The organism is Variovorax sp. R-27 (assembly GCF_049913215.1).
Lineage (GTDB): Bacteria > Pseudomonadota > Gammaproteobacteria > Burkholderiales > Burkholderiaceae_C > Variovorax.
Genome location: NZ_CP183984.1, coordinates 2,212,814 through 2,321,578, shown reverse-complemented (window position 1 = coordinate 2,321,578; position 108,765 = coordinate 2,212,814). Strand labels below are relative to the sequence as shown.

Annotated in this window: 114 protein-coding genes and 1 pseudogene (2 of these 115 only partly in view); 71 read left to right on the top strand and 44 right to left on the bottom strand. The window is 66.9% G+C overall.

Going from position 1 to position 108,765, the window contains the following annotated elements:
• A protein-coding gene (locus ACN9MV_RS10695; protein ID WP_426392132.1) for a PhoX family protein crosses the window boundary here: on the bottom strand, positions 1 to 902 show its 5' end (the start). The gene continues 1,009 nt to the left of window position 1, outside the view; 902 of the gene's 1,911 nt are visible here — the first part of the coding sequence; it begins with the start codon at positions 900 to 902; its stop codon lies beyond the left edge, outside the window.
• 83 nt (positions 903 to 985) lie between these two features.
• Positions 986 to 1,510: a thermonuclease family protein gene (locus ACN9MV_RS10690; protein ID WP_093078768.1), complete on the bottom strand. Its 525-nt coding sequence runs from the start codon at positions 1,508 to 1,510 to the stop codon at positions 986 to 988.
• A gap of 120 nt (positions 1,511 to 1,630) precedes the next feature.
• Between ACN9MV_RS10690 and ACN9MV_RS10685 the strand changes: the two genes are divergently transcribed.
• Positions 1,631 to 2,113 carry a tetratricopeptide repeat protein gene (locus tag ACN9MV_RS10685; protein WP_093058310.1) on the top strand — a complete coding sequence of 161 codons (483 nt, stop codon included), beginning with the start codon at positions 1,631 to 1,633 and terminating at the stop codon, positions 2,111 to 2,113.
• 7 nt (positions 2,114 to 2,120) lie between these two features.
• On the opposite strand, the gene ACN9MV_RS10680 is transcribed toward ACN9MV_RS10685, so the two are convergent.
• Positions 2,121 to 3,818 carry a long-chain fatty acid--CoA ligase gene (locus tag ACN9MV_RS10680; protein WP_093177841.1) on the bottom strand — a complete coding sequence of 566 codons (1,698 nt, stop codon included), beginning with the start codon at positions 3,816 to 3,818 and terminating at the stop codon, positions 2,121 to 2,123.
• 216 nt (positions 3,819 to 4,034) lie between these two features.
• On the opposite strand from ACN9MV_RS10680, the gene ACN9MV_RS10675 reads away from it, so the two are divergent.
• Both ACN9MV_RS10675 and ACN9MV_RS10670 read left to right on the top strand, forming a co-directional pair.
• Positions 4,035 to 4,475, top strand: coding sequence for an OsmC family protein (locus tag ACN9MV_RS10675; protein ID WP_426392129.1), 441 nt, complete (start codon positions 4,035 to 4,037; stop codon positions 4,473 to 4,475).
• Between the two features lie 43 nt (positions 4,476 to 4,518).
• Positions 4,519 to 5,484 carry a Bug family tripartite tricarboxylate transporter substrate binding protein gene (locus tag ACN9MV_RS10670; protein ID WP_093177845.1) on the top strand — a complete coding sequence of 322 codons (966 nt, stop codon included), beginning with the start codon at positions 4,519 to 4,521 and terminating at the stop codon, positions 5,482 to 5,484.
• 22 nt (positions 5,485 to 5,506) lie between these two features.
• On the opposite strand, the gene ACN9MV_RS10665 is transcribed toward ACN9MV_RS10670, so the two are convergent.
• Positions 5,507 to 6,232, bottom strand: a complete 726-nt coding sequence (locus tag ACN9MV_RS10665; RefSeq protein WP_426392127.1) for a Crp/Fnr family transcriptional regulator — start codon at positions 6,230 to 6,232, stop codon at positions 5,507 to 5,509.
• Between the two features lie 142 nt (positions 6,233 to 6,374).
• Between ACN9MV_RS10665 and ACN9MV_RS10660 the strand changes: the two genes are divergently transcribed.
• From ACN9MV_RS10660 to ACN9MV_RS10555, 22 genes are all read left to right on the top strand, one after another.
• Complete coding sequence (locus tag ACN9MV_RS10660) at positions 6,375 to 6,893, top strand: ester cyclase (protein ID WP_426392126.1); 519 nt, start codon at positions 6,375 to 6,377, stop codon at positions 6,891 to 6,893.
• Positions 6,890 to 7,663 (top strand): SDR family NAD(P)-dependent oxidoreductase, encoded by a 774-nt coding sequence (locus tag ACN9MV_RS10655; protein WP_426392124.1) that lies wholly within the window; start codon positions 6,890 to 6,892, stop codon positions 7,661 to 7,663. The genes ACN9MV_RS10660 and ACN9MV_RS10655 overlap by 4 nt, the downstream gene beginning before the upstream one ends.
• Before the next feature lie 34 nt (positions 7,664 to 7,697).
• On the top strand, positions 7,698 to 8,771 hold the full coding sequence (locus ACN9MV_RS10650) for a hypothetical protein (RefSeq protein WP_426392122.1): 1,074 nt from the start codon (positions 7,698 to 7,700) through the stop codon (positions 8,769 to 8,771).
• Between the two features lie 42 nt (positions 8,772 to 8,813).
• Positions 8,814 to 10,151, top strand: a complete 1,338-nt coding sequence (locus ACN9MV_RS10645) for an MFS transporter (protein WP_426392120.1) — start codon at positions 8,814 to 8,816, stop codon at positions 10,149 to 10,151.
• 88 nt (positions 10,152 to 10,239) lie between these two features.
• Positions 10,240 to 11,022, top strand: coding sequence for a GntR family transcriptional regulator (locus tag ACN9MV_RS10640; RefSeq protein WP_307617149.1), 783 nt, complete (start codon positions 10,240 to 10,242; stop codon positions 11,020 to 11,022).
• Positions 11,019 to 11,819 carry a transporter substrate-binding domain-containing protein gene (locus ACN9MV_RS10635; RefSeq protein ID WP_093078781.1) on the top strand — a complete coding sequence of 267 codons (801 nt, stop codon included), beginning with the start codon at positions 11,019 to 11,021 and terminating at the stop codon, positions 11,817 to 11,819. The genes ACN9MV_RS10640 and ACN9MV_RS10635 overlap by 4 nt, the downstream gene beginning before the upstream one ends.
• 15 nt (positions 11,820 to 11,834) lie before the next feature.
• Complete coding sequence (locus ACN9MV_RS10630) at positions 11,835 to 12,497, top strand: amino acid ABC transporter permease (RefSeq protein ID WP_093058300.1); 663 nt, start codon at positions 11,835 to 11,837, stop codon at positions 12,495 to 12,497.
• A 24-nt stretch (positions 12,498 to 12,521) separates the two neighbouring features.
• A complete protein-coding gene (locus ACN9MV_RS10625; protein WP_093058299.1) occupies positions 12,522 to 13,175 on the top strand; it encodes an amino acid ABC transporter permease in 654 nt (217 codons plus the stop codon).
• Positions 13,159 to 13,938 (top strand): amino acid ABC transporter ATP-binding protein, encoded by a 780-nt coding sequence (locus ACN9MV_RS10620; RefSeq protein WP_093058298.1) that lies wholly within the window; start codon positions 13,159 to 13,161, stop codon positions 13,936 to 13,938. Before ACN9MV_RS10625 ends, ACN9MV_RS10620 begins: the two co-directional genes overlap by 17 nt.
• 54 nt (positions 13,939 to 13,992) lie before the next feature.
• Positions 13,993 to 14,481, top strand: a complete 489-nt coding sequence (locus ACN9MV_RS10615) for a GNAT family N-acetyltransferase (protein ID WP_093177855.1) — start codon at positions 13,993 to 13,995, stop codon at positions 14,479 to 14,481.
• Between the two features lie 18 nt (positions 14,482 to 14,499).
• Positions 14,500 to 15,393, top strand: a complete 894-nt coding sequence (locus ACN9MV_RS10610) for a LysR family transcriptional regulator (protein ID WP_426392117.1) — start codon at positions 14,500 to 14,502, stop codon at positions 15,391 to 15,393.
• Positions 15,394 to 15,484: 91 nt separating this feature from the next.
• On the top strand, positions 15,485 to 16,465 hold the full coding sequence (locus tag ACN9MV_RS10605) for a Bug family tripartite tricarboxylate transporter substrate binding protein (protein ID WP_426392116.1): 981 nt from the start codon (positions 15,485 to 15,487) through the stop codon (positions 16,463 to 16,465).
• A gap of 2 nt (positions 16,466 to 16,467) precedes the next feature.
• Entirely contained in the window at positions 16,468 to 17,436 is a 969-nt protein-coding gene (locus ACN9MV_RS10600) for a succinylglutamate desuccinylase/aspartoacylase domain-containing protein (RefSeq protein WP_371127407.1), read from the top strand.
• Positions 17,437 to 17,493: 57 nt separating this feature from the next.
• Positions 17,494 to 18,075 (top strand): DUF1439 domain-containing protein, encoded by a 582-nt coding sequence (locus tag ACN9MV_RS10595; protein WP_307617154.1) that lies wholly within the window; start codon positions 17,494 to 17,496, stop codon positions 18,073 to 18,075.
• Positions 18,072 to 19,073, top strand: coding sequence for a glycerophosphodiester phosphodiesterase (locus ACN9MV_RS10590; protein ID WP_093058292.1), 1,002 nt, complete (start codon positions 18,072 to 18,074; stop codon positions 19,071 to 19,073). Before ACN9MV_RS10595 ends, ACN9MV_RS10590 begins: the two co-directional genes overlap by 4 nt.
• Positions 19,070 to 19,348, top strand: a complete 279-nt coding sequence (locus ACN9MV_RS10585; RefSeq protein ID WP_093058291.1) for a hypothetical protein — start codon at positions 19,070 to 19,072, stop codon at positions 19,346 to 19,348. Before ACN9MV_RS10590 ends, ACN9MV_RS10585 begins: the two co-directional genes overlap by 4 nt.
• Before the next feature lie 36 nt (positions 19,349 to 19,384).
• Positions 19,385 to 19,801, top strand: a complete 417-nt coding sequence (locus ACN9MV_RS10580) for a hypothetical protein (protein ID WP_426392115.1) — start codon at positions 19,385 to 19,387, stop codon at positions 19,799 to 19,801.
• Between the two features lie 77 nt (positions 19,802 to 19,878).
• Entirely contained in the window at positions 19,879 to 21,354 is a 1,476-nt protein-coding gene (locus ACN9MV_RS10575) for a TolC family protein (protein WP_426392113.1), read from the top strand.
• A gap of 1 nt (position 21,355) precedes the next feature.
• Positions 21,356 to 22,747 carry a multicopper oxidase family protein gene (locus tag ACN9MV_RS10570; protein ID WP_426392112.1) on the top strand — a complete coding sequence of 464 codons (1,392 nt, stop codon included), beginning with the start codon at positions 21,356 to 21,358 and terminating at the stop codon, positions 22,745 to 22,747.
• A gap of 33 nt (positions 22,748 to 22,780) precedes the next feature.
• Positions 22,781 to 23,299 carry a cupredoxin domain-containing protein gene (locus tag ACN9MV_RS10565; protein ID WP_426392111.1) on the top strand — a complete coding sequence of 173 codons (519 nt, stop codon included), beginning with the start codon at positions 22,781 to 22,783 and terminating at the stop codon, positions 23,297 to 23,299.
• Positions 23,300 to 23,309: 10 nt separating this feature from the next.
• Entirely contained in the window at positions 23,310 to 23,756 is a 447-nt protein-coding gene (locus ACN9MV_RS10560) for a DUF411 domain-containing protein (RefSeq protein WP_426392109.1), read from the top strand.
• A 32-nt stretch (positions 23,757 to 23,788) separates the two neighbouring features.
• The gene (locus ACN9MV_RS10555) at positions 23,789 to 24,079 is read left to right on the top strand and encodes a copper-binding protein (RefSeq protein ID WP_426392107.1); all 291 of its coding nucleotides are present in this window, start codon (positions 23,789 to 23,791) and stop codon (positions 24,077 to 24,079) included.
• Here ACN9MV_RS10555 and ACN9MV_RS10550 read toward each other — a convergent pair.
• On the bottom strand, positions 24,048 to 25,037 hold the full coding sequence (locus tag ACN9MV_RS10550; RefSeq protein ID WP_426392105.1) for an isocitrate lyase/PEP mutase family protein: 990 nt from the start codon (positions 25,035 to 25,037) through the stop codon (positions 24,048 to 24,050). The genes ACN9MV_RS10555 and ACN9MV_RS10550 overlap by 32 nt on opposite strands.
• A 12-nt stretch (positions 25,038 to 25,049) precedes the next feature.
• On the opposite strand from ACN9MV_RS10550, the gene ACN9MV_RS10545 reads away from it, so the two are divergent.
• Entirely contained in the window at positions 25,050 to 25,946 is an 897-nt protein-coding gene (locus tag ACN9MV_RS10545; protein ID WP_426392103.1) for a LysR family transcriptional regulator, read from the top strand.
• Here ACN9MV_RS10545 and ACN9MV_RS10540 read toward each other — a convergent pair.
• Complete coding sequence (locus tag ACN9MV_RS10540) at positions 25,943 to 27,244, bottom strand: NAD(P)/FAD-dependent oxidoreductase (RefSeq protein WP_426392102.1); 1,302 nt, start codon at positions 27,242 to 27,244, stop codon at positions 25,943 to 25,945. The genes ACN9MV_RS10545 and ACN9MV_RS10540 overlap by 4 nt on opposite strands.
• A 40-nt stretch (positions 27,245 to 27,284) precedes the next feature.
• On the opposite strand from ACN9MV_RS10540, the gene ACN9MV_RS10535 reads away from it, so the two are divergent.
• The 5 genes from ACN9MV_RS10535 to ACN9MV_RS10515 are packed head-to-tail and all read left to right on the top strand — an operon-like array spanning position 27,285 to position 32,441.
• The gene (locus tag ACN9MV_RS10535) at positions 27,285 to 28,313 is read left to right on the top strand and encodes a P1 family peptidase (RefSeq protein ID WP_426392100.1); all 1,029 of its coding nucleotides are present in this window, start codon (positions 27,285 to 27,287) and stop codon (positions 28,311 to 28,313) included.
• A gap of 16 nt (positions 28,314 to 28,329) precedes the next feature.
• Positions 28,330 to 29,736: a TAXI family TRAP transporter solute-binding subunit gene (locus tag ACN9MV_RS10530; protein WP_426392099.1), complete on the top strand. Its 1,407-nt coding sequence runs from the start codon at positions 28,330 to 28,332 to the stop codon at positions 29,734 to 29,736.
• The gene (gene pabB, locus ACN9MV_RS10525) at positions 29,726 to 31,513 is read left to right on the top strand and encodes an aminodeoxychorismate synthase component I (RefSeq protein WP_426392098.1); all 1,788 of its coding nucleotides are present in this window, start codon (positions 29,726 to 29,728) and stop codon (positions 31,511 to 31,513) included. Before ACN9MV_RS10530 ends, pabB begins: the two co-directional genes overlap by 11 nt.
• Before the next feature lie 51 nt (positions 31,514 to 31,564).
• Positions 31,565 to 32,062, top strand: coding sequence for a MerR family transcriptional regulator (locus ACN9MV_RS10520; protein ID WP_093058282.1), 498 nt, complete (start codon positions 31,565 to 31,567; stop codon positions 32,060 to 32,062).
• Positions 31,980 to 32,441, top strand: coding sequence for a carboxymuconolactone decarboxylase family protein (locus ACN9MV_RS10515; protein ID WP_426392096.1), 462 nt, complete (start codon positions 31,980 to 31,982; stop codon positions 32,439 to 32,441). Before ACN9MV_RS10520 ends, ACN9MV_RS10515 begins: the two co-directional genes overlap by 83 nt.
• A gap of 3 nt (positions 32,442 to 32,444) precedes the next feature.
• On the opposite strand, the gene ettA is transcribed toward ACN9MV_RS10515, so the two are convergent.
• The 3 genes from ettA to ACN9MV_RS10500 are packed head-to-tail and all read right to left on the bottom strand — an operon-like array spanning position 32,445 to position 34,763.
• Positions 32,445 to 34,106 carry an energy-dependent translational throttle protein EttA gene (gene ettA / locus ACN9MV_RS10510; protein ID WP_093058280.1) on the bottom strand — a complete coding sequence of 554 codons (1,662 nt, stop codon included), beginning with the start codon at positions 34,104 to 34,106 and terminating at the stop codon, positions 32,445 to 32,447.
• A 2-nt stretch (positions 34,107 to 34,108) separates the two neighbouring features.
• Positions 34,109 to 34,540, bottom strand: coding sequence for a type II toxin-antitoxin system VapC family toxin (locus ACN9MV_RS10505; protein ID WP_093177881.1), 432 nt, complete (start codon positions 34,538 to 34,540; stop codon positions 34,109 to 34,111).
• On the bottom strand, positions 34,527 to 34,763 hold the full coding sequence (locus ACN9MV_RS10500; RefSeq protein ID WP_093177883.1) for an AbrB/MazE/SpoVT family DNA-binding domain-containing protein: 237 nt from the start codon (positions 34,761 to 34,763) through the stop codon (positions 34,527 to 34,529). The genes ACN9MV_RS10505 and ACN9MV_RS10500 overlap by 14 nt, the downstream gene beginning before the upstream one ends.
• A gap of 281 nt (positions 34,764 to 35,044) precedes the next feature.
• On the opposite strand from ACN9MV_RS10500, the gene ACN9MV_RS10495 reads away from it, so the two are divergent.
• Positions 35,045 to 36,307, top strand: coding sequence for an HlyD family secretion protein (locus ACN9MV_RS10495; protein WP_426392093.1), 1,263 nt, complete (start codon positions 35,045 to 35,047; stop codon positions 36,305 to 36,307).
• 102 nt (positions 36,308 to 36,409) lie between these two features.
• Here ACN9MV_RS10495 and ACN9MV_RS10490 read toward each other — a convergent pair whose 3' ends face one another.
• Entirely contained in the window at positions 36,410 to 36,559 is a 150-nt protein-coding gene (locus tag ACN9MV_RS10490) for a hypothetical protein (protein ID WP_426392091.1), read from the bottom strand.
• 14 nt (positions 36,560 to 36,573) lie between these two features.
• Here ACN9MV_RS10490 and ACN9MV_RS10485 point away from each other — a divergent pair, with 14 nt between their 5' ends.
• The 6 genes and pseudogenes from ACN9MV_RS10485 to ACN9MV_RS10460 all read left to right on the top strand — a co-directional run bounded on the left by ACN9MV_RS10485 (position 36,574) and on the right by ACN9MV_RS10460 (position 43,970).
• Entirely contained in the window at positions 36,574 to 37,800 is a 1,227-nt protein-coding gene (locus tag ACN9MV_RS10485; protein ID WP_426392089.1) for a JmjC domain-containing protein, read from the top strand.
• Between the two features lie 237 nt (positions 37,801 to 38,037).
• Positions 38,038 to 38,253, top strand: coding sequence for a hypothetical protein (locus ACN9MV_RS10480; protein ID WP_093177888.1), 216 nt, complete (start codon positions 38,038 to 38,040; stop codon positions 38,251 to 38,253).
• A 286-nt stretch (positions 38,254 to 38,539) separates the two neighbouring features.
• Positions 38,540 to 39,733, top strand: a pseudogene (locus tag ACN9MV_RS10475) (peptidase domain-containing ABC transporter); the annotation flags it as partial.
• A 202-nt stretch (positions 39,734 to 39,935) separates the two neighbouring features.
• Positions 39,936 to 40,613, top strand: a complete 678-nt coding sequence (locus ACN9MV_RS10470) for an ATP-binding cassette domain-containing protein (protein ID WP_426392088.1) — start codon at positions 39,936 to 39,938, stop codon at positions 40,611 to 40,613.
• A gap of 412 nt (positions 40,614 to 41,025) precedes the next feature.
• Entirely contained in the window at positions 41,026 to 42,840 is a 1,815-nt protein-coding gene (locus ACN9MV_RS10465) for a DEAD/DEAH box helicase (RefSeq protein WP_426392086.1), read from the top strand.
• An 89-nt stretch (positions 42,841 to 42,929) separates the two neighbouring features.
• Complete coding sequence (locus ACN9MV_RS10460; RefSeq protein ID WP_093058278.1) at positions 42,930 to 43,970, top strand: endonuclease/exonuclease/phosphatase family protein; 1,041 nt, start codon at positions 42,930 to 42,932, stop codon at positions 43,968 to 43,970.
• A gap of 10 nt (positions 43,971 to 43,980) precedes the next feature.
• Here the strand turns inward: ACN9MV_RS10460 and ACN9MV_RS10455 are convergent, their stop codons facing one another.
• The 5 genes from ACN9MV_RS10455 to ACN9MV_RS10435 all read right to left on the bottom strand — a co-directional run bounded on the left by ACN9MV_RS10455 (position 43,981) and on the right by ACN9MV_RS10435 (position 49,081).
• Positions 43,981 to 45,051 carry an ABC transporter ATP-binding protein gene (locus ACN9MV_RS10455; RefSeq protein ID WP_093058277.1) on the bottom strand — a complete coding sequence of 357 codons (1,071 nt, stop codon included), beginning with the start codon at positions 45,049 to 45,051 and terminating at the stop codon, positions 43,981 to 43,983.
• Between the two features lie 19 nt (positions 45,052 to 45,070).
• On the bottom strand, positions 45,071 to 45,922 hold the full coding sequence (locus ACN9MV_RS10450; RefSeq protein WP_093058276.1) for a carbohydrate ABC transporter permease: 852 nt from the start codon (positions 45,920 to 45,922) through the stop codon (positions 45,071 to 45,073).
• Positions 45,919 to 46,800, bottom strand: coding sequence for a carbohydrate ABC transporter permease (locus ACN9MV_RS10445; protein ID WP_093058275.1), 882 nt, complete (start codon positions 46,798 to 46,800; stop codon positions 45,919 to 45,921). Before ACN9MV_RS10445 ends, ACN9MV_RS10450 begins: the two co-directional genes overlap by 4 nt.
• A 43-nt stretch (positions 46,801 to 46,843) precedes the next feature.
• Positions 46,844 to 48,226 carry an ABC transporter substrate-binding protein gene (locus tag ACN9MV_RS10440; RefSeq protein WP_093078812.1) on the bottom strand — a complete coding sequence of 461 codons (1,383 nt, stop codon included), beginning with the start codon at positions 48,224 to 48,226 and terminating at the stop codon, positions 46,844 to 46,846.
• A gap of 111 nt (positions 48,227 to 48,337) precedes the next feature.
• Entirely contained in the window at positions 48,338 to 49,081 is a 744-nt protein-coding gene (locus ACN9MV_RS10435; protein WP_093058273.1) for a FadR/GntR family transcriptional regulator, read from the bottom strand.
• A 149-nt stretch (positions 49,082 to 49,230) separates the two neighbouring features.
• Between ACN9MV_RS10435 and ACN9MV_RS10430 the strand changes: the two genes are divergently transcribed.
• The 5 genes from ACN9MV_RS10430 to ACN9MV_RS10410 all read left to right on the top strand — a co-directional run bounded on the left by ACN9MV_RS10430 (position 49,231) and on the right by ACN9MV_RS10410 (position 53,813).
• Complete coding sequence (locus ACN9MV_RS10430) at positions 49,231 to 50,967, top strand: IlvD/Edd family dehydratase (RefSeq protein WP_093058272.1); 1,737 nt, start codon at positions 49,231 to 49,233, stop codon at positions 50,965 to 50,967.
• Position 50,968: 1 nt separating this feature from the next.
• Positions 50,969 to 51,877 carry a 2-dehydro-3-deoxygalactonokinase gene (locus ACN9MV_RS10425; protein WP_093177893.1) on the top strand — a complete coding sequence of 303 codons (909 nt, stop codon included), beginning with the start codon at positions 50,969 to 50,971 and terminating at the stop codon, positions 51,875 to 51,877.
• The gene (locus ACN9MV_RS10420; RefSeq protein ID WP_093177894.1) at positions 51,874 to 52,521 is read left to right on the top strand and encodes a 2-dehydro-3-deoxy-6-phosphogalactonate aldolase; all 648 of its coding nucleotides are present in this window, start codon (positions 51,874 to 51,876) and stop codon (positions 52,519 to 52,521) included. The genes ACN9MV_RS10425 and ACN9MV_RS10420 overlap by 4 nt, the downstream gene beginning before the upstream one ends.
• Before the next feature lie 43 nt (positions 52,522 to 52,564).
• On the top strand, positions 52,565 to 53,302 hold the full coding sequence (locus ACN9MV_RS10415; protein WP_426392082.1) for an aldolase: 738 nt from the start codon (positions 52,565 to 52,567) through the stop codon (positions 53,300 to 53,302).
• Positions 53,303 to 53,498: 196 nt separating this feature from the next.
• Complete coding sequence (locus ACN9MV_RS10410) at positions 53,499 to 53,813, top strand: hypothetical protein (RefSeq protein WP_093078816.1); 315 nt, start codon at positions 53,499 to 53,501, stop codon at positions 53,811 to 53,813.
• A 33-nt stretch (positions 53,814 to 53,846) separates the two neighbouring features.
• On the opposite strand, the gene ACN9MV_RS10405 is transcribed toward ACN9MV_RS10410, so the two are convergent.
• The 4 genes from ACN9MV_RS10405 to ACN9MV_RS10390 form a co-directional block, all read right to left on the bottom strand.
• A complete protein-coding gene (locus tag ACN9MV_RS10405; RefSeq protein ID WP_354337615.1) occupies positions 53,847 to 54,554 on the bottom strand; it encodes an SDR family oxidoreductase in 708 nt (235 codons plus the stop codon).
• 39 nt (positions 54,555 to 54,593) lie between these two features.
• Positions 54,594 to 56,015 carry an MATE family efflux transporter gene (locus ACN9MV_RS10400; protein ID WP_426392079.1) on the bottom strand — a complete coding sequence of 474 codons (1,422 nt, stop codon included), beginning with the start codon at positions 56,013 to 56,015 and terminating at the stop codon, positions 54,594 to 54,596.
• Positions 56,016 to 56,034: 19 nt separating this feature from the next.
• Entirely contained in the window at positions 56,035 to 57,351 is a 1,317-nt protein-coding gene (locus tag ACN9MV_RS10395) for an MFS transporter (RefSeq protein WP_093058265.1), read from the bottom strand.
• Between the two features lie 105 nt (positions 57,352 to 57,456).
• Positions 57,457 to 57,912, bottom strand: coding sequence for a MarR family winged helix-turn-helix transcriptional regulator (locus ACN9MV_RS10390; RefSeq protein WP_093058264.1), 456 nt, complete (start codon positions 57,910 to 57,912; stop codon positions 57,457 to 57,459).
• 75 nt (positions 57,913 to 57,987) lie between these two features.
• Between ACN9MV_RS10390 and ACN9MV_RS10385 the strand changes: the two genes are divergently transcribed.
• From ACN9MV_RS10385 to ACN9MV_RS10355, 7 genes are all read left to right on the top strand, one after another.
• On the top strand, positions 57,988 to 58,536 hold the full coding sequence (locus ACN9MV_RS10385) for a PaaI family thioesterase (RefSeq protein ID WP_426392077.1): 549 nt from the start codon (positions 57,988 to 57,990) through the stop codon (positions 58,534 to 58,536).
• Positions 58,537 to 58,768: 232 nt separating this feature from the next.
• Entirely contained in the window at positions 58,769 to 59,833 is a 1,065-nt protein-coding gene (locus ACN9MV_RS10380; protein ID WP_426392075.1) for a Fe(3+) ABC transporter substrate-binding protein, read from the top strand.
• A 34-nt stretch (positions 59,834 to 59,867) separates the two neighbouring features.
• A complete protein-coding gene (locus ACN9MV_RS10375; protein WP_426392073.1) occupies positions 59,868 to 61,547 on the top strand; it encodes an ABC transporter permease in 1,680 nt (559 codons plus the stop codon).
• Positions 61,544 to 62,227: an ABC transporter ATP-binding protein gene (locus ACN9MV_RS10370; RefSeq protein WP_426392071.1), complete on the top strand. Its 684-nt coding sequence runs from the start codon at positions 61,544 to 61,546 to the stop codon at positions 62,225 to 62,227. The genes ACN9MV_RS10375 and ACN9MV_RS10370 overlap by 4 nt, the downstream gene beginning before the upstream one ends.
• A 104-nt stretch (positions 62,228 to 62,331) precedes the next feature.
• On the top strand, positions 62,332 to 63,015 hold the full coding sequence (locus ACN9MV_RS10365) for a glutathione S-transferase family protein (protein WP_093058259.1): 684 nt from the start codon (positions 62,332 to 62,334) through the stop codon (positions 63,013 to 63,015).
• A gap of 71 nt (positions 63,016 to 63,086) precedes the next feature.
• Positions 63,087 to 63,500, top strand: a complete 414-nt coding sequence (gene gloA, locus ACN9MV_RS10360) for a lactoylglutathione lyase (RefSeq protein WP_093058258.1) — start codon at positions 63,087 to 63,089, stop codon at positions 63,498 to 63,500.
• An 18-nt stretch (positions 63,501 to 63,518) separates the two neighbouring features.
• On the top strand, positions 63,519 to 64,076 hold the full coding sequence (locus ACN9MV_RS10355) for a DUF1697 domain-containing protein (protein WP_426392070.1): 558 nt from the start codon (positions 63,519 to 63,521) through the stop codon (positions 64,074 to 64,076).
• Here the strand turns inward: ACN9MV_RS10355 and ACN9MV_RS10350 are convergent, their stop codons facing one another.
• The 4 genes from ACN9MV_RS10350 to ACN9MV_RS10335 all read right to left on the bottom strand — a co-directional run bounded on the left by ACN9MV_RS10350 (position 64,077) and on the right by ACN9MV_RS10335 (position 68,042).
• Positions 64,077 to 64,808, bottom strand: a complete 732-nt coding sequence (locus ACN9MV_RS10350; protein ID WP_093078830.1) for a haloacid dehalogenase type II — start codon at positions 64,806 to 64,808, stop codon at positions 64,077 to 64,079.
• Between the two features lie 8 nt (positions 64,809 to 64,816).
• The gene (gene eda / locus ACN9MV_RS10345) at positions 64,817 to 65,458 is read right to left on the bottom strand and encodes a bifunctional 4-hydroxy-2-oxoglutarate aldolase/2-dehydro-3-deoxy-phosphogluconate aldolase (RefSeq protein ID WP_426392068.1); all 642 of its coding nucleotides are present in this window, start codon (positions 65,456 to 65,458) and stop codon (positions 64,817 to 64,819) included.
• Positions 65,449 to 67,290 (bottom strand): phosphogluconate dehydratase, encoded by a 1,842-nt coding sequence (edd, locus tag ACN9MV_RS10340; RefSeq protein WP_426392066.1) that lies wholly within the window; start codon positions 67,288 to 67,290, stop codon positions 65,449 to 65,451. Before edd ends, eda begins: the two co-directional genes overlap by 10 nt.
• Positions 67,291 to 67,493: 203 nt before the next feature.
• A complete protein-coding gene (locus tag ACN9MV_RS10335) occupies positions 67,494 to 68,042 on the bottom strand; it encodes an OmpA family protein (protein ID WP_093078833.1) in 549 nt (182 codons plus the stop codon).
• A gap of 135 nt (positions 68,043 to 68,177) precedes the next feature.
• On the opposite strand from ACN9MV_RS10335, the gene ACN9MV_RS10330 reads away from it, so the two are divergent.
• Together ACN9MV_RS10330 and ACN9MV_RS10325 are read left to right on the top strand one after the other, a co-directional pair.
• Positions 68,178 to 68,885, top strand: a complete 708-nt coding sequence (locus ACN9MV_RS10330; RefSeq protein ID WP_426392065.1) for a gamma-glutamylcyclotransferase — start codon at positions 68,178 to 68,180, stop codon at positions 68,883 to 68,885.
• Positions 68,882 to 69,421 carry a superoxide dismutase family protein gene (locus ACN9MV_RS10325; protein WP_093058251.1) on the top strand — a complete coding sequence of 180 codons (540 nt, stop codon included), beginning with the start codon at positions 68,882 to 68,884 and terminating at the stop codon, positions 69,419 to 69,421. The genes ACN9MV_RS10330 and ACN9MV_RS10325 overlap by 4 nt, the downstream gene beginning before the upstream one ends.
• Before the next feature lie 16 nt (positions 69,422 to 69,437).
• Here ACN9MV_RS10325 and ACN9MV_RS10320 read toward each other — a convergent pair whose 3' ends face one another.
• Complete coding sequence (locus ACN9MV_RS10320; RefSeq protein ID WP_426392063.1) at positions 69,438 to 70,007, bottom strand: nucleotidyltransferase family protein; 570 nt, start codon at positions 70,005 to 70,007, stop codon at positions 69,438 to 69,440.
• 29 nt (positions 70,008 to 70,036) lie between these two features.
• Between ACN9MV_RS10320 and pdxH the strand changes: the two genes are divergently transcribed.
• Complete coding sequence (gene pdxH, locus ACN9MV_RS10315; protein WP_097200856.1) at positions 70,037 to 70,690, top strand: pyridoxamine 5'-phosphate oxidase; 654 nt, start codon at positions 70,037 to 70,039, stop codon at positions 70,688 to 70,690.
• Between the two features lie 9 nt (positions 70,691 to 70,699).
• Here the strand turns inward: pdxH and ACN9MV_RS10310 are convergent, their stop codons facing one another.
• Positions 70,700 to 71,911: an OmpA family protein gene (locus tag ACN9MV_RS10310; RefSeq protein WP_093058249.1), complete on the bottom strand. Its 1,212-nt coding sequence runs from the start codon at positions 71,909 to 71,911 to the stop codon at positions 70,700 to 70,702.
• 18 nt (positions 71,912 to 71,929) lie between these two features.
• Here ACN9MV_RS10310 and ACN9MV_RS10305 point away from each other — a divergent pair, with 18 nt between their 5' ends.
• Positions 71,930 to 72,289 (top strand): hypothetical protein, encoded by a 360-nt coding sequence (locus ACN9MV_RS10305; protein ID WP_354337627.1) that lies wholly within the window; start codon positions 71,930 to 71,932, stop codon positions 72,287 to 72,289.
• A 139-nt stretch (positions 72,290 to 72,428) separates the two neighbouring features.
• On the opposite strand, the gene ACN9MV_RS10300 is transcribed toward ACN9MV_RS10305, so the two are convergent.
• The 6 genes from ACN9MV_RS10300 to msrA all read right to left on the bottom strand — a co-directional run bounded on the left by ACN9MV_RS10300 (position 72,429) and on the right by msrA (position 79,228).
• Entirely contained in the window at positions 72,429 to 73,382 is a 954-nt protein-coding gene (locus ACN9MV_RS10300; RefSeq protein ID WP_093058248.1) for an AEC family transporter, read from the bottom strand.
• 60 nt (positions 73,383 to 73,442) lie between these two features.
• Positions 73,443 to 75,524, bottom strand: coding sequence for a TonB-dependent receptor (locus tag ACN9MV_RS10295; protein ID WP_426392060.1), 2,082 nt, complete (start codon positions 75,522 to 75,524; stop codon positions 73,443 to 73,445).
• A gap of 81 nt (positions 75,525 to 75,605) precedes the next feature.
• Positions 75,606 to 76,001 carry a hypothetical protein gene (locus tag ACN9MV_RS10290; RefSeq protein WP_426392059.1) on the bottom strand — a complete coding sequence of 132 codons (396 nt, stop codon included), beginning with the start codon at positions 75,999 to 76,001 and terminating at the stop codon, positions 75,606 to 75,608.
• A gap of 16 nt (positions 76,002 to 76,017) precedes the next feature.
• On the bottom strand, positions 76,018 to 78,186 hold the full coding sequence (locus ACN9MV_RS10285) for a TonB-dependent receptor (RefSeq protein WP_426392058.1): 2,169 nt from the start codon (positions 78,184 to 78,186) through the stop codon (positions 76,018 to 76,020).
• A gap of 80 nt (positions 78,187 to 78,266) precedes the next feature.
• Entirely contained in the window at positions 78,267 to 78,656 is a 390-nt protein-coding gene (locus ACN9MV_RS10280) for a hypothetical protein (protein WP_256330891.1), read from the bottom strand.
• Between the two features lie 20 nt (positions 78,657 to 78,676).
• Positions 78,677 to 79,228 (bottom strand): peptide-methionine (S)-S-oxide reductase MsrA, encoded by a 552-nt coding sequence (msrA, locus tag ACN9MV_RS10275; protein WP_093058245.1) that lies wholly within the window; start codon positions 79,226 to 79,228, stop codon positions 78,677 to 78,679.
• Positions 79,229 to 79,330: 102 nt separating this feature from the next.
• On the opposite strand from msrA, the gene ACN9MV_RS10270 reads away from it, so the two are divergent.
• Genes ACN9MV_RS10270 through ACN9MV_RS10255 form a run of 4 tightly spaced genes read left to right on the top strand, consistent with a single transcriptional unit; the run spans position 79,331 to position 82,688 of the window.
• Complete coding sequence (locus tag ACN9MV_RS10270; RefSeq protein WP_426392057.1) at positions 79,331 to 80,053, top strand: TetR/AcrR family transcriptional regulator; 723 nt, start codon at positions 79,331 to 79,333, stop codon at positions 80,051 to 80,053.
• A gap of 21 nt (positions 80,054 to 80,074) precedes the next feature.
• Positions 80,075 to 80,752 (top strand): protein-L-isoaspartate O-methyltransferase family protein, encoded by a 678-nt coding sequence (locus ACN9MV_RS10265; protein ID WP_093058243.1) that lies wholly within the window; start codon positions 80,075 to 80,077, stop codon positions 80,750 to 80,752.
• A 16-nt stretch (positions 80,753 to 80,768) separates the two neighbouring features.
• On the top strand, positions 80,769 to 81,113 hold the full coding sequence (locus ACN9MV_RS10260; protein ID WP_093058242.1) for a rhodanese-like domain-containing protein: 345 nt from the start codon (positions 80,769 to 80,771) through the stop codon (positions 81,111 to 81,113).
• A 21-nt stretch (positions 81,114 to 81,134) separates the two neighbouring features.
• Positions 81,135 to 82,688 carry a TolC family outer membrane protein gene (locus ACN9MV_RS10255; protein WP_093058241.1) on the top strand — a complete coding sequence of 518 codons (1,554 nt, stop codon included), beginning with the start codon at positions 81,135 to 81,137 and terminating at the stop codon, positions 82,686 to 82,688.
• 13 nt (positions 82,689 to 82,701) lie between these two features.
• Here the strand turns inward: ACN9MV_RS10255 and ACN9MV_RS10250 are convergent, their stop codons facing one another.
• Positions 82,702 to 84,084, bottom strand: a complete 1,383-nt coding sequence (locus tag ACN9MV_RS10250) for a 3-deoxy-D-manno-octulosonic acid transferase (protein ID WP_093058240.1) — start codon at positions 84,082 to 84,084, stop codon at positions 82,702 to 82,704.
• Positions 84,085 to 84,093: 9 nt separating this feature from the next.
• Complete coding sequence (locus ACN9MV_RS10245; protein WP_426392055.1) at positions 84,094 to 85,476, bottom strand: phosphomannomutase/phosphoglucomutase; 1,383 nt, start codon at positions 85,474 to 85,476, stop codon at positions 84,094 to 84,096.
• Between the two features lie 111 nt (positions 85,477 to 85,587).
• Here ACN9MV_RS10245 and ACN9MV_RS10240 point away from each other — a divergent pair, with 111 nt between their 5' ends.
• From ACN9MV_RS10240 to ACN9MV_RS10230, 3 genes are read left to right on the top strand one after another with little or no spacing between them, the layout of a single operon-like run.
• Positions 85,588 to 87,195, top strand: coding sequence for a DNA-3-methyladenine glycosylase 2 family protein (locus ACN9MV_RS10240; RefSeq protein ID WP_426392054.1), 1,608 nt, complete (start codon positions 85,588 to 85,590; stop codon positions 87,193 to 87,195).
• A 6-nt stretch (positions 87,196 to 87,201) separates the two neighbouring features.
• The gene (locus tag ACN9MV_RS10235; protein ID WP_093078854.1) at positions 87,202 to 87,699 is read left to right on the top strand and encodes a methylated-DNA--[protein]-cysteine S-methyltransferase; all 498 of its coding nucleotides are present in this window, start codon (positions 87,202 to 87,204) and stop codon (positions 87,697 to 87,699) included.
• 38 nt (positions 87,700 to 87,737) lie between these two features.
• The gene (locus ACN9MV_RS10230) at positions 87,738 to 88,679 is read left to right on the top strand and encodes a DMT family transporter (protein ID WP_426392053.1); all 942 of its coding nucleotides are present in this window, start codon (positions 87,738 to 87,740) and stop codon (positions 88,677 to 88,679) included.
• 19 nt (positions 88,680 to 88,698) lie between these two features.
• Here ACN9MV_RS10230 and ACN9MV_RS10225 read toward each other — a convergent pair whose 3' ends face one another.
• The gene (locus ACN9MV_RS10225; RefSeq protein ID WP_426392052.1) at positions 88,699 to 89,361 is read right to left on the bottom strand and encodes a DUF1345 domain-containing protein; all 663 of its coding nucleotides are present in this window, start codon (positions 89,359 to 89,361) and stop codon (positions 88,699 to 88,701) included.
• Positions 89,362 to 89,518: 157 nt separating this feature from the next.
• On the opposite strand from ACN9MV_RS10225, the gene ACN9MV_RS10220 reads away from it, so the two are divergent.
• On the top strand, positions 89,519 to 90,328 hold the full coding sequence (locus ACN9MV_RS10220) for a hypothetical protein (RefSeq protein WP_097199637.1): 810 nt from the start codon (positions 89,519 to 89,521) through the stop codon (positions 90,326 to 90,328).
• On the opposite strand, the gene ACN9MV_RS10215 is transcribed toward ACN9MV_RS10220, so the two are convergent.
• From ACN9MV_RS10215 to ACN9MV_RS10205, 3 genes are read right to left on the bottom strand one after another with little or no spacing between them, the layout of a single operon-like run.
• On the bottom strand, positions 90,325 to 91,878 hold the full coding sequence (locus ACN9MV_RS10215) for an AMP-binding protein (protein WP_426392051.1): 1,554 nt from the start codon (positions 91,876 to 91,878) through the stop codon (positions 90,325 to 90,327). The two genes, ACN9MV_RS10220 and ACN9MV_RS10215, sit on opposite strands and share 4 nt — an antisense overlap.
• Positions 91,879 to 91,883: 5 nt before the next feature.
• Positions 91,884 to 93,020, bottom strand: a complete 1,137-nt coding sequence (locus tag ACN9MV_RS10210) for a DUF5938 domain-containing protein (protein WP_426392050.1) — start codon at positions 93,018 to 93,020, stop codon at positions 91,884 to 91,886.
• A gap of 22 nt (positions 93,021 to 93,042) precedes the next feature.
• Positions 93,043 to 93,846 carry an SDR family NAD(P)-dependent oxidoreductase gene (locus ACN9MV_RS10205; protein ID WP_426392049.1) on the bottom strand — a complete coding sequence of 268 codons (804 nt, stop codon included), beginning with the start codon at positions 93,844 to 93,846 and terminating at the stop codon, positions 93,043 to 93,045.
• A gap of 241 nt (positions 93,847 to 94,087) precedes the next feature.
• Here ACN9MV_RS10205 and ACN9MV_RS10200 point away from each other — a divergent pair, with 241 nt between their 5' ends.
• Positions 94,088 to 94,726 carry a TetR/AcrR family transcriptional regulator gene (locus ACN9MV_RS10200; RefSeq protein WP_426392047.1) on the top strand — a complete coding sequence of 213 codons (639 nt, stop codon included), beginning with the start codon at positions 94,088 to 94,090 and terminating at the stop codon, positions 94,724 to 94,726.
• 16 nt (positions 94,727 to 94,742) lie between these two features.
• Here the strand turns inward: ACN9MV_RS10200 and ACN9MV_RS10195 are convergent, their stop codons facing one another.
• The 3 genes from ACN9MV_RS10195 to ACN9MV_RS10185 form a co-directional block, all read right to left on the bottom strand.
• Positions 94,743 to 95,705 carry a LysR substrate-binding domain-containing protein gene (locus ACN9MV_RS10195; RefSeq protein ID WP_093058230.1) on the bottom strand — a complete coding sequence of 321 codons (963 nt, stop codon included), beginning with the start codon at positions 95,703 to 95,705 and terminating at the stop codon, positions 94,743 to 94,745.
• 76 nt (positions 95,706 to 95,781) lie between these two features.
• Positions 95,782 to 97,197 carry an FAD-binding oxidoreductase gene (locus ACN9MV_RS10190; RefSeq protein WP_426392046.1) on the bottom strand — a complete coding sequence of 472 codons (1,416 nt, stop codon included), beginning with the start codon at positions 97,195 to 97,197 and terminating at the stop codon, positions 95,782 to 95,784.
• 30 nt (positions 97,198 to 97,227) lie between these two features.
• Positions 97,228 to 98,532 carry an MFS transporter gene (locus tag ACN9MV_RS10185; RefSeq protein ID WP_426392044.1) on the bottom strand — a complete coding sequence of 435 codons (1,305 nt, stop codon included), beginning with the start codon at positions 98,530 to 98,532 and terminating at the stop codon, positions 97,228 to 97,230.
• 256 nt (positions 98,533 to 98,788) lie between these two features.
• On the opposite strand from ACN9MV_RS10185, the gene ACN9MV_RS10180 reads away from it, so the two are divergent.
• Together ACN9MV_RS10180 and ACN9MV_RS10175 are read left to right on the top strand one after the other, a co-directional pair.
• Complete coding sequence (locus ACN9MV_RS10180) at positions 98,789 to 99,628, top strand: phosphate/phosphite/phosphonate ABC transporter substrate-binding protein (RefSeq protein ID WP_093177944.1); 840 nt, start codon at positions 98,789 to 98,791, stop codon at positions 99,626 to 99,628.
• Between the two features lie 96 nt (positions 99,629 to 99,724).
• A complete protein-coding gene (locus ACN9MV_RS10175; RefSeq protein WP_426392042.1) occupies positions 99,725 to 100,429 on the top strand; it encodes a glutathione S-transferase N-terminal domain-containing protein in 705 nt (234 codons plus the stop codon).
• 4 nt (positions 100,430 to 100,433) lie between these two features.
• Here the strand turns inward: ACN9MV_RS10175 and ACN9MV_RS10170 are convergent, their stop codons facing one another.
• The 4 genes from ACN9MV_RS10170 to nthA form a co-directional block, all read right to left on the bottom strand.
• The gene (locus tag ACN9MV_RS10170; RefSeq protein ID WP_426393158.1) at positions 100,434 to 101,621 is read right to left on the bottom strand and encodes a glutamate carboxypeptidase; all 1,188 of its coding nucleotides are present in this window, start codon (positions 101,619 to 101,621) and stop codon (positions 100,434 to 100,436) included.
• Between the two features lie 218 nt (positions 101,622 to 101,839).
• Complete coding sequence (locus tag ACN9MV_RS10165; RefSeq protein WP_093058322.1) at positions 101,840 to 102,193, bottom strand: nitrile hydratase accessory protein; 354 nt, start codon at positions 102,191 to 102,193, stop codon at positions 101,840 to 101,842.
• A gap of 5 nt (positions 102,194 to 102,198) precedes the next feature.
• Complete coding sequence (nthB, locus tag ACN9MV_RS10160) at positions 102,199 to 102,867, bottom strand: nitrile hydratase subunit beta (protein ID WP_426392041.1); 669 nt, start codon at positions 102,865 to 102,867, stop codon at positions 102,199 to 102,201.
• Positions 102,864 to 103,493, bottom strand: a complete 630-nt coding sequence (nthA, locus tag ACN9MV_RS10155; RefSeq protein ID WP_426392040.1) for a nitrile hydratase subunit alpha — start codon at positions 103,491 to 103,493, stop codon at positions 102,864 to 102,866. The genes nthB and nthA overlap by 4 nt, the downstream gene beginning before the upstream one ends.
• A gap of 36 nt (positions 103,494 to 103,529) precedes the next feature.
• Here nthA and ACN9MV_RS10150 point away from each other — a divergent pair, with 36 nt between their 5' ends.
• The 6 genes from ACN9MV_RS10150 to tssC form a co-directional block, all read left to right on the top strand.
• The gene (locus tag ACN9MV_RS10150; protein ID WP_426392038.1) at positions 103,530 to 104,369 is read left to right on the top strand and encodes a thymidylate synthase; all 840 of its coding nucleotides are present in this window, start codon (positions 103,530 to 103,532) and stop codon (positions 104,367 to 104,369) included.
• Between the two features lie 5 nt (positions 104,370 to 104,374).
• Positions 104,375 to 104,902, top strand: coding sequence for a dihydrofolate reductase (locus ACN9MV_RS10145; RefSeq protein WP_307617202.1), 528 nt, complete (start codon positions 104,375 to 104,377; stop codon positions 104,900 to 104,902).
• Positions 104,899 to 106,041, top strand: a complete 1,143-nt coding sequence (locus ACN9MV_RS10140; protein WP_426392037.1) for a phosphatidate phosphatase App1 family protein — start codon at positions 104,899 to 104,901, stop codon at positions 106,039 to 106,041. Before ACN9MV_RS10145 ends, ACN9MV_RS10140 begins: the two co-directional genes overlap by 4 nt.
• Positions 106,042 to 106,204: 163 nt before the next feature.
• Complete coding sequence (locus ACN9MV_RS10135) at positions 106,205 to 106,444, top strand: hypothetical protein (RefSeq protein ID WP_007829428.1); 240 nt, start codon at positions 106,205 to 106,207, stop codon at positions 106,442 to 106,444.
• Between the two features lie 481 nt (positions 106,445 to 106,925).
• Positions 106,926 to 107,519 (top strand): type VI secretion system contractile sheath small subunit, encoded by a 594-nt coding sequence (tssB, locus tag ACN9MV_RS10130; RefSeq protein ID WP_093058218.1) that lies wholly within the window; start codon positions 106,926 to 106,928, stop codon positions 107,517 to 107,519.
• 60 nt (positions 107,520 to 107,579) lie between these two features.
• Positions 107,580 to 108,765: the 5' portion of a type VI secretion system contractile sheath large subunit gene (tssC, locus tag ACN9MV_RS10125; RefSeq protein ID WP_093058321.1), read on the top strand. It continues 314 nt past the right edge of the window; 1,186 of the gene's 1,500 nt are visible here — the first part of the coding sequence; its start codon is at positions 107,580 to 107,582; its stop codon lies beyond the right edge, outside the window.

Sequence of the window (108,765 nt, the reverse complement as noted above, 5' to 3'; positions counted from 1 at the left end):
ACCACCCAGCCGTAGCGGTTCGATTCGTTCGGATTCTTCGACACGTCGAAGCGCGCTTCATGCTCGTGCCAGCGGTACTTCGCGCCATTGCCCTTCCTGATGCCCCAGCGCTTCTGGTGGGCGTCGGGCGTGTCGGTGCCTTCGAAGTAGTCGGCGAAGTTTTCTTCGCAGGTCAGGTACGTGCCCCACGGCGTGTGGCCGTTCGAGCAGTTGTTGAAGGTACCCAGCACCTGCGTGCCCGACGGGTCGGCGGCGGTGCGCAGCATGGCGTGGCCGGCTGCGGGGCCGGTGAGCGTCATCGGCGTCAGGGCGGTGATGCGGCGCGCGAAGCGCGAGGGTGCAAGCTGCGTCCACTTGCCGCCGTCGCGCTGCAGCTCGATGACCGACACGCCGTGCGCATTCATCGACTTGCGCACCTTCTCGGGCGTCCAGGTCTTCATGCCGTCGGTGTGCAGCAGGCCGTCGTCGACGTATTCGTGGTTCAGCACCAGCAGGCCGCGATTGGAGCCATCGATCGGAAAGAAGGCCATGCCGTCATGGTGCATGCCGGCCTGCAGTGCCTGCTCTTCAGCGGTGTTGGAGCCGTCGGTCTTGAAGGCGGGCATGGCGCCCGCGATGCCGGTGGCGTCGCCCCAGCGATAGAGCACCTGGGTGCTGTAGCCCTCGGGCACGACCACGGTGTCGACGGCAGCCATCGGCACGCTCTTGAAACCGATGGCACGGCCCAGCGAACCCGCCGAGCCGCCTGTTGCCGCACACCCGGCCAGCGGGCCGAACAGCCCGGCAATCGCGGCAGCGAGGCCGCCTTGCACGAGCATGCGACGCTTCGGGTCGGACACTTCGTGGATCGTGGGGTTGGCGGACGGGTTGGAGTCCTCCATGCGGGCGAAGTCTTTGGCCATGCTCTTGTCGTCGTGGGGTTACGGAGCCGGGCATAGTGTCGCCGCCTCGTGAATTCCGCATGACACGGGCCTGTAACAGGAACTCAGAAGAAGCCGCCCCAATGCGGCTGCTCGCCGCGCTGGCGCTTGCGCCAGTCCCAGGGCGGCGTGGGCTTCGAGTCGGCCCACAGGCCGGCGTGCCGGGCACGCGCGCTGTCCTGCAGCTTGAACAGCCCGCCGCCGCGTTTGGTGGCCAGGTGGTTGTAGTCGTACACCCAGGCCCAGCCTTCGGACACCATGCGGCTGCCGGCGTCCTCGCCGTTGCAGCGCACGTCGGCCACCGTGCGGCCATAGCGGTCGGTGTCGATCTCGGTGATGAGCGCCTGCTCGCGAAAGCAGATGTTGCTCAGCGCCTGCTTGCTGCGCTGGCCGTAGGGCTGGGCTTTTTCGGGCGCGTCGATGGCGGCGATGCGCACCTTCACGCGCTCGTAGGCGCCGATGCGGCCGCAGCGGGCGGTGAGCGTGTCGCCGTCGCTGATGCCCACGACGAGGCAGGTGCGGGGAGCGGCTTGGCTCAGGAAGGGAGAAAAGGCAAGAAGGCAGGAAAGCAGCAGCGCGCGTGAATGCATGAAGAAGCGGCGAGATAGGCAGAATGGCAGGACCGATCGAGGCTAAGTGATCCACCCGGCGGAACCGATCGGTACACAGACTTTTTCTTTTGAACCACGCTTCGAAGGAGAGCACGCACCATGCAAGAACCCACCCAGGACGACTGGTTCCTCGCGGCCAACGACGCATGGGACGCTGGCGCGCACAAGAAGGCCCTCTCGCTGTTCCTCAAGGCCGCGGCCGCGGGCGAGACCCACGCGCTCAACAGCGTCGGCTATTTCCTCGACCACGGCATCGGCGTGAAGAAGAACCCCGCGGCCGCGCGCGACTGGTACCGCAAGGCCGCCAAGGCGGGCGACGTGGCGGGGTGCGCCAACCTCGCCATCTGCTACCGCGACGAGGGCAATTTCCGCTGGGCGCGCTTCTGGTTCGAGAAGGCCTATGCGCAGGGCGACGGCGATGCGGCGCTGGAGCTGGGACGGCTCTTCCTGTGGGAAGGGCCGAACCAGAACCGGCACAAGGTGGTGGACTACCTGGGCAAGGCGGTGGCCTCGCAGTCCATCACTCCGAACGGACGCACGGAGGCGGGGGCGCTGCTGAAGTCGCTGGGCCTCATCAAGTGAAGCGCGCTCACTTCGCCGCGTTCTCGTCCTCCTGCAGCAACCGCCACATCACCTTCCCGCTGCCGCTCTTCGGCAGCGTATCGACGAACTGCACCTTGCGCGGAATCTTGTAGACAGCCATGTTCTCGCGGCACCAGTCGATGATCTGCTGCTCGGTCGTGTCCTTGTGCGTGGCGCGCAGCACCACGACGGCCTTGACCGACTCGCCGCGGTAGTCGTCCTTGGTCGAGATGACGCAGGCCTCCTGGATCGCGGGGTGGCGGAACATCAGCAACTCGACCTCGGCCGGCCACACCTTGAAGCCGCTCGCATTGATCATCCGCTTGAGACGGTCGGTGATGAAGAAGTAGCCGTCCTCGTCCATGCGGCCCATGTCGCCCGAACGGAAGAAGCGCTTGCCCTCGAATTCGACGAATGCGGCGGCCGTGGCGTCGGGGCGCTTCCAGTAGCCCTGGAACACCTCGGGGCCGTGGATGATGATTTCGCCTGATTCGCCGATGGGCATCTCCTTCAGCGTGTCGGGGTCGACCACGCGCGCGTCGGTGCTCATGAACGGAATGCCCAGGCATTGCTGCTTGGGATGGTCCGACGGGTTGGTGTGCGAGGGCGCGGCGGTTTCAGTGAGGCCATAGCCCTCCTGGTACTTCAGCCCGTACTGCTCGAGCAGGCGCTGCGCCACGGCCTGCGGCATCGCCGCGCCGCCACCGCCGATGTAGGTCATGCTCGACAGGTCATAGCTCGCGAAGTTGGGGCTGGCCATGAGGTCGATGACCATGGTCGGGATGTTGGTCCAGGCCGTTACCTTCCAGCGCGAGATCAGCCGGCCGGCCACGTCGCGGTCCCAGCGCGGCATGATGATCAGCGTGGCCGCTGCGAGGATGGCCGTGTGCATCATGCTCACCACGCCGGTGATGTGGAACATGGGCACCACGGCCAGCACCACCGTCTCCGAGGTCGACCCGCCCCACATCTGGCCGGAGACCGCGTTGTGCATCAAGCTCGAATGGTGGTGGATGCAGCCCTTGGGCAGGCCGGTGGTGCCGCTGGTGTAGGGCAGCAGCGCCATGTCGTCGGCGCCCACCACGTGCTCGGGCGGCGGATGACCGGCCTCGAGCGCGTCGGTCCAGGCGATGACCTTGCCGCCGTCCAGCGCGGGCAGCGGATGGCGGGTGGTGAGCCAGTCTTTCCAGGCGGGGGCCGGGGCGTCGTCGCCCGACGCGTCGGCGTCGAAGGCGTCGGTGAACTGGGTCACGATCATGTGGGCGAGCCGATGCTCGGGTGGCAGCGCATTGCTGGCCTTGGCCAATTCGGGCGCCAGATCGCCGGTGATGATGGCCACCTTGGCGTCGGGATCGGTGATGTAGTGCTTGAGCTCCTCGGCCCGGTTCATCGGGTTGACCGGCACCACCACCGCATTGGCGCGCAGGATCGCGAAATGCGCGATCACCAGCTGCGGGCAGTTCTGCATGTCCAGGATCACGCGGTCGCCGCGCTTCACGCCCAGCGCGTGCAGCGCGCCGGCCAGGCGCTCGGCCTGGGCGGCGAACTCGCGGTAGCTGATCACGCGGCCGAAGAATACGAGCGCGGGCTTGTCGGGATAGCGTGCGGCCGAGGTGGCCAGGTTGTGCCAGAGGGAGGTGGCGGGGACGGTAATCGAATGCGGGAGGCGTTTGGGCCAGAACTTGTAATGCGGGCGTTGTTGCATGGTGAGTACAGGCGGGACAAAGAAAAGCGCGACAGCCCGCCAGCCTAAGCCGCCAAGGCCGCCGCTCCCATCGGGGAAGCCCCCGGAGCGTCGCCTAGGTGACGCCATTTCTTCTCACATGCGCAACCTTCTGCTCTCGCGCCTTGCGACTACAGACACGGGCCGCCTTCCGCGCGATACCTGTCAGCCCCCCACCCACCGAATGAAGGAACTCACATGGCAGCAGAAAAGCACGCAAGCGTTCACTGGGAAGGTGCCGGCAAGACCGGCAAGGGCCAGGTCAGCACCGAGACCGGCGCCCTGAAAGACTACCCCTACGGCTTCGCCAGCCGCTTCGAGGACGACAAGCGCGGCACCAACCCCGAAGAAATCGTCGGCGCGGCGCATGCCGCCTGCCTCACGATGGCCTTCGCCTTCGCGCTCGAAAGAGAAGGCCTGGCCGCCACGAAGATCGACACCAGGGCCGCCGTGCGGCTGGCCAAGGACGGCGATGGCTTCAAGATCGACCGTATTGCGCTCGAACTCGACGCCTCCGTGCCGAACCTCGACGAAGCCAGGTTCCAGCAGATCGCGGCCGCCGCCAAGGCCGGCTGCCCGCTGTCGAAGGCGCTGGCGAGCGTGCCCGAGATCACGCTGAAGGCCACGCTGGCCAGCTGAGTGCGCTGCTTATGATCGTCTCCCAATAAAAAGGAGACGGATCATGAACAAGCCTGCCCGGACCGCGCTCGCGGTCCTTTCTTTCGCCCTCGGCACGGCCGCGATGGCGGCCTACCCCGACAAGCCGATCAAGGTCGTCATCGGCTTTCCGGCCGGCGGCCCGCTCGACCAGCACGCGCGCCTGCTCACCGACAAGCTGCAGGCCGTGCTCGGCCAGCCGCTGATCGTCGACTACAAGCCCGGCGCGGGCGGCTCGGTCGGCGCCGACGCAGTCGCCAAGAGCCCGGCCGACGGCTACACGCTGATGCTGGCCAACACCGGCGTGGCCGTCATCAACGGCGCGCTCTACAGCAAGCTGCCCTACAACACGCAGCGCGACTTCGTGCCCATCGCGCGCACCGCCATGCAGCCGCTGGCGCTGCTGGTCACGCCCAAGCTGCCGGTGCAGAACCTCAAGCAGTTCGTCGACTACGCCAAGGCGCGGCCGGGCCAGGTCAACTACGGCTCGGCCGGCAACGGCGGCATCAGCCACCTGGTGCCCGAGATGTTCAAGACCGCGACGGGCATCTTCATGGTGCACATCCCCTACCGCGGCAGTGCGCCGGCCTTCACCGACCTGATGGGCGGGCAGGTGCAGTTCATGGCCGAGTCGATTCCGCAAGCTGCCAACTATCACAAGCAGGGCAAGGTGCGCGCACTGGCCGTGACCAGCCGCGAGCGCAACCCCGCCCTGCCCGACGTACCGACCGTGATCGAGTCGGGCGTCAAGGGCTTCGAGGTGGTGGGCTTCTATGGCTTCTTCGCGCCGAAGGACACGCCGAAAGACGTGGTCGCCAAACTCAGCGACGCATTCAGGCAGGTGCTGAACAACCCCGAGGTGCGCGACCGCATGGTGAGCCAGGGCGCAGACCCGGCCTTCCTGGGCAGCGAGGATTTCGCACGCTTCCTGGCGACGGAAACGCCGCGCTGGGAAAAGGCCGTGAAGGCGTCGGGCGCGCGGATGGACTGATTCGGCACGCCTTCAGCGCGGCTCAGCGCGGGGTAGCCGCATGCCGCTCCAGCTGCGCACGGTCCAGAAGCTCGATGCTGCGGTAGCGCACGCGCAGCGTGCCGTCTTCTTCCCACAGCTTCAGCTGCCGGTTCACGCTCTGGCGCGACACGCCGAGCATGAACGACAGGTCTTCCTGCGACACGCCCAGCAGCGTGCCGCCGCCCTCGCCCGGGCTTTGAGCGCGCGCGTCCAGCGTGAGCAGCCGGTGCGCGAGCCGCACCTGCAGCGGCATCAGGATCACGTCGTCGATCCACGCCAGCGCCTGGCGCAGCCTCAGGCAGACCAGCCGGGTGAAGGCCATGTGCACGTCGGGATGTTCGGCCACCAGCCGGTGAAAATCGGCCGCCGCGACCACCGCCATCTCGGTCGTGTCGACCGCGCAGGTGTCGTAGACGCGCTCGCGCCCGACCAGCAGCGACACCTCGCCGAACCAGTGGCCGGGTTCGAGCATCGCGATCACCGCCTCGCGCCCGCCCGGCGCGACCACGCTCACGCGCAACGAACCGCTGACCACGCCGAACAGCGCATCGGGCGACGACCCCTTGTGAAAGAGCGACTCGCCGCGCGCCAGCATGCGCCGGTGCGCCACGGCGAGCAGCCGCTGCTGCACGTCCCCGGCCAGCCGCATGTCGCTGTTGTGCACCGGTGACGGCTGTGCGTCCGGCGCGGCGCTGGTGGCGTTGGATGAAGGGGGCGTGCGTGGCATCGCGGGTTTGTCCCGAGCGGCGATTGCCAACACCGGACAGTCTTGTTGCGGGAGCGTGCCGATAGTAAGCAGCGAGCCCGGACCTGCGCATTCGCAGCAACCCGATGTCACCTGTCATCCCTGTCACATGGAGCACACCCCGATGAACGACAACAACACCCCACGCACCGAACTTCAAGCCCGCCGCGAGCGCCTCGTGCTCGACCACTTCGCAGACGAGACCCGGCAGGACTTCGACGCCGTGCTCGGCACCTTCCCGCATCCGCACTACGAGCTGATTCCCGGCGGCGAAGTGCACGACGGCATTGCCGACGTGCGCCAGTACTACGCCGACACGCGCCGCGCCTTTCCCGACCAGCGGCACGAGATCATCCAGTTGCGGCACGCCGACGATTCGGTGGTCGTCGAGTTCTGGCTGCTGGGCACGCACCGCGGTCCGCTCAAAGGCCTGCCGCCGACAGGCAACAGCTTTCGCTGCCGCATGAACGCGTTCTTCATCTTCGAAGGCGACCGGCTGGTGTGCGAGCGCGTGTACTTCGACACGCTGACGATGCTTCGGCAGCTGCTGGCCGGTGTGCCCGCGGAGCATGTCGCCGCGCTGGTAGGCGGGTTGCTGGAGCAGCCAGCCGCAACTCGCGCACCCGAGGCGGCGGCTGCATGACTGCGCTGCGCAACGATGCGCTCGCAGGCCGCCACGCCATCGTGACGGGCGGCGCGCGCGGCATCGGCCTTGCAATAGCGCGGCGCTATCTGGCAGCCGGCGCCAGCGTCGCGCTGTGGGACCTCGATGCGTCAGTACTGGCAAATGCGCTGCAAACGCTCGCGCCGCTCGGCACCGCCACCTCGGCAGTCGTCGACGTGCGCGACGAAGACCAGGTCGCCCGTGCCGCCGCCCAGTCGCAGGAACGCTTCGGCGGCATTGACATCCTCGTGAACAACGCGGGCGTGCTCGGCCCGACCGTGCCTGCCTGGGAGCACACGCCCGCGCAGTGGCGCAATGTGCTCGACATCAACCTGACGGGCGCATGGCTGTGCTGCCGCGCGGTCGCACCGGTGATGCTCGCCCGCCGGCGTGGCCGCATCGTCAACATCGCCTCGGTTGCCGGCAAGGAGGGCAACGGCTTCAACGCCGCCTACTCGGCCTCCAAGGCCGGCCTCATTTCGCTGACCAAGTCGCTCGGCAAGGAGCTGGCTGCATCGGGCGTGCTGGTGAACTGCATCACGCCCTCGGCGGCCGACACCGAAGTGTTCGCGGCCGTGCCCGCCGAGCACCGCGAGCAACTGCGCACCGCCCTGCTCTCGCGCGTGCCGATGGGGCGCTTCGTCGAGGTCGACGAGGTGGCCGCGATGGCGGCATGGCTGGCGTCGGACGACTGCTCTTTCAGCACCGGCGCGGTGTTCGACATTTCGGGCGGCCGCTCGATGTACTGAGAGCCTGCGCGCCAAAAGCCAAGGAGAACTTCCCATGACCCGAGACCCCGACCCAACCGGCTTCGCACACCTGGCGGATTTCGACGGCACCCGCGGCGCCGCCATGCCGCAAGACCGCCTGCACGCCATCCGCCGCTCAGCCGAAGGCCTGCGCGAACGCCTGCTCGATGCGCCGCCGGTGCGCTTCGCGCGCAGCTTCAACCTGCTGCGCATTCCGTACCCCGCATGGTTCGCCTTCACCGGCGTGTATTCGCAGCAGCTGCTCAAGCCGCACATGGTCCACCTGCTGGCGCGCACCGTGCTGATCCAGTACGACGACTTCGAGGGCCGCCTGCGCACACTGCTGTTCACGCCGGCCGACTTCGAGGCCGGCAACGAAACGCCCTACTTCAAGCGCCTGGGCGAGCAAACGCCGAAATTTCTGCACAAGGCCATCGCACCGGTCTACCAGACTGTCCTGCAGGCGCTGGCAAGCTGCGGCGTCGCGCCGGAGCAGATCGACTACATCACCTACGACCACCTGCACACGCAGGACGTACGCCGCTGGCTCGGCAGCGCCGCCATGCCGGGCCTGCTGCCGAACGCCAGGCTGCTGGTGCACCGCCAGGAACTCGCCAGCGTGCAAGGCTTGCTGCCGGTGCAGGCCGAGTGGTACTGCCCGCGCGGGCTCGAAGGCGTGCCGGCCGAGCGCATCGTGCCCTTCGACGGCAGCATCCAGCTGGGCCGCGGCCTTGCGCTGGTGCATACGCCGGGCCACACAGAGGGCAACCATTCGCTGGTCTACCGCATCGCCGACGGCCTGCGCGTGAGCAGCGAGAACGGCGTGGCGGCCGACAGCTGGGCGCCGCTGCAGTCGCGGCACAACGGCATCCGCCGCTACGCGCAGGCTACCGGCGCGGAGGTGATCCTCAACGGCAACACGCAGGAAAGCAGCAACGACCAGTACCTGTCGATGGTGCTGGAGAAGACTCTCGCCGGCACCTCGTCCTCGCACGGGTTCAGCAACGTGGTGCCGTCGGCCGAATGCTCGCCGCACTGGCTGTTTCCGGGCGCGCCGGCCAGCCACCTGTGGGGCGAGACCTGCTTCGGCACGCCCACCGTCGCCTGAAACGCCGCCGCCGCAGGAACAACACAGAAGGAGACACAGACGATGAACACCGCCACCCTCGATGCCGCGGACGCACGCACGCCGGCCGACACCACCGACGCCGCGCTCTTCCGCAAGATCACCTGGCGCCTGATGCCGCTGCTGTGCGCCTGCTACGTGCTGAACTATCTCGACCGCACCAATGTCGGCTATGCACAGCTGCAGATGAAGGACCAGCTGGGCTTCAGCGACGCGGTGTTCGGCCTGGGCGCGGGCATATTCTTCATCGGCTATGCGGTGTTCGAGATTCCGAGCAACCTGATGCTCGCGAAGATCGGCGTGCGCGCAACGCTGCTGCGCATCATGGGCCTGTGGGGGCTGGCATCGGCGGCGATGATGTTCGCAACCACGCCCACGCAGTTCTACGTGCTGCGCTTTCTCATCGGCGTGTTCGAGGCCGGCTTCGCGCCGGGCGTGCTGTTCTACCTGACGCTGTGGTTCCCGTCGCACCGCCGCGCACAGGCCACCGCGCTGTTCTTCATGGCTTTCGGCGCGGCGCCCATCGTGGCAGGGCCGATCGCCGGGCTCACCATGACCTACCTGGACGGCGTGCTGTCGCTGCGCGGCTGGCAGTGGCTGTTCCTGCTCGAAGGCATTCCGAGCGTGCTGCTGGGCGTGGCGGCGTTCCGCTGGCTGTCGAACAGTCCGTCGCAGGCGGCCTGGCTGTCCGCAGTCGAGAAGCAGCGCGTGACGCGCCTGCTGGCCGAAGACCAGGCCGCGAACGGCGCCACCGGGCGCCACACCTTCGGCGCGGCCATGCGCGACGCCCGGGTCTGGCTGATCGGCTTCATGTCGTTCCTGATCATCCTGGGCATCTACGCCATGTCGTTCTGGCAGCCCACGATCCTGAAGTCGATGGGGCTCAGCGTGCTGCAGATCGGCTTCTATTCGGTCATTCCGGCGGTGGCGGGCATTGCGGCCAACATCGTCGTGGGGCGGCATTCGGACCGGTGCAAGGAGCGCCGCTGGCACTTTGCGCTGAGCGCAGTGGTGGGCGCCGCCGGGCTGGCGCTGACCACGCTCTTCATGCACAACGCCTTTGCCGCCGTGCTGTGCCTGGCGCTGGCGGCCATGGGCATTTCCGCCGCGTTCACAGTGCTCTGGTCGGTGCCCGGCAATTTCATGTCGAAGAGCGCCGCGGCCGCGGGCATCGCGCTCATCAGCACCATCGGCGGGAGCGCAGGGCTGGTGGCGCCGATGATGGTCGGCGCGCTGAAGACGCTGACGGGCGGCTTCACCCTCAGCCTCTACGTGCTGAGCGGGGCCCTGGTGCTGTCGGCATTGCTCATGCTTGTGGCCTTGCCGGCGAGCGCACTGGGCCGGGGACAAGCCCGGCGCTGAGCCCGCGCGCCCCTTTCGGGGTCATGTTCCATTTAGGTGCACAGATCTTGCATACCAGTTGGCACAGAAGCTGCTGGTATGCAGGCCTATGGCCATCTCCGCATCCGAAATCAGTGCACGCATCGTCGAAGCGGTGATGGCGCAGAAGCTCGCGCCGGGTTCGCGCCTGGGCGAGCAGCAGCTGGCGATGCTGTTCGACTGCAGCCGCACCATCGTGCGCGAGGCCCTCACGCGGCTGGCGGCGCGCGGCATCGTCACGGTGAGCGCGCGGCGCGGCTGGTTCGTCATCGAGCCCTCGCAGGACGAGGCGCGCGAGGCCTTCGAGGCGCGGCGCGTCATTGAGCTTGGCCTCATCCGCAGTGCGGGCAGCACCGGAAAGATCGAGAAGACCGCTCTGCGCCAATTGAAGGCGCACCTCCAGCGTGAAAAGACCGCACTGAAAGAAAGCGACGTCGGCAACCGCAGCTTCCTGCTGGGCGACTTCCATGTGTGCCTGGCCGAATGCCTGGGCAACACGCTGCTGGCCGACACGCTGCGCGACTACACGGCGCGCACCACGCTGATCGCCATGCTCTACCAGTCCACGCACGACGCGGTGCAGTCGTGCGAAGACCACGTGCAGATCGTCGCGGCGCTGGAGCGCGGCGACCATGCCGCCGCCGAAGCATTGATGGCCGCGCACATCGGCACGGTGCAGTCGGCGCTGCGCGTGCAGGCGCCCACCGATCCGCTGGCGCAGCTGCGCGATGCGCTGGCGCCGCTGCACAACACCAATGCCGCCCCGGCGCCCAAGGCCAAAAAGCGCCGCAAGGCTGCCGACGCCGCATCCCCCGATTCAGATTCTTCGACTTACCTAGGAGCCCTGCTATGACCTTCTCTGCATCCAAACGCCACCTCGCCCTTGCGCTTGCTTCAGTCGCCATGCTGGCTTCGGCCGGCGGCGCGTACGCCCAGAACGCGCTCGACAACGTGCTCAAGGCCAAGACGATCAAGATCGCCGTGCCCACCGACTACCCGCCCTACGGCTCGGTCGACAAGAACATGAAGCCGCAGGGCCTCGACGTTGAAATGGCCGAGCTCATCGCCGCCAAGCTCGGCGTGAAGGTCGAGCTGGTGCCCGTGACCAGCGCCAACCGCATTCCGTACCTGCAGACCAGGAAGGCCGACCTGGTGATCTCCACGCTCGGCAAGAACCCGGAGCGCGAGAAGGTGATCGAGTTCACGTCGGCTTATGCGCCCTTCTTCCAGGCCGTGTACGCCGCCAAGAGCATGAAGCTCACCAGCTTCGCCGACATGGCCGGCAAGACCGTCGCCGTGACGCGCGGCGCGATGGAAGACCAGGAGCTGAACAAGGTGGCGCCGCCGAACGTCGACTACCGCCGCTTCGAGGACAACAACGCGACCATCGCGGCCTTCGTGGCCGGCCAGACGCAAACCCTCGCGACCAGCGCGGCGGTTGCTGGCGACATGCTCGCCAAGAATCCGAAGGTGAGCGCCGAGTTCAAGCTGCTGCTGAAAGACAGCCCCTGCTTCGTCGGCGTAGCCAAGGGCGAAACCGCGTTGAAGACCAAGGTCAACGAAATCATTGCCGCCGCCAAGAAGGACGGCACGCTGGACGCCATGTCGAAGAAGTGGCTCGGCAAGGCAGCCGGCGACCTGCCCGTCTGATCGAACTGCGCGGCCATGAACATCGAGTTTGACTTTGGCGCGGTGCTCGCCGAATGGCCGCTGCTGTTGCGCGGCGTGGCGTGGACCGTCGGCCTCACCGCCGTGGGCACCGTGCTGGGCATGATCGTCGGCACCTTCTGCGCATGGGCGCGCTCGGGCGGCCCGAAGTGGCTGCGCGCCATCGTGGGTACCTATGTGGAGCTGATCCGCAACACGCCCTTCATCGTGCAGCTGTTCTTCATCTTTTTCGGGCTGCCGGCGGCGGGCGTCAAGCTTTCGCCGGAGGTGGCTTCGGTGATCGCGATGGTGATGAACCTGGGCGCATATTCCACCGAGATCATCCGCGCCGGCATCGAGGCCACGCCCAAGGGGCAGATCGAGGCGGCCGTGAGCCTGGCGCTGAGCAAGTCACAGGTGTTCCTGCGCGTGGTGCTGCCGCCGGCGCTGAAGAAGGTGTGGCCCGCGATGGTGAGCCAGATCGTCATCGTGATGCTGGGCTCCGCCGTGTGCGGGCAGATCTCGACCGAGGAGCTGAGCTACGCGGCCAACCTGATCCAGAGCCGCAACTTCCGCGCCTTCGAGGCTTTCATCATCGCCACGCTGATCTACCTGGCGCTGTCGGTGGCGCTGCGGCGCCTGCTCGACTGGGCGGGGCCGAAGTTCTTCTTCGGCCGCTGACCGAATACCGAGGCCTTTTTCACCATGGCTGATTTTTCTCTCTGGGACATCCTGCGCAACCTGCTGATGGCATTGCGCTGGACCGTCGTGCTGTCGCTCATCGCCTTCATCGGCGGTGGGCTCGTGGGCGCGCTGCTGCTGTTTTTGCGGATGCGCGGCGGCAAGGCGATCGGCAGGGCCGTGAGCCTTTACGTGCAGCTCTTCCAGGGCACGCCGCTGCTGATGCAGCTGTTCCTGGCCTACTTCGGCATTGCGTTGTTCGGCATCGACGTGTCTGCGTGGACGGCCGCGAGCGTGGCGCTCACGCTCTACACCAGTGCGTTTCTCACCGAGATCTGGCGCGGCTGCGTGGCCTCGATTCCGAAGGGCCAGTGGGAAGCCTCGGGCAGCCTGGCCTTGAGCTTCGGCGAGCAGATGCGCCACGTGATTCTTCCGCAGGCCGTGAAGATCGCCATTGCGCCAACGGTCGGCTTTCTGGTGCAAGTCATCAAGGGCACGGCGCTCGCGTCGGTGATCGGCTTTGTCGAACTCACCAAGGCCGGCAGCATGATTTCGAACGCCACCTTCAAGCCCTTCGTGGTGTTCAGCTGCGTGGCCCTGCTTTATTTCGTGCTGTGCTTCCCCGTGAGCCTGTACGCCAAGAATCTCGAGAGGAAAACCCATGGCCGCCGTGCTTGAACCGCAACAACCCGCCACCTCGGTGGGCGCTCCCATCGTGCGCATCACCGCGCTGCGCAAGTCGTACGGCACCAACGAAGTCCTGAAGGGCATCGACCTCGACGTGAAGCGCGGCGAGGTGATCGCCATCATCGGCAAGAGCGGCTCGGGCAAGAGCACGCTGCTGCGCTGCATCAACGGACTCGAAGTGTTCCAGGAAGGCTCGCTCACGGTCGACGGCAAGCCCCTGCTGCACGAAAGCGCCATGGCCATGCGCGAACTGCGCCAGCGCGTGGGCATGATCTTCCAGAGCTTCAACCTGTTCCCGCACCTCACGGTCGGCAAGAACGTGATGCTCGCGCCCACGTTGGTGAAGAAACGCGGCAGCCTGGAAGCGGCCTCGCAGGCGCGCAAGCTGCTCACGCGCGTGGGCCTGGCCGAAAAATTCGACGCCATGCCCGACCAGCTCTCTGGCGGCCAGCAGCAGCGGGTGGCCATCGCCCGTGCGCTGGCGATGGAACCGGCCGTGCTGCTGTGCGACGAAATTACATCGGCGCTCGACCCCGAGCTGGTGGGCGAGGTGCTGCGCGTGGTGGAGTCGCTGGCCGACGAGGGCATGACGCTGCTGATGGTCACGCACGAGATGAGCTTCGCGCGCAAGGTCAGCGACCGCGTGATCTTCATGCACCAGGGCCGCGTGCACGAGATGGGGCCACCGGCGGATCTGTTCGGGAATCCGCAGACGGCGGAGCTCAAGCAGTTCCTGTCGTCGCTGCATGACTGAGTGATTGAGGCCGAGAGGGGTCTTGCGGTCGGTCGGCTATCCTCCGCCACCGCGATGTACATAGAGCAAGCAACACCCTCCGAAGCGGCCACAGTTGCCGCCGTTCTGAACGAAGCCGCCCAATGGCTCGCCGCCGATGGCCGTCCGCTGTGGTCGGCCGCCGACGTCGGCCTCGAACGCGTGCAGCGCGACACCGATGCCGGGCGCTACTTCATCGCACGCGAAAACGGCGACGTGGCCGGCGTGGTGCGGCTCGACATGGAAGACCCCTTCTTCTGGCCCGAGATCGAACCGGGCAGTTCGGCGTTCGTGCACAAGCTGGCAGTTCGCCGGGCGTGGGCCGGGCGCGGCGTGTCGACCGCCCTCCTGGCCTTTGCACGAGAGCGCGCCTTCGAGCTCGGGCGCAGGCATCTGCGGCTCGATTGCGTGGCAGACAGGGCGGCCCTGCGAAGCCTCTACGAACGCTTCGGTTTCCTGCTGCACAGCGAGATTCAAAAGGGTACCTCGTCCTTTGCCCGCTACGAACTCCCCTTGGGCAACTAGCCAGCCTCGCGCCGCACCATGCAATTCAAATGGATGGAGGACTTCATCGCGCTGGCGCAGACGCGCAGCTTCACGCGCGCGGCCGAGCTTCGCCACGTCACGCACCCGGCCTTCGGGCGGCGCATCCGCGCACTCGAGTCGTGGGCCGGCGCGACGCTGATCGAACGCGGCAGCTCGCCGGTCGTGCTGACGGCGGCAGGCGAGAGCTTCCTGGACAACGCCAGCCAGGTGGTGCGCAGCGTCGAGGGCTCGCGTGAAGAGGTGCACAACGTGGCCGGCAGGCAGGCCCGCACGGTGACGCTGGTCACGGGCCGCACGCTCGCGCGCACGGTGATGGCCGACTGGCTGGTGCGGCTGCAACCCGTGCTGCGCGATGGCGAGGTGCGCGTGCTGACGGGCGCGCTGGCGGAAACGGTGCGGATGCTGGAACACAACGAGGTGGATTTCTCGCTGATCTTTCATCACGCCGCGCTCACTTTCCGGCTCGATGGGCGGCAGTTTTCCCACGTGACGGTGGCGTCCGACAAGCTTGTGCCCGTGTCGCGCACCGATGCGCAAGGCCTTGCCAGGCACAGCTTCGACGGCACCGGCCAGGTGCCGTTTCTGTCTTATGCCCGCACGCTCGCCATGGGCCGCATGGTGGAAGACCTGCTTGCCAACAATCCGCAGGCGCCGCGCCTCCAGCGTCGCATCGAATGCGATTCGGCCGATGCGCTCTACGAGTACGTGCTGAGAGGGCTGGGCGTGGCATGGCTGCCCTGGTCGATGGTGCAGGGCGATTGCAAGGCCGGCCGGCTGGTGCCCGTGGGCGGCCGGCGCATGGAGGTGCGCTTCGAGGTTCAGCTCTATCGGCCGAAGCGCCGGCTGGGTCCGCTGGCCGAGGATGTGTGGCGGGCAATGACGCCGCGCTAGCCCAATCGGCACGGCTTCGTGCCAGTACGGCACCATGCAAGAACAATCGGCCCCGCAGAATCCTCAGGATTACTACAACTCCGAGGCAACGATGCGTCTTCCCCATGCTTTCTCCTCCTGTGTCGCCGTGGCCCTGTGCGGCCTTGCCTGGGCCGCCGCCGGCCCGGCCAATGCCCAGGCCTACCCGAACAAGCCAATCACGCTGGTGGTGGCCTACCCGCCGGGCGGCTCGACCGATCTCACAGGGCGTGCGCTCGGCGTCGAGTTGTCCCATCGCCTTGGCGTACCGGTGATCGTCGACAACGTGGGCGGTGCCGGTGGCGCCATCGGCGCGCAGAAGGTCGCCAATGCCGCGCCCGATGGCTACACGCTGCTCGCCGGTGCCAGCAACGAAGTGGCAATCAACAGGCTGGTCAACAGCAACGTGAAGTACGAGCCCAAGGACTTCACCCCCATCGGCCTGATTGCCTCGCAGCCGCTGGTTCTGGTGGCCGCCCCGGGCGCCGGCGTGAAGAACACCGGTGAATTCCTCGCGCTGCTGAAGAAGAACCCCGGCAAGTACAGCTACGGCAGCTCCGGCGTCGGAACCTCGCTGCACCTGGCCGGAGAAATGCTCAAGCAGCAGGGCGGCGTGTTCATGACGCACGTGCCCTACCGCGGCGTGGCGCCGCTCACCAATGACCTGCTGGGCGGCAACATCGACTTCGGCGTGTTCGTCCTCTCCAGCGCCCTGCCCTACATCCGCAGCGGCAAGATGGTGGCGCTGGGCACCACCGAGGCCAGGCGCTCGGCCATCACGCCCGACTTGCCGGCGCTCAGCGAGAGCCCGAGCCTCAAGGGCCTGGACATCGGCGTCTGGTTCGCGCTGCTGGGGCCGGCGAAGCTGCCGGAGCCGGTGCTGGCCCGGCTGAAGACGGCACTGAACGAGACGCTGCAGTCGCCCGACTTCCGCAAGAAGATGGAAGCCACCAGCTCGGTCGTCCCGACGTCGAACGTGGACATCGACAAATTCCTGGTCACCGAGACCGCCAAGTACAAGACCATCGTCAAATTCGCCAACATCAAGGAATGAGCTTGTCCACGCTGTTTCAACTCCCCGCCCCCGACCTCTCTGCCTGGCGCGCCGGCAACACCGGCGTCGAAGGCGTCTGGCACTTCGAAGCCGAAGCGCCCGGCCGGCACGTGATGATCAGCGCGCTCGTGCACGGCAACGAAGTGTGCGGCGCCTGGGCGCTCAAGGGCCTGCTGGAGGCCGGTGTGCGCCCGCAGCGCGGCACGCTCACGCTGGCGTTCTGCAACCTGGAAGCCTTCGACACCTTCGACGTGGCCGACCACGATGCCTCGCGCTTTGTCGACGAAGACCTCAATCGCCAGTGGCTGCCCGATCGCATCGAGGCCGGTGGCACGCGGGAGAGGCGTCGTGCCGCGGCGCTGCTGCCCTATGTGACTCAGGCCGACTGGCTGCTCGACCTGCACTCGATGCACGAGCCCTCGGCGCCGCTGACGCTCACCGGCATCCAGCCGCGCAATCTGCGGCTGGCGCAGGCAATGCGCAGCCCGGAGCACGTGGTCATCGACGCGGGCCACAAGGACGGCGTGCGCATGCGCGACTTCGGCCGGTTCGGCGCGCCCGATGCCGACGCGCAAAGCGACGCCCTCGCACTGCTGGTCGAATGCGGTTTCCATGGCGATCCGGCCAGCCGCACGGTGGCGCAGGACCAGTGCGCGCGCTTCCTGCGGGCGGCCGGCACGCTGGACGATGCCGCCATCGCGCAGCAACTGCCCGGCTGGCTGCAGCCCGACGCACCCCGGCAGTGGGCGCTGGACGTGACCGGCCCCGTGGTGGCGCGCGGCGAGGACTTCCGCTTCGCGCAGCCCTTCACCGGCCTGGAAGTGATCGAACGCGCGGGCACCGTGATCGGCTGGAACGAGGGCGAACCCGTGGTCACGCCCTACGACGACTGCGTGCTCGTCATGCCCTCGACGCGCCAGGCCAAGCCGGGCGTGACGGTGGTGCGATACGCCCGTCGCCGGCTCCTCTAAGGCCTCCCCGGGGGCGGCTGGCGGGAACCTTTGCGGCTGTGGCAAGCTCGGGCCGGTATGAACCTCCGCACCCCGTTCCCCACTTCCCGCCGTCGGGTACTGCGCGCGCTGCTGGGCGCCGCGGCCCTGCAGGCGCCCTTCGCGGCGCTGGCCGGCTTCAATTTCTTCACCAGCGAATACACCGCCACCCGCGACGAGCTGCAGACGCAGATCGCCAAGCGCTTCCCGGTGGCCGAGCGCTATGCCGAGATCTTCATGGTCGGGCTGCGCGATCCGCAGCTGGGCCTGGACGCACGCGGCAACCGCGCGGCCATCACGGCCACGCTGACCATCGCCAGCCCGCTGCTGGCGGCCTCGCCGGTGCAGGGCCTGGTGTCGGTCAGCAGTGCGCTGAGGTACGACCCGGCCACGCGCGCGCTGCGGCTCGACCAGCCCAAGGCCGAGCGCCTCGAGCTGCAGGGCGTCGAAGGCCGCGACGCCGAGCGGCTGCAGAAGATCGGAGCGGTGGTCGCGCAGGAACTGCTGCAGGGCCAGGTGCTGCGCAGCTTCACGGCCGACGAACTCACGGTCGGGCGCAAGACTTACGAGATCGGCGACATCACGGTGCAAGACAACGGGATCAAAGTGCAGCTCAAATGAAATACGCCCTTCTCTCTGCTGCCCTTTCCGCCCTGCTCATGGCAGGCTGCGCCGCCGTCCTGCCCACGGCCAAGCAGCACTTCGACCTCGAAGCCCACCGCGGCGGACGCGGGCTGGCACCCGAGAACACGCTGGCCGCGTTCTCCAATGCCGTCGACCTTGGCGTGACCACGCTCGAACTCGACATCGGGCTCACGGCCGACGGCGTTGTCGTGATCTCTCACGACACCTCGCTCAACCCCGACCACACGCGCGATGCGAGCGGCGCATGGCTGGCGCCGAACACCGGCGCGGCCATCCGCTCGCTCACGCTGGCCCAGCTGCAGACCTACGACGTGGGCCGCCTCAACCCGACGAGCAACTACGGCAAGCAGTTCGCGCTGCAGCAACCGCGCGACGGCGAGCGCATTCCCACTCTGGCCGCGCTGTTCGCGCAGGTGCAGGCACGCGGCGCAGACGCGGCCACGGTGCGTTTCAACATCGAGACCAAGATCGACCCGACCAAGCCTGAGGAAACCGCCGCGCCCGAGCCGATGGTGCGCGCGCTGCTCGCCGAAATCGACAAGGCGAAGATGGCCGACCGCGTGACGATCCAGAGCTTCGACTGGCGCACGCTGGCGCTGGTCGGCAAGCTCGCGCCGCAATTGCCGCGCGCCTACCTGACGACGCCCCGCACGCTGAAGGACAGCCGCTGGACCGCCGGAATCGATGCGGCCGGCTTCGCCTCGGTGCCGCAAATGGTGAGGGCCGCTTCGGCCAATGCGCCGGGCCCGGTGATCTGGTCGCCGGCCTTTGCCGACCTCACGCCTACCGTCATCAAGGAAGGGCAGAAGCTGGGCCTGAAGGTGCTGCCCTGGACCGTGAACCAGCGCGCCGACATGCAGCGGCTGATGGACTGGGGGGCGGACGGGATCATCACGGACTACCCGGACATCCTGCGCGACCTGATGCGCGAGCGCGGGCTGTCGCTGCCGCCGCCCGGAAAGAACAAGCAATGAGCGCCGTACAGCAACTCGATGCCATCGCCGCGCGCATCGCGGCCCTGCGCACCGACGGCGGCGGCTCCGTCACCACGCTGTCGAACGAAGCCCGCGCCAGCACCGAGCTGCTCGGCGCCCTGCCACCGCGCTACGGCGAGGTACTGCTGAGCCTGCTCGACCGGCTGGAGTCGAGCGCGCTCTTCAGCGAGGAAAGCTGCTCCTTCAGCCAGAAAGACCTGCTCGACAACCTGCAGGTGTGGGTTGACAAGGCCCGGGGCCAGCTGGTGTCTTGAACTGATGTCTTAGGACGCAGGTTTATCATCCCGCCCATGCGCACCCTGCTGCTCGCCCTCATGATCGCCCTGCTGCCCATCCGCGGCTGGCTCGGCGATGCCATGGCGGTCGAGATGGTGCGGCATTCGCTGCCGGCGGCTGAGGCAGCCGTGTCCATGGCGACTGCGGCTACCGAAGCCCATTGCCACGAGGCGATGGATGCCGGCAGCAGCATGGACATGCAGATGGGCATGGCGGACCACGCCGGTTCGCATGACAACAGCAGCAACGACGGCACCGGCCATCAAGGCTGCGGCACCTGCACCGCCTGCCAGGTCTGCCATACGGTGGCCCTTGGCGGCATGCCCCTCGTCGACATCGTGCACAGCGCGCCCCAGGCGCCGCCCGCGGCACACGCGGCCCGCTTCGCCAGCGCAGAGCCCGCACAGGGCCTGAAGCCGCCCATTTCCTGATCTCCCTGCCCGTAGTCCGTCCGCAGTGAGCCCTTTCCGGCTCGCAGCGTCCGTCGTATTGCTCATGGAGATCGAGCGTGAACCCCATTGTTCGCCGGCAGCTTGCCGGCCCCCCTTGCTATCGAAGAAGTAGCGCGCTGCTCAAACGCGCCACTGCACTCGCGAGCGTCCTGATACTGGCAGGCTGCGCCAGCCTCTCGCCCGACGGCGGCACCGCCGACGTGCAGGCGCTGGTCAACGGCAACCCGCTGATGGCGGGCACCGCAGCCCAGCGCACGCCCGACGAAGCCTCGCAAAGGAGCGTCGATGCCCTGCTCGCCAGGCCGCTGAACGTCGAAGCCGCGGTACGCATCGCGCTCATCAACGGCCCGCGCGTGCAAGACGCCTTCGCCACCCTGCAACTTAGCGATGCCGACCGTGTGCAGGCCGCGAGCCTGCCGAATCCGGTGCTTTCCTTCAGCCGGCTGGCGCAGGGCAGCGAACGCGAGTTCGAGCGGATGGTCAGCTTCAACGTGGTGGGCCTGGTCACGCTGCCATGGCAGGCCCGATGGGCCGGCCAGCGGCACGAGGCGGCCAAGCTGCAGGCTGCGCAGAGCGTGCTGACGCTCGCCGCTGACACTCGCCGCGCCTGGGTGCGCGCGGTGGCGGCGCAGCAGAGCGTGGTCTACCTGCGCGACGCGAAGGAGGCCGCGGAAGCCGGCGCCGAACTCGCGCATCGCATGGCCCAGGTCGGTAACTGGAGCGCGTTGCAGCGCACCCGCGAACAACTGCTGCTGGCCGACGCGGCCGCGCAGCTCGCGCGGGCCGAACAGGCGGCTGTCGCTAGCCGCGAGCAGCTCACGCGCCTGATGGGCCTGAGCGGCGCTCGCGCCGGCTACACCCTGCCCGACCGCCTGCCACCGTTGCCGCAAGCCGCGCCCGAACTGGGCGACGTGCAGGCGCTGGCGCTGCGCGACCGCCTCGACGTGCGTTCGGCGCAAGCGCAGAACACGGCCGTGGCCGGCTCGCTGGGCCTGACGCATGCCACCAGCGTGATCAACGCGATGGAACTGGGCGTGGTGCGCAACACCACCTTCGACAACGACGCCGATCGCACGAAAAAGACCAAGCGCGGCTTCGAACTCGACCTGCCCATTCCGATCTTCGACTGGGGACAGGCCCGCAATGGCCGCGCCGAGGCGCAATACCTGCAGTCGGCCGCCCGCGTGCGCGACGTGGGCGTGCTGGCCGCGAGCGAGGCGCGCGAAGCATGGCAGGGCTGGAACACCGCCTACGCCATCGCCCGCCGCTACCGCGACGAGGTGCTGCCGCTGCGCAAGAAGGTCAACGAGGAGATGGTCCTTCGCTACAACGGCATGCTCGCGAGCGTGTGGGAGCTGCTTGGCGAAACGCGCGCCAGCATGCTCGCCGTGAACGCCGGCATCGAGGCGCAGCGCGATTTCTGGCTGGCGGACACCGATCTGCAGCTGGTGCTCACGGGCAGCTCGCCCGGTGGAATGACGGCTGCGCAGACCGCGTCGGCCGGTGATGCCCCCGCAACGGGAGGCCATTGACATGAACCGTCGCAACTTCTTCGCAGGCGCAGCCACCGCTGTTGCCGCCACTTCCGTGAGCCGCGTGGCCATGGCTGCCCTGCCCGAACCCGTTTCGCAAGGCTCCACCGCCACCGCGCCACCGCTCGTTCCGCCGAACGGCCGCCCCTACAACCCCGTCGTCACGCTCAACGGCTGGACGCTGCCCTGGCGCATGAACGCCGGCGTCAAGGAATTCCACCTAGTCGCGGAGCCCGTGGTGCGCGAGATGGCGCCTGGCTTCAAGGTCAACATGTGGGGCTACAACGGCCAGTCGCCCGGCCCGACCATCGAGGTGGTCGAGGGCGACCGCGTGCGCATCTTCGTGACCAACCGGCTGCCCGAGCACACCACCGTGCACTGGCACGGCCAGCGCCTGCCCAACGGCATGGACGGCGTGGGCGGCATCACTCAGCCGCACATTCCGCCGGACAAGACCTTCGTCTACGAGTTCACCGCGCGCCGGCCCGGCACCTTCATGTACCACCCGCACGCCGACGAGATGGTGCAGATGGCGATGGGGATGATGGGCTTCTGGGTCACGCACCCGAAGGACAGCCATCCGCTGATCGAGCCCGTGCAGCGCGACTTCTGCTTCCTGCTCGGCAGCTTCGACGTGGAGCCCGGCAGCGCCACGCCCAAGGTCAACACCATGACCGACTTCAACATCTGGAGCTTCAACAGCCGCGTGTTCCCGGCCATCGACACGCTGAACGTGCGCAAGGGCGACCGCGTGCGCATCCGCGTGGGCAACCTCACGATGACCAACCACCCCATTCACATCCACGGCCACGAGTTCGAGGTGACCGGCACCGACGGCGGCCCTGTGCCGCGCACCGCACGCTGGCCCGAGGTGTCGGTGGACATCGCGGTGGGCCAGATGCGGCAGATGGAATTCATAGCCGACGAGGAAGGCGACTGGTCGCTGCACTGCCACAAGGCGCACCACACCATGGGGCCGATGGGCCACGACGTGCCCACCATGATCGGCGTGGACCACAAGGGCGTGGCCGAGAAGATCCGCAAGCTCGTGCCCGACTACATGGTGATGGGCGACAAGGGCATGGCGGACATGGGCGAAATGGAAATGCCCATTCCCGACAACACCGTGCCGATGATGACCGGCACCGGCCCCTTCGGATCGGCCGAAATGGGCGGCATGTTCACGCTGCTGAAGGTGCGGCGCGACCAGAAGCCCGGCGACTACCGCGATCCGGGTTGGTTCAAGCACCCGCCCGGCACCGTCGCGCGCGAAGTGCCGAACGCGAACGTGCCACCGGCCACGCGCAAGGAAACACCCGCGCCGTCGATGAAGAACAGCAGCCCCGACGCAACCGTGCGCAAGCCCTCCGGGTCTGGCGCACACAACCACTGATTCCTTTACCCCTTCCTCTCTGGAGCTCAACTCATGAACAAGACACTCATCAAGTCCATCGCCGCGGGCCTCGTGCTCGCGGCTGCCACTACTGCTTCGTTGGCCCACGAGGCCCACAACGGCCCCAAGCCCAAGGGCACCGCCGCGCTCGCGCCCGAGCAGAAGGCCTGGGGCATCGCAGGCAAGGCCAATGCAGTGAAGCGAACCATCGACATCGCGATGGCCGACGACATGACTTTCACGCCCTCGGTCATCGAAGTGCGCGAAGGCGACACCATCCGCCTGCGCCTGAAGAACCGCGGCAAGGAACTACACGAACTCGTGCTCGGCACCACCGCCGAGATCGAGGCTCACGCGGCCATGATGAAGAAATTCCCGGACATGGAACACGACGATCCGTGGATGGTGCATGTGCCCGCCGGCAAGACCGGCGACATGGTCTGGACCTTCAACCGCGCCGGCGACTTCGACTTCGCCTGCCTCGTGAAGGACCACTACGAACTCGGCATGGCCGGCCGCATCCGCGTGCTGGCTGCCGCTGGCAAATCCTGAAGGAGAAACCATGCAACGAAGAACCCTGCTGCTGGCACTGGCTTCCACTGCCGTGCCTTTCGCAGCGATGGCCGCGGCACCGATGGTCGAGATCTGGAAAGACCCGAACTGCGGCTGCTGCCAGGACTGGGTCAAGCACCTCAACAAGAGCGGCTTCGCCACGCGCGTGCACGACGAAGGCAACGCAGCCGCGCGCACCCGCCTGGGCATGCCCGCCAAGCTGGGCTCGTGCCACACGGGCCTCGTCGGCGGCTACGCCATCGAAGGCCACGTGCCCGCACGCGAAGTGCAGCGGCTGCTCAAGGAAAAGCCCAAGGCCGTCGGCCTCGCCGTGCCCGGCATGCCGGTCGGCTCGCCGGGCATGGATGGCCCCGCCTACGGCGCCCAGCGCGATCCCTACGACGTGCTGCTGGTGCTGGCCGATGGCAGCACGCGCATCTATCAAAGCTATCGCTGAATCAACCGACAACCGAGGAAAGCAAACTCATCATGAAGAAACTGTTCACCGCACTCTCCGCCACGCTGCTCGCCGCAGCCGCCTTCGCGCAGGCTGCATTGCCAACCGTCGAAGGCGAGGTCCGCAAGATCGACACTGACGCGAAGAAGATCACGCTGAAGCACGGCGACATTCCCAACCTGGAGATGACGGGCATGACGATGGTCTTCCGCGTGAGCGATCCCGCGCTGCTCACGAAGGTGAAGCCCGGCGACAAGGTGCAGTTCACGGCCGACAAGGTCGACGGCGCACTCACTGTGCTGTCGATAGCGCCGGCAAACTGAGCTTCGCTCGCAGTGCCCCTTCGAACAGGGCATTGAGTTCGTGCTGGGGAATCTGGCTGCCCGCGTAAGAGACCGTTCCGTGCGCGTGCAGTTCCCGCGCGCTGCGCCTCACGAGCGCCATGACCGAGCGTGCGATCGATCCTCCTACACTGATCCGCGCGGCCCCGGCATCGATCAGTTCGAAAGCGCTGGCGGACGCCTCGTTCAACCCCACCACGATGTTGAGGGGGCCCGCGATTTCGCGCGCCAGCGTCGCGACCCGGGACAGGTCAGTGACCCCGGGCACGAACACGCAGTGCGCCCCCGCCTCCATGAAGTGGTTGGCGCGCCGGATCGCGACGTTCAGTGCATCGTCGCCGGGAAGCAGGAACGCATCGGTGCGCGCGTTCAGCACGAAGCCGCCGCCTGCGGCACCGATCGCGGCACGCGCTGCGGCGATGCGGGCGACGGCCAGCCCCTCGTCGAACAGGCACCCATGCTCGGCATCGGTGTCCTCGATGTTGCCGCCCGCCGCACCCGCGTCGATGGCCATGCGAACGGTGTCGGCGACTTGCTCCGGCGCGTCCCCGTAGCCGGCTTCCAGGTCGGCACTCACGGGAATGGCCACCGCCTCGGCGATCTTCCTGACCACGGCGAGCATCTCCTCGCGGCTGACTGAGAGGCGGGCATCCCTGACGTTGTAGTCCGGCTTTCCCAGCGAGAACGCGATGCCGGCGCTGGTGGTGCCGATTGCCTTGAAGCCCTCTGACGCGAGCAGCACCGCGCTGCCCGGATCCCAGGCGTTGGGCATGATGAATCCACGCTTCGCCCGATGCAGTTCGAGGAAGGTGCGGCCGCGCGCAACGCGTGTCTCCTGGTCCATTTCAACTCCGCCGTGATGGATGAAGGCGCGATGGTGATGTGGAGGCAGATGCGCGTCAAACGCATAATATTTCTTTGATCTATCGATCTCTTGCATGGGTGGCGTCAAATGGATTCAGAAGCTCTTGCCACGTTCCTGACGGTGCATCGGCGAGGCGGCGTGTCTGCAGCCGCGTCTGCGCTTGCACGCACGCAATCGGCAATCAGTCGCCGCATCGCGCTTCTGGAGGAGGAGTTGGGCGCGCCGCTGTTCGAGCGCATCGGTCGCGGGCTCCGGCTGAGCCAGGCGGGCCAGGCCCTGCTGCCCCACGCCGAGAAGGTTGCCGCTGCGCTCGGCGACGCTGCCGCCGCGGTGGAGGCCGCCAAGTCCGGCGCGGCAGGCACGGTGCACATCGCGGCTGTCGGCACGCTCGCAAGCTCCGGCCTCGCTGCCGTACTAGCCAGGCTCAAGTCCTCGCTTCCCGACCTCGACATCCGCCTGCAGACGGCAACCAGCGCCGAAGTCAGCGAGAAGGTCCGTGCCGGCGATGCGGCCGTGGGGTTGCGCTACTACGAAGATCCGTCGCCGGACCTCCTGTGCAAGATCATTCACCACGAGCGACTTGTGATCGCATGCGCGCCGGCCCATCCGCTCGCGGGCAAGCGGTTGAAGTCGCTCGTCCGTCTTTCGAGGGAACGGTGGCTGGCTTTTCCGCAGCAGCCGCGGCGCGCAGAGCCCTACGCGGAGGCGATCTTTTCGCAGTTCCTCGTGCGGGGCGTGGAGCGGATCGACTGGACCGCCATCGACAGCCTGACCGCTCAGAAGCGCCTGGTCGAAGCGGGATTCGGCCTGGCGCTCCTCCAGGAAAGCGCCATTGCCGAGGAAGTCGGACAAGGCAATCTCGCGCTGATCCGAGTCGCGGATCTCGATGTGAGCGTTCCCGTAGCTTGCGTCGTGCGCCGGTCGGCATTTCTCAGCCGCGCGACGCGCGCACTACTCACGGAGCTGGAGCGCGGCGAACTCTAGGACTTGAAGCGCCCCGGGTCGAAAGGCGCCAACGGTATCTCCGCAGCAACGCCCGTGAGCAACTGCGCCACCAGCCGCCCCGTGCGCGCCGAGCCACACAGGCCGACATGGCCATGCCCGAAGGCCAGCACGATGTCGGCGCTGCCGCCTGACGGGCCGATGCAGGGCAGCCCGTCGGGCAGGCTCGGGCGGTGTCCGAGCCAGTGCTTCACTGAAGGTGCGCCGGGCGCGGGTCGTGCAAGCGGCGGAAACATCGATTGCAGATGCTCGTGCAGGATTTCGGCGCGGCGCCAGTCGGGCGCCGCTTCGAGGCCCGCGATCTCGACCTGCCCTGCCGCGCGCAGGCCGCCGTCCATCCAGTGCGCGATGAGCTTGCCGTCGGCCACCATGGTCGGCGTGCGCGGGCCGGCCGTGGCGTCTTCGACGACCACGTGGTAGCCGCGCTCCGACTCCAGCGGCACCGCGGAGCCGGCGGCTGCGGCCAGCGGGCCTGAGCGGGCACCGGCGCAGATGGCGGCGCCGTCGCAGGCGATTTCGCCGGCCTCAGTGCGCACGGCGCGCAGACGGCCGCCCTCGATGCGAAAACCCGTCGCGCGGGCGGCGACACGTTCGGCGCCCACATCGAGTGCATGCTGCGCCAGGGCCGCCACGTAGGCGCCCGGATTGCGGCAGTGGCCGGCTTCGGGCACGAAGATGCCGAGCGTGTAGCGCGCCGCCAGATCGGGCTCGCGGCGGCGCAGTTCGTCTTCCGGCCATTCCTCCCACTGGACGCCGACGCGCTGGCGCACGCGCCAGCCCAGCGCATCGCCGTCGAACTCGGCTCGCGAACGGTAGGCGTGCAGCAGCCCACGCCGCTCGATGAGCTGCGGCACGCCGGCCTCGGCGGCCAGTTGCGCATGCAGCGCGGGCGCATCGGCCAGCAGCGTGCGCAGGGCATCGGCTGTGCGCTGCACGCGCGCCTCGGTCCAGCCCGAGGCCAGGTAACGCAGCAGCCATGGCAGGGCCCTCGGTAGGTAGCGCCAGCGCAGGGCGAGCGGCCCGAGCGGGTCGGCCAGCCAGCCCGGCACCTTGCGCCAGGCACCCGGCAGCGCGGGCGGCACCACGGAGTGCGACGACAGCCAGCCGGCATTGCCGTAGCTCGTGGCCTGCGGACCACCCGGTTCGCCGGGCTCCACCACCGTCACGCGCAGGCCCGCGCGCAGGGCTTCGATGGCGGTGGCGCTGCCCACCGCGCCCGCGCCGATCACCACGACATGACGGCGGCCGCCGTCTGGGGAGAAACTTCTTGCAACTGTCATGGTGGGGATCGTAGAGGGTGCGGTCTCATAATCGGCCGCCATGTCTGCCCCGTCTTCCACCCCCACTCATTCCGCCGGTTCCATCACCGACGTCGCCGGCATCGAGGTCGGTCACTTCTCCGACACCCGCCGCCCCACCGGCTGCACCGTCGTCATGGCGCGCGACGGCGCCGTGGGCGGCGTGGACGTGCGCGGCGCCGCACCCGGCACGCGCGAGACCGACCTGCTCGCACCCGGCAACCTCGTGCAGCAGGTACACGCCGTGATGCTCGCGGGCGGCAGCGCCTGGGGCCTGGCAGCCGCCGACGGCGCGATGCGCTGGATGGAAGAACGCAGCATCGGCATGGACGTGCGCTTCGGCACCCTGCCTATCGTGCCGGCCGCCGTGCTGTTCGACCTGCCCATGGGCGACGCGCGCATCCGCCCCGATGCCGCAGCCGGCTATGCCGCCTGCGAGGCCGCGAGCACCGCTGCCCCCGCCGAAGGCAACGTGGGCGCGGGCACCGGCGCGCTGGTGGGCAAGCTCTTCGGCGTGCAGCGCGCGATGAAGGGCGGCATCGGCACCGCATCGGTCACGGTCGGCGGCGTCACGGTGGGTGCGCTGATCGCGGTGAACTCGCTGGGCGACGTGATCGATCACAACACCGGCCAGCCCGTGGCCGGCGCGCGCACCGAAGACGGCAAGGCGCTGCTCGACACCCGCCGTGCCCTGCTGCGCGGCGACAGCCCCAAGCCCCTGCTGGCGGGCACCAACACCACCATCGGCGTGATCGCCACCGACGCGGTGCTGACCAAGGTACAGGCCAACCGGCTCGCCATGGTCGCGCACGACGGGCTCGCGCGCTCCATCAACCCGGTGCACACCATGAGCGACGGCGACACGCTGTTCGCGCTGGCCACCGGCCGCGTGCCGCTGGAAGGCAACGCACCCGGCATGACGGTGCTCAGCACCATGGCCGCCGAGGCGGTGGCCATCGCCACGTTGCGCGCGGTGCATGCGGCGCGCACGGTGACGGTGGGCGAGCTGCACATTCCCTGCGCGGCGGATCTCGCCGTAGCGCGCGGCTGAACACGAGAAGACCACCATGGCGTTCCCCAGAACCCTGAAGCTGATCCTGCTGTCGATCCGCGACCTCATCGCCTCGGCGGGGCCGATCATTTTCATCGTCATCGGCCTGCTGATCGCCGCCTACTGGTGGCTGCAGCCGCAGCCGCCCAAGCACGTGACGCTGGCCACCGGCCCCACGGGCAGCGCCTATGCGCAGTTCGGCAAACGCTATGCCGAAGCGCTCAAGCACAGCGGCATCGAAGTGGAGCTCAAGCCCACCTCGGGCTCGACCGAGAACCTGCAGCTGCTGCGCACCGGCGGGGCCGACGTGGCCTTCGTGCGCGGCGGCAGCGCCGACCCGGTAGCCGACGAAGAGGCCGGCCTCACTTCGCTCGGCAGCCTGTTCTACGAGCCGATCTGGCTCTTCTACCGTGCCGACTCGGCCCAGAAGATCGACCGCAAGACCGGCACGCTGACCACGCTCGCCCAATTGCGCGGCCTGCGCGTGAACATCGACCTTCCGGGCAGCGGGCTGCCAGACATCATGGAGCGCCTGCTCAAGGCCAACAGGCTGGGCCCCGAAGACCTGCTGCTGTCGAACCTCGAACAGGCGTCGGCCGCCGAGGCGCTGCAGGCCGGCCTTCTCGATGCCATCGTGCTGTCTTCCGCGCCGCAATCGCCGCAGGTGCAACGGCTGCTGCGTTCGGACGACATCAAGCTCATGGACTTCGGCCAGGCCGACGCCTACTCGCGGCGCTTTCCGTTCCTCTCGGCGGTGACGCTGCCGCGCGGCGTGGTCGACCTGTCGAAAGACCTGCCGCCGCACGACGTGGCGTTGCTCGCAGCCACCACCTCGCTGCTGTCGCGTGACGAAACCCACCCGGCCCTGCGCCAGCTGTTCGCGCAGGCGGCGCAATCGGTGCACAGCGGCGCCGGCTGGTTCAACCGGGCGCGCGACTTTCCCAACACCCGCACCAGCGAACTGCCGGTGAGCCCCGAGGGCGACCGCGCCATCAACGGCACGCCGCCGATCTGGCAGCGCTACCTGCCCTTCTGGGCCAGCAACCTGGTCGAGCGCATGTGGCTGGTGCTGGGCGGCCTGCTGGTGCTGATGCTGCCGCTGAGCCGCGTGGTGCCGCCGCTGTACCAGTTCCGCGTGCGCCGGCGCGTGTTCCGCTGGTATGCGCGGCTGCGCGACATCGAGGCGAAGGTCGATGCAAAGACGGAAGTGAAAGAGGCCGAACAGAAGTCCCTGCTCGAAGACCTCGACCAGCTCGACCGTACGGTCAACAAGGTGGCGGTGCCGCTGTCGTATGCCGACGAGCTCTATGCGCTGCGCAACAACATCTATGCGGTGCGCAAGCGGGTGCTGGCCCGTGCGCCGCAAGTCAGCAGTGCGGGCGGTGGGGCAGGACCGACGACCGCGGCGAACGATGCCGCCTGATGGCGCCCTGCATTCGACCTTGCGCACGCTGATCGATTTCGCACAGCCGCGCGGCGATGGTGCGAGCCGGCTGCGCCTGTCTTTCGGTGCGCCGTCGCGCGTGCTGGTGGCGCGGACGGCCGCAGAGGTGCGGCCTGTGCTCGAAGCCGTCGAGGCGATGGCGCGTGAGGGGCGCTGGTGCGTGGGGTATCTGCGCTACGAAGCTGCGGCGGCCTTCGACCCCGCGTTCGCGGTGCATGCGGCGGACGGGCCGTTGGCCTGGTTCGGCGTGCACGACGAAGCCCTGCCATGGCCGGAAGTCCAGAACAACGTTTCGCCGGTGCCCACTGTCGATTGGCAAGACAGCCTCTCACGCGCCGACTTCGACCAGCGCATGCAGGCCATCCACCGCGCGATTGCGAACGGCGAGCTCTACCAGCTCAACTACACCGCGCCATTGCATACCGGCTTTCACGGCGATGCAGGCGACTGGTTCCTGGCACTGCGGCAGGCGCAGCCCGACGGCTACACCGCCTTCATCGACACTGGCGAAGAGCAGGTGCTGTCGGTGTCACCCGAACTCTTCTTCGACTGGCATGGCGATCGCATCCTCACGCGCCCCATGAAGGGCACCGCCCCGCGCGGCGCCACGCCCGCCGAAGACGAAGCGCTGGCGCAGCGGCTGCGCACCGTGCCGAAGGAGCGGGCCGAGAACGTCATGATCGTGGACCTGATCCGCAACGACCTCTCGCGCGTGGCCCGGCCTTTCTCGGTCCGCGTGCCGCGGCTGTTCCACACCGAGGCGCTGCCGACGGTGTGGCAGATGACGTCCGATGTCGAGGCCCTCGTGCGCGAAGGCACCACACTGGCCAATGTGTTCGGGGCGCTGTTTCCGTGCGGCTCGATCACCGGAGCGCCCAAGGTCAGCGCGATGCGCATGATCCGCGAACTGGAGCCCGAGGCGCGCGGTGTGTATTGCGGCGCCGTGGGCGTGGTGCAACCCGGCGGGCGTGCGACTTTCAATGTACCGATCCGTACCGTGACGCTGCGCGGCAGCGAGGCACGCTGCGGCATCGGAAGCGGGATCACGGCCGATGCGCAAGCCGACGCGGAGTGGGAGGAATGGCGGCACAAGCGCGCCTTCCTGTCGCACGCAAAGCGGCCCGTGAATCCGCCTTTCGAGCTGCTCGAAACACTGGCACTGGCAGCCGGCGAATTGCGCGATGCACCGGCGCACCTGGCGCGTATGGCAAACGCCGCCCGGCATTTCGGCTACGCGTGGAACGAAGCGCTCGTCGCCGCCTGCCTGCATCGTCTTCAGGCACAGCACACGGCCGGCACGTGGCGCGTGCGCCTGCTGCTCGACGCGCAAGGCACGCCCCGCGCCGAAGCCTTCGCAATGGAAGCGCCGCCCGCGCGCTTGCAGCTGCAGCTCGCGGACCGCGCGTTCAACGAATCGGGCAGCGACTTCACCCGCTTCAAGACCACCCGCCGCGCCCACTACGAAGCCTTCGCGCCCACCGCTGCGGGCGTGTTCGACACCCTGCTGTGGAACCGCGACGGCGAGATCACCGAATGCACGCGCGGCAACATTGCCCTGCTGCTCGACGGCCGCTGGGTCACGCCGCCCTTGCGCTGTGGTTTGCTGAACGGCATCGGCCGCGCCAACCGCGTGCGCAGCGGCCAGCTTGCCGAAGCGGTCGTGCGGGTGGACGATCTGCCCCGGGTGCAGGCGCTGGCCTTCGTGAACAGCCTGCGCGGCTGGCTGGATGCCGATCTGAACGTCCCGCAAAAATAGTTCGACAAAGCGCTTGACTTAGAGCGCGCTCTAATTTCGAGAATCAACGCCATGGAAACCAGTCTGACCATTGCGGAAGTCGCAGAGCGAACCGGCCTGACGGCCTACACGCTGCGCTACTACGAACGCATCGGGCTGATTGCCGCGGTGCCACGTGCACCGGGCGGTCAGCGGCGCTATGCGAGCGCCGACATGGACTTGCTGGATTTCCTGTTGCGCCTGCGCGAGACCGGCATGTCCATCCAGGGCATGCAGGCCTTCGTCAGGCTTCGAAGCCAGGGGGACGCCAGCGTCGGCGAACGGCGCGAGATGCTCGAACAGCACCTTGCCGAAGTTCAGGCCCGGGTGGCGACGCTGCAGCAATCCATGCAGGCGCTGTCGCTCAAGATCGACCACTACCGCGAGGTCGAGAAGACGAAGAAGCGTCCTCCTCTATCGGGCAAAGCCCGGGAAGGAAAGACGAGCAATGACGAACACACAGAACCAGGGCCACAACGACAACCTGCGCTACACGCGTGGCCTGGCCAAGCTCCACGAGATCGACGGTGAAGGCGGCGTCAAGGTGGTCGAGAGCCTGGCCGGCATCGCGCCCGACTTCGCCCGTCTGGTGATCGAGTTTCCGTTCGGCGACATCTACTCGCGCCCCGGCCTCGACCTGCGCTCCCGCGAGATCGCGACCGTGGCCGCGCTCACCGCCATGGGCAATGCCGCGCCGCAGTTGAAGGTGCACATCCACGCTGCGCTCAACGTCGGCGTGACGCGCGACGAGGTGGTCGAGGTCATCATGCAGATGGCGGTATACGCAGGCTTCCCGGCGGCACTGAACGGCCTCTTCGCCGCACGCGAGGTGTTTGCGGCGGACGATGAAAAAAGCGCGCAGCCCCTTGCGGAACCGCGCGCTCTTGCTGAAGCGGCCGAAGCCGCCTGAGGCTTACTTCAGGGCCTTGTAGCGCATGCGCTTGGGCTTGGCGCCTTCTTCGCCCAGGCGCTTCTTCTTGTCGGCTTCGTACTCCTGGTAGTTGCCGTCGAAGAAGGTCCACTGGCTGTCGCCTTCGGCGGCCAGGATGTGCGTGGCGATACGGTCGAGGAACCAGCGGTCATGGCTGATCACCATGACCGTGCCGGCGAATTCGAGCAGCGCGTCTTCGAGCGCGCGCAGCGTTTCCACGTCGAGGTCGTTCGACGGTTCGTCAAGCAGCAGCACGTTGCCGCCCGCAATCAGCGTCTTGGCCAGGTGCAGGCGGCCGCGTTCACCGCCCGACAGCGTGCCGACCTTCTTCTGCTGGTCGGCGCCGTTGAAGTTGAAGCGGCCCGCATACGCGCGGCTGGCCATCTGGAACTTGCCGACGTTGATGATGTCGAGGCCGTTCGAGATGTCTTCCCACACGGTCTTCTGGTTGGCCAGTTCGTCGCGATGCTGGTCGACGAAAGCCATCTTCACGGTCTGACCGATGACGACCTCGCCCGAGTCCGGCTTTTCCTTGCCCGCGAGCAGCTTGAACAGCGTCGACTTGCCGGCGCCGTTCGGGCCGATGATGCCGACGATGGCTCCTGGCGGCACGGTGAAGCTCAGGTTGTCGATCAGCATGCGGTCGCCGAAGGACTTGCTGACGCCGTGGAATTCGAACACCTGCTGACCCAGCCGCTCCGCCACCGGAATGAAGATTTCCTGCGTCTCGTTGCGCTTCTGGTATTCCATGTCGCTCAGCTCTTCGAAGCGGGCCAGGCGGGATTTGCTCTTGGCCTGGCGTGCCTTCGGGTTCTGGCGCGACCACTCCAGCTCCTTCTTCAGCGCCTTGGCGTGGGCTTCTTCGCTCTTCTGCTCCTGCGCCAGGCGTTCGCCCTTCTGCTCGAGCCAGGTGCTGTAGTTGCCCTTCCAGGGAATGCCGCGACCACGGTCCATTTCCAGGATCCACTCGGCCGCGTTGTCGAGGAAGTAGCGATCGTGGGTGATGGCCACCACGGTGCCCGTGAAGCGCTGCAGGAACACTTCGAGCCACTCCACCGATTCGGCGTCCAGGTGGTTGGTCGGTTCGTCGAGCAGCAGCATGTCGGGCTTGCTCAGCAGCAGGCGACACAGTGCCACGCGGCGCTTTTCACCGCCCGACAGCACGCCGATCTTGGCGTCCCAGGCCGGCAGGCGCAGGGCGTCGGCGGCAATTTCGAGCTGGTGTTCGGAATCGGTGCCGGCGGTGGCGATGATGGCTTCGAGCTGGGCCTGCTCGGCCGCCAGCGCGTCGAAGTCGGCGTCTTCGGCACCATAGGCGATGTACACCTCTTCGAGGCGCGCCTTGGCCGCAAACACCGCGCCCATGGACTCTTCGACCGACTCGCGCACCGTGTGCTCGGTGTTGAGCTTGGGTTCCTGCTCCAGATAGCCGATCGTCATCCCCGGCATGGGCAGCGCCTCGCCCTCGAATTCCTTGTCCACACCCGCCATGATCTTGAGCAGCGTGGACTTGCCCGAGCCGTTCAGGCCGAGCACGCCGATCTTGGCGCCGGGGAAGAAAGAGAGCGAAATGTCTTTCAAGAGCTGCCGCTTGGGCGGCACGGTCTTGCTGACACGGTTCATCGAATAGACGTATTGAGCCATGGTTATCTTTGCTTGGGTGAAATCAGTTTGAGCTTTGGAAAATAGGCCTTGTAGTGCGCCCTGTCGCGCGATACGAGGGTGCAACCCAGCAGTTGCGCATGCGCGCCGATGTAGAAATCCGGCAGCAGCGAAGGACACGTTCCGCCAGCCTTCCGATACTTGTGAAACGCCACTGTCGCGCCCCGCGTGGCTGCGTAGGGCAGATCCAGCCGCTCGTACAGCCGCGCAGGTAGTGCCGCGTCGGCATCGCGGTCCGAATTGAAGTATGCCGAAACCTCGGCATAGATCAGCGGGTTGATCGCCAGCTTACCCCGGTTCAGGCAATCGGAAATAGCCGCGACAGACCAATCCATCCATTTCGGATCTTCATGGATCACGTCGATCAGAACATTGCTGTCGATCAGGAAAGTTTCGGAACGTTCAACGCTCGCCACGCGTCATCTCCAGCCAGTCGTCGGCCGACAGGTCGAGCTTAGAGGTAGCACTGCCGCGCAGCAACGCAATCGCCTCTTCGGCAGGCGTATTCGTGCGCTTGATGGGCTTCACCACGATCTGCTTGTTGCGGTATTCGAACTCCACTTCGTCGTATGGCTTGAGGCCGGCAAGTTCGCGGATGTTCTGGGGGATGGTTACCTGACCTTTGGATGTGAGTCGCATGTTGCGCTGTAGTAATACCGGCAGGGTAAGAGTTTAACGCATGGTCGCGAACCGACCGTTCGACCAGTGACACGGCCGTGGCATTCGGCGCTGCTATATTCGCGCCCATAGAGGTCGCCGCTCAACAAAGTGGCCGATAGACCCGCCGGCAATTCCGGCGCGCTAATCGCTCATCAGGGAAGAGAAAAATGAGATTTACTTACGCTTTGACGCGCTTGCGGCTTTCGCCGCGGCTCCAGTCCCGCCCTCACTCGATTTCCGCACGCGCGTAGGCCAACGCCATGAGCCTGTTCCGCGTCGAGGCGCTGAACGTGGGGTCGTGCGCGTCTTACGGCCCCATCGTGCTGGCGCGGCCTTGGCCGAGTTTGGTTTTGGTGCTGGCTGCCGGCCTGACGGCGCTGCTGATCTGCAGCTACCTGACGCTTGGCAGCTATACCAAGCGTGCGACTGCGGCAGGCCTGCTCGTGCCGACGAAGGGCACCATCCGCCTGCTTGCCGCGACGCCTGGCATCGTCACGCAAAAGCGCGTCGAAGAAGGCCAGCGCGTGCGGCAGGGCGAGTTGCTCTTCGTACTCTCCGACGATCGCCGCGCCGCAGGCGCGTCCGAGCACGCGAGACTTTCGGACGCGCAGGCAGCATCACTGACGCAGCGCCGCGACAGCCTGCTGCGGGCCGTCGGCACTCTGCGGCTACTGCGCGAGCAAACGCAGCGGGGACTGCGCAACCGCCTCGAGACATTGCGGGAGCAAGGCCGCCGCGTCCAGCAGGAGATCGAACTGCACGGGCGTCGCATCGAAGCCGCCACAAGGATGCTCGAACGCCATCGAACCCTCGCGCGCGAGCGCTTCATCTCCGAAGTGGCGCTGCAGGATAAGGAAGATCAAGTCGAAACGTTGCGCGCGCAATGGGTTGCCGCCCATCGCCAGAAGGCCGAGTTGACGAGCACGACCGTCTCGGTCCAAAGCGAGCTCAACCAGACCGCCGCACGCGCAGAAGCCCAGATCGCCGAGCTGGAACGCGACCTGGCCGCATTGGGCCAGGAAGTCGCCGAGGCGCGCACGCGAGACCAACTCGCCGTAACTGCGCCAATGGACGGCGTCATCACAGCGATCACCGCGCAGGTTGGCCAGCCGGCAGGCAGCCAAGCCCTTGCCACCCTTCTCCCGGCAGATGCGGAACTGGTTGCACAGCTCTTCGCGCCTTCTCGCGCCGTAGGGTTTGTCGAAGCCGGACAGCGGGTTCGCATCCGCTATCAGGCCTTTCCGCACCAGAAGTTCGGACAGTACGCCGGCGTCGTCACCGAAGTGTCGCGCAGTCCGCTTCAGCCCGGCGAACTGAGCGCCGCATCGCCGCTCGCATCGGCAAGCCAGGAAGGCCTGTACCGAGTGACCGTGAAGCTCGAATCGCAAAGCGTCCTGGCCTACGGCAAGGCGCTGCCGCTGATGCCAGGCATGGCACTCGAAGCGGATATCGAGCAGGAGCGCAGACGGCTTATCGAGTGGGTGCTCGAGCCGTTGATCGGCTTGCGCAAGTACACCTTCTAGGCAGCACCAAATAAGAAAACCTCCGCTCTTTGTACCACCAGCCCGCCACGCGATCGACGCATCTTCGCCGCCGCCCGCCGCGCCGGAAGACGTTCAACGGCTTCAGAAGCCGCGATCGTTCGGGTTCACCGACCCTAAGAGAGCGAAGTCTCGACGATGAATGGCGACGTGCTCTCCAGAAAGCGGTTGCCCCAGTTCATCCGCAGCATCGCCGACACCGGCTGCTGAAGCGATCGCCGTTTTTTCTTTCAAGCAGGAGTTTCAAGATGATCGATTTCGGGGTTTCGACAGAGGGGTTCATCGAGGAGTACTACGAGAAACAGTTCTTCGTTCGCAAAGGCGCGCTGGCACACCGCCCAGTGACATGGAAGGACATCAACTCCGCCCTGTTCGCCTGGGATCCTCGCGATGGGTTGCTGCAGCTTTTCAAGGACGGCCCGATCCCCGTCGAGCACTACACCGAAACCTTTGTCGATCTCGCCATGCAGCGATCGAAGATTGTCAAGGACACTTTCTACGAACTCCTGCAAGAGGGTGCGACGCTGGTATTGAACCGGCTGGAGACGAAGTCGGAGCCCGTTCATGACCTCGCCATGGAGATTGCGCGCTTCGTTGGCGAGAAGGCGGTCGCCAACGGCTACGCCGCCTTCGGCGGCAGAGGCACCTTCGCGCAGCACTGGGACACGCATGACGTCTTCGCCGTCCAGTTGATCGGCCGCAAGCGCTGGCGCGTGTTCGAGCCGACCTTTGCGCTTCCGCTGCCGCATCAGAAGAGCAAGGAACACAAGCACGAATGCCCGGCGGAGCCCGTGTTCGACGGATATCTGGAAGCCGGTGACGTGCTCTACATACCGCGCGGCTGGTGGCACGAGGCGGTTCCACTCGCCGGCGAAGAGACCTTCCATATCGCGGTTGGCATCCATCCGATGCTGATCAGGGACTACGTTGCGTGGTCGTGCTTCACGACACTGCCTTCCGACATCGCACTGCGCCAGTCGATCAAGGCCGAACGAGACAACCTCGACGGCCTTGCGCTGGCGGCACAGGCTGCAGAAGAACTCTTGGTCAGCAAGACAAATCTTGCGGAGTTCAAGCGCGAGGTCTTCTCGAACGAGAGGGTGGTATCGCGATTCGCGATCGAAACATTGGGCAAACCCGGCGCATCGGGCGAGCCTCAAAGTCAGTTCAGATTGAACTCGGTCTACCGGACGGCTTCGCCCGCGTCGACAAATGTGTACGTCAACGGCCAAGCCATTCGAATGGATGCGGCGAGCCAAAGGCACATCGCGAGCCTGTTCTCGCGACCACGAGCCTCGCTGGAGGAAATTTCGAAGTCCCCGGACCAACGCGAAAAGACCTCGGCGCTCTTGCAGCAGCTGGCGGACAAGGACGTCATTTCGCCGGTCCCGGACTATCGAGTGACAACGCGTTCAATTTTTCAACAACAATTTAAGGAAAATTCACATCAGAACCCGAAATACCAAGAAATATGAAAGATTATTCCCCACCGCATTTATACGATTAATATTGCGTCACTACTTCTTCAATGGCTCTCCATTGGAGCGGCAGTACAAACATCGATATTGGCCGCAAATTTTCAATTGGATTTTTGCGAAATTATTTGCCCAATGGGGCTTTAAACATAATTCTTACAACCATACCCGCAGCAGGCATTGCAGGAATCAGCGGTTTATTTTTCCGAAAATTTTCAAGTTCAACAAAGGAGTGATATGAGAGAACTCGTTATTGAAGACATGTCCTTGGTGAGTGGTGGCATGACAGAAAATCAGTGCATAGCCGGATTTGCTGCAGTTGGATTCCTTATAGGTGCTGCGGCAGGTCGGAGCTTTGTGACAGGAATCAATGGGGCAGCATTTGGAACGATTGTTGGAGGGTTGATGTGCAACGACATAATTGGGAAAGATTTGGACGGCGATGGTTATTAATGCTTTATCCATCACAATTCTCACTCTCGCATTAATTGCCTTTCTCTTCAAAGGCATATGGGTGAAAATTGCAGGAATCGGAATAATCGCCGTATGCATTCTCGCGATTTCCGGGCTATGGGATAAATTGCTCAGCTAATTCCTTGCAGCAGAAGACGCCCTGTGAAACGGAGCGCTCTTCTGCTTTTGAGGATTTATCGCTCTGCCTCCATCTGTTGCCCCGACCACAAAATTTGCCTCTGAGCCAGCCCTTATTCCAAGCATTCGATGAATTCGAATGTGAATCATGCCCTCCTACCTCCAATCCACCGCTACCGAATGCGCCGCCGCCTGCCTCGGCTATATCGCCGCTCACCATGGCCGCGTCTACGAAATGAGTGAGCTGCGCGCCAAATTCGCCGTCTCGATGCGCGGGATGGACCTGGGCGATCTCATGCAACTCTCCGGCACACTCGGTCTTCGCGCGCGGCCGCTGAGGCTGGAACTGGACGAAGTGCCACAACTGGCCTTGCCCTGCATCCTTCATTGGGACATGAGTCACTTTGTCGTACTGGTCCGATGCTCTCGCGGCAAACTGACGATCCACGATCCGGCTTGGGGCGAGCTCTGCATGACGCTCAAGGAAGCCAGCCCTCATTTCACCGGCGTCGCGCTCGAGCTCACACCCGCCCCCGAATTCGAGCGCAACGAACCCAAGACACCCATCAGCTGGCGTCAACTCGTCGGCAAGCTCCACGGCCTCAAGCGCAGCTTGGGTCAGCTCTTTGTGATGGCCGCAAGCCTGCAAGTGGTGCTGCTGGTCGCCCCACTGTTCACGCAATGGATCGTGGACGGCGCCGTTGTTTCCGGCGATGTCGAACTGCTATGGCTGCTGGTCATCGGCTTCGGCCTGGTCACGCTGATCAAGGTAGGGCTCGAAGCGGCGCGGGGATGGCTGAGCATCGTCGCCTCGGTGCAGTTCGGCACGCAGTGGGCCGCACGGATCATGGGCCATCTCATGCACCTGCCTGCGCAATGGTTCGAGCTCAGGCACACGGGCGACGTAGTGTCGCGCTTCCAGTCGATGCAGAGCATCCAGCAGGCAGTCACGGGCAGGCTGGTGGAGATCCTGCTCGATGGCCTGTTCGCCGTCGTGACCCTGCTGGTGATGCTGCTCTACAGCGCCAAGCTTGCTGCCGTCGTCATCGCCGGCGTGCTCGCCTACGCGGCGATCCGCGTGCTGCCCCATGGCGCCTTTCATCGCGCGAGCGACGAGGTGCTGACGCACGACGCCAAGGCGCAAACCCATTTCCTGGAAAGCCTGCGCGCCATCCAGACGATCAAGATCGCGGGTCTCGAAGACCAGCGCGCTGCGCGCTGGACGAACATCGTCGTCCAGGCAACCAATCGACGGACGAGCACACAGAAGATGACGCTGGCTTTCGGCGCGGGCTACAGCCTGGTGTTCGGCATTGAGAGCATCGCAGTGCTCGGCCTGGGCGCGGCAATGGCGATCGGTGGCACGCTCACCGTGGGTATGCTGATGGCGTTCATTTCATACAAGGACGAGTTCTCCTCGCGCATGCAGCGCTTCGTCGACAACCTCATGGCCATTCGAATGCTGCGATTGCACGTCGAGCGGCTGTCCGACATCGTGCTTGCCGAGCCGGAGCAACTGCAAGGCGGAGTACCACGCTTGGCAAGTGCAGAGGGGTTTCACCCGACCATCACACGTCGACAACGTCAGCTTTCGCTATGGGAGTGGCGCACCGTGGGTGCTTCGTCATGTGCAACTCGAAATCCGGGCCGGCGAACACGTTGCCGTCGTGGGCGCCACAGGCTGCGGCAAGACCACACTCGCCAAGATCATCCTGGGCCTTCTGACGCCGACGGAGGGCACAGTCCGGATCGATGGCGTACCTCTCGACCGATTCGGCATCGGTCATTGGCGCAGACAGATTGCGGCTGTCATGCAGGACGATCAGTTGTTTTCCGCCAGCCTGCAGGACAACATCGCCGCCTTTGACGAAACGATCGACCTGGCGCGTGTCCAGGTCTCGGCGACGCTTGCAGCAATCGACGCTGAGGTGACAGCCATGCCGATGGGCTATCACACGCTGAACGGCGACATGGGGAGCAGCCTGTCGGGCGGACAGAAGCAGCGCATCCTTCTGGCTCGCGCCCTGTATCGACAGCCTCGTGTATTGGTGCTTGACGAGGCGACCAGCCACCTCGATGTGGGCAAGGAAAGACAGGTGAACGAGGCCATCCGCGCCCTTCTCATAACACGCATCACAATCGCGCACCGCCCTGAGACGATCGCGATGGCCGATCGCGTGATCGATCTCACGGCGCTGCCGGCGTTGCCGCAAATCGCCTGAGAGACGCGACCGACGAGCGCAGCGCTCTTGAACTGCTGCCTAGCCTGCTCGATGTCCGTCGGAACGATGCCTGCGTGCGTTGGCCAGGCAGCACGGCGTCGACCTCGGCCAACCGATCCGAGCGCCGACAGGTGAAGCTCAGCGCGAGCCCATCCATGGCATGTTCATTTACCTGAGTCGGGCTTGGAGACAGGAAAACCCGACTCATGCGACAATAGCCACCGTTGCCGGGTCCAGTTGCCCGCAACACCGGCTCTCTGCCGGGGACGAAGAAAGCTCCATTTCAACCCTTTTGCGAGGGCGGACTTTCCGGCTCCCACCCCTGACCTTCATCTGCCTTGACTGGCTCGGCGTCAACAAGACGCCTGGCGGGCCGATGCCACTGCGCCGTGTATGGCGCTTATTGTTTCCAATGAATTTTGACGAACTGAAGCTGGCCCCCGCCATCTTGAAGGCTGTGCACGAGCACGGCTACGACACTCCCACCCCCATCCAGGCGCAAGCCATTCCCGCGGTTCTCGAAGGCCATGACCTGCTGGGCGGCGCCCAGACCGGCACCGGCAAGACGGCTGCCTTCACGCTGCCGATGCTGCACAAGCTCAGCATGAGCCGCAGCGCCACCAACAAGTTCGGCGGCACCGGTATCCGCGCCCTCGTGCTGACCCCCACGCGCGAACTCGCGGCCCAGGTCGAAGAGTCGGTGCGCACCTACGGCAAGTACCTGCAGCTCGACTCCACCGTGATCTTCGGCGGCGTCGGCATGAACCCGCAGATCAGCAAGCTCAAGAAGGGCGTCGACATCCTCGTGGCCACCCCCGGCCGCCTGCTCGACCTGCAGCAGCAAGGCATGCTCGACCTGAGCCAGGTCCAGATGCTGATCCTGGACGAAGCCGACCGCATGCTGGACATGGGCTTTATCCACGACGTGAAGAAGATCCTGGCCCTGGTGCCCAGGGAAAAGCAGAGCCTGCTGTTCTCGGCCACCTTCAGCGACGAGATCCGCGACCTCGCGGCCACGCTGCTGAAGAACCCGCAAAGCATCCAGGTCACGCCGCGCAACACCACCGTGCAGCGCATCACCCAGGTGATCCACCCCGTGGGCCGCGGCAAGAAGAAGGCGCTGCTCGCGCACATCATCAACGAGAACAAGTGGAGCCAGGTGCTCGTGTTCACGCGCACCAAGTTCGGCGCCAACAGCGTGGCCGAATTCCTCACCAAGAACGGCATCGAGGCGATGGCGCTGCACGGCAACAAGAGCCAGAGCGCGCGCACGCAGGCGCTGGCCGGCTTCAAGAGCGGCGACATCCGCGCGCTGGTGGCCACCGACATCGCGGCCCGCGGCATCGACATCGACGAGCTGCCGCACGTCGTGAACTACGAGATCCCGAACGTCAGCGAAGACTACGTTCACCGCATCGGCCGCACCGGCCGTGCCGGTTCGAGCGGCGAGGCCGTGAGCTTCGTGTGCCTGGACGAAGAAGGCTTCATGCAGGAAATCGAACGCTTCACCAAGCAGACGATTCCCGTGCAGATCGTCGACGGCTTCGGTCCTGAAGAAGGCGAACGCGCCGAACCCATCGCCATGGGCCGCCAGACCATCTGGGGCGGCGCTGGTCGTCCCCCGAGCCGCGACGTGATGCAGGCAGCCGCCAAGGCTGCCCGCACCGAGATGCTGCAGCGCATCCGCGAGAACAAGGCCGGCCAGGGTGCTGGCGGTGGCGGTGGTGGCGGCAATGGCGGCGGTCAGCGCCGCGGTGGCGGCCAGGGCGGTGGCGGTCAAGGCCGCAACGCCAACAACGGCGGCGGACAAGGCCAAGGCCAAGGCCAGGGTCCGCGCGGCCAGGGCGCTCGCCCGCCGCAAGGCCGCGGCCCGCAAGGTCCGGCACGCACGCCGCACCATGCCCCGCAGCACCAACAAGGCCATCTGCCGCATGACGAGCGCCAACCGCGCCATCACGGCAACAGCCACAGCCCGACACAAGCCAACCAGGTCGCGCACCTGCGCGCCGAGGCGGTCGCAGGCGGCGCCGGCCAGCCGGATCCGTTGCGCACGAGCGTCGACCACATGGGCGGCGGCCGCGGACGCGGTCGCCCGGGCGGCGGCGGCGGTGGTGGCTACGGCGGCAATCGTTCGGGCGGCGGTGGCCGTTCGGGTGGCGGCGGCTACGGCGGCGGTGGTGGCAACCGCTCGGGTGGCGGTGGCGGCGGACGTTCGTTCGGTCGCTGATATCCACGGGCAGAACACCTGCCCCGGAACATGAAGAAAGGGCACCTCGGTGCCCTTTTTCTTTGGTGCATCGGCACAATCGTTCCGCCATGCAATACATCCCACCCAACTACGCCACCCTCTTCGTAGCCACCTGCAACCTCCTCAATCTCGCGGCCCCGAACCGCGTGTACTACGAGAACCAGGACGCCTACACCGAGCGCGAGTACGAGCGAAAGATCGACTGGACCGGCGAGCGCTTTCATGCGCTCAATGCCGACGTGCTGGCGGTGCAGGAGGTGTGGGACGAATCGGCGCTGAAGGCGGCCATCGCGCGCAGCGGCCTGCGCTACGACTTCGTCTCGGTGCCCGGCGCCGAAAACACACCACCGCCCGGCAGCCCCGAGGGCACGCCTGCGAGAACTGGCGCACAAGGCACGCCGCGCGTAGGCATCGTCACGCGGCTGATGGTGGACGAGGTCCGCTCCTTCGTCGACTTTCCGCCGGGCTTCGGCGTCGATGTGCCCGGCCTCGGTCCACACACACGCTTCGAACGGCCGCCCCTGCTGGTCACGGTGCGCATGAAGCACGGCCAGCAGGTGCATGTGCTCACGGTGCATCTGAAATCCAAGCGCCCGAAGTTCCTGCAGGACGCACAAGGCAACCACCTCGAGGACCGCGACGACCGCAAGATCGGCGTGATGGCGTCGCTGCGCTCGCTGCTGATGCGCGGCGCGGAGGCCGCGGCCCTGCGTTGCATCGTCATCGACCTGCTGCAGGGCACGAACGTGCCGCTCGTGGTGATGGGCGACTTCAACGACAACCCGCACAGCGTGACGACGCAGCTCGTGGCGGCCACCTCCGAAGTGGCCTACGACAAGGCCGCGCGCGACGTGGCCTTGTTCAACGCCTACGAGATGCAGGGTGAGTCGGCGCTCAAGAAGGACGTGGCGTACTCGCACATCCACCAGGGCTTTCCGGATGTGCTCGACCAGATTCTCGTGAGCGAGGAGTTCGTCGCCAGCAGCCGGCACAGCCTGGGCGACGTGCGGCGTGTCGACTACTTCAACGATCACCTGCACGAAGGGCGCGACCGCTCGCGCTCCGACCACGGCTTCGTGCGCGCCCTGCTGCGGCTGCGCACGGCCTGACCCAGGCGACTCAGCCCATGCGCCGGCCGGTCTGCCGGTCGAACATGTGCACGCTCTCGGCCTCGATGGCCAGCCGCACCGTGTCGTCGGGTCCGGCATCGACACGCCCATGCACCGCAAGCACCAGCTTGGCTTCGCCGACCTGCACCAGCAGTTCGGTCTCCGCGCCCGTGGGCTCGACCACGATCACCCTGGCCTCCACGCCGTGCGAGCCGCCGCCGAGCGTCATGTCGCCGGGCCGGATGCCGTAGTGCACAGGCTGGCCGTCTGGCGCCGAGGTGCCGATGGGAACCGGCCAGCGCGCACCCTGCGACTCGACCCAGCAGTCGCCACCCGAACGCCGCACCGTGCCTTCGATGACGTTCATCGACGGCGAACCGATGAACTGGGCGACGAACAGGTTGTCGGGCCGGTCGTACAAATCCAGCGGGGTGCCGATCTGCTCGACGATGCCGTCGTGCATCACGACGATGCGGTCGGCCATGGTCATAGCCTCGATCTGGTCGTGCGTCACATAGACGGTGGTGGTCTTCAGCCGCTGGTGCAGCGCCTTGATCTCGGCGCGCATTGCCACACGCAGCTTGGCGTCGAGGTTCGACAGCGGCTCGTCGAACAGGAAAACCTTCGGGTCGCGCACGATGGCGCGGCCCATGGCCACACGCTGGCGCTGGCCGCCCGAGAGCTCGCGCGGGTAGCGGCCCAGCAGCGCGTCGAGGTTGAGAATTTTTGCGGCCCTGGCCACGCGTTCATCGGTCACCGACTTCTCTGCGTTGCGCAGCCGGAGGCTGAAGCCCATGTTCTCGCCCACCGTCATGTGCGGGTACAGCGCGTAGCTCTGGAACACCATCGCGATGTCGCGGTCCTTCGACTCGAGGTCGTTGACCACGCGGCCGTCGATGACGATCTCGCCGCCGCTGATGTCTTCCAGGCCCGCGAGCATGCGCAGCAGCGTCGACTTGCCGCAGCCCGAAGGGCCGACCAGCACGACGAACTCGCCGTCGGTGATGTCGAAGCCCAGGCCCTTGATGATCTGGACCTTGCCGAAGGATTTCTCGATATTGCGAAAGGATACGGATGCCATGTGTTGTCCCTGAAATCGTTCAGCTCTTGACGGCGCCGGCGGTCAGGCCGCCGACCATGTAGCGCTTGAATGCGTAATAGATGGCCGCGGGCGGCAGTGCGTAGATGAGGCCGGTGGCCATCAGCAGTTCCCACGGCGAATCGTCGGCCGAGAGGAAGTTGCCCAGCGCCACCGCCAGCGTCACGCTCTTGTCGTTCGACAGCAGCAGGAAGGCATAGAGGTACTCGTTCCAGGCCAGCAGCAGCGAATACGTGCCCACGGCCACCAGGGACGGCACCATCAGCGGCAGGTACACGAGGCGGAACAGCTGCAGCGGCGAGGCGCCGTCCATGCGCGCGGCTTCGTCGAGCTCGTAGGGCAGCTTGTCCGACGCCTGCTTCAGCACCCAGATGCAGTACGGCGAGGCGATGGTCACCATCGCCAGGATGAGCGCCCACTGGCTGTTGAGCAGCCCGTAGTTGCCCATGGTCTTGTACATGGGCACGGCCAGGAACGCCGCCGGAATGAAGTACGTGAACAGCGCCAGGTTCATCACCGTGCGCCCGCCGCGCACGCGCAGCCGGCTGATCGCGAAGGCTGCCGTGGTTGCCACGAAGAGCGTGATTGCGCCCACCGACACCGCGATCAGCAGCGAGTTCCACAGCTGCAGCCAGAAGTGGTCGAGGTAGAAGTGCTTCTGCTGGAACACGATGCGGAAGTTGTCCAGCGTCGGGTTCTTGGGCCACAGGTGGCCCGAGGTCGCGGAGTCTTTCGACGAGATCGCGAACAGCACCATGTGATAGACCGGGATCAGCGTCCACAGCAGCACCGGAATGCCGATGAGCAGCAGCTTGGCCTCTGTCGCCACGGCCTTGGGGGTCCAGCGCTTCATTTCGAGAGCCTCTTCATCATGAAGTACACGAGCGGCAGCACGAGTGGCAAGGCCACCACGATGGATGCCATCGACAGGTCGACCTGGTCGAGCCGCAGGTAGCGGATGCCCAGCGTGGCGAGCACGTGCGTCAGGTCGGCGGGGCCACCACCGGTAAGCAGATAGACGCTGTTGAAGTCGCCCAGCGTCCAGATCATCGAGAGGATCAGCGATGTGATGTAGAGCGTCTTGAGCGCAGGCCAGCTCACGAAGCGGAACTTCTGCCACGACGAGGCTCCGTCGACCGAAGCCGCTTCATATTGCTCGGTGGGAATGGCCAGCCGCCCGGCCACGAGGATGAGCGTCCAGAACGGCAGCGACTTCCACACATGCACCACCATCGCGAAGCTCAGCGCCAGCGCAGGGTCGTTGAGCCAGTTGGGACCATCGGCGCCGGTCAGGCGAAAGATGGTGCTGTTGATCACGCCCCACTCCGGGTTCAGCATGAAGCGGATCGACAGGATGGTCGGAATCGAGGGCATCGCCCACGGGAGGATGAAGATCGCCGAAATGATCTTGATCCACCAGCGAGACGTTACGAAGAAGCCCGAGAGCACCAGCGCCACGAGCATCTTGAGGTTGATCGCCACGACCAGGAAGATGGCCGTGTTGATCACGGAGCGGAAGAAGATCGGGTCTTCGACCAGCTTCACGTAGCTTTGCGGATGGCGGGCGAGCCAAAGCCCGTAGCCCACCGGGTACAGCACGAACACCACGAACACCAGCAGGTAGGGCACGACCATGACCGCGCCCCAGAACTGCCAGCGCGCATGCCGCGCCCCGAGATTGACGACAGGCGCCGGTGTGGTCGACGCGGCGGCGGTGGCAGTGGCGCTCATGGCATGCAGCTGCTGTTGTTGACGGGTGCCGTGCGTACGCGGCTTACTGCCCCGCCACCGTCTTGATGCGCGCGATCATCTCGTCCACGGCCTTGTCCACCGGCACCTTGTCGGTCACGACGCGGCTCATGGCCTTGGCCCAGACGTTCTCGTTGTTCAGCACGGTGAACTTGTAGTTCTTGGTGAATTCGAAGGTCACGGTGCCGGCGGCGTACTGGTTGTAGACCGACAGGCGGTGCGGGTCGGCCTTCCAGAAGTCGCGCTGCTGCGCGGTCTTGGTCACGGGGAACCAGCGGCCCAGCGAACCCTCGACGTACGGCGTCAGGTTTTCTTCCTGCAGCAGGAAGGTGACGAACTCCTTGGCACGGGCCTTGTTCTTCGCGTCCTTGAACACCACGCCGGTCTTCACGGCCGTGCGGTAGACCATCTTGCTGCCGTCGGGCTTGCTCGGGAAGCCGGCCGTGCGGATGCGCTCGGTGTAGTTCTTGCGCGCTTCTTCACGCTGCTCGGGCGTGAGCGAGGCGTTGTTCGAATCGTCGAGCCACTTGGCGGCAATGGAGATGGTCGCGTTGTGCGTCATCACGGTCGTCTTGTTGTGGAAGGCAACGTTGTTGTCCGGGTCCTTCCAGCTGGTGGAAGAAGGCGGCGTGCAACCCTTGGTGTAGGGCGTGGTGTAGTCGGTCATGGCGCCGATCAGGCCGGTGCGCACCTTCGGGTCGTCGACCAGCAACTTGCCGTTGTCGTCCACCAGCTTGACGTTGTAGGCGTCCATGAAGGTCAGGAACGAATAGAACGCATCGCTCGAATCAACGCCCATCGGCATGCCGATGCCGAAGTTGCGCTTGCCGCTTTCCTTGCGGCTGGCGGGCTGCACCTTGTCGCACCAGAACGACCAGTACTCCTTCCAGGTGGTCGGGATGTCCGACTCCTTGAAGCCCGCTTCGGCCAGCATGTCGCGCCAGTACTCGATATGCATCGTCTGCTGCTTGATCGGGAAGGCGTAGTAGGCCTTGGTCTTGGTCTGGTCGTTGTAGAGGTAGGTGGTCTCCAGCGTGTTGGGCGCGAAGCGGTCCTTCATGGGCGTGAGCACGCTGCTGATGTCTTCGAGCTTGCCGTCGTAGGCCCACTTGCCGGTAACCTGGAAGTCGTACACGTCGGCGTACGCCACATCAGGAGGGCTGCCCGAGTCGAGCGCGGACACGGTCTTAGGGATCATGTCCTGGATCGGGTACTGCGACAGTTCGATCTTCACGTTCTTGTTCTTCTCCTCGAACTTCTTGATGGCGGCGAACAGCGCGTCGTCCTCCGCCTTGTAGAAGCCCTTGACCCACCATACGGTGAGTTTTTCCTGCGCGGCAGCGTGGCCTGCCGACAGCAGGCCCAGCGCGACCAGCGTCGGCGCAATCAGCGACTTGACGAGTTTCATGGTTGGTGTCTCCTTCTTCTCTTGGGTGGAATTTGCTCGGGGCGCGAGCGTAGGGTGAAAGAACCGGATGCGAACTGCGGACAAACGCGTAGACGACGCCGATACGACCAGCTAACTGGCCTTGAGCCTGGGCGGTGGTCTGCTCAGGCGCGGCAATCGCCGGCGTGAGCCCAGCACGTCCTCGATGTCCTGGCGCGCGCCGTCGATGAGACGGATGATCGCGAGCTCGGCCCTGGCCGGGTCGTGCGCGATCACCGCGTCGAGCACCGCGCGGTGCAGCGGCAGCGAGAGCGTGGGGCCGTCGGGCTTGGTGGTCGAAATCTCGAAGCTGGTGCGCAGCAGCGCGTTGAGCACCTTGCTCATCTGAGACAGCATGCGGTTGCCCGCGGCACTCAGCAGGCCGTTGTGAAAGCGCAGGTCGAAGGTGACGTAGTCGCCGCCGTTCTCCACGGCTTCCTTCATGCCCGCGAAGGCGCTTTCTATTTCCTCGATGTCGGTGGCCGTGGCCCGCTCGGCCGCGAGCCTTACTGCCGCCGGCTCCACCACGCGGCGCAAGTCCTGCAGGTCGCGCAGGAACTCGGGCGTGAGCCCCGCGCGCGCCTGCCAGGTAATGACGTCGGGATCGAACCAGTTCCACTTGTCCTTGGGCAGCACGCGCGTGCCGACCTTCGGCCCCGTGACGATCAGGCCCTTGGCCGCCAGCGACTTGATGGCCTCGCGCACCACGGTCCGGCTAACGCCGAGTTCCTCGCCGAGCACGGGCTCGGAGGGGATCGACGCGCCGATCGCATAGCGCCCCGCCACCACGGCTTCACCGAGGAGTTCGAGCGTGCGACCGTGGATGTTCTTGATCATGTGCGATGTGAAATCTGGTATCTCGCCGCTCGAAAACACTAAGGCTCCGGCGCATTGTTCACGCTTATCATATGATGATTGAAACGCTGGATCGGCAGGACAAACCCTGAGGGTCGAGCCCACGCATCGACAACAAAGAGAGACATTTCATGAGCACCGCCCCAAAGAAAAAACCCGGTGAACTTCGCAGCCAGCAATGGTTCGGCCGTCATGACCGCGACGGCTTCATCTACCGCAGCTGGATGAAGGGCAAGGGTGTGCCGCACGACCAGTTCGACGGTCGCCCGGTCATCGGCATCTGCAACACCTTCAGCGAACTCACGCCTTGCAATTCGCACTTCCGCACGCTCGCGGAGCAGGTGAAGATCGGCGTGTACGAAGCGGGCGGCTTCCCGCTCGAGTTTCCCGTGATGTCGCTCGGCGAAACGCTGCTGCGCCCCACCGCCATGCTGTATCGCAACCTCGCGAGCATGGACGTGGAAGAAAGCATTCGCGGCAATCCGCTCGACGGCGTGGTGCTGCTCATGGGCTGCGACAAGACCACGCCCGCGCTCATGATGGGCGCGGCCAGCGTCGACCTGCCGACCATCGGCGTGTCGGGTGGCCCGATGCTCTCGGGCAAGTGGCGCGGGCAAGAGCTCGGCTCGGGCACCGGCGTGTGGCAGATGAGCGAGCAGGTGCGCGCCGGCACGCTCAAGCTGCAGGAATTCTTCGAGGCCGAGAGCTGCATGCATCGCAGCCACGGCCACTGCATGACGATGGGCACCGCGAGCACCATGGCCAGCATGGTCGAGTCGCTGGGCATCGGCCTGCCGGGCAATGCGGCCTACCCCGCCGTGGACGGCCGCCGCAACGTGCTGGCACGGCAGGCGGGAAGGCGCATCGTCGACATGGTGCATGAAGACATGAACATGTCGAAGATCCTCACGCGCCAGGCCATCGAGAACGCGATCAAGGTCAACGCGGCCATCGGCGGCTCGACCAATCTCGTGATCCACCTGCTGGCCATTGCGGGCCGCATCGGTGTCGACCTCTCGCTCGACGACTTCGACCGTCTCGCCTCCGATCTGCCCTGCCTCGTGAACCTGCAACCCTCGGGCCAGTACCTGATGGAAGACTTCTGCTACGCAGGCGGCCTGCCGGTAGTCATCAAGGAGATCGCCGAGCACCTGCACAAGGACATCCTCACCGTCACCGGCCAGAGCCTGTGGGAGAACGTGAAGGACGCCGAGAACTACGGCCCGCAAGTCATCCGCACGCTGGCGGAGCCCTTCAAGGAAAAGGCCGGCATCTGCGTGCTGCGCGGCAACCTCGCGCCCAACGGCGCCATCATCAAGCCCAGCGCGGCCACGCCCGAGCTGCTGGTGCACAAGGGCCGCGCGGTGGTGTTCGAAAGCGCCGAAGACCTGCACAAGCGCATCGACGACGAGAACCTCGACATCGACGAGCACTGCATCATGGTGCTCAAGAACTGCGGCCCCAAGGGCTACCCCGGCATGGCCGAAGCGGGCAACATGCCGCTGCCGCCGAAGGTGCTGCGCAAGGGCATCACCGACATGGTCCGCATCAGCGATGCACGCATGAGCGGCACGGCCTACGGCACAGTGGTTCTGCACACCGCGCCCGAAGCGGCCGCGGGCGGCCCGCTGGCGCTGGTGCAGGACGGCGACATCGTCGAGCTCGACGTGCCGAACCGCAAATTGCATCTGCATGTGAGCGACGAAGAACTGGCCGAGCGCCGTGCGAAGTGGGTGGCACCGAAGGCGCCGCTCGACTCTGGTTACTGGAAGTTGTACGTCGATACAGTTTTGCAGGCTGACCAAGGGGCTGACCTGGCCTTCCTGCGTGGTCGCCGCGGGGCATTCGTGCCGCGCGACAATCACTGAGATGACAAGACTGGTAGCAATCGACTGGGGCACGAGTTCACTGCGCGGCGCACTGCTGGATGCCGGCGGCAAGGTGCTGGAAGAACGCAGCGATGCGCGCGGCATCCTCACGGTGCCCGAAGGCGGTTTCCCCGCCGTCTTCGAGACGCTGTTCGGCGACTGGATGCGCCTTGAGGGCACGCGCTGCCTGATCTCCGGCATGGCCGGCAGCAAGCAGGGCTGGGTGGAAGCGCCCTACTGCGCCTGCCCTGCGGGCCGTGTCGAAGTGGGCCGCAAGATCATCGACATCGATGCCATTCCCGGAGCCCGCATCGCGATCGTGCCGGGCCTGAGCGACGAGCACGCCGGCGTGCCCGACGTGATGCGCGGCGAAGAGGTGCAGATTTTCGGCGCGATGGAGCTCACCGGCCTGAGCGAAGGCGTCTTCGTGCTGCCCGGAACCCACAACAAATGGGCCACGGTAAAAAAGGGCCGCGTCGCGGGCTTCCGCACCTACATGACGGGCGAGTTCTATGCGCTGCTGAGCCAGCACTCGATCCTGGCGCGCACGCTCGATGCCTCGGCGCCGCTCGACGAAGCCTCGTTCCTCGAGGGCGTGACCCGCTCCGAAAACGGACACGGCCTGCTGCACAACGCCTTCGGCACGCGCACGCTCGCGCTGTTCGAGCGCATGCCGAAGGAAGAACTCGCGAGCTACCTCTCGGGCCTGCTGATCGGCGAAGAGTTGCGCACGCAGTCGCTGCAGGCGGCCGGCGAGGTGATCCTGATCGGTTCGTCTGCCCTCACCCAGCGCTACACGCTGGCCCTGCGCGCCACCGGCGTCGCCACGCGCACGCTGGGGGCCGAAGCCACCTGGGCCGGGCTGCATGCTCTGTCCGGCTTTCTCGATTCCGACAGAATTCCCGCATGAGCACCCCCACACCCCTCGACAAATTCGGCGCCGCGATGCGCGAGCTGCCACTGGTGGCGATCCTGCGCGGCCTCACGCCCGCCGAGGCAGCCGATGTCGGCGACGCCATCGTCGAGCCCGGCTTCCGGCTGCTCGAAGTGCCGCTCAATTCGCCGCAGCCGCTGGAAAGCATCGCGCTGATGCGCAAGCGCTTTCCGCAGGCGCTGGTCGGCGCCGGCACGGTGCTCGGCGCGCAGCAGGTGCGCGAGGTTCATGCGGCCGGCGGCGAGCTGATCGTTTCGCCCAACTTCAACGCCGAAGTCATCGCCGAAGCCGTGCGGCTCGGCATGGTCTGCCTGCCGGGCGTCATGACGCCGACCGAGGCCTTCGGCGCGCTCGCGGCCGGTGCCACCGGGCTCAAGCTGTTCCCGGCCGAACTGGCTTCGCCCGCCGTGGTGAAGGCGCTGCTGGCCGTGCTGCCGGCCGGCACGCCGGTGATGCCCGTGGGCGGCATCACGCCCGCGAACATGGCCGAATGGCGCGCGGCCGGCGCGGCCGGCTTCGGCATCGGCTCAGCGCTCTACAAGCCCGGCAAGCAAGCCGCGGCAGTGCGCGACGACGCGAAGAAATTCATCGCGGCCTGGACGGGCACAACCCTCGCCTGATCTACGCCCTTCCTCCGCAACAAGAAAAATGGAGAGCCCCTCGATGTCCGCCGATGCCACCTACGCCAGCCCTGCCGTCCGCAAGCTGCGCGAAGACCTCGCCCTGGCCCTGCGCGCCGCCGCCCATCACGGGCTGTCCGAAGGCGTCTGCAACCACTTCAGCGTGATGCTGCCGGGCGCGCAAGACCGCTACCTCATCAACCCGCGCGGGCTGCACTGGAGCGAGATCGGCCCCGACGATATCGTGCTGATCGACGTGCATGGCGAGGTGCTCGCCGGGCGCCATCGCGTGGAGCCCACAGCCCTCTTCATCCACGGCGCGGTGCATCGCATCACCGGTCATGCGGTCGTGCTGCACTGCCACATGCCGTACGCCACGGCGCTCACGATCACGGTCGACCGCGCGCTGGACCCGACCGCGAGCCAGAACGCGATGCGCTACATGAACCGCATCGCCATCGACGCCGAATACAACGGCCTCGCGCTCGACGACGCGGAGGGTGAACGCATCGCCCGCGCCATGGCGGGCAAGGACGTGGCCTTTCTGGCGAACCACGGCGTGATCGTGGCCGGCGGCAACATCGCCCACGCCTACGACGACCTCTACTACCTGGAGCGCGCCTGCCTGCACCAGGTGATCGCGCAGTCGACCGGGCGTCCGCTGGTGCCGGTCAACGCGAAGCTGGCCGCGCACGTGGCGGCGCAGATCCAGGGCGAGCGCGAGCAGTCGGACCTGTTCTTCGAAGCCCTGCGCCGCATGCTGCCCGCCCCGCGCGGCTGAACTTCCGGCCGATACGGCCAATGGCCTATCCGCGGGACATGTTCCGCGGTGCAAACTCCATTCACAATTGTGTCTTGGCCTTGCTACGTCCTGCGCGCAAGGCGCTTACAGCTCTTCATCCGATTTCGCTCCAGCCTTACACCAACTTCACACAAGGCCGCGAGGATGGGGCTTCCAACCACAACCGGGGGATCACATGAAACAGCTTTCTTTTGCATTCGGCGCCGCGGCCCTTCTGTCGCTGGCCACGCTCACCGTTCCGGCCCAGGCCCATGCGAGCGGAAACTTCATCCAGGCGCAGGTGTATGTCGTGCCCGCACCGCCGCCTCCGCGCCGCTACTACGCACCGCCGCCTCCGCCGCGCCACTATTACGGCCCCGGTTATCGCCGCGACGGCTACTACGACCGCCGCTGGGATGACCGCCGCCACCATGGCGGCCGCCGGGACAACGACGGTGACGGTGTACCCAACCGTTACGACCGCCGGCCCAACAATCCCTATCGCTATTGATGAAGACCCGGGCCGCTTGCCCGGGTTTTGCGTTCAGGCCGGGGAACCCGCATAGGGCGGCGTCGCGCTCGACAGGGTCTGCTTGAGCTGCCGCGAGACTTCGTCCGCCAGCACCTCGGGCTGCCCCGCCTCAATGCCCGCCAGCGCCTGGCGCGCAACGTCGTCCGGCGAAGACTTGTCGCCCTGCACGTGCGCTGCCATGTCGGTGTCCATGTAGCCCACGTGCAGGCTCGTGACCTGCGTGCCCTGCCCGGCCAGTTCGTTGCGCAGGCCGTTGCTCAGCGACCAGGCCGCCGACTTGGTTGCGCTGTAGGTCGCCACGCTCGGGAAGGTGGTCCAGCTCAGGGCCGACAGCACGTTGATCACACCTCCGCCGCCATTGGCCGCGAGCACGGGCGCGAAGGCCTGCGTCAGCGCCCAGGGGCCGAAGAAGTTGGTTTCGAATTCGGCGCGAGCTGCAGCCAGCGCATCGGGCGAGCCGAGGAAGCTGGAGCCACGCGAGATGCCCGCGTTGTTGACGAGCAGCGTGACGTCGCCGCAGGCACGCACGGCCGCTTCGATCTGCGCAGGCTGCGTCACGTCGAGAGCCACCGGCATCACGCCGGGCAAGGTGATGCTCTTGGGGTCGCGCGCCGCGCCATAGACCTTGCGTGCGCCTGCTGCCAGCGCTGCCTTCGCAAAGGCGAGACCGAGGCCGCGATTGGCGCCGGTGATGAAGACCACGGAGTCCTTGATTTTCATGATGAGTCTTTCGTTGATGGAAATCGTTGAAAACTGTTCTCAAGCCTGCGCCACGCGCCGCAGCAGCCCGCTGGTGGTGCGCGGCCAGCCCACGCGGCCGAACCAGGCGCCGCCCGCGATGGCCGATGCGATCACGATGCCGTACACCACGAGTGCCACGCCCTGCGCCGCGAACACGCCGGTGAGCCCGCCGCCCCAGCGCAGCGCCAGCCAGCCGCCCGTGCCGGCAACCGCCAGGCGCGCGATGTTGCCCAGCACCGGCCACAGCAGCCGCCCCGCGCCCTGCGACGCGAAATACAGCACCAGCCCGACACCGAAGAAGCCATACAGCGGCCCCACCACGCGCAGGTAGTGCGCGCCGGTTTCGAGCATGGCCGGGTCGTTGCCGAACAGCAGCAGCCATGGGCGCGGGAACAGCGCGGCCGCAATGCCGATGGTCTCGGTCAGCGCAAAGGCCAGCGCCGCGCCGGCCCAGGTGGCTCGCAGCGCACGCTCGCGCTGCTCGGCGCCCATGCAGGTGCCGACCATCGCCACCAGCGGCGCGCCCAGCCCGAACACCAGGGGCACCAGCAGGTATTCGAGCCGCGAGGCCGTGCCGTAGCCAGCCAGCGCGCCCGAACCGAAGTGCCCCGTCAGCGCGGTGGCGATGCCGATCGACAGGTTGGTCGCCACCGTCGACACCGCGCCCACCAGCCCGATGCGCAGGATGTCGCGGAACAGCGGCCAGCGCAGCTTGAGCGCGGCCAGCGTGGGCCGCAGCAAACTGCGCGGCGAGCGCAGGTAGACGATGAGCGCGATGGAGCCCAGCAGGTAGTACAGCAGCAGCGCCATCGCGCCGCCCGCGATGCCCATGCCCGGCAGCGGCCCGACGCCGAAGATCAGCAGCGGCGACGCCGGAATGAGGAACACCACGCCCACCACCGTCACGTTGGCCGGCACAGACATGTTGCCGGTGCCGCGGATGATGGCCGAGAGCGAGTTGAAGAGCCACACCAGCGTCGCGCCCGCGAACACCCAGTTCGAGTACGTGAGCGCCGCGTCGAGCGCGGGCCCGGTGCCGCCCATGATTCCGTACAACCAGCGCCCGCCCAGCAGCAACGCCAGCGTGAAGCACAGGCCGAAGCCCAGTGCGATGACGATGGCGTGCCACACCAGCGCGTCGGCATCGGCGCGGCGGCGTGCGCCGAGCGCACGGGCGATCGACGAAGCGATGCCGCCTCCCATCGCGCCGCTCGATGTCATCTGCATCAGCATGACGATGGGAAACACCAGTGCCATGCCCGCGAGCGCATTGGTGCCGAGCTTGCCGACGAAGTAGGTTTCGATGAGGCCGACGGAGGCCTGCGCCACCATCACCAGCACGTTGGGTGCAGCAAGGCGCAGCAGCGTGGGAACGATGGGGGCTTCGAGCAGGCGGCGCGTGCGCGGGTCGAGTTCAGTGGCGCTGTTTGGAGCGGTCATGGCGGGAACCTTGGTGCGTTCAGGCACGGGCCGCGGCGGAAGGCGTGACCGGCGAGCCGGCCTTCGCCGCCGGGCGGCGGATCATCATCACGATCAGCGCCGCCACCAGGCAGGCCGCGCCGGCCGCGTAGAGCGCCGGTGTGTAGGTCAGCAGCAGCGTGCGAGCAAAGCCGGCGCCGTAGGCAGCCGTGGCGGCGCCCAGCTGGTGCGCGGCAAAGACCCAGCCGAACACCAGGCCCACCTTGGCGGGGCCGAAGGCGGCGCCCGCGAGCTTGACGGTCGGCGGCACGGTAGCGATCCAGTCGAGGCCGTAGAACATCGCGAAGATGCCCAGGCCGTAGATGGTGAATTCCGAATGCGGCAGCCAGAACAGCGACAGCCCGCGCAGGCCGTAGTACCAGAACAGCAGCTTGCGGTTGTCATAGCGGTCCGACAGCCAGCCCGAGAGGATGGTGCCGACGAAGTCGAAGGCGCCCATCATCGCGAGCACCGAGGCAGCGGGCACCGCGCCCATGCCGTTGTCGCCGCACAGCGAGATGAAGTGCGTCTGCACGAGTCCGTTGGTGCTCAGGCCGCAGATGAAGAAGGTGCCGGCCAGGATCCAGAAGGTGCGGTTGGTCGACACCTCCTTCAGCACGCGGAACGGCGTGGCGAAGTTCATCGCGGGCGCGGCGGCGGCAGGCGCTGCCGGCTGCGTGCCGGGCAGTTCACCGTAAGGCAGCAGGCCGATGTCCGAAGGCCGGTTGCGCATGAGGCACAGCGCCAGCACGCCGATGAGGATGCTGCCGATCACGATCGGCACGATGGCCGAGCGCCAGCCCCAGTGTTCGATCATCCAGGCCGCGAACGGCAGGAAGGCCAGCTGCCCGGTCGCAGAACTGGCCGTGAGCATGCCGATCACCAGCCCGCGCCGCGCGACGAACCACCGGTTGGCCACCACCGCGCCGAGCACCAGCGCCGTCATGCCGGTGCCCAGGCCCAGCATCAGGCTCCACAGCACGAACAGCTGCCACAGCTGCGAGGCCATGGTGACCAGCGCCATGCCCATGCCGACGAGCGCCAGGCCGGTGCAAATTACCGCGCGCAGGCCGTAGCGTTCCATCAGCACCGCGGCGAACGGCCCCATGAGGCCGAACAACGCGAAGCGCAGCGCGAGCGCCGAGGAGATCTGCTCGGTGCTCCAGCCGAACTCCTTGCCCAGCGGCTGCAGCATGGCGCCCGGCAAGCCCAGCGCGGCCGACATGGTCAGCATGGTCAGGAAGGTGATGGCGGCGACGATCCATCCGTAGTGGATGCCGCGGCGCTGGAGCCATGCGGAAACGGGGGTGGCGAACATGGGACCTCTGCTGTTGGAATGAGATGTGGAGGAGAAGAAAAAAGCGGAAGCCGCGCGCGACGGAACGCGTAATGGGATGGGGTCGGGAAAGCGGTTGAAGGCGGGTCAGTCGTCGCCGTCGGGCACGTCTTCGGCGCCCAGCAGTTCCATCGACTCGTCGATCAGCAGGTGCAGCGCCAGCACGCGCTCCACACCCAGCAGCGCATTGAGCTTTTGCTGCGCGGTCTTCCAGTGGGCCAGCGCCTCGCGCCGTTTTTCTTCGCCCTCGGGCGTCACATGCACCAGCCGGCTGCGCGCATCGGCACCGGCGGTCTGCGCGACCAGGCCCGCGACGATCAGCGGCTGCAGGTTGCGGCTCAGGGTCGAGGCGGTCATCTTGAGCTCGCCCGCCAGGTCGACCGGCCGCGAAGGGCCGAGCCGCGCGAGGTTCGACAGCAGCGAGTACTGCGTGGTCTTCAAGCCGCTCTTCGACACCTCGGCGTCGTAGAACTGCGAAAGACGGCGCGAAAGCTGGCGCACCTTGAAGCTGGTGCAGCCGCGTGGCTTGGTGGGGGTGTCCATGGGATATTATTGTATGTGCAACTATTGCATATGCAACTATCACCCTCCGCCAAAGCCCCCAGAAGGAACACAGGCATGACACAAAACCCCAACCAGCTCGAAGCCTGGATCGCCGAAGAACGCCGCATCGCCGAGCGCCTTGACGCCGGCCCAGGCCCCGGCCTCGCCCGCCCCGAACAGATCGCGGGCAAGACCGGCCTCGAAGTGATGCAGGCGATGCTGAACGGCGACATTCCCTACGCAGCCATCGCCAAGACGCTGGACTTCACGATCCTCGAAGTGCGCCAGGGCGTGGCCATCTTCCAAGGCACGCCGCTGCCGCAGCACCTGAACCCGCTGGGCACCATCCACGGCGGCTGGGTCGCGACGATGCTCGACTCGGCCCTGGGCTGCTCAGTGCACACGATGATGCCGCCCGGGCGCGCCTACACCACCGCCGAGCTGAGCGTGAACTACGTGAAGGGCCTCACGCCCAAGGTGCAGCGCGTGCGCGCCGAAGGAAAGGTGATTCATTGCGGCAAGCAGCTCGCCACCGCCGAGGCTCGCCTCTACGGGCCCGACGGCACGCTGTTCGCGCACGCCACGACCACCTGCCTGGTGTTCGAGGTGCTGCCAGCACGCTGAGCCCCTGCGCCCGGATTGCCATCGGGTTGGGCGGGAGGGCGTCAGCAGGAGGAAGCGGACGCCATCACATGCTGCTGAGCAGCGCAGGCACCGCACTTTGCAACGAGGCAGTAGGCCTTCGACCTGTAAGTCCAAAGGCGTCGCAATTCACGCCTCCAGTGATAATTATTCTCATCCGAGACCTGCAACAGGCCTCGGTGCTTTCCAGAACACCCGCCCCCGGAGGATCCTCATGACCGAACGCTCAAGCGTCCAAGGCCGCGCCGTGCGCGCATTGTTCGCCACCAGCGCCGCCTGGCTTGCCGTCGCCGCCCTGCCCGCGCAGGCTGCCGCAGCCGACGAACTCACGCTCTACACGACGCGCGAGCCCGCGCTGATCCAGCCGCTGATCTCGGCCTTCAGTGCGCAGAGCAACATCAAGGTCAACACCGTGTTCGTGAAAGACGGCCTGCTGGAGCGCGTCAAGGCCGAAGGCGCACGCTCGCCGGCCGACGTGCTGATGACGGTGGACATCGGCAACCTCATGGACCTGGTCGACGGCGGCGTGACGCAGCCGGTGAAATCGGCCGCGCTCGAATCGGCCATTCCGGCCAACCTGCGCGGCGCCGACGGCCAGTGGTTCTCGCTCTCGCTGCGCGCGCGTGTGCTGTATGCCGACAAGAGCCTGCCCCTCACGAGCTTCCGCTACGAGGACCTGGCCAACCCGAAGTACAAGGGCAAGGTCTGCATCCGCGCCGGCCAGCACCCCTACAACACCGCGCTGGTCGCCTCGCTGATCGCGCACGACGGCGAAGCCAAGGCCGAGCAGTGGCTGCGCGGCGTCAAGGCCAACCTGGCACGCAAGGCCACGGGCGGCGACCGCGACGTGGCGCGCGACATCCTCGGTGGCATCTGCGACGTGGGCCTGGCCAACTCGTACTACGTCGGCCAGATGAAGAGCGCCAAGGAAGGCACTGACGCGCGCAAGTGGGGCGACGCCATCAAGGTCGTGCGCCCGACCTTCGCCAATGCAAAAAGCGGCGGCACACACGTCAACATCAGCGGCGCGGCCGTGGCAAAGAACGCGCCGCAGCGCGCCAACGCGGTCAAGCTGCTCGAGTTCCTGGTGTCGGAACCGGCGCAGTCGCTGTACGCGCAGACCAACTATGAATACCCGGTGCGCAAGGGAGTGGCACTCGACCCGATCATCGGCCAGACCATCGGCGAGCTGAAGGTCGATCCGCTGCCGCTGACCGAGATCGCGAAGTACCGCAAGCAGGCCAGCGCCCTGGTGGACAAGGTCGGCTTCGACCAGTGACATGGATGGCCGGGCACGCCTTGCCGGCGACTGAATGCTGACCACGCGGCGCCAGCCGCCGGGCCTGCGCGCCGCGGGCCCGGCGTGGCGCTGCGCGTCGTTCCTGATCGCCATCGGCGTGCTCGCGCCGGTGCTCACGCTGGCTTGGCTCGCGTTCGGTTCGGGCGTCAGCCACTGGGGCCCGCTGTTCGCACATGTACTACCGCAGGCGGCGCTCAACACGGCCTTGCTGCTTACGGGGGTGGGCGCACTGGTGCTGGTGATCGGCACCGGCTGCGCGTGGCTGGTAACGGCGCACGACTTTCCAGGGCGCGGCGTGCTGCACTGGGCGCTGCTGCTGCCACTGGCCATGCCGACCTACATCGTCGCCTTCGCGTACCTCGACCTGCTGCACCCCATCGGCCCTCTGCAGGGCGCGATCCGCTGGGTGCTCGGCTTCGACAGCCCGCGCCAGTTCCGCCTGCCCGACCTGCGCTCGATGCCTGGTGCCATCTTCGTGCTGGGCTTCGTGCTCTATCCGTACGTCTACATGACGGCGCGCGCGATGTTCATGACGCAACCGGCGCACCTGATGGAAGCGGCGCGCATGCTCGGCGAAAGCCGGCGCGGCGCGTTCTTTCGCGTGGCGCTGCCGCTGGCGCGACCGGCGCTGGCCGTGGGGCTCAGCCTGGCGCTGCTCGAAACGCTCAACGACATCGGCGCTTCTGAATTCCTGGGCGTGAACACGTTGACGGTGGCGGTCTACACCACGTGGATCACGCGCTCCGACCTGGCCGGAGCAGCGCAGATTGCGTGCGCGATGCTGTTCGTGGTGGTGGCGCTGGTCTGGCTCGAACGCAATGGCCGGCAGCACCAGCGCTTCGGCTCGGCACAGCGCATGCGCGCGGTGCAGCCACGGCGCCTGCATGGCGGCGCGGCCTGGGCTGCGACTGTGACGGCAGCGACGCCCGTGCTGATCGGCTTCGTGGCCCCTGCGCTCTACCTCGTCTGGGAAAGCGCCAAGCGGCTGCAACAGGGCGGTGGCGTTTCCCGGGGTCTGATCGCGAGCCTCGGCAACACGCTGGCGCTGGCTTCGGGCGTCACCGTGGTCGCGGTGGCGGCGGGGCTGGTCGTCGCCTGGGCTTCGCGCAGCCAAGGCTCAAGCCTCAACCGTGCGCGCTGGCAGGCGCGTGTAGCAACTCTGGGCTATGCCGTGCCGGGCACGGTGCTGGCCATCGGGCTGCTCACGCCTGCGCTGGCTTTCGATGCCGCTCTGGCCACCGCGCTCGGCTGGCAGGGCCTGCCGCTGATGGGCGCCGGCGTCGTGCTGGTCGTGGCCTGCGCGATCCGCTTTCTAGCGATGCCCGTGGGCGGCATCGAGGCCGGCCTCGCGCGCATTCCCCCCGCCATCGAGCAGGCCTCGCGCCTGCTCGGCGAAACCACCGCCGGCACGCTGCGCCGCGTGCACCTGCCGCTGCTGCGCCCCGCCATGGCTGCAGCCGCGCTGCTGGTGTTCGTCGATGCAATGAAGGAGCTGCCGGCCACGCTGCTGCTGCGGCCCGCCAACTTCGACACCCTCGCCACCTGGCTCTATGCCGAGGCCGCGCGCGGCACGTATGAAGAAGGCGCAATTGCCGCGCTCGCGATCGTGCTGGCCGGCCTGCTGCCCGTCGTGCTGCTTGCGCGCAACCAGCTGGGCACGTCCTCGCTCACACCCGGCCCCGACAAGACATGAGTTCCCCCCTGCACATCGATGCGATCCAGCTCGCCTACGACACGCCGCGCGGCCTGCACACGGTCGTCGATGGCTTCTCGCTGGCATTGAACGCGGGCGACATCGGCTGCCTGTTCGGCCCCTCGGGCTGCGGCAAGACGACGGTGCTGCGCGCCATCGCCGGCTTCGAGCCCGTGCGCGCCGGCACCGTCCGACTCGGCGACGCGCTGCTGTCGTCCGCGCAGAAGCACCTGCCGCCCGAGCAGCGGCGCGTGGGCATGATGTTCCAGGAGTACGCGCTGTTTCCACATCTGTCGGCCGCGAAGAACGTGGCGTTCGGGCTGCGTCGCCTGGACCGTGCGGCGCAGCAATCGCGCGTCGCGGAAATGCTTGCGCTGGTCGGCCTGGCCGACGCGGGCGAACGCTACCCTCACGAACTCTCCGGCGGCCAGCAGCAACGCATTGCGCTGGCCCGCGCGCTCGCGCCCTCGCCCGCGCTGCTGCTGCTCGACGAGCCCTTCTCCAACCTCGACGGCGGCACGCGCGAGCGACTGACGGCAGAAGTGCGCGGCATCCTGAAGCAGGCCGGCCAGACCGCGATTCTCGTTACGCACAACGAGGCCGAGGCGCACGCCATGGCCGACCGCATCGGCGTGATGCACGGCGGGCGCATCACGCACTGGCTCGACACGGCGGCCTAGCACACAGGGGCCTTTTCTCGAATGGGCTTATCGGGAAAAGGTTGTTCGGGATCGCAAGAATCGCGGCGTTCCAGACACATCCTTCCCAAAGAACGGAAAGCCCCATGACGCGACAAGCCCTCACCCTCGTCAGCCACCTGCTGTGCCCGTACGTGCAGCGCGCCGCGATTGCGCTGAATGAAAAAGACGTGCCCTTCGAGCGCGTCGTGATCGACCTCGCCAACAAGCCCCAGTGGTTCCTCGACATCTCGCCGCTCGGCAAGGTGCCGCTGCTGAAGGTGCAGCGCCCCGATGGCAGCGAGGCCGTGCTGTTCGAAAGCAACGTGATCTGCGAGTACCTCGAAGAAACGCAGCCCGGCGCGCGCCTGCACCCCGAAGACCCGCTCACCCGCGCCGAGCACCGCGCCTGGATGGAGTTCGGCTCGGCCATCCTCGCCGACCTCTGGGGCTACGAGACCACGCAGGACGCAGCCGTGTTCGAGCAGAAGCGCCTCGCGCTCATCGCCAAGTTCGGGCGCGTCGAGGCTGCGCTGGGCGAAGGCCCCTACTTCGCAGGCCGCAGCTTCAGCCTCGTCGATGCGGTCTTCGCGCCGGTGTTCCGCTACTTCGAAGTATTCGACGCAATCAGCGACTCGCACGTCTTCGATGCCCTGCCCAAGGTCGATGCCTGGCGCAAGGCGCTGGCCGCCCGTCCCAGCGTGCGCAACGCCGTGGTGCCTGAGTACCCGCAGCACCTGATGGAATTCCTGCAGCGCCACCAGGCCCACCTGCTGACCCTGGCAGCTTGATCGCCGCGCCGGGAGGCAGACAATAGCGGCCTCCCTTTCCGATCTATCCCATAACTACACGGCACCACGAGATGCGACTCCTTCACACCATGCTGCGCGTTGGCAACCTCCAGCGCTCCATCGACTTCTACACCAAGGTGCTCGGTATGAACCTGCTGCGCACGTCCGAAAACCCCGAGTACAAATACAGCCTCGCCTTCATCGGCTACGGCAAGGGCAACCCCGACCAGGCCGAGATCGAGCTCACCTACAACTGGGGCACCGAAAGCTACGAACTCGGCTCCGCCTACGGCCACATCGCACTGGGCGTACCCGATGCATACGCGGCCTGCGAGAAGATCAAGGCCGCGGGCGGCAACGTGACGCGCGAGGCGGGGCCGGTCAAGGGTGGCACCACGGTGATCGCGTTCGTCACGGACCCTGATGGCTACAAGATCGAGCTCATCCAGCGCGACGAAGGCGCCGCTGGCGGCGGCCTGCGCTGAACCTCGGCGGGGCAGCCCATGGCAAGCACGAAGAAGCAGGCCACGACAACCCGCCATGTCGCGCTGCTGCGCGGCGTGAACGTCAACGGCATCACGATCAAGAGCGCCGATCTGAAGGCGCTCTTCGTCGAACTGGGCTTCGGCGCGGTGCGCACCGTGCTCGCCAGCGGCAACGTGCTGTTCGACACCAGCGAGAGCGGCGCCGCGGCGCTGCGCACGCGCATCGAGCAGGCCTTGCGCAAGCGATTCGGCTACGACGCATGGATCGTGCTGCTCACGCAGAAGACCGTGGCCGAGATGGCGGCGGGCTACCCCTTCGAGCGCATCGACGAAGAACGCCATCCCTACATCGTGTTCGGCTCCGACGCCGCGATGCTCGATGAAATCGTGGAGAAGGCCGGCACCGTCGATGCCGACGTTGAACAGCTGAAGCGCGGCAAGGGCGTGCTGTACTGGCAATGCCCGCGCGGCGAGAGCCTCGATACGCCGGTGGCCAAGCTGCTCGCCAAGGCCCGCTACAAGTCGAGCACTACCACGCGCAACCTGCGTACAGTGGAGAAGCTGCTCACCGACTGATCAGCAGCCCAGCAGGTCCGCCAGCTCATTGATGTCGCGCGCATGCAGGTTGTTGTCCACCTGCGGCGACACATCCTTCGGCCTGGCGCGGCCGAATTCATGCGGGCGCTCGATGTAGGCCGTCTTCAGGCCGCACGTGCGCGCGGCGGCCAGGTCGTCGTGGTGCGCGGCGGCCAGCATCACCTGCCCGGGCGTCGCATCGAACACGCCCGCCACGCCGAGGTAGGTGCGCGGATCGGGCTTGTAGGCCTTGAACACCTCGGCCGACAGCACGCAGTCCCAGGGCAGGCCGGCGCGCTTGGCCATTTCGGTGAGCAGGCCGATGTTGCCGTTCGACAGCGTGCAGATGGTGAACTTCTTCTTGAGCCGCGTGAGCCCGGCCACCGAATCGGGCCAGGCTGGCAGTCGATGCCAGGCGCGGCTCAGGTCGCGCTTGGCGGCGGTGTCGAGGCGGTCGGCCAGGCTGAAGTCGTGCAGCACCTGTTCGAGCATGCTCAGGTGCAGTTCGTCGAGCAGCGTGAAGCCGCCCTCGCCCGCGGCGATGCGCTCCATCACCGCCTTCATCGCGGGCTGGTAGCCGGCGCGCCATGCCAGCGCAAAGGCCGCGCCGTCCACGCCCGGCAGTGCGCTCTCGGCCTCGGCGGCAATGCCGCTGTGCCAGTCGACCACCGTGCCGAAAACGTCGAACGCGATGACCTTGAGGTCGCTCGCGTCGAAATCAGCGCCGCTCATGGCGATGCTCAGCGCGGCAGCTGGCTCGCGGCGCGTGCCAGTTGCTCGATGCGCGCCCAGTCGCCATCGCGGATCGCGTCGGTCGGCACGATCCACGAACCGCCCACGCAGGCCACGTTCGAAAGCGCAAGAAACTCGGCCGCGTTGCCCGCATGGATGCCGCCCGTCGGGCAGAAGGTGACGTCGCCGAACGGCCCCTGCCAGGCCTTGAGCATGGGCAGGCCGCCGGCCTGCAGCGCGGGGAAGAACTTCAGCTGCGTGTAGCCGTCTTCCTGCGCGATCATGATTTCGCTGCCGGTGGCCACGCCGGGCAGCAGCGGCAGGCCGAGGTCGTGGCAGGCCTTGCCGACCGCGCGCGTGTAGCCCGGGCTCACGCCGAACTTGGCACCGGCCAGCGCCGAGGCTTGCGCATCGGCCGCGCTGCGGATGGTGCCGGCGCCGGCCACGGCTTCGGGCACGTCCTTGGCGATGGCCTCGATGCACTGCAGCGCCTGCGGCGTGCGCAGCGTGACTTCGAGCATGCGGATGCCGCCGGCCACCAGCGCGCGCGCGAGGGGCACGGCGTCTTTCACGTCGTTCAGCACGATGACCGGGATGACCGGGGCGTCGCGCATCACGTCCAGCGCGGTGAGTTTTTCGTTCATAGCCATGAGCAGGCTCCTTCTTCTGCGGTCAATGCATTGCGGCGCATGCCGGCGAACAGTTCGCGGCCGAGGCCGTGTCCGTCGGCGATGCGCTGCGCTTCGGGTTGCGTTGCGGTCTCGCGCGCTGCCCATTCGTCGTCGGGCAGCAACACGGCGAGCGTACCCGCGACGGAGTCGAGGCGGATCAGGTCGCCGTCGCGCACCTTGGCGAGCGGGCCGCCCGCTGCCGCTTCGGGCGAGACGTGGATCGCGGCCGGAATCTTGCCCGACGCGCCGCTCATGCGGCCATCGGTGACCAGCGCCACGCGGAACCCCTTGCCCTGCAGCACCGACAGCGGCGGCGTGAGCTTGTGCAGCTCGGGCATGCCGTTGGCCTGCGGGCCCTGCCAGCGCACCACGCAGACCACGTCGCGCTCGAGTTCCCCGGCCGTGAATGCCTTCTGCAGCGCCGCCTGCGAGTCGAACACGCGCGCAGGGGCTTCGATGACGTGGCGGTCGTCGGGCACCGAGGACACCTTGATGACGCTGCGCCCGAGGTTGCCACTCAGCAGCTTCAGGCCGCCAGTGGCGCTGAACGGGCTCGCGACCGTGCGCGTGACGGCTTCGTTCTTCAGGGGCGCGGCGGGGGTCCATTGCAGGCGGTGCTCGCCCGCATCGCCTGCCAGCGCCGGAATGTTCGCGAATTCACGGATGCCGCCCGAGCGCACCGTCAGCACGTCGGCATGCATGAGGCCGGCATCGACCAGTTCGCCGATCACGAAGCCGGGGCCGCCCGAGGCCTGGAACTCGTTCACGTCGGCGCTGCCGTTGGGGTACACGCGGCTCAGCAGCGGCACCACGTCGGAGAGCTTGGAGAAGTCGTCCCAGTCGATCAGGATGCCGGCGGCGCGCGCCACGGCCACCCAGTGGATCAGGTGGTTGGTGGAGCCGCCCGTGGCGAGCAGGGCGACCATGGCGTTGACGATGCAGCGCTCGTCGACCATCTCGCCGATGGGCGGGCAATTGAATGCTGCCTCGCCCGCCTTGCCCAGCACCGTGCGCACGGCCTCGCGCGTGAGCGTTTCGCGCATCGCGTCGCCGGGCTGGATGAAGGCCGTGCCGGGCACGTGCAGGCCCATGGCTTCGAGCAGCATCTGGTTGCTGTTGGCGGTGCCGTAGAAGGTGCAGGTGCCCACCGTGTGATAGGCGGCCATCTCGGCATCGAGCAGGCCCTGGCGGCCCACAAGGCCCTGCGCCGCCTGTTCGCGCACCTTCGACTTGGCGCCGTTCGACAGGCCCGAGGGCATCGGGCCGGCTGGCACGAACACGGTCGGCAAGTGGCCGAAGTGCAGCGCGCCGATCAGGAGGCCAGGCACGATCTTGTCGCACACGCCGAGCAGCAGTGCCGCATCGAACATGTCGTGCGTGAGCGCGACCGCGGTGCTCATGGCGATCAGGTCGCGGCTGAACAGGCTCAGCTCCATGCCGGGCGTGCCTTGCGTGACGCCGTCGCACATGGCGGGTACGCCGCCGGCCACCTGCGCGGTGGCGCCGAGGCGGCGAGCCTCCTGCTTGATGATGTCCGGGTAGCCTTGGTACGGCGCGTGGGCCGAGAGCATGTCGTTGTAGGCGGTGACGATGCCGATGTTGGGCGCGCGCTCGGTCACCACGCGGAACTTGTCGTTGGCCGGGATGCCGGCCACGGCGTGCGCCACATTGGCGCAGCCCATGCGGTCGGAGCCGCGGTCGCGGGCGCGGATTTCGGCAAGGCGGGTGAGGTAGGCGCCGCGCAGCCCCTGGCTGCGCTCGCGGATGCGATCGGTAACGTCGCGGACGGTGGGGTTTGTGCTGCTGCTCATGGGGGTACGTGGCTCTTGCTGCATGTCGCCAGGGCGACTGTGGGCCTGGAGGCCCATGGTAACAAGCCGGGCGCGAAAGCCCGATGAAATCCGGGCGCCAGGCAATACGAATTTACCCATTCGCGCCTTGCAGGGAGGCGCACGCAAAAAAGCCCGGCGTTACCGGGCTTCTTCTCTGATCTGGCAATCGGAGCGCGTGGCGCTCAGTCGACCAGCTTCACCTCGACGCGGCGCGCCTCGGCGTTGTTGCCAGTGCCGGCCGTCACGGCGGGCTTCTGCAGGTCGACCTTGGCCGCCGGAACGCCCAGGCCCACGAGCACGTCGCGCACCATCTCGGCGCGCTTCTTCGCGAGCTGTTCGTTGATGGCGGCGTCGCCGGTGGTGTCGTGGAAGCCCGAGATCACCGCCTTGCGGCCGCTTTCGACGCCCTTGATGACCGCGGCCAGTGCTTCGGCGGCGCCCGGTGCGAGATCAGCGCTGCCGGTCGCGAAGTAGAAGCTCACCACGCCGTCGACCACGCGGACGCTGGCGCCGTCGGGAATCGTGACCGTCACCGTCTCGGTGACTTCGGCCACCTTGGGTGCCGCACTGGGGGCCGGCGCCGAGATCGTCACTGCCGCAGCGGGCTTGGCGGCCGCCGGGTTGTGCCCCTTGTGCCAGAGCACGATGCCCACCACGAAGAAGATCACCAGGGCGATCAGCGCCATGACGAATCCGATGATGAAATTCTGCTGGCTGTCGTCGTCGCTCATTGCGGGTCTTGCTCCGTAGGAAAGAGGTCGGTAAATAATGGTGCGGTGAACCATGATCAGGAAATTGTAGGCGTCGGCCCTGACACCCCCATGTCGGACCCTGCGCCGAACCCCGGTCCGCCGGGACTCGACCCCATGCCCAAGCCCCTGCGCGACCCGCAGCCGATGCTCGAGCGCGCCATCGCCGACTGGGGCGGGCATGAGGACCTCTGGCTCTTCGGCTACGGCTCGCTGATATGGCGGCCCGAGTTCGGTTTTACCGAGCGCCGGCCGGCCTGGGTGCACGGCTGGCACCGCGCGCTGAAGATGTGGAGCCGCGTGAACCGCGGCAGCGTGCAGACGCCGGGCCTCGTGTTCGGGCTGCTCTCGGGCGGCAGCTGCCGCGGCATGGTGTTCCGCGTGCCGAAGGCCGAGGGCCTCGAAACCCTGCGCCGGCTCTGGCTGCGCGAGATGCCGACCGGCGTGTACGACCCCAGGTGGCTGCGATGCGGCACGGCCGAGGGCCATGTGCGCGCGCTGGCGTTCACGCTCTCGCGGCGCAGCCCCAACTTCACGGGCGAGCTCAGCGACGAGCGCTACCGCCACATCTTCGCCCACGCGGTGGGCCGCTACGGCAGCTCGCTGGACTACGCGCAGCAGACGCTGCTGGAGCTGCAGCGACATTCGATCCACGACGCCGCGCTGGCACGGCTGGTGGCGCTGGCCGCGGCGAAGGAACAGGAGCAGCGCCAGTCAGGGAACGCTGCTGATTGCGATGCACCGCAGGCTCCGGTATATGTTCCGGGGTCTCCAGACAAATCCGAATCCTCCCAACCTTCCGGACCCTCCAAGGAAAACACATGAACCAACGTCGTCTCATCGCCACCGGCGCCGCCCTCCTCGCCTCGGCCCTCCTGGCCGCCTGCGGCAGCATGGGCGGCAAGCCGAGCACGGCCGTCGAACTGGTGCCGACCGCCGCGATCACGCCCAATCCGACGCGCGGCACGGTGACCTTCACCGCCCTCGAGCACGGCGTGCGCGTGTCGGGCGAGGTGCGCGGCCTGGTGCCAGGCAGCGAGCACGGCTTCCACATCCACGAAAAGGGCGACTGCGGCGACAACGGCAATGCCTCGGGCGGCCACTTCAACCCGACCGGCGGCACGCACGGCAAGTTCGCCGCGCCAGGCAGCCATGCCGGCGAACTGCCGAGCCTGCGCGCCGACGCCAACGGCATGGCACGCTTCAGCGTGGAAGACCACGCGATCTCGCTGACCCCGGGCGCTGCCAACAGCGTAGTCGGCCGTGCGCTGGTGGTGCACCGCGACCCCGACGATTTCACGACGCAGCCGGCAGGCAACTCGGGTCCGCGCATCGCCTGCGCCGTGATCGCAAAGCCCTGAGATCGAATAGAAAAGGCTAGGCGTTCACGCGCGCCAGCCACAGCGCCTCGGCCTGCGCCAGCGCCTCGGGCGTGTCGATGTCGGTGACCACGCCGACATCGTCCACCGCCAGGTCGGCAACCGAATCGATGGCGCGCATCGACCGCAGGATGGACGATGCACCGAGGCCTCCCTCCAAGGTAGCGAGCTGCGCGCCGCACCCGGCGGCAAAGCCCACTGGATGCCCACGCTCGCCCCGGTACTGCGGCTGCACGGCATTCACCCGGCCGCCAAGGGCGGCTGCAACCGCCTGCAGCGTCGCGGGCAGCACCAGCGGCAGGTCGCCCGGCAGGATCAGCCAGCCCTGCGCGTCGGACGTGGCGCGCACGGCAGCCGCGATCGAGTCGCCCATGCCGGGGTGCCCCGCGTCTTCCACATGCCACGGCAGGCCGCTGGCGCGCACCGCGTCGAGCGTGCGCTCGAGCACCGGCTTGCCGGCGAGCAGCGCCTTCAGCTTCGATCCCGTGCCGCCGGCCGCAATGAAGCGCTCGCCGCGGCCCGAGGCCAGCACGATCACTACCGGGGAATTCGCCTTCTGTGTCGCCATGGGCCGAGTATGTGCGCAACAATCCCGGCATGACTTCCCCTCTCTCCAATGACGCACTGGCGGCACTGCGCAAGAGCTACGAGCGCGCAGAGCTCGGCGAGGCCCACAGCGCCGGCGATCCGCTGAAGCAGTTCGAGCGCTGGCTCACCGAAGCCATCGACGCGCAGGTGCCCGAGCCCAACGCGATGACGCTGTGCACCGTGGGCAGCGACCTGCGGCCGTCGAGCCGCATCGTTCTCATCAAGGGCTACGACGCGCGCGGCATCGTCTGGTACACCAACTACGAAAGCCGCAAGGGCCGCGAGCTGTCGGGCAATCCGTATGCGTCGCTGCAGTTCCACTGGGTCGAGCTGGAGCGCGTGGTGCGCATCGAGGGCCGCGTCGAGAAGGCGGGCGCCGAAGAGAGCGACGCCTACTTCGCAAGCCGCCCGCTCGACTCGCGCATCGGCGCCTGGGCCAGCCCGCAGAGCGAAGTGATCAGCGGACGCGACGTGCTGGTGAAGAACGCAGCCGTGTTCGCCGCCAAGCACCTGCTCTCGCCGCCGCGCCCGCCGCACTGGGGCGGCTATCGGCTGGTGCCCGACCGCTGGGAATTCTGGCAAGGCCGCAAGAGCCGGCTGCATGACCGGCTGCGCTACCGGCTCGAAGGCAGCGACTGGGTGCGCGAGCGCCTCGCCCCCTGAGCCGCGTCGTCAGGCCTCGCAGCCGACCACCTTGAATTCGACGCGCCGGTCCAGCGCGTCGCTCGCATCGTCGGCCCCCGTTCCGACGATGTTCTCGCGAAAGCCCATGCCCGATTCGCGCAGCTTCTTCGACAGCGGCGGCGCCTCGCCCACCAGCCGGGCCTTCACGCTCACCGCGCGCTGCAGCGACAGCCGCTCGTTCACCGCCTCCGAGCCCGTGCGGCTCGTGTGGCCCGTGACCACCACGCACGAATCGATCTGCGCCGCCTGCCGCGCGATCTGGCGCAGCCACATCGGATAGGCGGTGCTGATCTTCGGATCGGAGAGGAAATCGGTCGAGCCCGGCTTGAACAGGAACTTCACGCTCAGGTTGTTGGTTTCGAGCCCCAGGCGCGCGATGGTGCCGAAGGTCTTCTCGGCATCGGCAGTGCGGCCGAGCTGCGATTGCGTGAGGTACAGCCCGCTGTAGATGCGCAGCTGCTGGCCGTCGGGCCGTTTCGACGCGGCCTCGTAGCGGCTCAGCGCCTCGCTCATGCGGCCGGCCTCGTAGGCAGCGGTGGCTTCCTGCAGCACGGTCGAGGTCGGCAGGCGCTCCAGGTACAGCGCGTCGGCGGCCTGGCCGGGTTGGGTTTCGGCGGTGCGGATGTAGCCCTCCACGCCGCGGTCCTTGCCGTTCACCGGACTGTCGCGGAAGAAGGCGGTGGGCCGCGTGTCGAGCGTGGCATCGCTGATGCGCGTGACCGACTGCGCGATCACCACGCCGCTCTTGATCTCGGTCAGCGCAAGGTTCAGCCGGTACGGCCCGCCAGAGGCGTCCTTGTCGCGCACCAGCGTGCCGTTCAGCACGTACTGTGCGTTGCCGATTTCGCTGGCGTTGAACGGCGTGACGGTGAACTGCTTGAACTGCGCCTGCATGCGCTGGACGATGCGCTGTTCCGCCACGCGCGTCACCTCGGTCTGCTGGCCGCTCGCGCCTTCGAGCAGCGGGTCGATCACGATGCGGCGCTGCGTGAGCGTCGACTCCACCTTGGCCAGGAAGGCCGGCAGCTTCTGCGTCTGCACCATCAGGTCGTCCACTGCCTGGTTCACGGCCTGGTCGAAAGGCATGGCGTTGCCGGGCGCGGGGCGGTGCGCGCAGGCGGCGGCAAGCACGGCGGCAGCGCACAGCGCGAACACGCGCAGTGCCACGCGGACTCGTTGGGTGGTGGTCGTCATCAGCATTGGCTCCTCAATGTCTTCATGTCCTGGTCCGACAGCGGCTCGCCGACGGCGGCGCGCATGTTGATTTCGCTGCAGCGCTTCGATGGCGCGGCGCGCGGCGCGGCGGCTTCGCGTTGCACTGGCGGCGGTGGCGGTGCGGCCGGCTGCGCGCGCGTCCTGATCACCGGCTTCGGCTTCGACGGCGCCTCGTCCGTCTTTTCAGACTTCTCGGCGGGCGACGGCTCGGCCGGCTCGCGCGGCACGTTCGCCGACAGGCACGGCGTGCGGCACGGCTTGGCCGCGCCAGCGGGCTCCGCGGCCTGCGCGGGACGGCCGTGCAGCGCGATCACCGTCGCGACCACCGCCATAGCAAGAAGGGGCGAAGAGCGCGCCGGGTGAATCATCAGCCGGCAAATGTAGGGTGCCGGCGGCCCCGCGCCATCTCGCCAAACGGCCACCCTGCCAAACGGCATAGGCACGCGGCGAAGCGCTCTAAGGCGAAAGTCCGCTCAACGCCAAGGAGAAGAGACCGAAGGACTCAGGGCAGCCACTGCACACACATCATCACGAGCGTGAGCGTGACGAGCCCCAGCACCGTCGACACAGCGACGCTGGCCGTCACCAGGTCTTCGGACGTGCGGTAGCGCTGCGAGAACAGGAACACGTTGGCGCCAATGGGCAGCGCCGCTGCCACAACCATCACCGTGAGCGGAATGCCGCGCACGCCCAGCAGCCAGCCGATGACGGCCACCAGCAGCGGATGCAGCAGGTTCTTCACAAGCGCCTGAACCAGCGCGCCGCGCCAGTGCCGGCCGATGGGCGTGAGCGCGAGCGTGATGCCCACCATCACCAGCGCGATCGGCCCGAAAGCCTGGCCCAGCAGCTGGATCGGCTTGTCGATGACCTCGGGCATGACCAGCCCGGTCTGCGCGAACAACAGGCCCGCGATGATCGGCATCGGCACGGGGTGAATGATGGCGTTGCGCAGCGCGCGCATCACGGTGCGCGCCATCGACGGCCGCTTGTCTGCGCCAGCGGCGCCAGCCTGCTCGCGCGCGACGGCCAGCTCCAGCACCACCGTGGCGCTCGTCAGCAGCACCAGCGAATGCAGCGAAATCAGCGTGAGCAGCACCACCATGCCCTCCTCGCCGTATGCGAGGCCGATCAGCGCGATGCCGATCATCACGGTGTTGCTGTAGGTGTTGGCCAGCGCGAGCACGGCCGCCGTGCGGTTGAACCCGCGCAGCGCCAGCGTGCCCGCGAACAGCAGGCCCGAGGCGATGAAGTACGCCGCCACGGGCTTGAGGCTCAACTGCTCGACGTGCACCGTGCTCATGGCGCGGAACAGCAGCGCAGGCGCGAGCAGCAGGAAGATGAGGTGTGACAGGTCTTTCACCGCATTGCCGCCGATCCAGCGGCGCTTGCCTGCCAGATAGCCGACAGCAATGAGCAGGACGACGGGGAGGAGCGAGGAGATGACGATGGAATTCACTTGGCGAGGATAGCCGAGGGACTCTTTCGTCCTCGCCGCCGCCCTCCTTCCCCAACGCCCTTAGAACGTCACACGCAGGCCGACCTTCAGCGTCCGCCCCGGCAACGGCGCGTTCGGATACACCGTCGTCGTCAGGATCGAGGTCGCGCTGTAGGCAAGCTTGTTCGTGATGTTGTCCATGCGCGCATACCAGGTGAGGTTGGCGCGCTGCACCTTCATGCGGTAGGTGATGGCCGCATTCCACAGCGTGTATGCATCGGTTTCGCGCGCACCCACCGACGGAATGCGGTGCTGCGCCGCGTTGTAGTCGAAGCCGAAGCGCGCGCCCCACGGGCCGTTGGCATAGGCCAGCGTTGCGCCCAGGCGCAGCGGCGCGATGCGCGGCAGCGGCTCGCCGGTGTCGAGGTTCTTCGCGCGCACGATGTCGCCGCGCCACTCGAGGTCGAGCGTGCCCGCGTCGCCCATGCGCGCGAAGCCGTCGGTGCCCAGCAGGCGCAAGTTGCCGTTGGCCTCGATACCGGTGAAGCGCGCGCGCACGCCGCTGTAGACGTACTCGGCCAGCGTGTCGGTGGCGCCGGGCTCGGCCACGTTGCCCTCTTCATCGAGGTTGCGCCCCGATGCCGTCAGGCCGATGTAGTTGCTGAAGCGCGTGACATACGCGTTCACGCGGGCCGTGTTGGGGCCCGACTTCCATTGCGCGCCCAGGTCGAGGCCGGTGGACTTTTCCTTCTTCAGGTTCGGGTCACCCACCTCCCATGCGGCCGTTGCCACGTGGGGGCCGTTGGCCAGCAGCTCGTAGTCTTTCGGCGCACGCTCGGTGTAGGCGAGGTTCGAAGTCAGCTGCCACTGCGGCGCGAGATTGACCAGCGCACCGAAGGCCGCACTGTGCGGATTGAAGGTGCGCTCTCCGACGGCAAAGCGCGTGACCGTCGGATCGTCCGGGTAGCCCAGCGAGCGGATGCGGACCTGCTCGGTGCGCGCACCGAAACTCAGGCGGCCCCATGAAGTGCCGTATTCCTCGTACATGAACAGCGCGTTGGAGCGCGTGCGGCTGTGCGGCGCAAAGGCCTCCTCGCCGTCGGCAGCGAAGCGGTTGGTTTCGCTGCTGAAGCCGACCAGGCCTTCGAAGTTGCCGATCTTCTGATGGCGCGCCTCGATGCGCAGGTCGTTGCTCATGTTCGAGAACGTGGTGCCGGCTTCGCCGCCCTCGAACTCGGTGTGGCGGTAGTCGGTGTGGCTCAGCTTCGCGTGGATGCTGCTGATGAAGCCGCCCGGGCGCCACTCGCCTTCGATCGCATAGCGGTCGGACTTCATGCCGATGGTCACGTCGTCTTCAGCCACGGTGCCGTACTTGCTGCGGTAGGTGCTGACCGAGGCGCCGATGTAGCCCTGGTCGAAGAACATCGTGCCGCCGACGGCGCCGCCGTGCGCCTCGTTGGCTGAGTTGCAGATCTTGCGCGCAGTCCACGGCGAGCCGGGCTTGCTGCATTCGAGGGTGATCGGCACCGACACGTCTTTCGAGTCGCGGTTGAAGGCGTCGACGTGGATCGCCAGGCGGTCGTTGCCGCCTTCGAGCACCACGCCGCCGTTCTTTTCCTTGTTGCCGGTGGAGTAACCCAGGTCGGCGCGGCCGCCGAAGCCGTTGATCGGTTCCGTCGGAATGCGGTTGTCGATCACGTTGACCACGCCGCCGACGGCGCTGCCGCCGTACTGCAGCGCCGACGGGCCGCGCAGCACTTCGATGCGGTCGGTCACAAGTGCATCGACCGGCACGGCGTGGTCGTAGCTCAGCGCCGAGGCGTCGGGCGCGCCGCCGCCGTTCTGCAGGATGCGGATGCGGTCGCCGTCCTGGCCGCGAATGATCGGGCGGCTGGCGTTGGGGCCGAAGTAGCTGCTGCTCACGCCGGGCACGTTGTCGAGCGTTTCGCCGAGCGTCGATTGGGAGCGCAGCAGCAGCTTGTCGCCCGACAGGGTGGTGGTCGGCGCGATCAGGTCGCTTGCGCCGAGCGGGTTGCCGGTGACGGTGACTTCGCGCAGGCTGGTGGCGTCGGCGGGTTGGGCCTGCGCCTGGGCCAGGCTTGCGAAAGAGGCAAGCGAAAGAACGGCAACGCCGATGGCGTTGCGAGGGAAATTGGGAGTCATGAATGGACACTCGTTGAAATCAAGGGACGACCGGCCGCCACCCACGCCAAGCGGGTGCGGCAGTCGGAACACATCGGAAATTCAGCGAGTGGAAGGCGGACCGCGTGCGTCGAACAGCACGATCCAGCGGGCGACGGCTTCGCCCTGCAGATACGCGAAGGTGGCCGACGGCAGCACCATCGGCAGCACCACCAGCGGCACGCCGGGCGCGCTGAAGCCGTGCGACAGCCGGTCGTACAGCCGGCACTCGGCGTCGGTCTTGTCGCCGAACAACGCATGCAGCCAGGTGTGCCGCTGCGCCGAGGCGTGCGCGCCCGAAGCCACGGTAGTGGCAGCGGTCGCGCGCTCGGCGGACAGGGCCCAGGCGCGATCGCCCGGCACGTGCAGCGTGGCATGCACGAGGCCGAGCGTCGACGTCACCCACACTGCGACGAGCAGCATGAAGGCGACTGTGCGCGAGAGCCTCGTGTGCGTCATCTGCGTGCGACCTCCATCAGAAGTGCGTGGTCATGCTCACGTACAGGCTGCGCCGCGTGCCGTACTGCGGCGCACCCACGCCCACGCCCGTGCCGTCGCGCAGCAGGTAGCTCTTGTCGAACAGGTTCAGGATGGCGATGCGCCCGACGATGTCGCCACCCGACGCCTCCTTCCAGGTGTGCGAGTAGGCGGCGTTGACCACCGCGTAGTGCGGCAGTGCCGCGCTGTTGGGCGCGCCGCCGTCGGGCGTGCGGCGCAGGCCGCTGCCGAAGATCAGGTCGCCGCTGACCTGGTTGTCGCCGAAGCGGTAGCTGGCGCCGCCCGACAGCGTGTAGGTCTGGTCGTGGTCCAGGTACACGTAGTGGTTGGCGATGTAGCTCAGCTCGTCAGCGCCAAACAGCGACTGGCTCGACACGATGTCCTTGCCCATCGCCTTCTGGTAGGCGAAGTTCGCGTAGGCCGACCAGTGGTCGTCGCTGTAGCGGGCCGACAGCTCCAGCCCGCGCGCGAAGCCCTTGGCATAGTTGAACGGCGACAGGATCAGCGCCTGGCCGAACTGGCCTTCGTCGAGCAGGTTGGTGATGTCCTTGTAGTACACGTCGGCCGACAGCGACAGGTTGGCATTCACCTTGTGGTCCACGCCCAGGTCGAAGTAATGGGTGCGCTCCGCCTTCACCGCATCGGAGTTGGCAACCTCCGGCTGGTTGGTGGTGCCCGCATACAGATTGATGCTCTGCTGCGAGGCCAGCTCCTGCGGCGGCGGCGTGAAGTAGCGCGCGTAGCCCGCGTGCAGCGCCGTGTCGTCCGACAGCTTGTACGCAAGGTTCAGCCGCGGGCTCCACTGGTGCTCCTTGGTGAAAGCGTCGACGCCGTCGTAGCGCAAGCCGTAGTTGAAGGTCAGCTTCGGGTCGATGCGCCATTCGTCCTGCAGGTAGAGGCTGGCGAGCTGGCCGACCTTGCTGGAGTTGTCGTTGATCAGCAGCGGCGTGTTGCCTACCTGCGCGCCGGTGTCGTCGACCGGGAACACGTTCACCGCATTGATGCTGCGCGTGGTCTGCCGCGTGTAGGCGCCGCCGAAGCGCAGCGTGTGGGCATCGTTCAGCTTGTACGACGCATCGGCCTGCAGGCCGTTGGACGAGTTGGAGCGCAGGGTGTCGGAGGCCACGCCGTTGTAGATCAGGTCGCCCACGGCGTCGGGCACGTAGTGCAGGCTCGAGTACTGGTGGAAGGCCGAGAGCTGGAAGTCCAGCGCGCCCACCGTCTTCTGGTATGACAGCGCGACGAAGCGCGTGGCTTCGGTCTGGCGCTCGCGCACATCGGACGAAGGCAGCCCGTTGTAGCCCGTGCCCAGGTCGCTGTAGCCGGCCAGCGAGAAGGACGGCGTCTGGTTCGGGTTGGTCGGAATCTGGAACTTGCCGTTGTAGGTGCCGAACATCAGACCCAGGCGCGTATCGGCGTCGAGGTAGTACGAGAGGTTGCCGAAGGTCTTGCCCTGCCGTGTGCGGTCGTTCTGCGCGTTGAGCGTGGGCTGCGGGTTCTCGATGCCGTTGGTGTTGGACACCAGGCTGCCCGACAGGTAGTAGCTCAGGTTGCCGGTGGTGCCGTAGACGGAGCCGCTTTCTTCCAGCGTGTTGTGGCTGCCGAAGGTAAAGCCGAGCGAACCGCCGGGCTTGCCGAAGCCCTGCTTGGTCTGGATGTCGACCACCCCGGCAGTGCGCAGGCCGTATTGCGCGGGCAAGGCGCCGGTCAGGAAGTTGACCGAGTCGATGTAGCGGGTGTCCAGCGACTGGCCGAAGCCCGAAATACCTTCGGGCAGCTGCACGCCGTTGACGCGGTACTGCACGTTGCCGTGGTCGTCGCGCACATGCAGCGAGCCGGAAGCCTTCGAGTCCTTGGCCACGCCGGGCAGTGTCAGCAGCACGTCGTCGAGCGGCGTGGCGTCGCCCTTGCCGAGCGCGTCGATGGCTGCGCGGTCGATGCGGTAGACGGTCGCGCCGACCTCGGGCGAGAGTTCCATGCGCGCCTTCTTGAGGCGCTCGGACTGGATCTCCACGGTAGACAGCGTGCCTTCGGCGCTGGGCGCGACGGTGGTGGTCGTGGTGGTCGCGTCCTGGGCGAAGGCCGACCAGGACAGCAGTGAAAAAACGGCAATGCCAACGGCACTGCGACGGAAATTGGGAATCATGAATGGGCACTCGTTGAATCGATGAACGATCTGCCGCCGCCCGCGCGATGCGGGCGGCGGCAGCCGGAACACAGGGAGATTCAGCGAGAGGAAGGCGGACCGCGCGCGTCGAAGAGCGCGATCCAGCGAGCGACGACCTCGCCCTGCAGATAGGCGAAGGTGGCCGACGGCAGCAGCATCGGCAGCACCACCAGCGGCACGCTGGGCACGGCGGAACCGTGCTCCAGCTGGTCGTACAGCCGGCATTCGGCGTCGGTGTGCTCGCCGAACAGGCTGCCCAGCCCGTGAGCCGCGTGGTCGTGCGCGCCGCTGCGCGATGCCTGCTGCACCTGCACCGCCGCCTCGGCGTGCGAGAGGCCCGGCACGTGCAGCGAACGGTGCATGACCCCCAGCGTGCCCGCAATCCACAGCGCGAACGCCAGCGCGACGATGAACGCGCGCGACGAACGGGAGGGAGACTGGCGGGCCATGCGCATGGGGCGGAAGGCGATCAGGCCTTCAGGCGCGAGGCGAAGGTCTTCTGGAACTTCTCGACCTTCGGGCCCACGACGAATGCGCAGTAGCCCTGGTTCGGGTTGTTCAGGAAGTAGTCCTGGTGGTAGGCCTCGGCCGTCGAGTAGTTGGCGAGCTTTGCCACTTCGGTGACGACGGGCGAGTGATAGGTCTTGCTGGCCTCGATCTCGCGGATGACCCCTTCGGCCACCTCTTTCTGGGCGTCGCTGGTGTAGTAGATGCCGCTGCGGTACTGGGTGCCGACGTCGTTGCCCTGGCGGTTGAGCGTGGTCGGGTCGTGCACGACGAAGAAGATTTCGAGGATTTCACGCAGGCTGATCTGCGCCGGGTCGAATTCGAGCTTCACCACCTCGGCATGGCCGGTGCGGCCGGTGCAGACCTGCTCATAGGTCGGGTTGACGGTCTGGCCGTTGCAATAGCCCGATTCCACGTCCAGCACGCCCTGAACCCGGTCGAACACCGCCTCGGTGCACCAGAAGCAGCCACCGCCCAGCACGATGGTTTCGGTCGGCGACGGTGAAGTGGACATGGTGCTGCTCCGGCAGGTTGGAAAAAGACGAACCCGATATTGTCGCGGCTTGACGTGACGGATGCCGGTCACTACATTACTAACCCGCGAGTCATTAACACCATGCCCACGCCCCGCTCCTTCGTCGAAAAGATCTGCCCGGTGCACGCCAAGCGCGAACGCCGGAAAGAGGCACGCCCCGGCGAACTGCTGGCCGCCGCGCTCGATCTGTTCGTCGAAAAGGGCTTTGCCGCCACCCGTTCCGAGGAAGTGGCGGCGCGTGCCGGAGTCTCCAAGGGCACCCTCTTTCTCTACTTTCCGAGCAAGGAAGAGCTGTTCAAGGCCGTGGTCATGGAAAACCTCGGCGGCCGTTTCACGGAGTGGAATGCCGAGTTCGAGGCCTTCGAAGGCACCACGGCCGAGATGCTGCGCTACTGCATGAACGTGTGGTGGGAGCGCGTCGGCAAGACCCAGGCCTCGGGCCTGACCAAGCTCATGATGAGCGAGGGCGCCAACTTTCCCGAACTGGCGGAGTTCTACCGCCGCGAGGTGGTCCGCCCCGGCCACGAGCTGCTGCGGCGCATTTTCAAGCGCGGCATCGACAGCGGCGAGTTCGCGTCGATGGACATCGACCACGCGATCTACTCGGTGGTGGCGCCCATGGTCTTCCTCATGCTCTGGAAGCATTCGGCCATGGTCTGCGTCGACGGCGCATCGGCTCTCGACCCCGAAAAGTACCTCGCCGTGCAGGCCGACGTGGTGATCAACGGGCTCAGCGCGCACCCCGGAAGGCCGAACGTGCCGCCGGTGTCACCGACGGCACCTAAAATTGAAGGTTTGTCCTGAGCCCACTAGGAAAACCACGCCATGAACCCCACCCCCACCCTCGAGCGCTTGCGCTTCAACATGATCGAACAGCAGATCCGCCCCTGGGATGTGCTGGAAACGGACATCCTCGAACTGCTGGCCGAAATCCACCGCGAAGACTACGTGCCGGAAGAACACCGCACGCTGTCTTTCTTCGACATGGAACTGCCCTTGCTCGACGGCTCCGTGCCTGGCGAATTCATGCTGTCGCCCAAGGTCGAGGCCCGCACGCTGCAGGACCTGCACATCCAGAAGCACGAATCGGTGCTCGAAATCGGCACCGGCTCCGGCTTCATGGCCGCCCTGCTGGGCGCCCGCGCCGCCCAGGTGCTGTCGCTTGAAATCAACCCCGTGCTCGCCGCCCGCGCCGCCGAGACGCTGCGCCGCAACGGCGTGACCAACGTCGAAGTGCGCAATGCCGACGGCGCCGTGCCCCTGGCCAGCGGCCCGAGCTTCGACGTGATCGTGCTGAGCGGCTCGGTCGCCCGCATTCCGCAGAACCTGCTGGGTTCGCTCAAGGTCGGCGGCCGCCTCTCGGCCATCGTGGGCGAAGAGCCGATGATGCGCGCCCACTTCGTCACCCGCTCGAGCGAAAGCAAGTGGGACACCATCCAGCCCTGGGACATCGTGGCCCCGCGCCTGCTGAACTTCCCCGAGCCCTCGCGCTTCTCGTTCTGAGTCGGCGGTTGACCGAATGATCGACCAAGTCCGCCCCGCCGACCTTGCCGCCTGGTTCGCCCAGAACGCCGATGCCACCCCCGTGCTGCTCGACGTGCGCGAGCCCTGGGAACTGCAGACGGCGAGCGTCGCGCCCCAGGGCTTCACCCTGGTGGCGATTCCGATGAACGAGATTCCCGGGCGGCTGGCCGAACTGAACGACGGCCAGTCCGAACTTCGAATTGCATGCCTGTGCCATCACGGCGCGCGCAGCCAGCGCGTGGCCGCCTTTTTGAACCAGAACGGCTTTGACCAGCTCGCCAACGTGGCGGGCGGCATCGACGCCTGGTCTTCGCACGACCCCTCGGTCCCGCGCTACTGATTCTTTCTTCAAGGACGTTCAATGCCTTCCAGGCCCCGGCTTTCGCCTCTTTCCGCAGCGCTCGCAAGCATCTTCGCAGCCCTGCTCGCATCGCCGGCCCTGACCCAGGCCCAGACACTGAACGAACTCTATGACGCCGCCCGCGGCTACGACGCCACCTACCAGGGCGCACGGGCCCAGTACGAGGCCAACGTCGCGCGTGCCGCGCAGGCCAAGGCCGGCATCCTTCCCGCCGTGGGGCTCACGGCCGGCGTGACGCGCAGCGACCTCGACATCGACACCCTCACGGGCAGCGGCCGCGGCACCACCACGCCGCGCGACTTCAACACGCAGAACGTCGGCATCAACGCCACGCAGCCGCTGTACCGGCCGGCCAACTGGGCCACGTACGAGCAGGGCAAGCGCCAGGCCGACATCGCTCAGGCGGTGCTCACCATTGCCGAACAAGACCTGATCGTGCGCGTGAGCCAGGCGTATTTCGACGTGCTCGCGAGCCAGGACAGCCTGGCGCTCGTGCGCGCGCAGAAGGTCGCCGTGGCCGAGCAGCTGGCGTCGGCCAAGCGCAACTTCGAGGTCGGCACCTCCACCATCACCGACTCGCGCGAGGCGCAGGCCCGCTACGACCTCGTGATCGCGCAGGAGATTGCGGCCGAGAACGACCTGCAGGTGAAGAAGATCGTGCTCGACCAGCTGGTCGGCCGCCCCGGCAGCGTGCCGGTGCCGCTGCGGGTGCCGGTAGTGCTGCCCGCCGCCGTGCCCGCGGACATCAACGCATGGGTCGCGCAGGCTGACGAGGTGCATCCCTCGATCCAGCAAGCCCGCCTGGGCCTCGACGTGGCCGGGCTCGAAGTGGACAAGGCCAAGGCCGGCCACAAGCCCACGCTCGACGCCAACCTGGGCTACAACGTCACGCGTAACCCGACGGGCACCAGCACCAGCACCGTGGGCACCCGCGTCAACGCGACCACGGTCGGCGTGACCTTCAACCTGCCGCTGTTCGCCGGCTTCGCCACCGAAAACCGCATCAAGGAAACGCTGGCGCTCGAAGACCAGTCGCGCAGCGTGCTCGACGGCACCCGCCGCAGCGTGGCGCAGGCCACCCGCGCGGCCTACCTCGGGCTCGTCTCCGGCGCGGGACAGGTGAAGGCGCTGGAAGCAGCCGAGGCATCGAGCCAGAGCGCGCTCGACGCCAACCGGCTCGGCTACCAGGTGGGCGTGCGCATCAACATCGACGTGCTGAACTCGCAAAGCCAGCTGTACCAGACCAAACGCGACCTGGCGCAGGCGCGCTACAACGTGCTGCTGGGCAACCTGAAGCTGCGCCAGGCCAACGGCACGCTGACGACCGACGACATGAATGCGATCAACGCGACGCTGGCGAGCAATGGCAGCGTGCCGGCCGTGCCCTCGGCCACCGGGCCTGATCGCAGCACCACGGTGCCGCCTGCGACAACCGTGACGCCGCCGAGCATTCCGGTGATCCCGCCGGTGCCGGTGCAGCCGTTCAATCCGCCGGCGCCGACGATGCCGACAGCACCCGTGCCGCCAGTGATCCTGAACCCGCCGGTGCGCTGAACGCGCGCCGCAGTCAGTCCAGCGTGGGCTCGGCCCGCGTTGGCTCTTCGTCCAGCGGCTCGCCTGCCGCCGTCACCGGCTCCGCCGCCTGCGCAATAGCCAGCACCGCGGCCGCGGTGCGCTCGGCAGCCCCACGGTTCGATGAAGAAAACGCCAGCGCGGCCTGTGCCATCGTGGCGCGGCGCTCGGGGTTCTCGACCAGCTTCAGCGCGGCCGTCACGGCCTGCTCCATGCCCTCGACCCGCAGCGACGCACCGGCCGCCAGCGACAGCTGCGCCGCCTCGGCGAAGTTGAAGGTCGACGGGCCCATGATCACCGGGCAACCGCAGGCGGCCGGCTCGATCAGGTTCTGGCCGCCCAGCGGCTCGAAGCTGCCGCCCAGCAGCGCCACGTCGGCAAGGCCGTAGTACAGCGCCATCTCGCCCAGCGAATCGCCGAGCCAGATCTCTGCGTCGGAGGGCTGGCCCGCCGCGCTGCGGCGCGCGACGGCAAAGCCCTCGGCCTCGATCAGTGCAGCCACTTCGTCGAAGCGTTGTGGATGGCGCGGCACGATCATCCATTGCACGTCGTGCACGCGCTTGGCAATCGAGCGGATCGCGCCCTGCTCGGGCGGCACGGGCGAGGTTGCACCGAAGCGCTTGAGCACTTCGAGCAACAGTCGCTCTTCGCCGTCGCGCGAGCTTGCGAGCACGACCATCGGCTTGGGCAGCCGCTCGCGCAGCGACACGGCCGCGTTCAGCTGGCGCGCATCGGGCGTGGCGTCGAATTTGAGGTTGCCGTAGATGCCGGCCACCTTGGCGCCGAGCGACACCAGGCGGTGCGCATCGGCCTCGGTCTGCGCCCACACGGCCGTCAGGGCCGAGTACGCGGGCCGCGCCAGCCATGCAAGCCGTTCGGCCGAGGCCAGCGATTTCTCGTTGAGCCGCGCGTTGGCCAGCACCAGCGGAATATGGCGCTCGGCGCAGGCGGCGGCCATCTCGGGCCAGACCTCGGTTTCCATCAGCACGCCGATGCGCGGCTGGAACTTGTCAAGAAAACGCGCCACCGCGCCCGGCGTGTCCCACGGCTGCCAGACCTGCGTGTCGCCCGGTTCGAGCAGCTTGGCGCCTTCTTCGCGGCCGGTGGCGGTGCCGTGCGTGAGCAGGATCGGAATGCCCGGGTACTGCCGCCGCAGCTCGGCAATCAGGATGGCGGCCGCGCGCGTCTCGCCGAGCGAAACCGCATGCACCCAGCACTGGGCCTGCCCGGTGGTGGCTTCGTCATAGTGGCCGAAGCGCTCTTCCACGGCCACGCCATAGCCCGGCTCGGCCTCGGCGCGGCGCCGCAGCTTGCGGCGCACGAGCGGTTGCACGACGGTGGTGAAGACGCCGTAGAGGCGAAGCAGCAGGGAACGCACGGGCTCAGTTCAATGAGAGGCTTCAGCCAGTTTGGCGTCGGGCTTGACGGTTCTCAACAGAGCCAGCATCTCGGCTTCGATGCGCTTCAATGCGGCATCGGTCTGGCCTTCGAAGCGCAGCACCAGCACGGGGGTGGTGTTCGAGGCGCGGATCAGCCCGAAGCCATCGGGCCAGTCGACGCGCAGGCCATCGATGGTCGAAACCTTGGCGGGGGCCGCGAAGCTCGCGCCCTTCACGAGCTTGTCGACCACCACGTGCGGCTCGCCTTCAGCGCAGGCCACGTTCAGTTCGGGCGTCGAGAAGCTGGTGGGCAGCGCGTTGAGCACGTCGCTCGCGTTCGGGCTCTTGCTCAGGATCTCGAGCAGCCGGCAGCCTGCGTAGGTGCCGTCGTCGAAGCCGAACCACCGCTCCTTGAAGAAGATGTGGCCGCTCATCTCGCCGCCCAGCGGCGAATCGATTTCCTTCATCTTCGCCTTGATGAGCGAATGGCCGGTCTTGAAGATCATCGGCACGCCGCCCGCTGCCTCGATGGCCGGTGCCAGGCGCTGCGAGCACTTCACGTCGTAGATGATGGTGCCGCCGGGCACGCGCGACAGCACGTCCTGTGCAAAGAGTTGCATCTGGCGGTCGGGGAAGATGTTCTGGCCGTCCTTGGTGACGATGCCCAGGCGGTCGCCGTCGCCGTCGAAGGCCAGGCCCAGTTCGGCGTCGCCGGTCGCCAGCGCGGCCATCAGGTCCTTGAGGTTCTCGGGCTTGCTGGGGTCCGGGTGATGGTTGGGGAAGTCGCCGTCGACTTCGCTGAACAGCTCGGTCACTTCGCAGCCGATGGCGCGGAAGATGGCAGGGGCCGACGCACCCGCGATGCCGTTGCCCGAATCGACCACGATCTTCATCGGCCGCGCCAGCTTGATGTCGCCGGCAATGCGCTTGACGTAGGCATCGGTCACGTCGACCTTGCGCACGCTGCCGCCTGGGGCGAGCTGAGCGGTGCCAGCTTCCATGGTCTTGCGCAGGCCCTGGATCTCGTCGCCGTAGATCGCGCGGCCGGCCAGCACCATCTTGAAGCCGTTGTAGTCCTTGGGGTTGTGGCTGCCGGTGACCTGGATGCCGCTCTTGCACAGCGTGTGGGCCGCGAAGTACAGCATCGGGGTGGTGACGGCGCCCACGTCGATCACTTCGACGCCGGTGGCCACCAGGCCCTTGATCAGCGCCTCTGCCAGCGCGGGGCCCGACAGGCGGCCATCGCGACCTACGGCCACCGACTTCTCACCGGCGGCGCGGGCTACGCTGCCGAAGGCCCTGCCGAGCGCTTCCGCCACCTCCGTATCGAGAGTGACGGGCACGACGCCGCGAATGTCATAGGCCTTGAAGATCGACGCGCTGAGCTGCATGAAAGGCGTTTCCCTGTTGGTTTTGTAAACGGGGCATTGTAGGCAAGGCCCCAGATGCCCACATGTCCGAAAACGGCCAGTTGAAACGAGTCGAAACCGTATCATTTCCCCATGCCTACCAGCCACACCCCCACCGAAGCGCTCGAGAGCGACGCCTGCTACCTGGCGATGAAGACGCATGATGCGCGCTTCGACGGGTCGTTCTTCACCGCCGTGACCTCCACCGGCATCTATTGCCGCCCGGTCTGCCGCGTGAAGCTGCCTCGGCGCGAGAACTGCCGGTTCTTCCGCCACGCGGCACAGGCCGAGGCCGCGGGCTTTCGCCCCTGCCTGCGCTGCCGGCCCGAGTTGGCCCCTCGTGCTTCAGGCGCAGCCAGCTGGTCTACCGAAGACGCCTCGCGCATCCTCGCGCTGCAGGCAGCACGGCTGATCGACGAGCCCGACGCCTGGTCGGAAGACGGCCCGGGCGCGGCGCAAATCGCGGCGCGGCTCGGCGTGAGCGACCGCCACCTGCGGCGCATCTTCGAGGTGCAGTTCGGCGTCTCGCCCCTTCAATATCTGCAGACGCGCCGCCTGCTGGCCGCCAAGCAGCTCATCGCCGACACCCGCCTTCCGATGACGCAGGTGGCACTGGCCAGCGGCTTCGCCAGCGTGCGGCGCTTCAATGCGGCCTTTCTGGAGCACTACGGCCTGAACCCGAGCGCCCTGCGGCGCGCCGGTGGCGCCACCGTCGAGGGTGGCGAAGGCAAGGCCATCGAGGTGCGGCTGGGCTTCCGTCCGCCCTACGACGCCAACGCGATGCTGGGCTTCTTCGCGCGCCGTGCGTTGCGCGGCGTCGAAGTCGTATCCACGGCAGACGGCAAGGAGCCCGCCAAGGGCAGCACGCCCACGTATGTAAAGCTGAACCGCACGCTGCGCGTCCAGCAAGGCGGGCAGGCGCATGCGGGCTGGCTGCAACTGCGCTTCGACCTCGAACGCGAGCAACTGCTGCTGTCGGTCAGCGATTCACTGGCCGCGGTGCTGCCCATCGTCATCAGCCGCGCACGCGCCCTGTTCGACCTCGACGCCGAGCCGATGGCCATCAATGCAGCGCTGCATGCGGCCTTTCCGCACGGCGACGGGCTGCGCGTGCCGGGCACGGTCGACGGCTTCGAGCTGGCGGTGCGCGCGGTGCTGGGCCAGCAGATCACGGTGGCCGCGGCGCGCACACTGGGCTCGCGGCTGGTCGAGGCCTTCGGCGAGCCACTGGCTACGCCCATCGAGGAGCTGAACCGCCTGTTTCCCACGCCCGCGGCCATTGCCGCCGCGAGCGGCGATGCGCTGGGCCAGCTCGGCATCGTGCGGCAGCGGCAGACGGCCCTGCACGCCATCGCACGCGAAGTCGCGTCCGGCAAGCTGGCGCTGCATGCGGGGGCCGACGTGCCTTCCACCATCGCGGCGCTGCAGGAGCTGCCCGGCATCGGCGCCTGGACCGCGCAGTACATCGCGATGCGCGCACTGCGCTGGCCCGATGCATTTCCGGCCGGCGACGTGGCACTGCAGAAGGCGCTGGGCGTAACCACAGCGCGCGCGGCCAGCGAGGCCTCGCAAGCCTGGCGGCCGTGGCGCAGCTATGCGGTGCTGCGGGCCTGGCACGCGCCCTCCTCCACTCCTGCGACCGCCACCGAAACGGCGGCCGCGGAACTCCCTCTCATCACTACGGCAGGCCTCGCCGCCTGAAACGTCATGAAATTCAAGAGCAAAGTCATCTACACCTCGCACATCGACACACCGCTCGGCGGCATCACGATGGCGGCCACCGACCAGGGCCTGGCCGGCGTCTGGTTCGACCAGCAGCGCCACTGGCCCGACACCAGCGGCTGGATCACGAAGGACGACCACCCCGCGCTGGTCGAGGCGGCCGCGCAGCTGCACGACTACTTCGCCGGCAAGCGCGACAACTTCGACATGAAGCTCGACCTGTCGCACGGCACCGCGTTCCAGCAGAGCGTGTGGCAGCAACTGCTGGCCATTCCGGCGGGCGCCACCACGAGCTATGGCGCGCTCAGCGTCAACGTGGGCAACCCGGCCGCGGTACGCGCCGTTGGCGCGGCCGTGGGGCGCAACCCGATCAGCGTGATCGTGCCTTGCCACCGCGTGCTGGGGTCGGACGGATCGCTGACCGGTTACGCTGGCGGGCTCGACCGCAAGACCGCCCTTCTGGAGCTCGAAGGCGCGCTGTAGGAACATCCAACGAAGAAGAGACAGAGAGCGAAAGACGCATGACCACAACGAACAACAACATCGCAGCCACCAAGCCCCTCGCACCCACCGCCTGGCTCATCGACCTGGTGCTGCTGGGCGCGCTCTGGGGCGCGTCTTTCCTCTTCATGCGCATCGGCGCGGCGGAGTTCGGCGCGCTGCCGACGGCCGCGGTGCGGGTGGCCATCGCCGCGTTGTTCCTGCTGCCCATCGCGCTGCTGCGCGGCCAGGGACCGGCTCTCGCCAAGCACTGGAAGGCCAGCTTCGCGGTCGGCGTCTTCAACTCGGGCATGCCGTTCGCCCTGTTCTGTTTCGCGCTGCTGACCATCAACACCGGCCTGGCCGCCGTGCTCAATGCCACGACACCGATGTTCGGCGCGCTCGTGGCCTGGGCCTGGTTCCGCGAGCGGCCTGCGGGTTCGCGCATCGTCGGGCTGGTGATCGGCTTTGCCGGCGTGGCAATGCTCGCCAGCCGCAGTGCCGGCCTGCATGCGGGCGCCAGCGGCAATGCCGCGCTCTTCGCGGTGCTGGCCTGCCTGGGTGCGTGCCTTTGCTACGGCATCTCGGCCAGCGCCACGCGGGCCCACCTGGGCGGCGTGCCCGCGCTGACCACAGCCACCGGCAGCCAGATCGGCGCCACGCTGTTCCTCGCCCTGCCCGCCTTCTGGCTCTGGCCCGCGCAGATGCCCAGCCTGCGCGCGTGGCTCGCGCTGCTGGCGCTCGGCATCGCCTGCACGGGCGTCGCCTACATCCTGTTCTTCCGGCTGATCGAACGCGCCGGCCCGGCGCGCGCGCTGACGGTGACCTTCCTGGTGCCGGTGTTCGCGCTGTTCTACGGCGCGGTGTTCCTCGGCGAGAACATTACGCAGTGGATGCTGATCTGCGCGGCCGTCATCGTCTGCGGCGTGGCGCTGTCGACGGGCATCGTCAAGCTGGGCTTGCCCCGCAAGGCCTCGGCCTGAGCGCGTTTCGGCGGGGCGCCTACACGGCGCCCGCGACGACGTTCACCGAGAGTGCGAGCACCAGCATGTTGAACGCGAAGGCCAGCACACTGTGCAGCAACGTGATGCGCCGCATCTCCTTCGACGTCGCCTGCACATCGGACACCTGCGAGGTCATGCCGATCACGTACGAGTAGTAGAGAAAGTCGAAGTAGTCGGGGGCGTCGTCCTTGCCCGGAAAGTCGAGCCCGCCGTCGGGCGTGCCGCTCTTCTGGTCGATGTAGTAGCGGTGCGCGTAATGAAAGGCGTAGATCGTGTGCATCATCAGCCACGAGCCCGCCAGCGCCACCAGCCCGAGCGCCACGTGCGCCGCGCGCTCCCAGCCGCTCAGCGCCTTCACCTGCTGCAGCAGCATGGCGATGGCCACCACGCTGGCGCCGACCACCACCAGCATCGAGACGAGGATCACCACGTTGGGCTGGTCCAGCGACTGCGCCCGTTCGCGCGTGCGCTTCGCATCGAAGGTGTCGGCCAGCCACCACGACAGCACCTGGTAGACCACCACGGCCATGCACCACCCGGCCAGCGCGCGCGCCATGCCGCTCATGGGCACCGACATCAACGCCGCGGCAGTGGCGCAGCCTGAGACAGCGCCGTAGAAAAGACGTTGGGGACCGGTGGTGGTGGAAAGGTGTTTGCGCATGGCGGCACTGTAGCGCCGCGCCGTCGAGAAAGTCCTACACGCACAGCGGCATTCCGCGCATCCGAAAGTCGCGCGGGCGCGACTACCTTCGTCGGCGTTCAAGGGAGTCATGCCCGGAAACATTCCTTTTTACCCCGGGCCACCAAGGATTTCTTCCATGCCGCTCCGCCACTCTGGTGCGCTGCTGGGCGCCGGGCTCCTGCTCGCCGCCTCGCCTGCCTTCGCCGATCCTTCGCCCGCGCTCGACCGGTTCAGCTTCTCGGTTGGCGCTTTCAACTCGGACCCGAAGCTCAACGCCTCGTTCGGTACGGCCTATGGCACGCTGCAAACGGGCGATATCAAGCCGGGCCGCTTCACCATGCCGCGCATCACGGCCGACGTGCTGCTCGGCGACAGCCAGGGCATCTCGTTCGACTACTACCAGTACAAGCGCGACTATTCGGGCGGCATTGCGAACAACACGTCCTTCGGCAGTTTCGGCACGCTGAGCACCTTCGGCAGCGCCAACGTCAACACCAAGCTCGACTTCGCCAGGCTCTCGTACAAGTGGTGGCTCGGCTCGGGCAACACCGTGTTCGGCCTGGGCGCCGGCGCGGCCTACTACCGCGCGACGCTCGGCGTGACCGCCCTCGCTGCGGTGAACGGGCAGGTCGGCACGTTGAGTGAAAGCTCCAGCGGCAGCGCCGTGGCGCCCATGCTCGAATTGGGCGTGCGCCATGCCATCACGCCCGACCTGCGGCTGTTCGCCGACGCCTCGGGCGTATGGAAGAGCAGCGGCCGCTTCCACGGAAACATCTACAACGCCTCCGCCGGCGTGGAGTGGTTTCCGATAAAGAACGTGGGCGTGGTGCTCGCCTACGGCGTGACCAACATCGATCTGACGCGCGAGAACAATAGCTTTGTCGATTCTTCGCGTTTGAAGGTCCGTCTGCAGGGGCCTTCGGCTTTCCTCAAGGCGCGCTTCTAGGGCCGTCTCTGCCCTTCTCCGTCCGACAGCAACGCTGCGCGCACTTCCTTCTTCAGCACCTTGCCCACCTTGGAGCGCGGCAGGTCGAGCCACACCTCGATCTGCTTGGGTGCCTTCACGCTGCCGATGCGCGACTTGACGAAGGCCTTGATCTCCTCCACGTCCAGTTGCCGCCCGGCATGCAGTTGCAGCACTGCCACCACGCGCTCGCCCCACTTCTCGTCGGGCAGGCCGACGACGGCGCTGTCCTGCACGTCGGGGTGCTGCATCAGCACCTGCTCGACCTCGGCAGAGTAGACGTTGAAGCCGCCCGAAATGATCATGTCCTTGGCGCGGTCCACGATGTAGAGAAAGCCGTCTGTGTCGAGGTAGCCGATGTCGCCGGTGTGGTGCCAGCCGTGGCGCGAGGCCTCTTCGGTGGCGCGCGCGTCCTTGTAGTAGCCCAGCATCACGAGCGAGCCGCGCACCACGATCTCGCCGCTCTCGCCCGTGGGCAGCAGCGCGCCGTCGCCGTTCATCACGCCTACCTGCACGAGTGGCCCGGGCCGGCCGGCCGATGACAGGCGTTGGTGTGCGATGGTGCCGTCATTGTTGAAGTGGTCGCGCGGCGACATCATCGAGATCATCATCGGCGCCTCTGTCTGGCCGAAGAGCTGGGCCATGACGGGGCCGATCTTCTGCAGCGCCTCTTCGAGCCGCGCGGCCGACATGGGCGCCGCGCCGTACCAGAAGCATTGCAGCGAATCGAGCTTCGCATCTGCCAGCTGCGGGTGCTGCAGCAGCATGTAGATCAGCGTGGGCGGCAGGAAGGTGTGGGTGACGCCGTGTTCTTCGATGAGGCCGAGGAACTCGCCCAAGTCGGGCTTGGGCATGATCACGACCTGCCCGCCGAGCGCCATCACCGGCAGGCACAGCACGCCGGCCGCATGCGTGAGCGGCGCAAGCGCAAGGTAGACGGGCCGGCCCTCGAAGGGGTAGCCCATCAGCGTCAGCGCCGACATCGCCTCGAGGTTGCGCCCCGACAGCATCACGCCCTTGGGCTGGCCGGTGGTGCCGCCGGTGCCGGCGATCATCGCAACGTCGTCGACCACCGGCACATCGATGGGCGCATCGCCGGCATCCCCCAGCCATTGGTCGAGCGATGGCGCGAAGGGCTGCGCCTTGTCGAGGCAGACCAGCGTCGTCACCTTGGGCAGGTCGGCCCGCATCTGCTCGACCAGCGGTGCGTAGTCGCTGTGGAAGATCAGGCAGCTGCAGTCGAAGGCGTCGAGCACGTAGCGGTTCTCGGCAGCCTCGTTGCGCGGGTTGATCGGACACCACACGGCCGCGGCGCGCGACAGCCCGAAGACGCATGCAAAGGCGACCGGGTCGTTGCCCGACAGCACCGCCACCTTGCTGCCCGGGGCGATGCCGCTGCGCTGCAGCGCCCGCGCCACGCGGTAGCTGAAGCGCTGCACGTCGCCGTACGACAGCAGCACGGCCCCCATGCGCAGGCAGGGCGCCGCGGCTCCCAGCGAAGCGCCCTTGTCCAGGTAGTCGATCAGGCGCATGGGAGTCAGCCCAGCCGGGTGAGCACGGGCTCCTGCACCAGTCCGAAGCTGCGCAGCGCGCCCAGCAGCTCGCGATGCCCGAAGGCCTGGCAACCCGAGGCGAAGCCGGCGCGGCGCGGCGCCTGCTGCAGCAGCGAGGCCGCCGCATAGGCCTGCAACAAGCCGGTCTGCTTGTAGTTGCAATTCCCGAAGATCACGCAGTGCATGCGGCCCAGCGGACCGGAGGCATGCACCGAATCGACGGACTTGTTGATGCGCGGGTTCTCGCGCGGGGGCATGGTGTTCATCACGCCTGCCGCCGTCTGGGCCAAGGCGGCATAGCGATCCTCGTCGTTCATGCCCTCGGTGGCCTTGAGCGCGGCTGCCACGATGTGCGGCACGCCCTGCATCAGCGCCTTGTTGAAGACCCCGCCGAGCACCTTCACATTGGCCACGCGCGGATCGCGCTTGAACCATACCGGGTGCGAGGTGCCGCCCCAGGGCAGCGCCAGCGCTGCCTCATGCTGGCCGGGAATCGACAGGTGGTACAGGCCCGCGTCGGGTTGCCACTCCACGTACTCGTTCTGCTCCAGGTAGTAGGCCTTGGACGTGGCTGCGTTGACCAGGATGGTCTGAGTGGACGCGATGGTCGGGCTGCCGCCCCAGAACACGGCAATGTCCAGCGTGTCGAGCCCGGGCGTCTCCAGGCACAGTTGCGCCGCGATCTCGCCGGTGGTGTACATCTGCGCCAGGCCGGGCGAGAGCAGCAGGCCCGCGGCGGCGAACTTGGCGCCGTACTTCTGTTCGAGCGTGATGAGCCAGTCTTGCTCTCCTGTGGTGTCGGTGTAGTGGCATCCGGCGGCCAGGCAGGCCTCGACCACCTCGGGGCCGAACTTGGCGAAAGGCCCCACCGTGTTGAGCACCACCGAGGCACCGGTGAAGAGCTCGGTGAGCGCCGCCACCGAATGCTTCACCTCCACTATCTCGTAGCTCGCGGTCTCGATGCCGGGCACGTTGGACTTCATCGCCGCTTCGACCTTCTGCGCGCTGCGACCCGCGGCAACGAAGGGGATGTTGTATTCGCGCAGGTATTCGCACACCAGTCGGCCGGTGTAGCCGGAGGCGCCGTAGACGACGACGGGCTTCTTCTTGCTGCTGCTCATGTTGTGTCTCCTTTTTGTGCGCTCACATGCCCATGCCGCCGTCCACCGCGATTCCGGCGCCGGTGATGAACCGGCCCGCATCGGAGCAGAGGAAGACCACCACGTCGGCCATGTCGCCGACTTCGCCGAGACGGCCCAATGGCGTCTGGCCGATCACGTCGCCCACTGCCGCCTCGACGCTGGGCGCGAGCCCCGCAGCGACGATGTCGCTGGCGAGCTTCATGCCCATGTCGGTGGGCACCAACCCCGGGTAGATGCAGTTCACGCGAACGCCGTAGCCCAGCTTGCCGGACTCCATGGCCGCGACGCGCGTGGCGCGATCGACTGCGGACTTGGTCGCCGAGTAGCCCGCAATGGCCGGGAAAGCGATGGTCGCCGCGACCGATGCGATGTTGACCACCGCCCCGCCGCCACCCGCACCGCCGCCGGGACGCATCGCACGGAACGCGTGCTTCATGCCGAGCAGCGTGCCCGCCACGTTCACGTCGAGCATGCGGCGCAGGTCGTCGCCGTCGACGTCGATCACCAGCGAGGTGATCTCGATGCCGGCGTTGTTGACGAGGATGTCGAAGCCGCCGAGCTCCTTGACGGTGGTCTCCGTGGCCGAGGCCCAGTCGCCGTCTTTCGTGACGTCGAGCGGCACGAAGCCCACCTTCGCTCCAGATGCAGACAACCTGGAAGCGGTTTCGCGCCCCAGGTCGGCGAGCACGTCGCCAATCATCACGGAGGCGCCGGCCGCCGCCAGCGCTTCGGCAATGCCCGCGCCGATGCCACGCGCACCGCCCGTCACCAGGGCCTTGCGCCCTTTCAAGTCGAACTTGGCCATCACTTGTCTCCTGTAGATGTGTTGTGAGATGGAGCGGTCATCGTAGAAATCGACTTTACGGGTGTCAAGTTTTTCTTTGACGATTGTCAAAACTTCGTAAAATGACATGCGTGGCACGCCGGATGCGGGTTCTTCCGCTTGCGTGCTATGGTTTGGAATCACGAAGAACACAGGGGCCGGCATGCGTGCGGTCCGGCTTTCAATGACGACACATCAACGGCTAAAGAAACACGCTGAACGAGTGCCCAAGACGCGGGTCGACAAATTCTCGGAACGGCGCGCCGAACTGGGCGAAGCCGCGCTGACAACGCTGGCAGCACTGGGCTATGCACGCACCAGCCTGCGCGAGATCGCCCAGAACTCGGAGTTCTCTCACGGCGTTCTGCACTACTACTTCAGCGACAAGGTCGACCTGATCATCTGCAGCGTCAAGCAGTACAAGGCGCGCTGCGTCACGCGCTACGACCACGCGGTGGAAAGCGCCACCACCTACGACGAGCTGATGGAGGGCTTCCTGCAAAGCCTTGGCGACACGCTGTGCGACGAAGGCCACGTGCATCGCCTCTGGTACGACCTGCGTTCGCAGGCGCTGTTCGAAGAAGCCTTCCGCGCCGATGTCGTGCAGATCGACAAGAGCCTCGAAGACATGATCTGGCGCATCATGAGCCGCTTTGCCGAGCTCTCGGGCGAAGCGCCCGGCATGCCGCCCTCGGCCACCTATGCGCTGTTCGACGGGCTGTTCCAGCAGGCGCTGCTGAAGCACCTGTCGGGCGATGCGAAGGCCATCGACAACATGCAGGCCGACGTGCGCCAGGCCATCTCGCGCCTGTTCGCTGCCCCTGCCAAAGCCGCAGCGCCGGCCCGCAAACGCCGCGCCTGAAACGAAGGGCCGGGCGTCAGGGCCTTGGCCCTTTCGCCGGCGCGACGGCACGTGCGCCCGCCCACTGCCCGCTCTCGCACAGATCGCGCACCACGTCGCCGATCAGCGTGCACACGGCGCGCTTCGCGTTCGTGGTCGGCAGATGCACCGACACGCACAGCCCGAGCGTGCGAAACATCGAAGGCGAGTCGATGCGATGCGCGACAAGCCGGCCTTCCTGCACTTCGCGCTGCGCGAGCCCGAACGGCATGATGGTCGGCCCGAGCCCCGCCTCCACCGCCGCCTTCAGCGTGTAGACCGAATTGATCTCCGCGGCCACCTGCGCCGTGGAATGCCCCTCACGCTCCAGCACCGCATCGACCAGCCAACGCGTGCAGTGGCCGTGCGCATTGGCGGGCCACACCAGCGGCCGCGCAGTAGCCTGCGCAATGCTCACGTCGCCGGGCGGCAACGCATGCGGGCTCTGCGGCGATTCGAGGAACACGAAGTCTTCCTCCACCAGCGGGACGAACCGGATGTCCTCCGCCGGCATGGCGGGCGAGAACACCGCCACGTCGACCCGGCCGCGCAGCAGCTGGTCGGCCATGTTGCCGGTGAGTTCCTCGTTCAGATGCAGCACCACGTCGGGATAGCGCCGGGCCGCTGCGCGCATCAGCGGCAGCGCGATCATGGGCGACACGCTTTGCGGCAGCGCCGCCACCACCGAGCCCGCCACCGAATCGGCCGCGACGTGCACGGCGGCCTTGGCGTCGCTCACCTGCTTGGTGATGCCCTGCGCGTACTCGTAGAAGACCTTGCCTGCCTCGGTCATCGCCACGCCGTTGCGGCTGCGAAGCAGCAGCTGGGTGCCGAGCTCGGCTTCGAGCTCGGCCATCTGCTTGCTCAAGGCCGACTGTGCAATGAAGAGTTGCTGCGCGGCGCGCGACAGGCTGCCGCAATCCACGATGGCAACGAAGTACTTGAACTGACGCAGCTCCATCGAAGGGCCTCCGGCCGCGCACTGCGGGGTGCAGGCGAGGCCGGGGATTCTAGGCCGCACATCTCCGCTCGGGCACTCAGGCCCCGGCCGGAGCAACGACCTTTCCCGGGTTGAAGATGTTGTACGGGTCCAGCGCCTGCTTCACGGCACGCATCAACGCCACCGTGTGCTCTCCGTGCTCCTCGACCAGGTACTTCATCTTGTGCATCCCCACGCCATGCTCGCCGGTCGAAGTGCCGCCATGGCGCAGCGCGCGCTGCACAAGCCGGTGGCTGAAGGCCTCGGCGGCTTCGTTCTCCGCTGCGCTGTTCGGGTCCACCAGCACCAGGCAATGGAAGTTGCCATCGCCGACGTGGCCGAACACCGGCACCAGCAGGCCATGTTCGGCGATGTCGGCCTGCGTCTCCTCGATGCACTGCGCGAGCGCGGACAGCGGCACGCACGCGTCGGTTGTCAGGCTGCGGCTGCCCGCCTTCAGCTGCAGGCAGGCAAAGTAGGCGTGATGGCGCGGCGTCCACAGGCGCGTGCGCTCCTCGGGCCGGTTGGCCCATTGAAAGGCGCCACCGCCGTGGTTGCCCGCAATCTCCCGCACGATGCCGGCCTGCTCGTCGATCTGCGCCTGGCTCGCGCCGAACTCCAGGAACAGCGTCGGGTTCTCGCCCAGGCTGGTGTGGCTGTGCGCGTTCACGGCGCGGATGGTCAATGCGTCCAGCATCTCGGCGCGCGCCAGGGGAACGCCCATCTGGATCGACTCGATCACGCAGTCGACCGCCGCGCGCACCGACGGAAAGTGCACCACCGCCGCCGCGTACGCCTCGGGGTGCGGGTGCAACCGCACGGTGGCCTCGGTGATCAGCCCCAGCGTGCCTTCGGAGCCGCAGTACAGCTGCGTGAGGTTGTAGCCCGCCGAGCTCTTGCGTGCCCGCGAGGCGGTGTGCGTGGTGTCTCCGTTGGCCGTGACCACCGTCAGGCTCACGAGGTTGTCGCGCATGGTGCCGTAGCGAACGGTGTTGGTGCCGGAAGCGGCCGTGGCGATCATGCCGCCGATGGACGCATTGGCACCGGGGTCGACCGAGAAGAAAAAGCCGGTGCCCATCAACTCCGCGTTCAGCTGCCCGCGCGTCACGCCGGCCTCGACCGTGGCCGTGAGGTCTCCGGGGCGAATTGCCAGCACCTTGTTCATCTGCGAGAAGTCGATGCACACGCCACCCTCGACGGCCAGCAGGTGCCCTTCCACCGACGAGCCCACGCCGAAGCCGATGACCGGCACGCGCTCGCGGGCGCAGGCCCGCACCACGAACGCCGTCTCTTCGGTGCTGCGCACGAACACCACCGCATCGGGCGGCTGCGGCAGATAGGTCGACTCGTCGGTGCCGTGCTGCAGCAGCACGGCCGGGCTGGTGGAAAAGCGCTCGGCAAACTTGCGCTGCAGCAGCGCAACCAGCTCAGGCGACGGGGAACGCCGCGTGTTCGAACTCACGACCGTGTCCATGGGGTTCCTTCAAGGAAGCAGATAAACGGATCAGCGCTTCGGCTTGACGAACAGCACCAGCACCGCGCCAGTCACCAGCAGCCCTGCAAGCATGTGCAGGCCGGCATCGGTGCTCTGCGTCGCATCCTTGATGAGCCCGATGAGAAATGGCGCGCTGAAGCCCGAGAGGTTGCCGAAGGAGTTGATGAGCGCAATGCCCGCGGCCGCCGCGGCACCGCCGAGAAAGGCCGTTGGCATGCCCCAGAAGACCGGAAAGGTCGACATGATGCCCATCGTGGCCAGCGTGAGGCCGGCCATCGCGAGCGTCGCATTGCCGGGGAAGGCCACGCTCAGCACCAGGCCGATGGCGCCGACGATGGCGGCCAGCGCGCTGTGCCAGCGGTACTCGAGCCGGCGGTCGGCGCTGCGGGCCACGAAGTACATCGCGACCACACCGAAGGTCCACGGAATGGCGCTGAGCAGGCCGATGTCGAGCGCGCCCTTCACGCCGATCGCCTTGATGATGCTCGGCAGCCAGAACGAGATGCCGTACAGCCCCGAGGTGTACGCAAAGTACACCAGCGCCAGCAGCCACACGCGACCATTGCCCAGCACGCTGAGGATGCGCGGCTCGGCCTTGCCGGCGTCTTCGGCTGCGATGTCACGGGCGATGAGTTCGCGCTCGGCGGGCGTGAGCCACTGCACGTCCTTCACGCGGTCATCGAGGTAGCGCCACACGACCAGGCCCAGCGCCACGGTCGGCAGCCCCTGCAGCAGGAACAGCCACTGCCAGCCGGCCCATCCGTTGACACCGCTCATGCCCTGCAGGATCCAGCCCGAGATCGGGCCGCCGAGGATGCCCGCGAACGGAATCGCCGCGAGGAACAGCGACGTGGCCTTGCCGCGCCGCGCGGCCGGATACCAGTAGGTGAGGTACAGGATGATGCCGGGGAAGAAGCCCGCCTCGGCCGCGCCGAGCAGGAAGCGGATCACGTAGAACGACATCGGCGAACTCACGAACATGGTGGCCGCCGAGAGCAGGCCCCAAGTGATCATGATCCGCGCGATCCAGCGGCGCGCCCCCACGCGGTGCAGCACGACGTTACTCGGCACCTCGAACAGGAAGTAGCCGATGAAGAAGATGCCCGCGCCCAGCCCGTAGACCGCGTCGCTGAACTGCAGGTCGCCCTGCATCTGCAGCTTGGCGAAGCCGACGTTCACGCGGTCGAGGTACGCCACGATGTAGCAAACGAATAGCAGCGGGATCAGCCGCCATCCGATCTTTCGGTAGACGGCGTCGGAGGTGCTGTCGAAGCGGCCGCTGTAGGGCGGCGTTGCGATGGTGCTGGTGCTCATGGGTGCGTCGCTTTCGTTCGTTCTGGCCCGGTTGCAGCCAATAGTCTCGTTCGCACCCCGCCGCGCCGGTGCGGGTTTCTACGCAAGATTCATATGGATTGAAGATCCGCGTATCTCCGAACGAGATGCGCACGCCGCCGGTTCGCCGAAGTGTTGTTTCATCAGGGCTAACCCTGCGGTCAGGGCCCTGTTCCTCCGCCCCGATGAATGTAATAATTTAGTTACAACATTACTCATCAACCGGAAGAAGGCCTCCATGAATCACCGCACTCTTCGTCCTTCGCTTCACACCGTCGCTCGCGGTACAGCGGGGTTGCTTCTGGCAGTTGGCGCCTCGGCGCATGCCTTTGTGATCGGTGTCAGCGAAGGCGTGAGCTACAACGTGTCCGACGCGCAGGTCAGCGCCCGCTTCGAGCCCATCGCCGAAGTGCTGTCCAAGGCGCTCAAGCAGCCAGTGACGGTCAAGGTGCTCAACTCGTACAACGGCGCGCGCGACGCGCTGAAGCAGCAGCAGGTCGACTTCGCCTTCGTGCATCCGTCGCACGTGGCGCTCGCCGCCATCAAGAGCGGGCAGTACAGCGCCTTCGCCTGGACCACCGGCTACACCGACTACAAGGTGTCGTTCCTGTGCAAGGAGCAGCAGCCGATCTCCGACTGGAAAAGCGTGGCGGGCAAGCAGCTGGTCATGCCTGATGCCGACTCCATCACTGCGGTGATCACCCGCGCGATGCTGCGCGAGCAGGGCCTGCAGGGACCGACGGCGGTCAAGGTCACCAACACGCGCTTCCAGGAGGCCGTGCCCTTCTACGTGCAGAACGGCTTTGCAGCGTATGGCGCGACGGCGGCCTCCAGCGTGGTCAAGACCTGGAAGGACGGCGGCGGCAAGGTCTGCGCGGAATCGCGCGCGGTGCCAATCAAGCAATGGCTCGCGTCGCGCAAGCTCGACGCGGCCACGGTGAGCGCGGCGCGCGATGCCCTGCTGAGCCTGGGGCAGACCGACGCAGGCAAGCGCGCGCTCGCGGCATCGAGCTACGTCGGCTTCGTCGCGCCTTCGGCCGATGTCGAGGCCTCGCTGATGAGCTGGCTGGGAATCTGAGGGCCAGGCAGAGGGTAAAGCCGCACGCGCACGCCATCTGCCCGACGCGGGCAGAATCCGGCGCTTGCAGTTTCCTCCCTCTCAAGGACTCCCTCCATGACCGATCTCTCGAGCTTCCCCATCACGAAGAAATGGCCCGCGCAGCACCCTGACCGGCTGCAGCTGTACTCGCTGCCCACGCCCAACGGCGTGAAGGTGTCGATCATGCTGGAGGAGACCGGCCTGCCCTACGAGCCGCACCTCGTGAGCTTCGAGACCAACGACCAGATGTCGCCGGAGTTCTTGTCGCTCAACCCGAACAACAAGATCCCGGCCATCATCGACCCCAACGGCCCCGGCGGCAAACCGCTGGCGCTGTTCGAGTCGGGCGCCATCCTCATGTACCTCGCCGAGAAAACCGGCAAGTTCATTCCGCAGGACGCCGCCGGCCGCTATGAAACCCTGCAGTGGGTGATGTTCCAGATGGGCGGCATCGGCCCGATGTTCGGCCAGCTCGGCTTCTTCAACAAGTTCGCCGGCAAGGACTACGAAGACAAGCGACCGCGCGACCGCTACGTGGGCGAATCGAAGCGCCTGCTCGGCGTGCTCGACAAGCACCTGGCAGACCGCGCATGGATCATGGGCGACAGCTACACCATCGCCGACATCGCCACCTTCCCGTGGATCCGCAACCTGATCGGCTTCTACGAGGCTGCGGATCTGGTGGGCTTCAAGGATTTCAAGAACGTGGCGCGCGCGCTCGATGCCTTCGTGGCGCGCCCCGCCGTGGTGGCGGGGCTGGGCATTCCGAAGCGGGGCTGAGCGGTCAGTTGCTGGCGGACAAGTCCATCAGCATGCGCGAGAGCAGGTAGAGCCGCGGCACCACGCTCTCGACCTCCGCGTATTCCTCCGGCGTGTGGATGCCGCCACCCACGATGCCGAAGCCGTCGAGCACCGGCACGCCGACGCCCGCCACCAGGCTCGCGTCGGCCGCGCCGCCACTGCTCTCGATGGTGAGCTTCTTGCCGATCTCGCCGTAGATGCCTTCGGCCATGCGCACCAGCTTGTCCGACGCGGGCAAACGCGGCATCGGGGGCAGGCCACGGATCAGGCGCACGCGCACTTCGGTCTCGGGAATGAGCTTGTTCTGCGAGATGCGGATCAGGTCTTTCTCGACGCGATCGAACTCTTCAGGCGTGGCCACGCGCACGTCGCCCTTGGCGCTGGCCGTCGCGGGAATCACGTTGGTCGGGCCGTTGGCCGTGAGCACCGTGAAGTTGACCGTGGTCTTCTTCGCCGCGTCTGCCGTCTTCGACAGCTGCAGCACCTGGTGCGCGACTTCCATCGCCGCGTTGCGGCCCGCCTCGGGCGCCACGCCCGCGTGAGCGGCCACGCCCTTCACCTCGATGAGTGCGGTGGCCGAGCCCTTGCGCTCGACCACGAGGCCGTCAGCCGGTCGGCCCGGCTCCAGGTTCAGCGCCACGTCATGTTGCTTGGCAATGCGCTCGATGAGCGCGCTGGTGCCGACGGAGCCGACCTCTTCGTTGGTGTCGAGCAGGAAGGTGATCTGCCCATAGTCCTTGAAGCCGATCTGCTTCAGGATCTTCAGCGCATACAGGCCGGCCACCACGCCGCCCTTGTCGTCCATCACGCCGGGGCCGTAGGCGCGGCCGTCCTTGATGTAGAAGGGCTTGGCTGCAGCCGTGCCTTCCTTGAAGACGGTGTCCATGTGCGCGAGGATCAGGATCTTCTTCTTGCCCTGGCCGGTCAGCGTCGCAACCACGTTGGTGCCGGGGTGCGGATCGGCCGGAAAGGTCTCGATGCGCGCGCCGAGCTTGCGCAGTTCGTCCACGGCTATCTCGCGGACCTTTTCCAGGCCCGCGGTGTCGGCCGAGCCCGAGTCGATGTTGACCATGCGCTCCAGCATCTTGACCGCCTCGTCCTTGCTTTGCGTAGCTGCGTCGAGCACGCCCTGATGCGGCTTCTGGGCCGCGGCGTTGCCGGCAAGCAGCATGGCGCACGCGAGTACGGCGCCGTGGCAGGCGGTGCGCGCCCAGCGGCGGGTTGATGTGGAGGCCGAAGGAACCGGGAAGAGATGGCGCGAATGAATCGTCATGTTGTGCGTTCTGTGCTTTCTGTGGAGGGACGGGGGAAGCGGCGGCAGGCTATCACCCGCTTCGAGAACGGGTCAAGCACGATGCGGGCCGCGGCACACCGCACCGGCACGCACCTCTAGCCGGGGAAATCCTCGCCGCGCAACTCGATCGGCTGGCCATGCGGTGTGCGGTCGGCCGCGTGGTCCCAGGCGTGGCGGTAGCGAGCCAGTTCGTCGTCGGAGCTGGCGCCCTTGCGGGCCACGAGACCTTCGAGCGCGGCGAGCCAGTGGCGGTAGTAGGTCTCGCCGGTGTCGGGGTCGCCTGCGGCCTGTGCGGCGGCGATCTGCCCGGCCAGCGCCTCGGCCCATTCCGGCCAGGTGAACAGGCCGCGTTCATGCAGCGCCAGCGTCATCGCGAAGGCCTGCGCCTCCCACGGTGCATTGAACACGGGCCCATCGGCATCGCGCGGCATGCCGGGCGACAGGGGCATGTCGCTCACGACGTGGCCTCCAGATAGCTTTCCCACGCATCGACCGACACCGACAGGTTCTGGCGCGGCGCTTCGTCGCCCCAAAGCTCGGCTTCATCGAACTCCACCGTGTAGAGCCACTGCGGCTGCTCGCCGAGCCCCTGCGCATGACTGTCGGCGAACACATGTGCGCCATGTACGTGCACGATGGTGCCGCGCTTGCCCTGCACATAGCCCGGTAGCCGCGTGTGATGGTCGACCTTGCCGAGGTGGTGCATGCGCACCGGCTGGCCCATGGCGAAGCGCGCCGGGGCCGATGCCGGTCGCTCGGTCGGCGAGCCCTTGGCGAGAACGGCAGGCACGTTGGCCACCTGCAGCACGCGGGCCATGGGCGTGGGCGCGTGGCGCATTTCTCCACTCGCGATCTCGTCGGGAAAGACCTGCCCGCGCTGCAGCATCAGCTGTTCGAGCGCATTGAGCCAGATCTGGTAGTAGCTCAGGTCGCGATAGTCCGGCAGCGTCTCGCGCACGGCGCGGCTCGCATCGATGTTCCATGAACCGGTCGCGCCCATGGCCAGCACGAGCGCCAAGGCGCGTGGCTCCCAGGCCGCATGAAAGAGTTCGCCCTCGGACTCCGGCACCACCTTGCCGAAACCCGGCTGGCCGCCGAGGTCGGCTTTCGTGACGTAGCTCATGCGGCGCTCCCCTCTTCGGCAGGCAACTCGACCAGCCGCGTGCCGATCATCGAATCGCGCGAGACCAGCGCGGCGAGTTCGTCTTCGCCCAGGCTCTCGGTTCCGGCGGGGCGCTGCGGAATCACGAGGTAGCGCACCTCGGCGGTCGAGTCCCACACGCGGATGCGCGTGGCCTCGGGCAGCGTCGTGCCGAAATCGGCAAGCACGCCGCGCGGGTCTTTCACCACGCGCGAGCGGTACGGCGCGCTCTTGTACCAGGTGGGCGGCAGGCCCAGCACTGGCCACGGGTAGCAGCTGCACAGCGTGCAGACCACCATGTGGTGCAGCTCGTCGGTGTTCTCCACCGCCACCATGTGCTCGCCCTGCCGGCCCGTGTAGCCCAGCGAGGCGATCGCCGCCGTGGCGTCGGCCAGCAGCCACTGCCGAAAGGCCGGATCGACCCAGGCCCGTGCCACCACGCGTGCGCCGTTGCGCGGGCCGACGCGGGTCTGGTAGGTGTCGATCAGCGCATCGAGTGCGGCGGGGTCGATGTAGCCTTTTTGCGTGAGCACGCTTTCGAGGGCGCGCACGCGCAGGTCCATCTCGCCGAGTTCGCTGTGTCCGTGGGAGTGGTCATGGCCGGTCATCGGCCAATGCTAGCGCCGCCCCGTAAAATTCCCAACATGACCTCGCCCACCCGCCCCGTCCGCTCCCAGTACGAAGATTTCATGCGCCATGTCGACACTCACGGTGTCTTCAAGAGCGACCGCACGGGTACCGGCACCAAGAGCGTGTTCGGCCACCAGATGCGCTTCGACCTGAACGAGGGCTTCCCGCTGGTCACCACGAAGAAGGTGCACCTGAAGTCCATCATCCAGGAACTGCTGTGGTTCCTGACCGGATCGAGCAACAACAACTGGCTCAAGGAGCGCGGCGTCACCATCTGGGACGAATGGGCGCGCGAAGACGGCGACCTGGGCCCGGTGTACGGCGTGCAATGGCGCAGCTGGCCCACGCCCGATGGCGGCCACATCGACCAGATTTCCGACGTCATCAAGACCCTCAAGACCAACCCCGATTCGCGCCGCATCATCGTGAGCGCATGGAACGTGGCCGAGCTGTCGAAGATGGCGCTGATGCCTTGCCATGCCTTCTTCCAGTTCTACGTGGCGCCGCCGCAGGCCGAAGGCGAACGCGGCAAGCTCAGCTGCCAGCTCTACCAGCGCAGCGCCGACATCTTCCTGGGCGTGCCCTTCAACATCGCAAGCTACGCGCTGCTCACGCACATGGTGGCGCAGCAGTGCGACCTCGACGTGGGCGACTTCATCTGGACCGGCGGCGACTGCCATATCTACAGCAACCACGCCGAACAGGTCGCGCTGCAACTGAGCCGCACGCCGTACCCGTACCCGACGCTGAACATCAAGCGCAAGCCGGCGTCGATCTTCGACTACCAGTACGAAGACTTCGAAGTGCTGGACTACCGGCACGGCGATCCGATCAAGGCGCCCGTGGCGGTGTGAGCGGGATGAACAAGCCCCGCATCAACATCATCTTCGCCCGCGCCGCCAACGGCGTGATCGGCGCGAACAACACGATCCCCTGGCACATCCCGGAGGACATGGCGCACTTCAAGCAGCAGACCGCGGGCGCGCCGGTGATCATGGGCCGCAAGACCTGGGACTCGCTGCCGCCGCGCTTCCGGCCGCTGCCGGGCCGACAGAACATCGTGGTGACACGGCAGGCCGATTGGCAGGCCGAAGGCGCACTCCGCGCCAGCAGCCTGCAAGAGGCGCTGTCGCTTTGCGAATCGACTTCATCGAAGCCCGAGGCCGTGTGGGTCATCGGCGGCGCACAGATCTACGCCGAGGCCGAGCCTCTTGCGCAGCGCGCGGTGGTGACCGAGGTTGCGCGCGACTACGAAGGCGATGCCTACGCTCCTGAACTCGACGCCGCCGCGTGGCGCGAGACACAACGCGAATCGCATGTCTCCGCCAAGGAAGGCCTGGGCTTCAGCTTCGTGACTTACGAGCGCGTCGCCCCCACGAAGAAATGAGCGACAGCGCCTCACACCGCTCGCCCGTGCCGGACTTGCGGCGCCGGTCGCTGGTGGTGGGCGCAGCGCTGCTTGCGAGCCTTGCGCCGTTGCAGGCAGTGCAAGCGGCAGAGCCGCTGGAGCCCGACGAAGAAGCGCTCTTCATGACCGGCACGGCGCGCCCCACCGTCGACGGCAGACTCGAAGTCGATATCCACGCGTGGATCTTCGAGCGCGAGCATCGCTGGGGGCTCAACACTGCCCTCGCACGCTACCTCGGCCTGAGCCTGAAGAAGCTCTCGCCCGCCGCGCGCCTGCGCTTCAACCAGCGCACCGCGCTGTTCCATGCGGAGTCGGAAGAAGACAAGGTGATCGACGTCGACTTCGACGGCAGCCCCGCACGCGCGACGATGCCGCCATCGGGCAAGGACGGCCGCAGCAACCTGCGCATCGTGATCGACGCACCGCGCGCGCCACTGCTGCCAACCTCGCCATCACCGCAGGAGTGGGTGCAGTTCCATGGCGTGACCGGCCCGGGTGAGCTGCTGCATCGCTTCAGGGGCCATGCGCTGGTCGTGCCCGCGCAGGGCGTGTCGGTCATCTCGGACATCGACGACACCATCAAGCGCACGCAGGTGCGCGACCGGCGCGAGATGCTGCTCAACACTTTCGCGCGCCGCTTCGAGGCCGCGCCACGCATGGCGGCCTGGTATCGCGCGCTGGCGAAGACGCCCGACACGCGCTTTCACTACCTTTCGGCGAGTCCGATCCAGCTCTACCCGGCGCTCTCGGATTTCATCCGCAACGCCGACTTTCCCGCGGGCAGCATGCATCTGCGCGAAAGCACCACGTGGCGCACGCTGATTCCCGGCGAACAGGATTCGCGCGAGCACAAGCTCGGTGTAATCAACCGGCTGCTCACCGAATTTCCGCAGCGCCGCTTCGTGCTGGTGGGTGACTCTGGCGAAGCCGACCCCGAGATCTACGCGCAAACGTTTCACTCGCATCCGCAGCGCATCGACAGCATCGTGATCCGCGACGTGACGGGCGAAGGCCGCACCTCCGATCGCTATCGCGCGACCTTCGAGGGCATCGATCCCGTGCGATGGCACATCGTGATGCCGGACACCACGGCGTGGCCCGTGCAAGCGCTCAACTAGCCGCCGAGTTACCGGAAACAAACTGGCGCCTTCGTGGCTCCAGCAGCGCGAAAGGAACACTTCGGTACACCCGAGGAAAGGCATGCGCGGCGCAGGGTTTAGACAACGCTAATTGTTTGTGCGCACAATGCCGTAAACGCCCTCAACCAAAAGGAGACGGCTCATGTCCATGGAATTTCTACGGGTTATCGCCGAGCAGAAATTGCCATACGTTATTCACACGCCGGCTGACATCGACAGGCTGCGCGTGCTGCGTGCGGCAGAGTTGGTGACTGCATTCATTCCGCCTTCGGACCGCGCCCCCGATGCGCGCGCGATCCGCCAGTTGGCCCAGGTCGAATCGATCACCGCCAAGGGCAAGCTGGCACTCAACAAAGCCACTTCGGCATTCATCGAGCTCTAGCAAGGCGCCCTCGCGGCTTCGCACGAAGCCCGCGACGTTCGCGCCATTGACGCGGCCTCGCGCTGCGCTCACCCGGGTTCCCCGGGTCCTCCATTCCGGTTACACATCGCGCCATCCCGCGCACGCGAGAGCACGCGCGCGATAGCACCGCCCCCCGCCTTCCTGTCATTGAACTTTGGTCCGATGCGCCGGCGGGCGCGTCTGCCTAGCAATCGGCTGCCTATTTGCGTGACAAAACCCTCATTTATGTAACTTTACAAAGCTCAGGCACTTGTTTTTGTTGAGGTTTGTCCAGCGCATGTGGGACCCCTCCCCAATTCTGGGGATTGTTAGTAAATATCTCGATTTGTATCTTCCGTCCGTCTTTGATGCATGCCGGGACTGCAACGGCAACGGACCGCGCACCGCCCCAACCAGGCGACGAGCGTCGAGAAATTTCAACGTGTGTTCTTGTCAATTCAACCTTTTCTGAGAGCGAAAAATGTCGAATAGCCTGCAAAACTGGGTAGGACGCAATCGTCCGCCGCGCGTCCAGATCACCTATGACGTGGAGATCGGCGACGCCGTCGAAAAGAAAGAGCTGCCGCTGGTCGTGGGCCTGCTGGCCGACCTGTCGGGCCAGCCCGCACAGCCGCTGCCGAAGCTCAAGGAGCGCCGCTTCGTCGAGATCGACCGCGACAACTTCGATGAAGTTCTCGGCAACATCACCCCCCGCCTCGACCTCTCGGTGCCCGACACCATGAAGGGCGAAGGCAACCTGAAGATCGAACTGAACTTCAAGGAATTCAGCGACTTCCACCCCGAAGCCATCGTGGACCAGGTGCCCCGCCTGGCCAAGCTGCTCGAAGCCCGCCAGCAACTGCGCGACCTGCTCGCCAAGCTCGACGGCAACGACGAACTCGACGACCTGCTCGAGCGCGTGCTGCTGAACACCGAAGACCTGAAGACGGTCCAGAGCCAGGCCAGGGCCGAAGCCGGCAGCGCAGCAGCGCAAGCCGCCCCGGCCGCAGCCGCAGCCCCGCAAGCGGCTGCGGAAACCCAATCGTCCCCCGAAGCCGAAGCACCGGCAGCGTGATCAACCACGCCGGCCGCAGCCCTTCGGGCGCGACCCGGCAACTTTTGAATGGTGATAGAGATGGCCAACAAATCCAAAGCCGCTGAAGCCGGCAGCGCAGCAACCACCGTCACGACCAGTGACCTCGGTCTGCTCGACAAGATCGTCCTCGAAGGCAACATGACGACCGAGCCTTCGCAGGGTGCCTACGCGAAGAAGCTGATCGGTCAGCTGGCTTCGCAGATCCTCGACGAAGGCATGAAGACCAGCCCCGACAAGGGCGTGGTCACGCTGATCAACGAGCGCGTCGCCGAAATCGACCGCCTGCTGACCGACCAGCTCAACGCGATCCTGCACGCCCCCGAGTTCCAGGCCCTCGAAGCCTCCTGGCGCGGCCTGCACGACCTGGTGACCGGCACCGAGACCGGCAGCAACCTGAAGCTGCGCCTGCTCAACGTGAGCAAGAAGGACCTGCTGAAGGACCTGGAGACCGCCGTCGACCACGACACCAGCGTGCTCTTCAAGAAGATCTACGAAGAGGAATACGGCACCTACGGCGGCCATCCCTATTCGCTGCTGATCGGCGACTACTACTTCGGCCGCCACCCGCAGGACATCGCCCTGCTGGAGCGCATCTCCCGCGTGGCCGCCGCCGCGCACGCGCCTTTCATCGCAGCAGCCGCGCCCGCGCTGTTCGACTTCAAGTCGTTCACCGAACTCGGCATTCCGCGCGACCTGTCCAAGACCTTCGAGAGCGCCGAGCTCGCCTCGTGGCGCGGCTTCCGCGAATCGGAAGACTCGCGCTACGTCTCGCTGGTGCTGCCGAGCTACGCGGCTCGCCTGCCCTACGGTGCCAAGACCATTCCCGTCGAGAACTTCAACTACGAAGAAGACGTGGACGGCACCGACCACGGCAAGTACCTGTGGGCCAACGCGGCCTACCAGCTGGGCCTTCGCATCACGCAGGCTCACTCGCTGTACGGCTGGACCACGGCCATCCGCGGCGTCGAAGGCGGCGGCAAGGTCGACGGCATGGTGGCTCACGCCTACAAGACGGACGAAGGCGACATCGCCCTGAAGCCGCCGACGGAAGTGACCATCACCGACCGCCGCGAAAAGGAACTGAGCGACCTCGGCTTCATCGCCATCGTCAACTCCAAGGGCTCGAACACCGCGGCCTTCTTCGGCGGCCAGACCGTGAACAAGCCCAAGGTGTACGACAAGGATTCGGCCAACGCCAACGCGGCAGTCTCGGCTCGCCTGCCCT

Bases quoted from the DNA above. Each gene is read 5' to 3' on its own strand.
- ACN9MV_RS10690 (WP_093078768.1), bottom strand. From the start codon at position 1,510: ATGCATTCACGCGCGCTGCTGCTTTCCTGCCTTCTTGCCTTTTCTCCC.
- ACN9MV_RS10685 (WP_093058310.1), top strand. From the start codon at position 1,631: ATGCAAGAACCCACCCAGGACGACTGGTTCCTCGCGGCCAACGACGCA.
- ACN9MV_RS10680 (WP_093177841.1), bottom strand. From the start codon at position 3,818: ATGCAACAACGCCCGCATTACAAGTTCTGGCCCAAACGCCTCCCGCAT.
- ACN9MV_RS10675 (WP_426392129.1), top strand. From the start codon at position 4,035: ATGGCAGCAGAAAAGCACGCAAGCGTTCACTGGGAAGGTGCCGGCAAG.
- ACN9MV_RS10670 (WP_093177845.1), top strand. From the start codon at position 4,519: ATGAACAAGCCTGCCCGGACCGCGCTCGCGGTCCTTTCTTTCGCCCTC.
- ACN9MV_RS10665 (WP_426392127.1), bottom strand. From the start codon at position 6,232: ATGCCACGCACGCCCCCTTCATCCAACGCCACCAGCGCCGCGCCGGAC.
- ACN9MV_RS10660 (WP_426392126.1), top strand. From the start codon at position 6,375: ATGAACGACAACAACACCCCACGCACCGAACTTCAAGCCCGCCGCGAG.
- ACN9MV_RS10655 (WP_426392124.1), top strand. From the start codon at position 6,890: ATGACTGCGCTGCGCAACGATGCGCTCGCAGGCCGCCACGCCATCGTG.
- ACN9MV_RS10650 (WP_426392122.1), top strand. From the start codon at position 7,698: ATGACCCGAGACCCCGACCCAACCGGCTTCGCACACCTGGCGGATTTC.
- ACN9MV_RS10645 (WP_426392120.1), top strand. From the start codon at position 8,814: ATGAACACCGCCACCCTCGATGCCGCGGACGCACGCACGCCGGCCGAC.
- ACN9MV_RS10640 (WP_307617149.1), top strand. From the start codon at position 10,240: ATGGCCATCTCCGCATCCGAAATCAGTGCACGCATCGTCGAAGCGGTG.
- ACN9MV_RS10635 (WP_093078781.1), top strand. From the start codon at position 11,019: ATGACCTTCTCTGCATCCAAACGCCACCTCGCCCTTGCGCTTGCTTCA.
- ACN9MV_RS10630 (WP_093058300.1), top strand. From the start codon at position 11,835: ATGAACATCGAGTTTGACTTTGGCGCGGTGCTCGCCGAATGGCCGCTG.
- ACN9MV_RS10625 (WP_093058299.1), top strand. From the start codon at position 12,522: ATGGCTGATTTTTCTCTCTGGGACATCCTGCGCAACCTGCTGATGGCA.
- ACN9MV_RS10620 (WP_093058298.1), top strand. From the start codon at position 13,159: ATGGCCGCCGTGCTTGAACCGCAACAACCCGCCACCTCGGTGGGCGCT.
- ACN9MV_RS10615 (WP_093177855.1), top strand. From the start codon at position 13,993: ATGTACATAGAGCAAGCAACACCCTCCGAAGCGGCCACAGTTGCCGCC.
- ACN9MV_RS10610 (WP_426392117.1), top strand. From the start codon at position 14,500: ATGCAATTCAAATGGATGGAGGACTTCATCGCGCTGGCGCAGACGCGC.
- ACN9MV_RS10605 (WP_426392116.1), top strand. From the start codon at position 15,485: ATGCGTCTTCCCCATGCTTTCTCCTCCTGTGTCGCCGTGGCCCTGTGC.
- ACN9MV_RS10595 (WP_307617154.1), top strand. From the start codon at position 17,494: ATGAACCTCCGCACCCCGTTCCCCACTTCCCGCCGTCGGGTACTGCGC.
- ACN9MV_RS10590 (WP_093058292.1), top strand. From the start codon at position 18,072: ATGAAATACGCCCTTCTCTCTGCTGCCCTTTCCGCCCTGCTCATGGCA.
- ACN9MV_RS10585 (WP_093058291.1), top strand. From the start codon at position 19,070: ATGAGCGCCGTACAGCAACTCGATGCCATCGCCGCGCGCATCGCGGCC.
- ACN9MV_RS10580 (WP_426392115.1), top strand. From the start codon at position 19,385: ATGCGCACCCTGCTGCTCGCCCTCATGATCGCCCTGCTGCCCATCCGC.
- ACN9MV_RS10570 (WP_426392112.1), top strand. From the start codon at position 21,356: ATGAACCGTCGCAACTTCTTCGCAGGCGCAGCCACCGCTGTTGCCGCC.
- ACN9MV_RS10565 (WP_426392111.1), top strand. From the start codon at position 22,781: ATGAACAAGACACTCATCAAGTCCATCGCCGCGGGCCTCGTGCTCGCG.
- ACN9MV_RS10560 (WP_426392109.1), top strand. From the start codon at position 23,310: ATGCAACGAAGAACCCTGCTGCTGGCACTGGCTTCCACTGCCGTGCCT.
- ACN9MV_RS10555 (WP_426392107.1), top strand. From the start codon at position 23,789: ATGAAGAAACTGTTCACCGCACTCTCCGCCACGCTGCTCGCCGCAGCC.
- ACN9MV_RS10550 (WP_426392105.1), bottom strand. From the start codon at position 25,037: ATGCAAGAGATCGATAGATCAAAGAAATATTATGCGTTTGACGCGCAT.
- ACN9MV_RS10545 (WP_426392103.1), top strand. From the start codon at position 25,050: ATGGATTCAGAAGCTCTTGCCACGTTCCTGACGGTGCATCGGCGAGGC.
- ACN9MV_RS10540 (WP_426392102.1), bottom strand. From the start codon at position 27,244: ATGACAGTTGCAAGAAGTTTCTCCCCAGACGGCGGCCGCCGTCATGTC.
- ACN9MV_RS10535 (WP_426392100.1), top strand. From the start codon at position 27,285: ATGTCTGCCCCGTCTTCCACCCCCACTCATTCCGCCGGTTCCATCACC.
- ACN9MV_RS10530 (WP_426392099.1), top strand. From the start codon at position 28,330: ATGGCGTTCCCCAGAACCCTGAAGCTGATCCTGCTGTCGATCCGCGAC.
- pabB (WP_426392098.1), top strand. From the start codon at position 29,726: ATGCCGCCTGATGGCGCCCTGCATTCGACCTTGCGCACGCTGATCGAT.
- ACN9MV_RS10520 (WP_093058282.1), top strand. From the start codon at position 31,565: ATGGAAACCAGTCTGACCATTGCGGAAGTCGCAGAGCGAACCGGCCTG.
- ACN9MV_RS10515 (WP_426392096.1), top strand. From the start codon at position 31,980: ATGACGAACACACAGAACCAGGGCCACAACGACAACCTGCGCTACACG.
- ettA (WP_093058280.1), bottom strand. From the start codon at position 34,106: ATGGCTCAATACGTCTATTCGATGAACCGTGTCAGCAAGACCGTGCCG.
- ACN9MV_RS10500 (WP_093177883.1), bottom strand. From the start codon at position 34,763: ATGCGACTCACATCCAAAGGTCAGGTAACCATCCCCCAGAACATCCGC.
- ACN9MV_RS10495 (WP_426392093.1), top strand. From the start codon at position 35,045: ATGAGCCTGTTCCGCGTCGAGGCGCTGAACGTGGGGTCGTGCGCGTCT.
- ACN9MV_RS10485 (WP_426392089.1), top strand. From the start codon at position 36,574: ATGATCGATTTCGGGGTTTCGACAGAGGGGTTCATCGAGGAGTACTAC.
- ACN9MV_RS10480 (WP_093177888.1), top strand. From the start codon at position 38,038: ATGAGAGAACTCGTTATTGAAGACATGTCCTTGGTGAGTGGTGGCATG.
- ACN9MV_RS10465 (WP_426392086.1), top strand. From the start codon at position 41,026: ATGAATTTTGACGAACTGAAGCTGGCCCCCGCCATCTTGAAGGCTGTG.
- ACN9MV_RS10460 (WP_093058278.1), top strand. From the start codon at position 42,930: ATGCAATACATCCCACCCAACTACGCCACCCTCTTCGTAGCCACCTGC.
- ACN9MV_RS10455 (WP_093058277.1), bottom strand. From the start codon at position 45,051: ATGGCATCCGTATCCTTTCGCAATATCGAGAAATCCTTCGGCAAGGTC.
- ACN9MV_RS10450 (WP_093058276.1), bottom strand. From the start codon at position 45,922: ATGAAGCGCTGGACCCCCAAGGCCGTGGCGACAGAGGCCAAGCTGCTG.
- ACN9MV_RS10445 (WP_093058275.1), bottom strand. From the start codon at position 46,800: ATGAGCGCCACTGCCACCGCCGCCGCGTCGACCACACCGGCGCCTGTC.
- ACN9MV_RS10440 (WP_093078812.1), bottom strand. From the start codon at position 48,226: ATGAAACTCGTCAAGTCGCTGATTGCGCCGACGCTGGTCGCGCTGGGC.
- ACN9MV_RS10435 (WP_093058273.1), bottom strand. From the start codon at position 49,081: ATGATCAAGAACATCCACGGTCGCACGCTCGAACTCCTCGGTGAAGCC.
- ACN9MV_RS10430 (WP_093058272.1), top strand. From the start codon at position 49,231: ATGAGCACCGCCCCAAAGAAAAAACCCGGTGAACTTCGCAGCCAGCAA.
- ACN9MV_RS10425 (WP_093177893.1), top strand. From the start codon at position 50,969: ATGACAAGACTGGTAGCAATCGACTGGGGCACGAGTTCACTGCGCGGC.
- ACN9MV_RS10420 (WP_093177894.1), top strand. From the start codon at position 51,874: ATGAGCACCCCCACACCCCTCGACAAATTCGGCGCCGCGATGCGCGAG.
- ACN9MV_RS10415 (WP_426392082.1), top strand. From the start codon at position 52,565: ATGTCCGCCGATGCCACCTACGCCAGCCCTGCCGTCCGCAAGCTGCGC.
- ACN9MV_RS10410 (WP_093078816.1), top strand. From the start codon at position 53,499: ATGAAACAGCTTTCTTTTGCATTCGGCGCCGCGGCCCTTCTGTCGCTG.
- ACN9MV_RS10405 (WP_354337615.1), bottom strand. From the start codon at position 54,554: ATGAAAATCAAGGACTCCGTGGTCTTCATCACCGGCGCCAATCGCGGC.
- ACN9MV_RS10400 (WP_426392079.1), bottom strand. From the start codon at position 56,015: ATGACCGCTCCAAACAGCGCCACTGAACTCGACCCGCGCACGCGCCGC.
- ACN9MV_RS10395 (WP_093058265.1), bottom strand. From the start codon at position 57,351: ATGTTCGCCACCCCCGTTTCCGCATGGCTCCAGCGCCGCGGCATCCAC.
- ACN9MV_RS10390 (WP_093058264.1), bottom strand. From the start codon at position 57,912: ATGGACACCCCCACCAAGCCACGCGGCTGCACCAGCTTCAAGGTGCGC.
- ACN9MV_RS10385 (WP_426392077.1), top strand. From the start codon at position 57,988: ATGACACAAAACCCCAACCAGCTCGAAGCCTGGATCGCCGAAGAACGC.
- ACN9MV_RS10380 (WP_426392075.1), top strand. From the start codon at position 58,769: ATGACCGAACGCTCAAGCGTCCAAGGCCGCGCCGTGCGCGCATTGTTC.
- ACN9MV_RS10375 (WP_426392073.1), top strand. From the start codon at position 59,868: ATGCTGACCACGCGGCGCCAGCCGCCGGGCCTGCGCGCCGCGGGCCCG.
- ACN9MV_RS10370 (WP_426392071.1), top strand. From the start codon at position 61,544: ATGAGTTCCCCCCTGCACATCGATGCGATCCAGCTCGCCTACGACACG.
- ACN9MV_RS10365 (WP_093058259.1), top strand. From the start codon at position 62,332: ATGACGCGACAAGCCCTCACCCTCGTCAGCCACCTGCTGTGCCCGTAC.
- gloA (WP_093058258.1), top strand. From the start codon at position 63,087: ATGCGACTCCTTCACACCATGCTGCGCGTTGGCAACCTCCAGCGCTCC.
- ACN9MV_RS10355 (WP_426392070.1), top strand. From the start codon at position 63,519: ATGGCAAGCACGAAGAAGCAGGCCACGACAACCCGCCATGTCGCGCTG.
- ACN9MV_RS10350 (WP_093078830.1), bottom strand. From the start codon at position 64,808: ATGAGCGGCGCTGATTTCGACGCGAGCGACCTCAAGGTCATCGCGTTC.
- eda (WP_426392068.1), bottom strand. From the start codon at position 65,458: ATGGCTATGAACGAAAAACTCACCGCGCTGGACGTGATGCGCGACGCC.
- edd (WP_426392066.1), bottom strand. From the start codon at position 67,290: ATGAGCAGCAGCACAAACCCCACCGTCCGCGACGTTACCGATCGCATC.
- ACN9MV_RS10335 (WP_093078833.1), bottom strand. From the start codon at position 68,042: ATGAGCGACGACGACAGCCAGCAGAATTTCATCATCGGATTCGTCATG.
- ACN9MV_RS10330 (WP_426392065.1), top strand. From the start codon at position 68,178: ATGCCCAAGCCCCTGCGCGACCCGCAGCCGATGCTCGAGCGCGCCATC.
- ACN9MV_RS10325 (WP_093058251.1), top strand. From the start codon at position 68,882: ATGAACCAACGTCGTCTCATCGCCACCGGCGCCGCCCTCCTCGCCTCG.
- ACN9MV_RS10320 (WP_426392063.1), bottom strand. From the start codon at position 70,007: ATGGCGACACAGAAGGCGAATTCCCCGGTAGTGATCGTGCTGGCCTCG.
- pdxH (WP_097200856.1), top strand. From the start codon at position 70,037: ATGACTTCCCCTCTCTCCAATGACGCACTGGCGGCACTGCGCAAGAGC.
- ACN9MV_RS10310 (WP_093058249.1), bottom strand. From the start codon at position 71,911: ATGCTGATGACGACCACCACCCAACGAGTCCGCGTGGCACTGCGCGTG.
- ACN9MV_RS10305 (WP_354337627.1), top strand. From the start codon at position 71,930: ATGTCCTGGTCCGACAGCGGCTCGCCGACGGCGGCGCGCATGTTGATT.
- ACN9MV_RS10295 (WP_426392060.1), bottom strand. From the start codon at position 75,524: ATGACTCCCAATTTCCCTCGCAACGCCATCGGCGTTGCCGTTCTTTCG.
- ACN9MV_RS10290 (WP_426392059.1), bottom strand. From the start codon at position 76,001: ATGACGCACACGAGGCTCTCGCGCACAGTCGCCTTCATGCTGCTCGTC.
- ACN9MV_RS10285 (WP_426392058.1), bottom strand. From the start codon at position 78,186: ATGATTCCCAATTTCCGTCGCAGTGCCGTTGGCATTGCCGTTTTTTCA.
- ACN9MV_RS10280 (WP_256330891.1), bottom strand. From the start codon at position 78,656: ATGGCCCGCCAGTCTCCCTCCCGTTCGTCGCGCGCGTTCATCGTCGCG.
- msrA (WP_093058245.1), bottom strand. From the start codon at position 79,228: ATGTCCACTTCACCGTCGCCGACCGAAACCATCGTGCTGGGCGGTGGC.
- ACN9MV_RS10270 (WP_426392057.1), top strand. From the start codon at position 79,331: ATGCCCACGCCCCGCTCCTTCGTCGAAAAGATCTGCCCGGTGCACGCC.
- ACN9MV_RS10265 (WP_093058243.1), top strand. From the start codon at position 80,075: ATGAACCCCACCCCCACCCTCGAGCGCTTGCGCTTCAACATGATCGAA.
- ACN9MV_RS10260 (WP_093058242.1), top strand. From the start codon at position 80,769: ATGATCGACCAAGTCCGCCCCGCCGACCTTGCCGCCTGGTTCGCCCAG.
- ACN9MV_RS10255 (WP_093058241.1), top strand. From the start codon at position 81,135: ATGCCTTCCAGGCCCCGGCTTTCGCCTCTTTCCGCAGCGCTCGCAAGC.
- ACN9MV_RS10245 (WP_426392055.1), bottom strand. From the start codon at position 85,476: ATGCAGCTCAGCGCGTCGATCTTCAAGGCCTATGACATTCGCGGCGTC.
- ACN9MV_RS10240 (WP_426392054.1), top strand. From the start codon at position 85,588: ATGCCTACCAGCCACACCCCCACCGAAGCGCTCGAGAGCGACGCCTGC.
- ACN9MV_RS10235 (WP_093078854.1), top strand. From the start codon at position 87,202: ATGAAATTCAAGAGCAAAGTCATCTACACCTCGCACATCGACACACCG.
- ACN9MV_RS10230 (WP_426392053.1), top strand. From the start codon at position 87,738: ATGACCACAACGAACAACAACATCGCAGCCACCAAGCCCCTCGCACCC.
- ACN9MV_RS10225 (WP_426392052.1), bottom strand. From the start codon at position 89,361: ATGCGCAAACACCTTTCCACCACCACCGGTCCCCAACGTCTTTTCTAC.
- ACN9MV_RS10220 (WP_097199637.1), top strand. From the start codon at position 89,519: ATGCCGCTCCGCCACTCTGGTGCGCTGCTGGGCGCCGGGCTCCTGCTC.
- ACN9MV_RS10215 (WP_426392051.1), bottom strand. From the start codon at position 91,878: ATGCGCCTGATCGACTACCTGGACAAGGGCGCTTCGCTGGGAGCCGCG.
- ACN9MV_RS10210 (WP_426392050.1), bottom strand. From the start codon at position 93,020: ATGAGCAGCAGCAAGAAGAAGCCCGTCGTCGTCTACGGCGCCTCCGGC.
- ACN9MV_RS10205 (WP_426392049.1), bottom strand. From the start codon at position 93,846: ATGGCCAAGTTCGACTTGAAAGGGCGCAAGGCCCTGGTGACGGGCGGT.
- ACN9MV_RS10195 (WP_093058230.1), bottom strand. From the start codon at position 95,705: ATGGAGCTGCGTCAGTTCAAGTACTTCGTTGCCATCGTGGATTGCGGC.
- ACN9MV_RS10190 (WP_426392046.1), bottom strand. From the start codon at position 97,197: ATGGACACGGTCGTGAGTTCGAACACGCGGCGTTCCCCGTCGCCTGAG.
- ACN9MV_RS10185 (WP_426392044.1), bottom strand. From the start codon at position 98,532: ATGAGCACCAGCACCATCGCAACGCCGCCCTACAGCGGCCGCTTCGAC.
- ACN9MV_RS10180 (WP_093177944.1), top strand. From the start codon at position 98,789: ATGAATCACCGCACTCTTCGTCCTTCGCTTCACACCGTCGCTCGCGGT.
- ACN9MV_RS10175 (WP_426392042.1), top strand. From the start codon at position 99,725: ATGACCGATCTCTCGAGCTTCCCCATCACGAAGAAATGGCCCGCGCAG.
- ACN9MV_RS10170 (WP_426393158.1), bottom strand. From the start codon at position 101,621: ATGCTGCTTGCCGGCAACGCCGCGGCCCAGAAGCCGCATCAGGGCGTG.
- ACN9MV_RS10165 (WP_093058322.1), bottom strand. From the start codon at position 102,193: ATGCCCCTGTCGCCCGGCATGCCGCGCGATGCCGATGGGCCCGTGTTC.
- nthB (WP_426392041.1), bottom strand. From the start codon at position 102,867: ATGAGCTACGTCACGAAAGCCGACCTCGGCGGCCAGCCGGGTTTCGGC.
- nthA (WP_426392040.1), bottom strand. From the start codon at position 103,493: ATGACCGGCCATGACCACTCCCACGGACACAGCGAACTCGGCGAGATG.
- ACN9MV_RS10150 (WP_426392038.1), top strand. From the start codon at position 103,530: ATGACCTCGCCCACCCGCCCCGTCCGCTCCCAGTACGAAGATTTCATG.
- ACN9MV_RS10145 (WP_307617202.1), top strand. From the start codon at position 104,375: ATGAACAAGCCCCGCATCAACATCATCTTCGCCCGCGCCGCCAACGGC.
- ACN9MV_RS10140 (WP_426392037.1), top strand. From the start codon at position 104,899: ATGAGCGACAGCGCCTCACACCGCTCGCCCGTGCCGGACTTGCGGCGC.
- ACN9MV_RS10135 (WP_007829428.1), top strand. From the start codon at position 106,205: ATGTCCATGGAATTTCTACGGGTTATCGCCGAGCAGAAATTGCCATAC.
- tssB (WP_093058218.1), top strand. From the start codon at position 106,926: ATGTCGAATAGCCTGCAAAACTGGGTAGGACGCAATCGTCCGCCGCGC.